Annotated in this window: 100 protein-coding genes and 5 tRNA genes (1 of these 105 running past the window's edge); 44 read left to right on the forward strand and 61 right to left on the reverse strand. The window is 34.6% G+C overall.

Annotated features, from left to right (window positions below):
* The 3 genes from BST92_RS00770 to BST92_RS00780 all read right to left on the reverse strand — a co-directional run.
* Positions 1–177, reverse strand: the 5' portion of a protein-coding gene (locus BST92_RS00770; protein WP_105069745.1) for a DUF547 domain-containing protein. It extends 531 nt beyond the left edge of the window; 177 of the gene's 708 nt are visible here — the first part of the coding sequence; the start codon lies at positions 175–177; its stop codon lies beyond the left edge, outside the window.
* Positions 178–438: 261 nt separating this feature from the next.
* The gene (locus tag BST92_RS00775; protein WP_105069746.1) at positions 439–666 is read right to left on the reverse strand and encodes a hypothetical protein; all 228 of its coding nucleotides are present in this window, start codon (positions 664–666) and stop codon (positions 439–441) included.
* Positions 667–749: 83 nt separating this feature from the next.
* Entirely contained in the window at positions 750–1529 is a 780-nt protein-coding gene (locus tag BST92_RS00780; RefSeq protein ID WP_105069747.1) for an MBL fold metallo-hydrolase, read from the reverse strand.
* 318 nt (positions 1530–1847) lie between these two features.
* Between BST92_RS00780 and BST92_RS00785 the strand changes: the two genes are divergently transcribed.
* Both BST92_RS00785 and BST92_RS00790 read left to right on the forward strand, forming a co-directional pair.
* Positions 1848–3317, forward strand: coding sequence for an alkaline phosphatase PhoX (locus tag BST92_RS00785; protein WP_105069748.1), 1470 nt, complete (start codon positions 1848–1850; stop codon positions 3315–3317).
* Position 3318: 1 nt separating this feature from the next.
* Complete coding sequence (locus BST92_RS00790) at positions 3319–5127, forward strand: cytochrome-c peroxidase (protein WP_105069749.1); 1809 nt, start codon at positions 3319–3321, stop codon at positions 5125–5127.
* Positions 5128–5140: 13 nt separating this feature from the next.
* On the opposite strand, the gene BST92_RS00795 is transcribed toward BST92_RS00790, so the two are convergent.
* From BST92_RS00795 to hutI, 3 genes are read right to left on the reverse strand one after another with little or no spacing between them, the layout of a single operon-like run.
* Complete coding sequence (locus BST92_RS00795; RefSeq protein WP_211292408.1) at positions 5141–6151, reverse strand: formimidoylglutamase; 1011 nt, start codon at positions 6149–6151, stop codon at positions 5141–5143.
* Between the two features lie 9 nt (positions 6152–6160).
* On the reverse strand, positions 6161–6538 hold the full coding sequence (locus tag BST92_RS00800; RefSeq protein WP_105069750.1) for a VOC family protein: 378 nt from the start codon (positions 6536–6538) through the stop codon (positions 6161–6163).
* Between the two features lie 2 nt (positions 6539–6540).
* Positions 6541–7782 (reverse strand): imidazolonepropionase, encoded by a 1242-nt coding sequence (hutI, locus tag BST92_RS00805; RefSeq protein ID WP_105069751.1) that lies wholly within the window; start codon positions 7780–7782, stop codon positions 6541–6543.
* A 114-nt stretch (positions 7783–7896) separates the two neighbouring features.
* Between hutI and BST92_RS00810 the strand changes: the two genes are divergently transcribed.
* The 3 genes from BST92_RS00810 to BST92_RS00820 all read left to right on the forward strand — a co-directional run bounded on the left by BST92_RS00810 (position 7897) and on the right by BST92_RS00820 (position 9968).
* Positions 7897–9060, forward strand: a complete 1164-nt coding sequence (locus BST92_RS00810; protein ID WP_105072158.1) for a trans-sulfuration enzyme family protein — start codon at positions 7897–7899, stop codon at positions 9058–9060.
* Positions 9057–9785, forward strand: a complete 729-nt coding sequence (gene bshB1 / locus BST92_RS00815) for a bacillithiol biosynthesis deacetylase BshB1 (RefSeq protein ID WP_245910827.1) — start codon at positions 9057–9059, stop codon at positions 9783–9785. Before BST92_RS00810 ends, bshB1 begins: the two co-directional genes overlap by 4 nt.
* A gap of 107 nt (positions 9786–9892) precedes the next feature.
* Positions 9893–9968 (forward strand) — tRNA-His (locus BST92_RS00820).
* A 46-nt stretch (positions 9969–10014) separates the two neighbouring features.
* Here the strand turns inward: BST92_RS00820 and BST92_RS00825 are convergent.
* Entirely contained in the window at positions 10015–10536 is a 522-nt protein-coding gene (locus tag BST92_RS00825; protein ID WP_036584339.1) for an adenine phosphoribosyltransferase, read from the reverse strand.
* A 59-nt stretch (positions 10537–10595) separates the two neighbouring features.
* Between BST92_RS00825 and BST92_RS00830 the strand changes: the two genes are divergently transcribed.
* Entirely contained in the window at positions 10596–12452 is a 1857-nt protein-coding gene (locus BST92_RS00830) for a DUF4139 domain-containing protein (RefSeq protein WP_105069752.1), read from the forward strand.
* Positions 12453–12546: 94 nt separating this feature from the next.
* Positions 12547–12620 (forward strand) — tRNA-Arg (locus tag BST92_RS00835).
* 146 nt (positions 12621–12766) lie between these two features.
* Here BST92_RS00835 and BST92_RS00840 read toward each other — a convergent pair.
* Genes BST92_RS00840 through BST92_RS00855 form a run of 4 tightly spaced genes read right to left on the reverse strand, consistent with a single transcriptional unit; the run spans position 12767 to position 18994 of the window.
* Complete coding sequence (locus BST92_RS00840) at positions 12767–14185, reverse strand: efflux transporter outer membrane subunit (protein WP_105069753.1); 1419 nt, start codon at positions 14183–14185, stop codon at positions 12767–12769.
* Positions 14186–14189: 4 nt separating this feature from the next.
* Positions 14190–17327, reverse strand: coding sequence for an efflux RND transporter permease subunit (locus BST92_RS00845; protein ID WP_105069754.1), 3138 nt, complete (start codon positions 17325–17327; stop codon positions 14190–14192).
* Between the two features lie 22 nt (positions 17328–17349).
* Positions 17350–18489, reverse strand: a complete 1140-nt coding sequence (locus tag BST92_RS00850) for an efflux RND transporter periplasmic adaptor subunit (protein WP_105069755.1) — start codon at positions 18487–18489, stop codon at positions 17350–17352.
* Between the two features lie 4 nt (positions 18490–18493).
* Positions 18494–18994, reverse strand: coding sequence for a GbsR/MarR family transcriptional regulator (locus BST92_RS00855; RefSeq protein WP_105069756.1), 501 nt, complete (start codon positions 18992–18994; stop codon positions 18494–18496).
* 312 nt (positions 18995–19306) lie between these two features.
* Here BST92_RS00855 and BST92_RS00860 point away from each other — a divergent pair, with 312 nt between their 5' ends.
* The gene (locus BST92_RS00860; protein WP_105069757.1) at positions 19307–21607 is read left to right on the forward strand and encodes a chondroitinase-B domain-containing protein; all 2301 of its coding nucleotides are present in this window, start codon (positions 19307–19309) and stop codon (positions 21605–21607) included.
* 81 nt (positions 21608–21688) lie between these two features.
* On the opposite strand, the gene BST92_RS00865 is transcribed toward BST92_RS00860, so the two are convergent.
* The 11 genes from BST92_RS00865 to BST92_RS00910 all read right to left on the reverse strand — a co-directional run bounded on the left by BST92_RS00865 (position 21689) and on the right by BST92_RS00910 (position 39641).
* Positions 21689–22444, reverse strand: a complete 756-nt coding sequence (locus tag BST92_RS00865) for an SDR family NAD(P)-dependent oxidoreductase (protein ID WP_105069758.1) — start codon at positions 22442–22444, stop codon at positions 21689–21691.
* 18 nt (positions 22445–22462) lie between these two features.
* On the reverse strand, positions 22463–23224 hold the full coding sequence (locus BST92_RS00870) for an SDR family NAD(P)-dependent oxidoreductase (protein ID WP_105069759.1): 762 nt from the start codon (positions 23222–23224) through the stop codon (positions 22463–22465).
* Positions 23225–23251: 27 nt separating this feature from the next.
* Positions 23252–23632: a cupin domain-containing protein gene (locus BST92_RS00875; RefSeq protein WP_105069760.1), complete on the reverse strand. Its 381-nt coding sequence runs from the start codon at positions 23630–23632 to the stop codon at positions 23252–23254.
* A 2-nt stretch (positions 23633–23634) separates the two neighbouring features.
* Entirely contained in the window at positions 23635–25845 is a 2211-nt protein-coding gene (locus tag BST92_RS00880) for a heparinase II/III domain-containing protein (protein ID WP_105069761.1), read from the reverse strand.
* Between the two features lie 190 nt (positions 25846–26035).
* On the reverse strand, positions 26036–26419 hold the full coding sequence (locus BST92_RS15400; protein ID WP_342747815.1) for an EamA family transporter: 384 nt from the start codon (positions 26417–26419) through the stop codon (positions 26036–26038).
* An 89-nt stretch (positions 26420–26508) separates the two neighbouring features.
* Positions 26509–26883 carry a GRP family sugar transporter gene (locus tag BST92_RS15405; RefSeq protein ID WP_342747816.1) on the reverse strand — a complete coding sequence of 125 codons (375 nt, stop codon included), beginning with the start codon at positions 26881–26883 and terminating at the stop codon, positions 26509–26511.
* 128 nt (positions 26884–27011) lie between these two features.
* A complete protein-coding gene (locus BST92_RS00890) occupies positions 27012–29423 on the reverse strand; it encodes a glycoside hydrolase family 2 protein (protein ID WP_105069762.1) in 2412 nt (803 codons plus the stop codon).
* Between the two features lie 21 nt (positions 29424–29444).
* Positions 29445–30605, reverse strand: a complete 1161-nt coding sequence (locus BST92_RS00895; protein ID WP_245910829.1) for a glycoside hydrolase family 88 protein — start codon at positions 30603–30605, stop codon at positions 29445–29447.
* Between the two features lie 177 nt (positions 30606–30782).
* A complete protein-coding gene (locus tag BST92_RS00900) occupies positions 30783–32330 on the reverse strand; it encodes a RagB/SusD family nutrient uptake outer membrane protein (protein ID WP_105069763.1) in 1548 nt (515 codons plus the stop codon).
* Between the two features lie 29 nt (positions 32331–32359).
* Positions 32360–35419, reverse strand: a complete 3060-nt coding sequence (locus BST92_RS00905; protein ID WP_105069764.1) for a SusC/RagA family TonB-linked outer membrane protein — start codon at positions 35417–35419, stop codon at positions 32360–32362.
* A 208-nt stretch (positions 35420–35627) separates the two neighbouring features.
* Positions 35628–39641 carry a hybrid sensor histidine kinase/response regulator transcription factor gene (locus BST92_RS00910; protein WP_105069765.1) on the reverse strand — a complete coding sequence of 1338 codons (4014 nt, stop codon included), beginning with the start codon at positions 39639–39641 and terminating at the stop codon, positions 35628–35630.
* Positions 39642–40275: 634 nt separating this feature from the next.
* Here BST92_RS00910 and BST92_RS00915 point away from each other — a divergent pair.
* The 8 genes from BST92_RS00915 to BST92_RS00950 all read left to right on the forward strand — a co-directional run bounded on the left by BST92_RS00915 (position 40276) and on the right by BST92_RS00950 (position 48065).
* Positions 40276–41103: an SDR family oxidoreductase gene (locus tag BST92_RS00915; RefSeq protein WP_105069766.1), complete on the forward strand. Its 828-nt coding sequence runs from the start codon at positions 40276–40278 to the stop codon at positions 41101–41103.
* 104 nt (positions 41104–41207) lie between these two features.
* Complete coding sequence (gene uxuA, locus BST92_RS00920; RefSeq protein ID WP_105069767.1) at positions 41208–42392, forward strand: mannonate dehydratase; 1185 nt, start codon at positions 41208–41210, stop codon at positions 42390–42392.
* Between the two features lie 49 nt (positions 42393–42441).
* Positions 42442–43281, forward strand: a complete 840-nt coding sequence (gene kduI, locus BST92_RS00925; protein ID WP_105069768.1) for a 5-dehydro-4-deoxy-D-glucuronate isomerase — start codon at positions 42442–42444, stop codon at positions 43279–43281.
* 6 nt (positions 43282–43287) lie between these two features.
* Positions 43288–44076 carry a gluconate 5-dehydrogenase gene (locus tag BST92_RS00930; protein WP_105069769.1) on the forward strand — a complete coding sequence of 263 codons (789 nt, stop codon included), beginning with the start codon at positions 43288–43290 and terminating at the stop codon, positions 44074–44076.
* Positions 44077–45303: a DUF4861 domain-containing protein gene (locus tag BST92_RS00935; protein WP_105069770.1), complete on the forward strand. Its 1227-nt coding sequence runs from the start codon at positions 44077–44079 to the stop codon at positions 45301–45303. It begins immediately after the preceding gene.
* Between the two features lie 9 nt (positions 45304–45312).
* On the forward strand, positions 45313–46287 hold the full coding sequence (locus BST92_RS00940) for a TRAP transporter substrate-binding protein (protein WP_105069771.1): 975 nt from the start codon (positions 45313–45315) through the stop codon (positions 46285–46287).
* Positions 46288–46289: 2 nt separating this feature from the next.
* Positions 46290–46760 (forward strand): TRAP transporter small permease, encoded by a 471-nt coding sequence (locus BST92_RS00945; protein WP_105069772.1) that lies wholly within the window; start codon positions 46290–46292, stop codon positions 46758–46760.
* 3 nt (positions 46761–46763) lie between these two features.
* Positions 46764–48065 carry a TRAP transporter large permease gene (locus tag BST92_RS00950; protein ID WP_105069773.1) on the forward strand — a complete coding sequence of 434 codons (1302 nt, stop codon included), beginning with the start codon at positions 46764–46766 and terminating at the stop codon, positions 48063–48065.
* An 85-nt stretch (positions 48066–48150) separates the two neighbouring features.
* Here the strand turns inward: BST92_RS00950 and uxaC are convergent, their stop codons facing one another.
* The 11 genes from uxaC to BST92_RS01005 all read right to left on the reverse strand — a co-directional run bounded on the left by uxaC (position 48151) and on the right by BST92_RS01005 (position 64275).
* A complete protein-coding gene (gene uxaC / locus BST92_RS00955) occupies positions 48151–49557 on the reverse strand; it encodes a glucuronate isomerase (RefSeq protein WP_105069774.1) in 1407 nt (468 codons plus the stop codon).
* 105 nt (positions 49558–49662) lie between these two features.
* Positions 49663–50562: a polysaccharide lyase family 7 protein gene (locus BST92_RS00960; RefSeq protein ID WP_105069775.1), complete on the reverse strand. Its 900-nt coding sequence runs from the start codon at positions 50560–50562 to the stop codon at positions 49663–49665.
* 49 nt (positions 50563–50611) lie between these two features.
* The gene (locus tag BST92_RS00965) at positions 50612–51421 is read right to left on the reverse strand and encodes a fibronectin type III (protein ID WP_146105071.1); all 810 of its coding nucleotides are present in this window, start codon (positions 51419–51421) and stop codon (positions 50612–50614) included.
* 1 nt (position 51422) lies between these two features.
* Positions 51423–52952, reverse strand: a complete 1530-nt coding sequence (locus tag BST92_RS00970) for a lamin tail domain-containing protein (protein ID WP_105069777.1) — start codon at positions 52950–52952, stop codon at positions 51423–51425.
* 126 nt (positions 52953–53078) lie between these two features.
* The gene (locus BST92_RS00975) at positions 53079–54515 is read right to left on the reverse strand and encodes an IPT/TIG domain-containing protein (protein WP_146105072.1); all 1437 of its coding nucleotides are present in this window, start codon (positions 54513–54515) and stop codon (positions 53079–53081) included.
* Between the two features lie 11 nt (positions 54516–54526).
* Complete coding sequence (locus tag BST92_RS00980) at positions 54527–56926, reverse strand: polysaccharide lyase 6 family protein (RefSeq protein ID WP_105069779.1); 2400 nt, start codon at positions 56924–56926, stop codon at positions 54527–54529.
* On the reverse strand, positions 56926–58416 hold the full coding sequence (locus BST92_RS00985; protein WP_146105073.1) for a RagB/SusD family nutrient uptake outer membrane protein: 1491 nt from the start codon (positions 58414–58416) through the stop codon (positions 56926–56928). The genes BST92_RS00980 and BST92_RS00985 overlap by 1 nt, the downstream gene beginning before the upstream one ends.
* A gap of 10 nt (positions 58417–58426) precedes the next feature.
* Positions 58427–61579 (reverse strand): SusC/RagA family TonB-linked outer membrane protein, encoded by a 3153-nt coding sequence (locus BST92_RS00990; RefSeq protein WP_170061685.1) that lies wholly within the window; start codon positions 61577–61579, stop codon positions 58427–58429.
* 181 nt (positions 61580–61760) lie between these two features.
* The gene (locus BST92_RS00995) at positions 61761–62480 is read right to left on the reverse strand and encodes a FadR/GntR family transcriptional regulator (protein WP_105069782.1); all 720 of its coding nucleotides are present in this window, start codon (positions 62478–62480) and stop codon (positions 61761–61763) included.
* Positions 62481–62623: 143 nt separating this feature from the next.
* Positions 62624–63280, reverse strand: a complete 657-nt coding sequence (locus BST92_RS01000; RefSeq protein ID WP_105069783.1) for a bifunctional 4-hydroxy-2-oxoglutarate aldolase/2-dehydro-3-deoxy-phosphogluconate aldolase — start codon at positions 63278–63280, stop codon at positions 62624–62626.
* Positions 63280–64275, reverse strand: a complete 996-nt coding sequence (locus BST92_RS01005) for a sugar kinase (protein WP_105069784.1) — start codon at positions 64273–64275, stop codon at positions 63280–63282. The genes BST92_RS01000 and BST92_RS01005 overlap by 1 nt, the downstream gene beginning before the upstream one ends.
* A 220-nt stretch (positions 64276–64495) precedes the next feature.
* Here BST92_RS01005 and BST92_RS01010 point away from each other — a divergent pair, with 220 nt between their 5' ends.
* On the forward strand, positions 64496–64954 hold the full coding sequence (locus BST92_RS01010; RefSeq protein ID WP_105069785.1) for a Na(+)-translocating NADH-quinone reductase subunit F: 459 nt from the start codon (positions 64496–64498) through the stop codon (positions 64952–64954).
* A 58-nt stretch (positions 64955–65012) separates the two neighbouring features.
* Here BST92_RS01010 and BST92_RS01015 read toward each other — a convergent pair whose 3' ends face one another.
* Both BST92_RS01015 and BST92_RS01020 read right to left on the reverse strand, forming a co-directional pair.
* Positions 65013–65975, reverse strand: coding sequence for a sodium-dependent bicarbonate transport family permease (locus tag BST92_RS01015; RefSeq protein WP_105069786.1), 963 nt, complete (start codon positions 65973–65975; stop codon positions 65013–65015).
* 22 nt (positions 65976–65997) lie between these two features.
* The gene (locus BST92_RS01020; protein ID WP_105069787.1) at positions 65998–66273 is read right to left on the reverse strand and encodes a hypothetical protein; all 276 of its coding nucleotides are present in this window, start codon (positions 66271–66273) and stop codon (positions 65998–66000) included.
* Between the two features lie 110 nt (positions 66274–66383).
* Here BST92_RS01020 and BST92_RS01025 point away from each other — a divergent pair, with 110 nt between their 5' ends.
* Positions 66384–67319, forward strand: a complete 936-nt coding sequence (locus BST92_RS01025) for a LysR family transcriptional regulator (protein ID WP_105069788.1) — start codon at positions 66384–66386, stop codon at positions 67317–67319.
* A 3-nt stretch (positions 67320–67322) separates the two neighbouring features.
* Here BST92_RS01025 and BST92_RS01030 read toward each other — a convergent pair whose 3' ends face one another.
* A complete protein-coding gene (locus tag BST92_RS01030; protein ID WP_105069789.1) occupies positions 67323–68876 on the reverse strand; it encodes an NAD(P)/FAD-dependent oxidoreductase in 1554 nt (517 codons plus the stop codon).
* 165 nt (positions 68877–69041) lie between these two features.
* The gene (locus BST92_RS01035; RefSeq protein ID WP_105069790.1) at positions 69042–70010 is read right to left on the reverse strand and encodes an NAD(P)H-dependent flavin oxidoreductase; all 969 of its coding nucleotides are present in this window, start codon (positions 70008–70010) and stop codon (positions 69042–69044) included.
* Positions 70011–70180: 170 nt separating this feature from the next.
* On the opposite strand from BST92_RS01035, the gene BST92_RS01040 reads away from it, so the two are divergent.
* Together BST92_RS01040 and BST92_RS01045 are read left to right on the forward strand one after the other, a co-directional pair.
* Positions 70181–72547 (forward strand): TonB-dependent receptor, encoded by a 2367-nt coding sequence (locus tag BST92_RS01040; RefSeq protein ID WP_105069791.1) that lies wholly within the window; start codon positions 70181–70183, stop codon positions 72545–72547.
* A 4-nt stretch (positions 72548–72551) separates the two neighbouring features.
* Positions 72552–73361 (forward strand): DUF4249 family protein, encoded by an 810-nt coding sequence (locus BST92_RS01045; protein WP_105069792.1) that lies wholly within the window; start codon positions 72552–72554, stop codon positions 73359–73361.
* Positions 73362–73365: 4 nt separating this feature from the next.
* On the opposite strand, the gene BST92_RS01050 is transcribed toward BST92_RS01045, so the two are convergent.
* On the reverse strand, positions 73366–73869 hold the full coding sequence (locus BST92_RS01050) for a thioredoxin family protein (RefSeq protein WP_105069793.1): 504 nt from the start codon (positions 73867–73869) through the stop codon (positions 73366–73368).
* A 68-nt stretch (positions 73870–73937) separates the two neighbouring features.
* Entirely contained in the window at positions 73938–74564 is a 627-nt protein-coding gene (locus BST92_RS01055) for an NAD(P)H-dependent oxidoreductase (protein ID WP_105069794.1), read from the reverse strand.
* Between the two features lie 144 nt (positions 74565–74708).
* Between BST92_RS01055 and BST92_RS01060 the strand changes: the two genes are divergently transcribed.
* From BST92_RS01060 to BST92_RS01070, 4 genes are all read left to right on the forward strand, one after another.
* Entirely contained in the window at positions 74709–75095 is a 387-nt protein-coding gene (locus BST92_RS01060; RefSeq protein ID WP_105069795.1) for an acyl-CoA thioesterase, read from the forward strand.
* Entirely contained in the window at positions 75096–75761 is a 666-nt protein-coding gene (locus tag BST92_RS01065) for a SanA/YdcF family protein (protein WP_105069796.1), read from the forward strand.
* Positions 75762–75866: 105 nt separating this feature from the next.
* Positions 75867–76010, forward strand: coding sequence for a hypothetical protein (locus BST92_RS14960; protein WP_170061686.1), 144 nt, complete (start codon positions 75867–75869; stop codon positions 76008–76010).
* Between the two features lie 111 nt (positions 76011–76121).
* Positions 76122–76206, forward strand: a tRNA-Ser gene (locus BST92_RS01070).
* A gap of 83 nt (positions 76207–76289) precedes the next feature.
* Here BST92_RS01070 and BST92_RS01075 read toward each other — a convergent pair.
* From BST92_RS01075 to BST92_RS01110, 8 genes are all read right to left on the reverse strand, one after another.
* Positions 76290–76925, reverse strand: coding sequence for a hypothetical protein (locus tag BST92_RS01075; protein WP_105069797.1), 636 nt, complete (start codon positions 76923–76925; stop codon positions 76290–76292).
* Between the two features lie 26 nt (positions 76926–76951).
* Positions 76952–77803 carry a universal stress protein gene (locus BST92_RS01080; protein WP_105069798.1) on the reverse strand — a complete coding sequence of 284 codons (852 nt, stop codon included), beginning with the start codon at positions 77801–77803 and terminating at the stop codon, positions 76952–76954.
* Between the two features lie 68 nt (positions 77804–77871).
* Positions 77872–78714 carry a universal stress protein gene (locus tag BST92_RS01085; RefSeq protein ID WP_170061687.1) on the reverse strand — a complete coding sequence of 281 codons (843 nt, stop codon included), beginning with the start codon at positions 78712–78714 and terminating at the stop codon, positions 77872–77874.
* Positions 78715–78772: 58 nt separating this feature from the next.
* Positions 78773–79621, reverse strand: a complete 849-nt coding sequence (locus BST92_RS01090; RefSeq protein WP_105069800.1) for a universal stress protein — start codon at positions 79619–79621, stop codon at positions 78773–78775.
* Between the two features lie 11 nt (positions 79622–79632).
* Positions 79633–80430, reverse strand: coding sequence for a universal stress protein (locus BST92_RS01095; RefSeq protein WP_105069801.1), 798 nt, complete (start codon positions 80428–80430; stop codon positions 79633–79635).
* A gap of 73 nt (positions 80431–80503) precedes the next feature.
* Positions 80504–81310 carry a universal stress protein gene (locus tag BST92_RS01100; protein ID WP_105069802.1) on the reverse strand — a complete coding sequence of 269 codons (807 nt, stop codon included), beginning with the start codon at positions 81308–81310 and terminating at the stop codon, positions 80504–80506.
* Between the two features lie 75 nt (positions 81311–81385).
* Positions 81386–82435: a response regulator gene (locus tag BST92_RS01105; protein WP_105069803.1), complete on the reverse strand. Its 1050-nt coding sequence runs from the start codon at positions 82433–82435 to the stop codon at positions 81386–81388.
* Between the two features lie 90 nt (positions 82436–82525).
* The gene (locus tag BST92_RS01110) at positions 82526–83668 is read right to left on the reverse strand and encodes a PAS domain-containing sensor histidine kinase (RefSeq protein ID WP_342747817.1); all 1143 of its coding nucleotides are present in this window, start codon (positions 83666–83668) and stop codon (positions 82526–82528) included.
* 167 nt (positions 83669–83835) lie between these two features.
* On the opposite strand from BST92_RS01110, the gene BST92_RS01115 reads away from it, so the two are divergent.
* The 5 genes from BST92_RS01115 to deoD are packed head-to-tail and all read left to right on the forward strand — an operon-like array spanning position 83836 to position 87053.
* Entirely contained in the window at positions 83836–84243 is a 408-nt protein-coding gene (locus tag BST92_RS01115; RefSeq protein ID WP_105069804.1) for a hypothetical protein, read from the forward strand.
* Between the two features lie 52 nt (positions 84244–84295).
* Positions 84296–84757, forward strand: a complete 462-nt coding sequence (locus tag BST92_RS01120; RefSeq protein ID WP_105069805.1) for a DinB family protein — start codon at positions 84296–84298, stop codon at positions 84755–84757.
* Positions 84758–84764: 7 nt separating this feature from the next.
* Positions 84765–85685 (forward strand): mechanosensitive ion channel family protein, encoded by a 921-nt coding sequence (locus tag BST92_RS01125; protein ID WP_105069806.1) that lies wholly within the window; start codon positions 84765–84767, stop codon positions 85683–85685.
* Between the two features lie 6 nt (positions 85686–85691).
* Positions 85692–86336 carry a deoxyribose-phosphate aldolase gene (gene deoC, locus BST92_RS01130; protein ID WP_105069807.1) on the forward strand — a complete coding sequence of 215 codons (645 nt, stop codon included), beginning with the start codon at positions 85692–85694 and terminating at the stop codon, positions 86334–86336.
* Between the two features lie 18 nt (positions 86337–86354).
* Positions 86355–87053 carry a purine-nucleoside phosphorylase gene (deoD, locus tag BST92_RS01135; protein WP_105069808.1) on the forward strand — a complete coding sequence of 233 codons (699 nt, stop codon included), beginning with the start codon at positions 86355–86357 and terminating at the stop codon, positions 87051–87053.
* Between the two features lie 97 nt (positions 87054–87150).
* Here deoD and BST92_RS01140 read toward each other — a convergent pair whose 3' ends face one another.
* Positions 87151–89421: a hypothetical protein gene (locus tag BST92_RS01140; protein ID WP_105069809.1), complete on the reverse strand. Its 2271-nt coding sequence runs from the start codon at positions 89419–89421 to the stop codon at positions 87151–87153.
* Positions 89422–89635: 214 nt separating this feature from the next.
* Here BST92_RS01140 and mqo point away from each other — a divergent pair, with 214 nt between their 5' ends.
* Positions 89636–91105: a malate dehydrogenase (quinone) gene (gene mqo, locus BST92_RS01145; RefSeq protein ID WP_105069810.1), complete on the forward strand. Its 1470-nt coding sequence runs from the start codon at positions 89636–89638 to the stop codon at positions 91103–91105.
* A 90-nt stretch (positions 91106–91195) separates the two neighbouring features.
* On the opposite strand, the gene BST92_RS01150 is transcribed toward mqo, so the two are convergent.
* The 9 genes from BST92_RS01150 to tgt form a co-directional block, all read right to left on the reverse strand.
* The gene (locus BST92_RS01150; RefSeq protein WP_105069811.1) at positions 91196–91585 is read right to left on the reverse strand and encodes a hypothetical protein; all 390 of its coding nucleotides are present in this window, start codon (positions 91583–91585) and stop codon (positions 91196–91198) included.
* Positions 91586–91773: 188 nt separating this feature from the next.
* Complete coding sequence (locus BST92_RS01155) at positions 91774–92322, reverse strand: REP-associated tyrosine transposase (RefSeq protein WP_105069812.1); 549 nt, start codon at positions 92320–92322, stop codon at positions 91774–91776.
* A 466-nt stretch (positions 92323–92788) separates the two neighbouring features.
* Entirely contained in the window at positions 92789–93640 is an 852-nt protein-coding gene (locus BST92_RS01160; protein ID WP_105069813.1) for a DUF2971 domain-containing protein, read from the reverse strand.
* A 37-nt stretch (positions 93641–93677) separates the two neighbouring features.
* The gene (locus BST92_RS01165) at positions 93678–94892 is read right to left on the reverse strand and encodes an asparagine synthetase B (RefSeq protein WP_211292520.1); all 1215 of its coding nucleotides are present in this window, start codon (positions 94890–94892) and stop codon (positions 93678–93680) included.
* A 208-nt stretch (positions 94893–95100) separates the two neighbouring features.
* Entirely contained in the window at positions 95101–96651 is a 1551-nt protein-coding gene (dnaB, locus tag BST92_RS01170; RefSeq protein ID WP_036579617.1) for a replicative DNA helicase, read from the reverse strand.
* A gap of 337 nt (positions 96652–96988) precedes the next feature.
* The gene (locus BST92_RS01175) at positions 96989–97942 is read right to left on the reverse strand and encodes an acetyl-CoA carboxylase carboxyltransferase subunit alpha (protein WP_105069814.1); all 954 of its coding nucleotides are present in this window, start codon (positions 97940–97942) and stop codon (positions 96989–96991) included.
* 167 nt (positions 97943–98109) lie between these two features.
* Positions 98110–99009: a DMT family transporter gene (locus BST92_RS01180; RefSeq protein ID WP_105069815.1), complete on the reverse strand. Its 900-nt coding sequence runs from the start codon at positions 99007–99009 to the stop codon at positions 98110–98112.
* On the reverse strand, positions 98996–100069 hold the full coding sequence (locus tag BST92_RS01185) for an LptF/LptG family permease (protein WP_105069816.1): 1074 nt from the start codon (positions 100067–100069) through the stop codon (positions 98996–98998). Before BST92_RS01185 ends, BST92_RS01180 begins: the two co-directional genes overlap by 14 nt.
* On the reverse strand, positions 100069–101199 hold the full coding sequence (tgt, locus tag BST92_RS01190) for a tRNA guanosine(34) transglycosylase Tgt (RefSeq protein WP_105069817.1): 1131 nt from the start codon (positions 101197–101199) through the stop codon (positions 100069–100071). The genes BST92_RS01185 and tgt overlap by 1 nt, the downstream gene beginning before the upstream one ends.
* A gap of 284 nt (positions 101200–101483) precedes the next feature.
* Between tgt and BST92_RS01195 the strand changes: the two genes are divergently transcribed.
* Together BST92_RS01195 and BST92_RS01200 are read left to right on the forward strand one after the other, a co-directional pair.
* Positions 101484–102329 carry a transketolase gene (locus BST92_RS01195; protein ID WP_105069818.1) on the forward strand — a complete coding sequence of 282 codons (846 nt, stop codon included), beginning with the start codon at positions 101484–101486 and terminating at the stop codon, positions 102327–102329.
* Between the two features lie 31 nt (positions 102330–102360).
* Entirely contained in the window at positions 102361–103314 is a 954-nt protein-coding gene (locus BST92_RS01200) for a transketolase family protein (RefSeq protein WP_105069819.1), read from the forward strand.
* A gap of 71 nt (positions 103315–103385) precedes the next feature.
* Here the strand turns inward: BST92_RS01200 and BST92_RS01205 are convergent, their stop codons facing one another.
* Positions 103386–104021, reverse strand: a complete 636-nt coding sequence (locus BST92_RS01205; protein WP_105069820.1) for a hypothetical protein — start codon at positions 104019–104021, stop codon at positions 103386–103388.
* A gap of 164 nt (positions 104022–104185) precedes the next feature.
* A complete protein-coding gene (locus BST92_RS01210; RefSeq protein ID WP_211292409.1) occupies positions 104186–105145 on the reverse strand; it encodes an FKBP-type peptidyl-prolyl cis-trans isomerase in 960 nt (319 codons plus the stop codon).
* A gap of 76 nt (positions 105146–105221) precedes the next feature.
* On the opposite strand from BST92_RS01210, the gene BST92_RS01215 reads away from it, so the two are divergent.
* From BST92_RS01215 to BST92_RS01225, 3 genes are read left to right on the forward strand one after another with little or no spacing between them, the layout of a single operon-like run.
* Entirely contained in the window at positions 105222–105602 is a 381-nt protein-coding gene (locus BST92_RS01215) for an RNA-binding S4 domain-containing protein (protein ID WP_105069822.1), read from the forward strand.
* Positions 105599–106192 (forward strand): methyltransferase domain-containing protein, encoded by a 594-nt coding sequence (locus BST92_RS01220; protein WP_105069823.1) that lies wholly within the window; start codon positions 105599–105601, stop codon positions 106190–106192. Before BST92_RS01215 ends, BST92_RS01220 begins: the two co-directional genes overlap by 4 nt.
* Entirely contained in the window at positions 106182–106676 is a 495-nt protein-coding gene (locus BST92_RS01225) for a phosphoribosyltransferase family protein (protein ID WP_105069824.1), read from the forward strand. Before BST92_RS01220 ends, BST92_RS01225 begins: the two co-directional genes overlap by 11 nt.
* Here the strand turns inward: BST92_RS01225 and BST92_RS01230 are convergent.
* The gene (locus tag BST92_RS01230; RefSeq protein WP_105069825.1) at positions 106668–107186 is read right to left on the reverse strand and encodes a shikimate kinase; all 519 of its coding nucleotides are present in this window, start codon (positions 107184–107186) and stop codon (positions 106668–106670) included. The two genes, BST92_RS01225 and BST92_RS01230, sit on opposite strands and share 9 nt — an antisense overlap.
* 117 nt (positions 107187–107303) lie before the next feature.
* Between BST92_RS01230 and BST92_RS01235 the strand changes: the two genes are divergently transcribed.
* From BST92_RS01235 to BST92_RS01275, 9 genes are all read left to right on the forward strand, one after another.
* A tRNA-Lys gene (locus BST92_RS01235) sits at positions 107304–107376 on the forward strand.
* 51 nt (positions 107377–107427) lie between these two features.
* Positions 107428–107510 (forward strand) — tRNA-Leu (locus BST92_RS01240).
* Positions 107511–107672: 162 nt separating this feature from the next.
* A complete protein-coding gene (locus BST92_RS01245) occupies positions 107673–108584 on the forward strand; it encodes a MerR family transcriptional regulator (RefSeq protein WP_105069826.1) in 912 nt (303 codons plus the stop codon).
* A complete protein-coding gene (locus tag BST92_RS01250; RefSeq protein ID WP_105069827.1) occupies positions 108581–110041 on the forward strand; it encodes a phytoene desaturase family protein in 1461 nt (486 codons plus the stop codon). The genes BST92_RS01245 and BST92_RS01250 overlap by 4 nt, the downstream gene beginning before the upstream one ends.
* Before the next feature lie 2 nt (positions 110042–110043).
* On the forward strand, positions 110044–110883 hold the full coding sequence (locus tag BST92_RS01255; RefSeq protein ID WP_105069828.1) for a phytoene/squalene synthase family protein: 840 nt from the start codon (positions 110044–110046) through the stop codon (positions 110881–110883).
* Positions 110883–111329: a sterol desaturase family protein gene (locus BST92_RS01260; RefSeq protein WP_105069829.1), complete on the forward strand. Its 447-nt coding sequence runs from the start codon at positions 110883–110885 to the stop codon at positions 111327–111329. Before BST92_RS01255 ends, BST92_RS01260 begins: the two co-directional genes overlap by 1 nt.
* On the forward strand, positions 111330–112793 hold the full coding sequence (gene crtD, locus BST92_RS01265) for a 1-hydroxycarotenoid 3,4-desaturase CrtD (protein ID WP_105069830.1): 1464 nt from the start codon (positions 111330–111332) through the stop codon (positions 112791–112793).
* A gap of 160 nt (positions 112794–112953) precedes the next feature.
* Entirely contained in the window at positions 112954–113412 is a 459-nt protein-coding gene (locus BST92_RS01270) for a carotenoid biosynthesis protein (RefSeq protein ID WP_245910964.1), read from the forward strand.
* Positions 113391–114530 (forward strand): lycopene cyclase family protein, encoded by a 1140-nt coding sequence (locus tag BST92_RS01275; protein ID WP_105069831.1) that lies wholly within the window; start codon positions 113391–113393, stop codon positions 114528–114530. The genes BST92_RS01270 and BST92_RS01275 overlap by 22 nt, the downstream gene beginning before the upstream one ends.
* Here the strand turns inward: BST92_RS01275 and BST92_RS01280 are convergent.
* Positions 114522–115229, reverse strand: coding sequence for a DUF3291 domain-containing protein (locus BST92_RS01280; protein ID WP_105069832.1), 708 nt, complete (start codon positions 115227–115229; stop codon positions 114522–114524). The genes BST92_RS01275 and BST92_RS01280 overlap by 9 nt on opposite strands.
* Positions 115230–115343 lie beyond the last annotated feature (114 nt).

A 115343-nucleotide genomic window follows, 5' to 3' on the forward strand; every position in this document is an offset into this window, starting at 1 on the left:
GTCAATTAATTTATTTAATTGAGTAGGTTCTTTTGCAATAGCGTCATAATCTACTAAACCATTTTTTACATGGGTTTGTAAAAAGACATTAGCTTCTTTATAGAATTGATCATTCCCTATACCACTAGCAGTAGTTGATAGACTTATCATTATTAAAATAGAAAGTATTGTTTTCATAATAGATTTAATATTAAATATTTATGTGACAAATTTAAATCGCGGTTTAGGCTCGTAATTTTATGATAATGCCTTTAAGGTGATATATTATTCCCTATGGAAATATGACATTTATCCCGATTTGTGATGACAAACTTATACGTCTAAGATTTCAATAAAGTTTCAAAGTGTTAACTAAAGTATCACGGTTATCTTTTTATAACTATAGTCCATAAAAAAAGCGACCCGATTGGATCGCTTTTTACAATAATTGTTTTGTAGTTATTCTATCTCTTTTTCTATAGGATGATCTTGATAACCATCTTTAAAAGTTAACGCAGTCTTATAATCGTCCTTTAAAACTTTATAAACTGTTATAATTAAAAATGCCTGACCTAATATTACCAGTGAAAATATCCATTTAAAAGTAACATTGTAAGATGATAATATGGTTATTAAGATTAAAAACGCTGTGGTGAAAATCATCCAAAGGATCGCTTTGTTATTCATACTATTTAATTTGCTTAAAATTAAATGGTTATTGCTAAAACCAGCGTTAATGTTTAATTAATTAAAAAATAAAATAAACAAAATTAATTTGGATACCATTCTAGTTGTGTTACTTGAATATCACTATTTCCAATATTTACTAATTCTTTAAACTTAACCACATCAGATTTACCATCAGTTCCTCTATAGTGATAAGGATAAACTTCAACTGGGGCAAAGTCTAGAACAGCATCTGCTGCGCTTTCCACAGTCATAGTATATGGTAGATTCATACACACAAAGGCTTTATTAATCCCTTCAAGCGCTCTCATTTCAGGAATATCTTCTGTATCTCCAGAAATATAGACTTTAAATGCATTTTTTTCAATTACATATCCGTTACCTCTTCCTTTTTCATGAAACTTAAGACGTTCTTCTGTGAGGTTATACATAGGTATTGCGGTCACTTTAAAACCATCAAAACTTGTGGATTGATCATTATGTATCACCTCAGCATCTCTTTGATCATCTTTTATTTTATCATTAACAGCCTCAGGCACGATGAGTAGAGATTCTTTATTTCGCACGCCGTTTAAGGTTTCTATGTTTAGGTGATCTCCATGTATATCTGTAATTAAGATAACATCTTCTTCAGGCATATTTTGAAAGGCTTCAATACCACCAACAGGATCTATATAAAAAACTTTATCATCCCATTTCATCACAAATGTCGCATGAGAAATCGGCATTATTTCTATGTCAGGTTGATAACTATCAGTAGAGGTTACCTCATTTTGCACTGTTGATTCTACTTCTTTGGTGGTTTCTTTTTTACAGCTTACCAGTATAGCAATAAGACTGAGCGATAGTATAATTTTTTTCATAGTCGTAATTATTTTGAAATCAAATTTCGCGAAAGCGATGACCAATACCTATGAATTAAGAAGGATTTATTACTATATGTGGTCTATTTATATAGATGTAGCAAAATTTTAACTTTAAATTAAAATTACAATTCAATTTTTAGAAAATTGATTATGAGTGAATTAATTATTTATCAAAACATTTAATTAAAACTCTTAACCTTAGAGTAACGAGCAAGTCCATATAGATTACAAACGCTTAAAGATTCATTGATTTTGATATTTAAACATTGCTGGATGGGACGTTTACTTTTGCCGCAACTAAAAAAATCATAACTTATGAAAACAAAATATTTACTCTTTTCTGCATCGTTACTTTCCCTATTAGTAAGTTGTAACAATGACGATGATAATCCGACAACTGGTTCACAAGGAAAAGAAATTGTGTTGCAAGCTCACTCTAGCACACCTAATTTTTTAAAGACCACATCCTCTTTTAATAATGTGAGCGTCTACCCTATTCTCTCCAGTGCTGATCAATTGCCAGACACTCCTAACTTTGTATACGGTTCAATGGCAGATGGTGCTGGATTAATGTACAATCAACAGGATGACAATTTTATGTTGATTAATAATATAGAAGCAGACTATTCAATAGCTCGCATCACATTAGACAAGACGTTTAAACCTGTTGCAGGAGAATATATTCTTAATTCAGATGCTACTGCTGCTACAGCACAATGTTCAGGTTCTTTAATTACACCAGAAGAGCATGGATTTGGTCCTTTATATTTATCTGGTGGTGAATGGGGTGGCGCATCAAAGGGTGTTTTTGTGACCGAACCTTTTAAGCCTAGCTCTTCTCGTACTACTCCAGAGATTCTAACAGCAATGGGACAATGGAGTACAGAAAATGCTGTCGCTATAGGTAAGGATGCTTATGATGATAAAACAGTTGTTTTTATAGGTGATGACCATTCAGATAACAGCATTCCATCAGGTCAACTTGGGATGTATGTAGGTGATCGTGGTGATTTGTATAGTGGTAAACTATATGGATTAAAAGTAAACACTAGCGGTATCAACTTTGAAGTAGATATGGTAGAAGGACAAACATATGATGCAGAATTTGTTGAACTGAATCAAAGAAATATCGATTTACTAGATGCTGAAGCTAAACAGAAAGGCGTTATGGGATTCTCTAGATTAGAAGACATCGACTGGAGAAGAGGTAGCGACGACAATCAAAGAGAAATATATTTTGCAGTTACAGGACGCCTTAAAGCAGATCTAGTAGGTAAAGGATCTCTTTATGGTAGAATTTATAAAGTAGAGCTTAATGAAAACGATCCTACAGGTCCTGCAAAAATTACTTGTGTATTAGATGGTGATAAGCAAGGCGGAAAAGCATGGGGTTTTCATAGTCCTGACAACATTTTAGTAACAGAAAACTATGCTTATATCCAAGAGGATCCTAATGGATACTTTGATGATGCTGCAAGAACACACTATGCTAGATTATATCAATACAATTTAAATACTGGCGAATTAAAAACGGTGTTAGAATGTGATCAAGTAGCTGCAGCTGCAGCAGGAATAGGTACTGAAAACAGCATCTGGGAAATCACCGGTATGATTGATATATCAGAAACTATAGGTGTGGACAATACCTTTTTAGTTATGACTCAAAATCACGGATGGGAACCTGCAGACGGTAGTGCTTTCACAGATCCAACTGCGGTATCTGATGTCGCTTCTAGCCGTAAAGAAGGTAGTATGATGTATGTGATTTCAGGATTAGAAAGATAATATGGAAGAACTTAAAATATTTTTAAATAAGACCTGTATCATAGCAGGTCTTATTTTTTTAATGACATCCTGTAAACAAGAAAACGATTATAAGATAAGTAAGCCTATTAATCAAAATCAAGTATTACAAGATATTTACATCAATGACATTAGTGAGTGTATAGAATATACAACACAACTATCTAGTACAACTGAAAGGGATTCACTAGAATTTTATTTCATAAAAGCGAGAAACTCCTTTAAAAAAGTTGAGCCTATATTATCGTTTCACGATATCAATAACTATAATTTTTTAAACGCTCCCAATATTCTAAAAGTAGAAGAAGAAGACCTCACAGATATTAAAATTAATAATCCGCAGAGTTTTCAAACTCTTGAAGAATTAATATTTACGGATCAACTTGATATCGACTCCATTCACAAAACCTCTACTATAATTGCATCTCGATTAGAATTATTAAGTAAAAACTCAGATTTAAGTCACTACCAGCCATACCATATTTTATGGATAGTACGTAAACAAATAATACGTACCGCTACAACTGGCGTCACTGGTTTTGACTCACCAGTTTTAGAGAATAGTCTTGAAGATGCTGTTATCGCTCTTGCGAAAACCGAACAAATACTATCTCTTTACTCTTCACAGTTTAAGGATTCAACATTAAAAGACCGCTGGAAAACTCATTTTCTAAAAGCCCGTTCTTTTTTAAAATCAACAGATTTTAATCATTTTAATAGATATGAATTTATTACTGAGCATGTCGATCCTTTTCTCAAATTATGGAATAGTACAGTTACAGAATGGAATGTAGAATTCCCTATTGAACTTGCAATAATAAATGAGGCTAGCAGTCTTTTTTCTAAGGAGACCTTATCATTAGATTATTTTGCTAAAACAGGTGAACTAAATTTAAATAATAGTAAAGTGGCCTTAGGTAAACGATTATTTAATGATTCAAATTTATCTACCAGCAAATCAATAAGCTGTGCGACATGTCATATGGAGCAATTAGCTTTTACAGATGGTATTTCAAAACCAAAAGGGCTAACTCGCAATAGCCCTACATTAACTTACAGTGCATATCAACAAGGTTTTTTTTATGATAAAAGAGCAGGTAGTCTAGAAGGTCAAATAGTATCTGTTATTAATAACAGTAATGAATTTCATTCTGATCTTAAAAGTTTTACAAAAGCCATTGAATCAGATTCTAGTTATGTAAATCAATTTAAAAAAGCTTATGCTACAAACATAAATCAACAAACCGTCAGAAAAGCTATTGCAGATTATGTGAGAACACTAAATGATTGGGATTCTAAATGGGATAAAAATATTAGAGATGAACAAAATGATTTAACCGCTTCAGAAATCAATGGATTCAATCTATTTAATGGAAAAGCAAAATGTGCCACTTGTCATTTTGCACCGGTTTTTAATGGTACCGTGCCACCAGATTATATGGATACAGAAATGGAGCATTTAGGTATTCCTGAGACAGCTGTAATTACTAATGGCCATATAGATCCTGACTTGGGAAGGTATGACGTTTTTAAAACAGAGAATAGAAAGTACTTTTTTAAAACACCAACCATACGTAATATTGAACTAACAGCTCCATATATGCATAATGGTGTGTATCAAACTTTAGAAGAGGTTGTCGATTTTTATAATCGTGGTGGTGGTTATGGAATCGGTATTATTGATCAAGAATATCAAACTCTACCTACTGAACCATTAAATCTTACACAAGATGAGATGAATGACATCATTAACTTTATGAAGACGCTCACTGATTCTAGATTTATTGACTAAAATATTAAAGGTATTATGGCAAATCGTTTACCAAGTTAGCCAGTGCTTTACCTACCTGATTAGGGTAACCGTAAATAGGAGCTGCTTCGCAAATATGGATATATCGAGGCATCTCATCGCTTACTTCTAGTATTTCCTTAACCGTTTTGCGCAATCTTTCTATTGAAAACCCAATAGGAGATTGTGCACTAGACGGAAAATTAGCAACAACATCCATATCTATTTCAAGTCCGTAATTAGTAGAATCTATATGATCTATGGCAAGTTGAACACCTTCAGCTATATTAGTATAATCATACTGGTATGCAATGTAAGAAAGCCTTAGATCATCATGTAAAATTTTTCGCATCGATTTACTCAAGTAATTCTCCTGTAATCCTATCATAAAATAATTACGCAAATAGCCTTTTTCTAATGCATGAGAAAAGCCATTACCGCTGTGTCTTCCATTAGCAACTCTTAAATCGGTATGTGCGTCAATGTTAATGACATCTATACCATTAAAAGCTTTTAATATAGGATAACAATTATTGTGTCCACCACCTATTAAAATAGGTAGTTTCCCTAAGTCTTTTATTTCTTTTACAATAGTAGAGACACGTTGATCTATCATTTGAACTGCCTCACTTAGTTGTATTCTTTCCTTGTGACTATTTGCATTAAGTGTTTGACACTCATCCATTAAATCATTTAATACAACATGACCTAAAACACAAAAACGACTTGAATCATTATCTGAATGATGTTGCAAATTGAGGAAAGAAGATAAAAAAGCATCCCATGCCTGTGAAGCTCCTGCCCTACCTAAGTTAGCTCGCACACCTATATCTTCTGGAATTCCTATAATAACGTAATCTGATGGAGATTCCTTTAACTCAGCTAGACTGGTACAACTATCTACAGCTTGTGCAAATGTGGTTGAATCATCTTCTGACTCAACACCAGTAAAATCATTAATAGAAGCCCTATTACCATTAAAAGAAAGAAGTTCTTCTCTCGTTGCAAAGTGAAAATAATTCATCATAACTGTACTTTAATTAATTCTCCATGGTGGATTAAGTCTATTCTCGCCAGCATAATAAAGAATGATTAAATTTCCATCCATATCCTTTAATCTAGCTTCTCTCCATAACCACGGTTGATTTTTAGGTTTCATATAAAACTCAACATCTAATTCAATAAGACTTTCCATTTTCTGGTCCAGGTCTTCACATTCAAAATAAACATAAATACCTTCACCTTGAGGCAATTCATCTGTTTGATGAATAGAAAAAGTTGACTTACCATCTGGACATTCAAATCTTGCATAATGTGGTAAAGACTTAACAATAAGTTTTAATCCTAACTTTTCATAAAAAGGAATAGATCTTTCTAAATCTAACGACGGAACAGTGACCTGATTTAAATTCATCTTTAATCCTGTATGTGATGTCCATTTACTAATACCTTATCTATAATTGAGTGACCAAAATGATAAGGAACAGCAGCCATCGAATCTATATCTTTAAAAAATAATAAATGAGCTTTTTTACCTCTAGTGATACTACCTACCTCATATTGTAATCCCATTGCATGTGCTGCATTAACAGTCATTGCATTAAATGCTCGTTGAGGCGTCATTTTCATTTTTATACAAGCAAGAGAAAACACAAAATTCATGTTCCCAGATGGTGTACTACCTGGATTATAATCTGTTGCCAGCGCGACCGCTATATTTTTATCAATCATCTCATTAACCGGTGCATAATCCAGCCCTAAGAAAAAAGAACAACTAGGCAATGCTGTCGCAATCGTATTAGCATCAGCAAGCGATTCATAATCTGCAGTCGTCATTACTTCTAGATGGTCTACACTTACCGCACCAGCTTTAACAGCAGCGTCTATCGCTCCTAACGCATTAAATTGATTCACATGTACTTTAGCCTTCAATCCATATGCACTACCAGTTTCAATGATTCGTAGCATTTCATCGACTGTAAAATAATTTTTCTCACAAAAGACATCAATATAATCGGCTAGATTTTCTTCACCTATCACAGGTAACATTTCATTAACGATCAAATCTAGATATCCATTTCTGTCATCCTTAAATGCCAGAGGTATGGCGTGAGCTCCTAAAAACGTTGCTTTAATAGGAATGTAATTTTCACTTTTTAACCGTTTTATGACGCGCAATATTTTAATCTCACTTTCCACACTTAGACCGTAACCACTTTTAATTTCTATAGCTGTAGTTCCCATAGCTATCAATTGCTTGAGACGGTCTTGAGCTTGAAGATAAAGATCATCCTCACTCATATCTGCCAGTTTTGCCGCACTATTCAAGATACCACCACCACGTGCAGCAATTTCTTCATAAGATAGTCCATGAATACGATCTTCAAACTCTTTCTCACGAGTCGCAGCAAATACTAGATGTGTATGAGAATCCACATAACCAGGCGCGATAATTTGATTTTCACAATTATATACCTCTTCTGCGGGATGAGGATGCAAATCATCCATCGATCCATAGTCTACAATACGACCATCTTCTACATATAAATAAGCATTTTTTATAGATGGTAGCTCATCCATTGCTGTACCTCTTAAAGGCTCATTAGTGTGCTCTCGCACTTGAACCAGTTCTTTGATATAAGTAAATAATATAGACATAGTGTGAAGATAGTATTTTTAATAAGCCCTTTAAAACCTATGTACAAAGGTGATAAAACTTGACATAATCTTAACACAATTATTCGGTAACTTGGACTGCTTAAAAAAATGAATATGAGCTCAAAAAAAAGACTCGTTAATACACTTTGTGTACACGCAGGAAATTTAGAAGATGAAAAGTATGGTGGTGCTACCTCACCTATTTATACATCAACTGCTTATGATTATCGTGGCGAAGGCACAAATCTATATCCACGATACTTTAATACACCTAATCAGGTTGCCCTAGCCCAAAAAATTGCTGCACTAGAAAACTGTGAAGCTGGACTTATCTTCGGCAGTGGTATGGCAGCCATTAGTGCTATTTTTATGGCGTTCTTAAAAACGGGCGATCACGTTATTTTACAACGTGCCATCTATGGTGGCACCTCTCATTTTGTAGATGCCGAGTTTACGAATCTGGGAATTGAATATTCGTTTGTTGAACAAGTCAATAGTGAATCACTTAAAGCCCATCTTAAAGAAAATACTAAGATGATTTATATTGAAACTCCTAGCAATCCACTATTAGAAGTAGTAGATATGACTGTGGTTTCCGCTTTCGCGAAAGCGAACTCTCTAATAAGCGTTATCGATAATACATTTGCTTCACCTATCAACCAGAATCCTGCAGATTTTGGCATCGATATCATTATTCATAGTGCGACAAAATATCTAGGTGGTCATAGCGATATTTGTGCTGGTACCGTGAGTAGTTCTCAAAAACACATGGATCAAATATGGAAAACCGCCAAAAATTATGGAGGTAGCCTAAGTGATCAAACCGTATGGTTGTTAGAACGCAGTATAAAAACACTAGGTCTAAGAGTTAAGAGACAAACTCGCAACGCAAAAAAACTAGCTCGCTTTCTAGAGAAACATCCATCTATTAAAAGAGTTAATTATCCTGGTTTAAAATCGCATCCAGATCACAAAATTGCCAAAGCACAAATGCATGGATATGGTGGTATGATGTCATTTGAATTTAAAGAATCTATTAACCATAGTCGTTTTTTAGAAGAATTACAGGTTATTAAGGTAGCGTTGAGTCTAGCTGGTGTAGAAAGTACCATTCTTGCTCCTACAGAGACATCACATTCATTATTAACACCACAACAACGCAAGGATCAAGGAATTACAGATCAGTTATTACGCTTCTCTGTAGGTATTGAAGAAGTAAGTAGCCTTATAGAGGATATAGAACGCGCCATGGAGAAAAGCCGTAAAATTGCAAAATGATGAATAATTTAAAACTCGACATACTCGCTATAGGCGCACATCCTGATGATGTAGAATTGAGCTGTGCAGGCGTTCTAGCAAAAGAAGCCGCAAACGGTAAGATTACAGGAATACTGGATCTCACACGTGGTGAATTAGGCACACGTGGTACTGCAGACATACGTGATCAAGAAGCTGCTGCAGCAGCAAAGATATTAGGTGTATCTGTGCGAGAAAACCTAGGTTTCAGAGATGGATTTTTTGTAAATGACGAACAGCACCAGTTAGAGATTATTAAAATCATAAGAAAGTACAAACCTGAAATAGTGTTGTGTAACGCCATTTATGATCGCCATCCAGATCATGGAATGGGATCTGAAGTTACAAGTAAGAGCTGTTTTTTATCTGGATTGCGTAAAATTGAAACAAAATTAGATGGGCAACTACAAGAAGCCTGGAGACCTAAACACGTCTATCATTACATACAATGGCAAGATATGGAGCCAGACATTCTTATAGACATAACTGGTTATCTAGACACTAAAATAAAATCTGTAGCAGCTTATAGCTCACAGTTTTACGACCCTAATTCTAAAGAACCTGAGACACCTATTAGCAATAAAAATTTCTTTGATTCAATTAAATATAGAGCTGCAAATTTAGGTCGTTATTTAGGCACAGAACACGCCGAAGGATTTAAGTCAGAACGCTATCCAGGAGTAAATAGCATATTTGATCTAAAATAATTTTTATAAATTGTTTTGAATATTCAGAAATGTATTAAATTTGCATCCGCTTAACGGCGCAGTGGTTGAATTCTTGAGATCCACTTTAATAAAACTCACATTGATATGGTGGTTGTAGCTCAGTTGGTTAGAGCGCTGGTTTGTGGTGCCGGAAGTCGCGGGTTCGAATCCCGTCTTCCACCCTTAAAAGGTCTTAGTTTTACTAAGACCTTTTTTTATGCCTTAATTTTTAATAGTGAAGTACTGATGCGATCTTATAATCTTTAATTTTTTCGCGCCCATTAATAAAGTCTAGTTCTATAACAAAGTTAAAACCTTCTACTTTCCCACCAGCTTTTTGAATGATTTGAGCCGCGGCTATTGCTGTTCCTCCTGTTGCTAGCACATCATCATGTATTAAGACACAATCACCAGGTGAAATTGCATTTTCCTGTAGCTCTAGTGTATCTGTGCCATATTCTAGCTCATACTCTTGTGAAATAATGGCTCCAGGCAATTTACCAGGTTTACGCAACATCACAAATTTTGCGTTGAGAGCATCTGCTAGTAGCATTCCAAAAAGAAAACCTCTTGATTCAATACCTACAACCACATCAATAGTTTGACCTCTAAAGTCTCTAACAAGTAATTCTGTGGTGATTGATCTCGCTTTCGCGGAAGCGAGTAATGGAGAAATATCCTTAAAAATAATTCCTTCTTTAGGAAAATCTGGGATGTCGTGTATGTGGGATTCTATAAATTCATTATTCATTTTCTAAAAGTAAGAAGTTCCTTTTATTTTATCTTTAAATTTGAGTCAAACATTTCACTATGAGAATTCTTTTTATCACCATACTGCTTTCCTCATTTCTAGTCCATAGTCAGGATTTAAAAACAGCATCTACTATTAATGAAGTTACCTTATACTTACAAGGTGCTCGTATAGAACGTACTGCTAGTATAGAATTGAAAAAAGGAACCCATGAGATTAAATTAAGTGATTTATCACCTGATATTGATGAGGCCAGTATTAATATTACAGATCTAGATGGAATGAGACTTAACGGACTTTCTTACAGCGTTACTGCATTAGAAAAGAAAGAAACCAGCAATAATATTAAAGCACTAGATACTCAAATTGCAGAGGTAAAAGATGCGATAGGTAAGTTAAATGCACTCAATAGCGGTCTGGACCAAGAGAGATTATTATTAGAGAGCAATCGCAGTCTTAACAGTAAAGATACCGGATTGAGCCTTGCACAGATTAAAGAATTTGGTTCTTATTACCGTATTAGATTTGCTGCAATTATTAATGAGCGTAATGCAAATAATGAGGCTATTACTAAAGCGAGCGAGCAACTGAATAAGTTGAATATCGAAAAACAGAAGCTTAATCCTGAGGCTAATGAACGTCGAGGAACGATAACATTAAAAGTCATCACACCATCAACACGTCGTTACTCGATTAATTTTAGTTATAATGTATATAGCGCTGGATGGGTACCTATCTATGATATCACGGCACAAGGTAATGATGACAAAATAAACCTCGCTTTTAAAGCCCAAGCTTATCAAGCTACTGGTACAGACTGGAAAAATGTAAAATTAAAGATATCAACTGGTGATCCACAGATGGATAACCAGATGCCCCAATTGGAGACAAAACGTCTAGGTTTTGTAAGTAGGAACTACAACGCAAGAGCAACGGGTAGAAGTAATAAACGATATAACCCATTAGTTAAAACTATAAATGGTAAAGTGACCGATGGATCTGGCGAACCTGTACTGGGAGCAACGGTATTAATTAAAGGAACTTCTATAGCAACGACTACAGATTTTGATGGTAATTATAGTATCAATGCAGAGGATGGCGAAGTACTAGTGATTAGTTTTGCCGGTTATTCACCTCAAGAAACACCTATATATGCTTCCAACATTAATGTAACTATGGAAGAATCATTAGATGCAGTTGTAATTTCAGCCTATCGTACTGTAAAGAAAAGTAGATTTGATTATGATGCTGAAGAAGTTGAAGTAGATGATTATGTGCCAGCTGTAGTTGAAGATATTGAAGAGAATATAGCATCGCGCACCTTTAATTTATCACAGCTTTACTCAATACCTAGTACGGGAGAATCTACAGATATAGAAATATCAAATAATAATGTTGATGCTGCATATGCTTATTATGCTGCTCCTGTAATTAATGAAAATGTATTTCTGACCGCTACTCTTTCTAATTGGGAATCATTGAATTTAATACCTGGAGAGGCAAATGTTTATTTTGAGGATGCATTTATAGGTAAAGTATATTTTGACACCGATACCACAAAAGAAGAATTGGTAGTAGGATTAGGTGTTGATCCACAGATAAGTGTTAAGCGAGAAGATAAACGAGATTTCAAAGCAAAATCTTTCTTTGGTAACAATCGCATTGTTTCTAAAAATTATGAAATCACATTAAAAAACAATCGTAATAAAACAGTTATGGTTAAACTGCAAGATCGTGTACCGATAAGTGGTAATAGTGAGATCAAAGTTGATGAAGTAGAAACAGGAACGGCACAAGTCGATAAAGAAACTCAAATTTTAACTTGGGAAATCGACCTAGGTAGTGGTAGTCAGGTTCAAGAGCATTTTTCTTATCGAGTTAAGTATCCTAAAAGGAGGCGAATAAATCTAGAGTAAAATTTAATTGAATTATTATTGATTCTGCTTTGTGGCAATTAAACAAATAATGTATATTTGCAGCCGCTAAGGCGTTAAGCTGGATGTGATACTAGGCCTCGTGGCGCAACTGAATAGCGCACTTGATTACGGCTCAAGAGGTTACAGGTTTGAATCCTGTCGAGGTCACTAGATATAACAAGGGTTTCAAGAAATTGAAACCCTTTTTTATGCTCTAAACTTAAAACTTTATTAAAAAATGGGATTATCACAAATTGTAATAATCCCATTTTTAAAGCTTGCTATTATTGCTTTAGAAGCATATTTCTATCAAGTTACCTCCATCCACCTCCTAAGGCTTCATATAAATTAACGACTGCTACTAATTGCTGTAATTTAGTATCAATAATATTTAACTCTGCTGTTAATGCACTTTCTCTGGCTGTAAGTAAATCAAGATAGTTTGCATAGCCGTTTTTTAATAATTCTTCAGAATTACTTTCGGCTTTACGTAGCGCCTCTACTTCATTCACTCTAAACTCATATTTTTTAGTTTCTGATTCATAGCTAAACAATGCATTTGACACTTCATTACCGGCGATCAACAATGTTTTTTTAAACTCTAAAAGTGATTGTTCTTGTTGAGCAAGAGCAACTTCTTTTTGCGTTTTAAGCTTTCGCTTATTTAAAATTGGCTGGGTTAATCCACCTACTAAATTTGCGAATAGAGAGTTAACACTCAATAATTCATCTAATTGTAAACTCTGTAAACCTCCAGAAGCCGTAAGTGTTAACGATGGATATAAGCTACTATTAGCTACATTGGTCAACTCAAACGAATTTATTAAACCATATTCTGCTGCCATTACATCTGGTCTATTGCGCAATAAAGTAGAAGGAAAACCTAATTTAATGTTTTCTTCTATCACCTGGCTTTCTAATGTTGATCTATCAAAATTTTGTGGTCCCTTACCTAACAAAATACTCAAGGTATTTTCAGTTTTAAAAATAGCTGTCTCAATATCCACCTGTAAAGCTCTAGCATTATTAAACTGAGCCACATTTTGATCAACGGCTACTTGAGTTACCTGTCCTGCATCTTTTAACGCCTTAATGGTTTCTACACCACTTTGCCTTGTATCAATGGTTTGTTTTGTAATTTCTAACTGTGCATCTAATGCTAACAAATTATAATATGCACTTGCTATACTAGAAATAAGCTGAGTCTTCACTGCTTGATGACCTGCTACACTTTGTAAATATGCTGCTTGTGTGGCTCGATTATTACTGCTTATTTTACCCCAAATATCTGCTTCCCATGATAAATTTGCTGTAATGTCGTAGGTGTTTAGTCCACCACTAAAAATAGAACCAAACTGGCTATTTTCTGAAAATTCCTGACGAGTATAATTGGGTCCAACATTTAAAGTAGGTTGAAATCCTGCTTTTCCTTGTTTTGCATAAGCTTGTGCCGCATTCATTTGTTGAATTGCTATTCGAACGTCCATGTTATTTTTTAAACCTTCTTCAATATAACTTTGAAGAACGGAATCTTTAAACATTGTTTTCCAAGATAAGTCTGCCATAGACAAACTATCTAAAGGCAAGTTATCTGTTCTATAAAGCTCTTGCGTCACTTCAGGTAGATCTGGTCTCACATAATCTTGAGCTACAAAACAACTTTGTAGTGTTAATGCTACAACTAATATTAATGCGCCTTTACTAAAGTTTCTGTGTTTTATTATTGACTTCATTGTTTTAATCTTCAATAGTTTGTACTGCTGGTTTACCCGAAACTTTTTCTTGTAACCATTGGAATAAGATGAAAAGGATTGGAATAACAAATACTCCTAGAATAGTACCAATAAGCATTCCGCCTGCTGCACCAGAACCAATCGAATTGTTTCCTTCAGACCCAACACCTGAAGCTAAAGCTAAAGGCATTAATCCTAATATAAAGGCAAATGATGTCATCAAAATAGGACGGAGACGTGATTTAGCTCCATGTATTGCTGCATCTACAATGCTCTCTCCATTTTTTCTTCGCTGTAAAGCAAACTCAACAATAAGTATGGCATTTTTAGCCAACAGACCGATAAGCATAATTAAGGCGATCTGGAAATAGATATTGTTTTCTAGGCCTAAAAATTTAGTACTTATATAGGCACCAAATACACCAAATGGTAATGAGAATATGACAGCAAATGGTAGTAAATAACTTTCGTATTGAGCACTTAATAAAAAGTATACAAACAGAATACTAAGTATAAATATAAACGTCGTTTGGTTTCCTGCATTAACCTCTTCTCTAGTTAAACCAGAATATGCAACTGTATAGTTACTAGGTAATTTTGCAACTTCTTCTTCAATAACTTTAATAGCATCACCTGTACTGAAACCTTCGTTTGTAGCACCTGTTATTGTGGTCGAATTAAAAAGATTAAAACGTGTAACCGACTGCGGTCCATACACTCTTTCAAGTGATACAAATTGTGTGATTGGTGTCATTTCACCAGAATCTGTTCTGACATACATGCGGTTCAACGCGTCCTCGTCTGCTCTATCTTCTGGTAAAGCTTGAATATACACTCTAAATTGTTTTCCATATTTAGAAAAATCTGAAGCATAAATTCCTCCAATATATCCTTGTAATGTTGAAAAAATACTATTAATTGGAACGCCTTTTTCTTTTGCTAAAGGCACATTAACCTCCATTTCATACTGCGGATAATTGGTGTTAAAAGCCGATGTTGCATATTTAATTTCTGGATGTTTCATTAAAGCCATAGAAAATTCTTTATTGGCTTTATCCAAGTCTGTAAACTCACCTCCAAATTTATCTAATAAATTAACTTCAAAACCAGATGAGTTACCAAAACCACGAATACTTGGAGGCGCAAAGAAAATAATATTTGCTTCTGGTATGGTAGCCGCAATACCAAACAATTTTCCAATAATGGCTTGAGATGCTAATGATGGGTCTTTACGGTCGTCCCAATCTTCTAATTCAAAAAATCCAATACTAAAATTACTACCTGCACCACTTAATAAGCTACTACCTTTAATAAAAGAAACTCCAGATACTCCAGGTAAATCTTTTGTTTTTTCGTACAACTCATTAGCTACTGCATTAGTTCTATCTAAAGAGGCTCCTGCTGGTAATTCTATATTAGCAAAAATAATTCCTCTATCTTCATTTGGTACAAAACCTGTAGGTGTTGTTTTGGCTGCATAAAAAATACCAATTATGGCTAATACTAATAGTAAACCAGAAATCCATTTTCTTTTATATAGTAATTGTAGTGATTTTCCGTATCTATCAATCGTTGCATTAAAACCACGATTGAATAAAGCGTAAAAACGTTTTAATGGTCCTTTACCTTTCAACTCCTCATCTTCTTTATGTTCTTTTAATAATAAAGCACACAATGCAGGACTTAAGGTTAAGGCATTTACAGCCGAAATTAATATGGCAATAATTAGCGTGACACCAAACTGCTCGTAAAATACTCCTGTTGGTCCTGTAATAAATGTAACAGGAATGAATACTGCAGCCATTACTAAGGTAATAGAAATAATAGCTCCAGAAATCTCATTCATGGCAGTTATTGTTGCTTTTTTAGGGTTGTGTTCACCTTCATCCATTTTAGCATGAACCGCTTCTACAACTACAATTGCATCATCTACCACAATACCAATTGCGAGTACTAAAGCAAATAGCGTTAATAGGTTGATAGAGTACCCAAACACATTTAAGAAAAAGAAGGTACCAATAATAGATACAGGTACTGCAATTGCAGGAATTAATGTAGATCTAAAATCTTGAAGGAAAATAAATACTACTAAAAATACCAATAGAAAAGCTTCAATTAAAGTGCTTATTACTTTTTCTATAGATGCGTTTAAAAATAAACTTGTATCATACGGTATTGAAATATGTAATCCTTCAGGAAGGTCTTTTTCTATAGATTGAAAAGTTGTTTTAATGTTTTCTATAATTTCTTGAGCATTAGAGCCTTTAGTTTGAAAAATTCCCATAAACACCGCAGGTTTTCCTAAGGTCATGGCATTAGATGCATAAGATTGCGCATCTAACTCTATGGTTGCAATATCTTTAAGTCTTAAAAACTCTCCGTTTCCTAAAGCTTTAATGACAATATTGCTGTATTGTGCTTCATCTTTAAAACGACCACTATACGTTAAAGTGTATGAAAAAGATTCACCATTATTTTGACCTAAAGATCCAGCAGCTGCTTCTAAGTTTTGTTCAGCTAAAGCTGCAGAAACATCTGAAGGTATTAAACCGTAAGACGCTAATTTTTCTGGATTTAACCAAATACGCATCGCGTAATCTTGTTGCGAAAAAACATTAACGTCTCCAACTCCACTAATACGCTGTACGGCAGGAATAACATTAATTTTTAAGTAATTTTGAATAAAAGTAGCGTCGTAATTTTCGTTTTCAGAATACATTGAGATAAACATCAACGCACTGGTTTCTTGTTTTTGCGTTACAACTCCTGTTTGAGTTACCTCTGAAGGTAGTAAAGGTGTCGCTCTAGCAACACGGTTTTGAACGTTTACCGCAGCAATATCTGCATCTGTTTCTTGATCAAAATATACTGTAATTTCGGCTGTACCTGTATTTGATGCTGTAGAAGTAATGTAAGTCATTCCTTCTACACCATTAATTTGCTCTTCGATAGGTACAATTACACTCTCTAAAACAGTCTCGGCATTGGCTCCTGTATAATTTGCCGACACCTTTATAGTAGGTGGTGCAATATCTGGATATTCCTCTATTGGTAAGCTAGTTATACTAATAACACCTAGCAAAACTATGATAATAGAGATTACTGTTGAAAGTACTGGTCTTTCAATAAATGTTTTTAACATTATAAATATGTTTGGTGGTTATCTAATTTCTAAATAATGTTGCAACTGGTTTAATTGCTTCCTCAAAAGACGTGTCCTGAGGCGCAATTGCCATACCACTTTTTAATTTTCCAATACCAGAAATTACAATCTTGTCGTTAGGCTCTAAACCAGCCTCAACAACATATAAATTATCTACTTTTCCTTTTACTTTTAAAATAGAAGTCTCTACTTTATTATTTTCTCCTAATTTGAAAATCATAATATTACCTTGTTGCTCAAAAGTTGCAGTTTGTGGTACAACGATAGCGTCTTTATACTCTATTGGAAATTTAATTTTACCACTGTTTCCGTTGGTTAAAATTTCGTTTGGATTATCAAAAGCAGCTCTAATTTGTATCGTTCCTGTACTTTGGTTAATCTGTCCTGTACTGGTTTGAATACGTCCTTTTTCAGAATACTCCTTACCATTTGCCAATACTAAAGTTAAGTCTGGCGAATTTTTAATACGCTCTGCTTTATTTTGACCTTCAGAGCGTTGTAAATGATCTATATATTGTGCTTCATTAAAACTAAAAAAAGCATATACTTCGTCTATTTGACTAACTGTTGTTAATGGTGTTGCATCATTTGGGCTAATTAAAGCACCTTCTCTAAAATTAATGGCACCAACAAAACCGTCTATTGGACTTTTAATTGTCGCATAACCAATATTTGCTGTTACACCACTATAATTAGCTTTAGCTTGAGCTAAATTTGCTTTAGCAGTTTCTAATTGAACTGGACTAATAATATTTTTTTCTACTAAAGGAACCAGTTTATCAACCTCAACTTGTGCCACATTTACTCGTGCTTTAGCTGCACCTGCATCTTGGCTTAACGATTGTGTTTCTAGTTTAAATAAGATTTGACCTTTACGTACTTTTTGTCCTTCGTCAACGTATACTTTTTCTATATATCCAGAGGTTTTTGCTCTTACATCACTATTTACTTTACCTTCAATAGTTGTAGGATACTCAGTAAAACCAGTGACGGTTTTTGTTTGTAATTGTGTTACAGGAAAAGGTAAAACCTGTTGCTGTTGTGCTGAAGCTGCTTGCGCTTTCTCATTATTATCACAGCTAATCACTAATAGAAAAATACTAGCTATTGATAATATTGAAATTATTTTATTTACTTTCATTATTTTAAAGGTTGAATTTATTTTTAATTAGGTTGTCTTTTAGTTCTTTCATTGATGCAGAAGCACTTGAAATAAATTTGAGATAATTGTTATGAAATGTTAAATCAAATTTCTCATCTTCGTCAGTAATATGTTTATTTATGGTTTCTTTATAAGCTTTCATTTCAAGATGTAATACTTCAACAGTTTCCCATTCTTGAATCATATTATCAATATGATTTAATACCGAATCTTTATTAATTACAAAATACTTTTTGCGGTCGCCCGTTTTGGTAAAGTATTCTATTTTTTTTAAGTCTTGTAAGTGGTTTAGATGTGTAGAAATGGTGCTTTTACTTGCGCATAATACCTCTACCATTTCATCAAAAGTTGCTCCTCGTTTTCCTGTTAAAATCACATAAGCCATTATACGTGCTGCAACAGGTGCTAAACTATCTTTACTTTCTAAATGAACGCCTAGTCTTTCTACAAGCTCCATTTTTTCCTTGCAAATCGAATCTTTCATTTTTATTTAAGTTAAGTTATAATCATTATTTAATCATGCAAATATATAACTAGTTCGGAACTAACCGAACTGAACGAAGTTAAATATTGTTAAAGAAATTTCTTTTCAATTGGCGTATACAATCTTCAATTTTAAAGATTATAATCATCAAATTAATACTGATCATATGGCAATATTGACAATACGATATCTTCTTAAGTCAATATAACCGGTGTTTTGGGATGTTTTTCCCCCTAATACTGTACTATCTATGATGGATTTGAAATTAAAAAATCAACTATTTAAGGTAATTTCATATTCTAAATCACTCATATGAAAAAGCTACTTCTTATTCTATTATTAATTTTAAACTTCAGCTGCAGTGAAGAACAAAATAATCCTCTGGATACAGTTGTAAAGAATATAGAAGATTTACAAAACGCGATTGATAATGCTCAACCTGGTGATGAGATTATTCTATCAAATGGCGTTTGGGAAAACTCTCAAATAAAATTTCATGCTACAGGCACTGAAAAACAACCTATCACCTTGAGAGCAGAAACGCCAGGAAAAGTAACGCTAGAAGGTGAATCTGTTTTAAAAATAAGTGGAGAACACTTAATTGTTAAAGATTTATATTTTAAAAATGGTTACACACCAGATGAAGCGGTTATCATATTCCGCAATAGTCCAGATTCTATAGCATACAACTGCCGCGTTACAGGTACCGTAATAGAAGATTACACACAGCTAGATAGACACAGAAAAGATCATTGGGTAGAATTTTATGGACAGCATAACGAGCTGGACCATTCTTATATCACTGGAAAATCTAATGAAGGTCCGACCGTAAAAGTTTATTTAAATGATAATAGACATATTAACAATTATCATAAAATTCACGACAACCATTTCGGTCCACGACCTAGAAAAGGTGGACCTAAGGCAGAGACTATGCAATTAGGAGCTAGTACAACCTCTATGACACCATCATACACTCAAGTGACTAATAACTTATTTGAAAAGTGTAATGGCGAGGTTGAAATCATATCTAGTAAATCTAATTTCAACAACTTTAGTAACAACGTATTTTTAGAAAGTGAAGGTTCTGTAGTGACACGACATGGTAACTATGCCACTATCAGTGGTAATCTGTTCATTGCAAATGATAATCCTTATGTGGGCGGTATAAGAGTAATTAACACTGGCCACTGGATAACAAATAATTATTTCTATGGCTTGAAAGGTCAGGAATTTCGTGCCGCGCTTGCTATAATGAACGGTATCCCTAAATCACCTTTAAACCGTTATAATCAGGTTACAGATGCTGTGATTGCTCATAACAGCTGGATCAATTGCGAGCAACCTATTCACTTTTCTGTAGGCGTAAACTTAGATCAGGCAGACGTGCTACCGCCATCAGAAATTAGATCTGCAAGGCCTAAAAGAGTCATCTTTGCAAACAATTTTGTTTACAACCAGTCGGCTACCTCTTACCCTATCAAGGCTTATGATAAAATTGACGGTGTAAAATTCAAGAGTAATCTATGGACCACTGCCTTTGATAATGAGACGACAGATTTGGATTATTTCGCTTTCGCGAAAGCGGACTTAAAACCAGCATATGAGATCTACTATACTCCTACAAATTATAATAAAGAGTTGTACAACGGATTTAACTTCAACACCATAGATACCGATGCATTAGGTGAAAACAGAAATCAAGATCAAAATTATATAGGAGCGATTATTCCACCTCTTCAAAAAGAACCTGTGCAATTGAAAACGAGTAATTATGGTCCAGAATGGTTTACGGCAAGACAGGGAAATCAAGATATTAAAACCCACAAAGTGTCTAACTCTAGCGAATTACTAGCTGCTATTGATAAAGCAAATTCTGAAGATATCATCCTATTAGAAGATGGTAACTATCTTATTGATAAGACTATAAATTTATCTAAGGAACTGACCATTACAAGTAAAGAGCAAAAGGTAACCATACAATTTGACGCTCTTAAGACTGGATTCTTGATGCATCCTAAAGGTATTTTACACTTAGAAAATCTAAACATTATAGGTACACCAGAACAAGATCTATTTAATACGCTAGATGAAAATATGTCCATGGCTTACGGAATACATTTAAATCATGTAAACATATCTAACTTTAAATCTGTACTAGACGCCTCTAAAAGCTCATTTGCAGATGAAATCACCATAAGCGATTCACAATTTAATAACTGCAAAAATGGTTTCTTGTTAGATAAAGAAACTGATGATAAAGGAGATTATAACGTAGAATTCTTAACGGTTACTAATTCTACCTTTGATAACATCTCTAATGAGGTGATTGACTTTTATCGTGGTGGATATGATGAATCAACTATAGGTGGAGTTCTAACATTAAGTAATAATGTATTTAAAAATTGTGGTAAAGAGGATAAAGATGAGATTTTAATCAATACTCGTGGTATTATTAACGTCACAATGAAAGACAATCTATTCACAAATAATAAAACAAAGCTCACTGCGGTACTATGGGGTGCAAAAGGTCAAGAGCCTATTAACAATACCATTACCAACTCTGGTGAGATTAAGGTGGTTGAGAACATCGCATTAAAATTGGTTTACTAAGAATAGTAACCAGTAGGCATAAAAAAAACCTGATATAACTATCAGGTTTTTTTTGTTTTGAATTTTTGACTAATTCAATGACTAACTAAATGCTAGTCCACCATTAATATCAATATTAGTACCAGTTATATAGGCACTCTTATCAGTGGCAAGATAAACGACTAGATCTGCAACATCTTCTGCATATCCCTGACGACGTAATGGCGCCATTCCAGCAACCTTAGTACGTACCTCATCTGGTGTGAAGTCATCATGAAACTTTGTTGCAATCATACCTGGCGCAACTGCATTAACACGTATACCATCTGGACCAAATTCTTTTGCCCAACCTCTAGTAAGAGTCATAATTGCTCCTTTTGCAGCAGCATAAAGAGTGGCACCACCACCACCACCATCACGACCTGCTAGCGAAGATAAATTAATGATAGAACCACCATCGCCCATCAAAGGTCTTATAGCTTGGGTAACAAAAAAGGTAGATTTATAATTAAGATCTACTAATAGATCAAAGAATTCTTCATCTACTTCTTCTGTTTTCTTTCTAGCTACCAGTCCACCGGTATTGTTCACTAAAACATGAACCTCACTACCGTAAGCAGCAACAGTTGCATCTTTAAGTTTTTGAACACCTGTCATTTTAGTTAAATCAGCTTGTACAATTGTACATGATCCACCGGCGTCTTCAATCATTTTTTTTGTTTCCTCTGCTTTACTGGCACTACTGTTATAATTAATAACCACTTTAGCACCTTCGGCAGCGAGTTGTAAAGAGATAGAACGACCTATATCTCGCGCTCCACCTGTTACAACAGCAACTTTATTTTTAAGTTTACTCATTTTATTATGAATATTAAATTAGATACCTAATGCCTGTCCACCACCTATCTGGATTGTCTCTGCAGTGATGAATGACGCATCTTTACTAGCTAAGAAAGAAACAACGCCACTTACATCTTCTGGCTTCCCTAGACGACCTAGTAATATATTATTTGCCCATGAAGCAAATACTTCTGGCTTTGTAGATTTAATTTGTTGGTGAAATGGAGTATCAATAGTTCCAGGAGAAACCGCATTTACTCTTATTCCATATTCTGCAAGATCTTTTGCAAGAGCTCTTGTAATTGCGTGAACACCAGCTTTAGAAGTTCCGTAAATACCAGCTCCTGGACCACCAGCGTTCCATGCTGCATTAGATGTATAATTAATAATTGATGGATGCCCTCCTTTCTTAAGGAAAGGAATAGCTGCTCTAGATGCAAAGAATACTGAGTCTAAGTTCAATGCCATTACTTTTCTATAAAAGTCAGTAGTCATTTCTTCAAAACGAGATCTACCACCTAGTCCACCAGCATTGTTCACAAGTGTATCTATTCTACCATACTTCTCACCTATGGCTGTGATATTTTTAGTAACAGCATGTTCATCTGTAACGTCAAAACCCATATATTCTGCATCAACTCCAGCTTCTTTTAGCTCTGCAGCTCTTGCCGCACCAGCTTCATCGTCTATACCATTAAGGACAACAGTATAACCATCGTGACCTAATCTTTTTGCTACTTCAAAACCTATTCCACCAGTTGCACCAGTTACTACGGCTACTTTTCCTTTATTACTCATATTATTGATTGTTTACTAGTTATGATTTTATTTATCTTCTTTATCGCCAAAGTATGACACTCCACTACCGTCTAGAAAATCCTCGCGCACTGGAGCAAAAACATCGATAAGCATTCCTTCTTCTAAGCAAACTGCACTGTGCATTAAATTAGGCTCCATGTAAACTCCATCACCAGCTTTAACGATTTGCTTTACACCATCTATTTCAAATTCAAATTTACCAGCTGCTACATAAGTAGTTTGGGTATGAAAATGTTGATGTGGTGCACCTTCTGCACCTTTTTCAAATTTTACTTGAACCATCATGATCTGGTTGTCATAGCCTAAAAATTTACGAGATACGCCACCTCCTAAATTTTCCCATTCCATCTGGTCTGTTAAAATGTATTTTTCACTAAATCTTTTCATGATTATAATTTAATTAATTGATGCGGTCCATCCCAACTGATAGATTTACCATTATATGTTATTGTATGATTTGTTTGTTGATCACGCTTTTGCGAAAGCGTATATAAATACGTCTCTTCTCCTACTTTAAAGCTCACAATATCATAGTCACCTTGCTTCTCATGTGATAAATCTGAGAATACAGATTTAGGAAATGTTACTGTTTCTTGAATAGGATTAAAGAATCCATGAGGTTCTATGATGTTTACAAATGTGTGATTTTTAATACTGGATGGCTGTCTGATTAAATACTGACGTTGTAGATTAAGGTTAAATTCTGGATCATTTGCACCAGTTTGTGTGATGTACAACTCTGTATCAAAATTTGTCACACTAGTGATGCTATAAAAGCGCTGTGCCTGTAAAAATGTGAATTGTGAATTTGTATGGTTAGCAAGTGGAGAACCTTTTGCTAAAACTTCTAAATGGTTGTATCCATTATCTTTACCTAGAACAGTTTTATTAGCTGGTCTGGTGTAATCAAATTGTGTGTCTATGATATCACCAAAGAAAGGGTAATTTAAATCCATTTGATGTCCAGTACTAGAATCTACATGGTATAAATCGATTATAAATGGCCTGTTTGAAATATCTGAATCGTTAATCATAGTAATAGATCTAGATAGCTTTGTGCCTTTATAAGCCATTGTGTCTGTTGCAACGGTAACTTGTAATCGATCATTACTCATATCGTTTTTAACGAGTTGAGAAACATGCTCTTCTGAATATTTTACGTTTCCTTTATATTGTGATTTTTCATCCAGTACCACAGCACTATGCGCGATAGTATGTTGAGCATAAGTTTTATTTTCTGGTAAATAGCGTCCACCTCTTTTAGTTTCTATATTTAAAAATCTGGCAGCTCCATAATCAGGGATAATTTCATTACCATGGTCGTAAACTGAAAGACTTAATCGATCAAAGTGTCCATGTCCCATACCTTGAGTAGAGAATTTAAGTACAGCCTGTAACTGTCCTGCTGTTTTTTGAGGACTGCGCATTAAAGATAGTCCACCGCTGTTCCCTTCTACTCCATCTGCAATGAACATACTAGGTCTTTCATAAAAGTCCTCGGTATTATCAGTAATAGCATTTGCTGCAATCACACCAGCATCTGTTAATGATATTTTATTCATCATTTTAATAACAGGTAATAAGGATGCGTCTTTATATTGTTTATAAGCTATGTTTGTTGCAAATACGACTTCATCGCTTTCCCATGTTTTACTTTTAATCGCGTCATTTATAGGATAGAAACGGCCTTGCTCATCTGTAAGCTGCAGTAAGGTAGTCACGGCTTTTCTTAAAATTCCATCTCTATGTTCAAAAATCTTAACATCTGGTCGATTGTTCTCTATAGCCTCTGCAAAAGCAATAAAAGGTAGAATAGCATACCTGTGGTAGTAAGGACCTTCACTATAAAATCCATCACTTGAAAATAAATGATCTAATTGTGCTATAAAACCTGTTTCACCATCTTTATTACTTCCATAAATAGATCGATCTATCATATCATCATCGCCCAATACCATACCTGTCATGCCTACAGCAGCAACAGACCATGTCCCATGATTGTGAATTTTATTAAATACATCATAACTATCCACGCTTAAAAACGTTGCCATAGGACGCAATAAATCAGTCTCTATTTTTGTACGCTCTTCATCAGTCATAAATTCACGTGTCATGTCATATGCTTGAATCATATAAAATAATGTCACTGCTTCATTAAGCCCTTGCCAGTATAGTTTACCACCTGGATGATTTTCTTTAGCCTTAGGGTGCATACCCAACGTAGGATACATCGCTGCATAACCAGTAAACATCTCTTTTACAAAAGCTAGTTTTTGAACTGTAGGGTTTACATTATAAGAGATGGCTACACGATATAAATCAGAATAGTTTCTTTTATGCTTTTCGTGAGAATATCCACCACCTGCATCAACCGGTTGCGGTATGATTACAGATTCTTTTAAGATCTCTTTGACCTGACTTTCTAAATCTTCTGTTGCATGAATAACTATAGCATTATCAGAATTTTTAAATGAATTAATTCCTGAGGCAGATAGAAGCAATTTACTACTCGAACTAGAAGAATCTACTGTTGTTTGCTTTTGTTTACAAGCGATTGTAGTTGTTATTAAAAAGGCAAGAAATATAATTCTATGAAGCATAAAACAGTCTTTATTTAATAGATAAGTTGATAGCTATCAGACTTATCAAAATTGGTTTACCAATCTGGTTGCCCAAAATAAAGGTTTTCACAGTGGAATTGCAAATTCAAGAGCTGTTTTGTTTAAACAATCTGATAAAAATGATATAAATATTGAGAATCTGCTTTCGCGCAAGCGAAAAAACCAATCTCTATGAACTCCATCTAGACTTGTAGAGGATATTAAGTACAAGGCCTATGATAACCAACGCAATCCCGAGAACTGACCAAAGAGTATAAATTTCTAGAAACCATGTAGCGCCGATTAAAACTGTAAAAATGACCTCAAGATATTTTAGTGGTGCTACTAATGAAGTTGATGCTATTTGAAAAGATCGTGTCATAAATAGCTGCCCTATAAACCCAACTACACCCAAACTAGCTAATAATAACCATTCAGAACCAACAGGTTGCACCCAATTATTAATACTAAGTAATCCACCAAGAATAACACCTATGGCCATAAAATAATTAATGATAACTATAGGATGATCTTGTTTGCCTATTTTAGAAATTACAACAAATACTAATCCCATTCCAAGCGCTGATAGAAGCACTAAACCAATACCTATGAGGGAAATATTTTCATCGTATCCCTTTAAAATAAACACACCAGAAAATGCAATTAAAAAAACAACCATTGTAAAGGTTTTATTCTCTCTCTGAGCCATATTACTGCAAAAACGGCAGCAAATATGGGTGATAGATATCGCAGTGTCACTGCGGTGCCTACTGGTAAGTATTTGAGTGATAAAAAGAAAAGCAGTAACGATATAGATCCGAAAACGCCACGAGCGATTAACAACCATCGTTTATTACCTAAAATCGATATTTTCTTGTAATTAAGATATATCATGGTAATTATTAAGGATCCAATTGATCTAAAAAACACCAATTGAAAGGCACTAAATTCAGATAGATATTTTACAACACCATTCATTATTGCAAATGCCAATGTGCTGAAAAGCATGAAAAGTATCGCTTTTTGTAAATCCTTCATTGTCAACTTTTAATTATGACTGTGCAAGTTTAAGCGTTTATATTGATTAAGTACTGCTGTTTTAAGACGACTTTAAAGACAATTCTTGATGGGTTTAAGAAGTCGAGATTATACTTATCAAAATACATTTATTCAATGACAAGGTAAGTACCTTTAAAGCTTTGGTTCAACACCATTACTTCTAATTCTTTACCACTGTCGTCACGTACTATCTCTATACTTGCTTTTCCATTTGCCATTTTTATGGACTCACTACCTGTAGGTGTCCCTAAACTTTTCAAAGTCGTACCACCTGACAAAGCTTGAAAATACACGCGTTCTTCATAGTCTAAACAACGTAACCCATCACCATCCATTGCTGTCGCAGTGATTAAGTAATTACCATTATTTAGTTTTTCAGATTCTAGAATAAGCTCTTTGGCTTTACCGTTTTTAGTAAATCTATAGTTGACTTCTAATTCATCGCTTACTTGTTTATCCTTATTAGTAGTCCCTACAGCTTTCAACTTATTTTTTCCTTCTTTAAAATCTACTTTCCATGTTAATCCAGATGCTGGGAATTTAGAAATGTCCTTTTTCTTAGTTCCTAAAGATTGACCATTGATAAAAAATTCTACTTCTGGTGCATTTGAATAAACACTTATTTCACGTTGGGTTCCCTTAGGACCTTGACGTTCTGTCCAGGTATGTGATTCTATCCAAACAAAGGGCTCATCGCTCCAATAACTTTTAAAAACATAGAAGGAATCTTTTGGATTATTATTTCTGTCTACGAGTCCTTTTTGATTGATATATGGAATATCATTTTCTGGTCTTAGTGGTGTTCCAAAATCTTTGAACGCCCATTGAGCGTTACCTATAAAAGTAGAGTCTGTTTCTGAGATACGTAAATGCCAGTCAAACAGATCAACCATATAGTTTTCACTCCAGTCACCTATTTGGGCGATATTAGCTACATCAGTTTGTATGATGGCTTCTTCCCAACCATCTGCTTTAATGGCTCCTTCACCAGTGACTGGATTTTCTGTGTGACGTCCTAGATGACTACTTCCACCATATTCAGTATGAATAAAATGTTTGTATTGAGCTTTGTATTGATCTATCGCTTTTTGATAACTTTTATAACTACCAGAATACCATCCAGACCATATGGATGGCGAAAACACATCTACAATTCCCGCTCCTTCATAGTATTTTCTTATTGCGGTTACTCTAGATGGATCCATTTCATGTGCTAGATCGTTAAGTGATTGTAGATACTCATTCATCTTCACTGTATTATCACCATCTTCAAAATCTGGCAACCAATACATCTCATTTCCTAACGACCAGAATACAATGCTGGGATGATTGTAATTCTGATTAATAATTTCCTTCAACATGCCGGTAGTATTTTCTTGCCATACATCATTACCCAATCCTCCACGGCACCATGGTAGTTCATCCCAAACTATTAGTCCTAGCTCATCGCAGGCTTTATAAACTTCAGGATCTTGTGGATAGTGTGCTAATCTTACAAAGTTTGCGCCCATGCTTTTTATAAGTTCCATATCTGCGCGATGTTGCTCGTTGCTCATGGCTGCGCCTACTCCAGCATGTTCTTCATGGCGATGTGTTCCTCGTAATAGTAATCTTTCTCCATTCAAATAAAAAGCGCCATGATCTTTAAACTCAAACCACCTTAAACCAATTTTTTCTTCGGTTTGATCAATGATTTTATCGCCGTTTTTAATAATTGTGGTTAAGGTATAAAGGTTAGGAGATTTGGTACTCCAAAGTTCTGGAGATTTGATGTTTTCAAATGACAGACTCGTGAATTTATCAGTTCCAACAGCTTCAGTCATTTTAACCGATTTACCTGTAGGTGATGTTAGTTCACAATCTACTATAAACTCTTTTGGAAGCGTTGAAGTTTCCACATTAATAAGTAAGCTAGCATTTTCTGCAGAAACTGTTGGTGTAACTTTTACTCTATCAATATGTGTTTGCGGTAAAGTTACTAACCATACATCTCTAGTAATACCTCCATAAATAAAGAAATCACTTTTTTGAGAAGGAATCACTTCTGGATCATAACTGTTATCAGCTCTAACTAATACTTCATTACTTCCTGCTTTTACTACATCTGTAATATCTACTGTAAAACCTATGTAACCACCTATGTGACCACCTACCTTTGTTCCGTTCACATATACTTCAGAAATGATGTTTACTCCTTCAAAATACAATTCATAAACTGGATTATCAGCAATAGTTTCTATCTCCAAATCTTTCTTATACCAGCTAGAACTACGCCTATAACCTGGATTTAAATCAGTTGCATCCAGCGCATTCCATGTATGTGGTAGATTTACAGATTCCCAATCTTGCTTTTCTAGAGCTTCATTTATATCTAATGTGGGATGCTCTAAATATTGCCAGTCTTGATTAATATTAATCTTAGACCTTTCAACAGTAGTAGTTGATATCCCTGACACAGCTGAGTCACAGCTGGCTGTAATCACAAAAATGAGTACCCAAAGTTTCAAAAAGTGATTCATAAAGTAATTTTAAAGTGAAAATTATTGATCCAGTTCTTGTAAGCGCAACATCAATTCAAGGAAATAATAATCTCCATAAATAATAGGTTCATCCATTTCTGATCTTTTGGACCAGTCACCAGAGCTGTGTTGAAGAATAAAGGGAATCTCTAAGTCAGCAGGAAGAATATATTCCTCAGACTTTAAATTATTCAATACTTTTTTACTGTAATTGATATAGATTTCATTTTTAGTATAGCCATATAATTCCACTAATGCCGATGCTACTATAGCCGCAGCAGATACATCTCTAGGCTCATCTGGAATGTTAGGAGCATCAAAATCCCAATATGGTATACCGTCTGCAGGTAAATTTTTGTGATTAATAAAAAAGTTTGCAGTCGCCTGCGCTTGTTTTAAATAATCTCCGTTTTTAGTATATCTATAAGCCATCGTATATCCATAAATGGCCCAACCTTGTCCACGAGCCCATGCAGACTCATTGCTATAACCTTGGTGAGTTACACGTTCTTTTACATTACCATTAATCGTGTCATATACCACCACATGGACAGTACTGTCGTCTGGTCTAAAATGATTTCTTAATGTAGTATTTGCATGTTTTACAGCAAGATGATGATAGGTAGAATCGCCAGAAAGTCTAGTCGCTTCAAAAAGCAATTCCAGATTCATCATATTATCGATAATAACAGGGAATTCCCAATGATCAGCTTTAAAATCCCACGATCGTATAGATTGAACATTAGGATTAAAACGTGTCGCTAAAGTTTGGGCACTTTGTAGAAGGACTTCCTTATAAAATTCATTTCCTGTACGATTGTAACCTAAACCAAAACTGTTGTACACCTTAAATCCCATATCATGAGTTCCATCATTAAACTTTTCTTTTTCTATAAATGCGGTCCATTTTTGTGCGCTTTCGCGAAAGCGAGATTCACCAGTAACATCACTCAACATCCATAAGTTTCCTGCATAAAAGCCGCTAGTCCAATCTTTTGATGGTCGTTTGAGTATTTGTTTTGTCTCAGGATTATAACTACGTGGAAAGGCCGTCGAATCTAATGGATAGTCGAGTACTTTGTTATATCGTGCGATCAAAAGCTGATTGATATCAGTAGTATCAGTAATGATCTCTTTAGTTTCATGAGGCTTGCAAGAGGCCAATAATATAAAACAGGTCAAAAGCCAACTAATATTGTAAAAGGTTTTCATGGTTATAATGGAATAAAGATCGAAGCATTTTACCTCGTTCATTTTAAAAGTAACACAAAGAGCAGAATCATAAATTCAAATTTGGGTAAACAAAAATCCCAGCAACTAAAAGTCACTGGGATTAAAGCAGTTGGCTATTTCAACTTCTTAATATCCTGGATTCTGAGGCAATAAATTTGGATTTCTATCTAACTCGTCTGCTGGTAATGGCATTAAATAATCTGTAGTAGAAAAATCAGACTTAGCACCTTCTAGTCCCATAGGACCGAATGCTGTTGCGCCTAACTGTCTTCTTGCTATATCGTACCATCTTTTACCTTCAAAAGCAAGCTCTAGACGTCGCTCTTCAAGGACATCATTTGCTGTAACCATATAAGTCATAGGTAGTTCTGCAGGCTCTACACTAGGTGCCACCGTAGTCGTTACTCCTGCTACAAGTGTTGTACCACCCATTCTTGCTCTAGCTCTTACGCGATTCATATAAGTTAATGCAGCAGTATTATTTCCTATCTCTACGGCAGCTTCTGCAGCGATTAAAAGTAGCTCTGCATAGCGTAACATAGAATAGTTATGACTAGTTGCTCTTGCATTACCACGTGCAAATGCACCAGGATAGCGAGTATACTTTGCTATATAAGGTCTGTTCTTTGCAAACTGGTGCCCACTTACTGTAAAATTAGTATAGAATTCAAGGTTTCCATTGATAGATGCACCATCGTCCATACTCACCGCACGTCTGTAATCTGAAGCATTCCATGTATCGTATACTGCAAAAGAAGGAACGGCTACGGACCATCCACCACCAGAGTTTCTATCATCACCACGTATCCCAGTCATAGGTGCGATCTGATCATAACCATTATTAGGCGCTTCAAAATTGTTGTAGTCTAAAGCAAATATTGGCTCAGGTGATGCATCAATTTCATCTGCATTGAATAAATTTTGAAAATCTAAATCTAGATCATAGCCATAGAGGCCTTCATTCATTATAACCTCTTCTGCCTCATCAAAAGCTTTTTGAAACATGGCTGTGTCATTTGTACCAGCCATAGTTAAATAAACCAAAGCAAGGTATGAGCTAGCCGCACCTTTTGAAGGAATAGAACGTGTTACTTGAGTATCTGGCAACCATTCTTTCGCATATTCTAGGTCAGCGATGATGTTTTCATAAACCTGCGCTGCTGGCGTCTTACCTATCGTTGCATCTGCAACAGTAGCTGGTCGATCTAAATAAGGTACATCCCCAAATTGTCTTACTAAATGAAAATAGTAGAATGCTCTTATAAAACGAGCCTGTGCAATTATAGGATTCTTAACTACATCATCTGCATCCACATCTTCAGCTCCGACAATTGCTTCATTTGCAGCGGCAATACCTTGATAAGTTTTAGGCCAGAATTCACTAATCATACCGTTATTTCCTAAGGTAGTCAAATCATTCATTTCCATTCTTCTGGTCTCATTTGAGGCCAGATCTACCATATCAGAACGTAGCATTAACGCTACAGAAAGTTTTCTTCCCCAAAACTTTTCATTAATAGCGTGTGTGTAGGCACCATTAACCAATGTCTGTATATCTTGAGGGGTTTGAAAGAATCCATCTGGTGATAATCTACCTACAGGATCTTCTTCTAAATCTGAACATCCCATTATTGATACACCTATCAATAACAGTAACAATTTATATGTTTTCATAATTATATTTTTACGATTATTAGTATTGATTAAAATGTTGCGTTTAAGCTAAAAGTTACGGTTCTCGAGGTAGGATAGTTTCCAAAATCAAAACCTCTGATTGTATTTCGTTTTGCATTGTTTACACTACCACCACCGAAGTAACTTGCCTCAGGATCTAAACCAGAGTAATCTGTAATTGTAAGTAAGTTTTGTGCACTTACAGAAAGTCTAAGACGCTCTAAACGGAACTTACTTAATAATTCTGACGGCACATTATAACCTAACGCGACATTTTTAAGTCTTATATAACTACCATCTTCTACAAAACGAGAAGAAATTTCTCTATTACTATTATTACCTACACGTGGTACGTTTGTATTAGTATTAGTAGGTGTCCAGGCGTTATTAAAATTATCTACAGTAGTGTTAGCGTCACCATTTGCTAATTGAACATTAGTCAAGTTAAAAATATCTCCACCTTGAGAACCTTGGAAAAATATGCTTAAGTCAAAGTCTTTATAACTGAAGTTGTTAGTAAACCCAAAAGTATAATCTGGATTAGGGTTACCTATGGTAGTGCGATCATCTTCAGTAATATCTCCACTATTATCAATATCTCTAAATAACGGGTCTCCTGCTACACCACCGGCTAAGGTAGCTGTACCTGCAGGTAAAGCTCCACCTTGATAAACACCTGCATAATCATAGCCCCAGAAAAGACCAACTTCTTCTCCTACTCTTAAGATGGTACTTTGATCATGGCTAAAATAACTAGGTGTACCGTCTGCAAATACATCTGCATCATTTATTAAAGCAACTACCTTATTCTTATTAAATGAAATATTAAAATTAGTTGTCCAGGAGAAATTCTCATTATTAATATTGCGTGACGTTAATGCTAGTTCAAAACCTTTATTATTAACTTCACCTAGATTAGTTAATATACCGTCATTTAAGTAACCAAAATATTCTGGAATACCATTATTAGGCAATATGATATCTTTTGTATCAATGTTGTAATAATCTAGTGATAAAATGAATCTGTTCTTTAAAAGACCTAGGTCAAGACCTAAATTAGTTTGATAAGAAGATTCCCATTTCAAATCTGGGTTTGCAGGTTGGTCAGGTGTCGCTGCGCTAACAGTCTCACCGTTACTTGACGCGTATAAAGACGCATACTCTGCAAGTGATTGATATGCCGCAATAGATGGGTTACCTGTAACTCCATAACTAGCTCTAAGTTTTAAATTTGAAATTGCATTAACATCCTTTAAAAAATCTTCATTAGATACTTTCCACCCTATAGCTGCAGAAGGGAAAATTGCATACTTCTCATTTTTAGCAAAGTTAGACGCACCATCTCTTCTCACTGTTGCAGTAAAAAGATACTTATCATCCCAATCAAAATTTGCTCTACCGAATTGTGACTGAATTTCAGTTACAGATTTAGCAGAACTTGCCGGTAATAAAATGTTTGCTGAACCTAAATTGTAAAAAGAAAACGAATCTGAAAGGAAGTCGTTTCCAGCTGCCGAGAATGCCTCAGTTGTAGTTTTCTGATATGAAATACCACCTAGTAGAGTTAGTTTACCTTTTCCTATATCTCTCTTATAAGTTAAATAGTTCTCATTTAATATGCTTCTTTCTCTTGCATTGGTAATTGCTGCACGTCCATTAACTGCTCCAGCAGTTACCTCAAGAATAGAAGGACTGAATGTTCCTCTTTTTAAAGTTTCACTACTTAAACCTAATGTCGTTTTAAACTCTAATCCATTTATAATCTCATAATTTGCATAAAAGTTTCCTCTAAAGTTATCTTCTTTAGTCTCGTCTATGCGTTCTGAAGCTATAGCAAAAGGATTATCTACTAGATCTCCTACCGTGTTTCCAGAATTATAAGTACCATCATCATTGAAAACAGGCTGATCTGGAGCATAACGCATCGCTAGAGAAATAACATCATCTCCACCACCACCTATACCACCTAAACCTGTGGATTGTGTTGATATTCCATTTTTAGTACCTAAACTACCAAAAAGGTTCAAACCTAATTTAAGTTTATCATTAACCTGAGCGTCCACGTTAGATAAAAATGTAATTCTTTCAAAATCAGAGTTTATAACAATACCTTCTTGATCAAAATAATTTGCAGATGCATAAAAGTTAATTTTATCTGAACCACCAGAGAAAGAGAATTGATGTGTTTTAGTACTACCTGTCGTATAAATTAAATCTTGCCAATCGGTATTTGCAGGACCTTGAGGATAAGCTGTAGTATTACCATTATTTGCTCTAATTTGTGTCTGGTAAGCAGCAAATTGATCTGCATTTAATAGGTCTAATTCATTTGCCGTGTTTTGAATAGAGTAATTAGTATTGTATTCAACAACCAATTTACCGTTTCTACCTTTTTTAGTTGTTACTAAAACAACACCATTAGAACCTCTTGAACCATATATAGCAGTTGCTGAGGCATCCTTTAATATCTCCATAGACTCTATATCTGAAGCCTGTGGCATTGTAGCTCCCATAAAACCATCAACTACAATTAAAGGTGCACTACTTGCATTAATAGAAGTATTACCTCTAATCTGTATACTGATGGGCGCACCTGGCTCGCCACCATTATTAGACTGAACAACAACACCGGCTGCTCTACCTTGTAAAGCTTGCGCTGCATCTAGTACTGGAAATGCGCTTAATTCTTTGCTTGACACAGAAGAAACTGATCCTGTAATATCGCTTTTTTTCACTCCACCATAACCTACGACTACGATTTGATCAAGTAATGCAAGGTCCTCTTTTAAAGTGACATTAATAACAGACTGATTATTTACTGGCACTTCCATAGTGGCATAACCTACATAACTATAAATAATAGTTGCCGAATCAGGATTTGCGACACTTATAGAATAGTTACCATCTATATCAGTAGTAGTAGCACCTGAACTACCTTTAATAAGTACAGTCACTCCTAAAAGTGGCTCAGTTTGTTCATCAACAACCTTACCTGTAACCGTTGTTTGCGCATATGTAAACATCGCAAATAACATACAGCTTAAAAAGGTGCTGATATTTAAAAACTTGTTGGGGTTAGTTTTTTGCATAAGAGTAAAAAATTAAGTAATTAGTTTTAAGTTATCATTCTGAGAAACCAGCTAAATCGTTTTCGAATAATCAAATGAGATTATATTGATAATTCAGATTGTTAAAATTAGCTTAACATACACAACTAAAAATTCAAAAAAGGGTATAAAAAAATCCCGATTTCATTAAAATCGGGAGTTTCAAGAGGTTATTTGTTAAAATCAAATTCTAGACAGAGAATTTTTTAGAATAAACTGATGGAGTCTCACCATACACTTTTTGGAAGCATTTACTAAAATATTTTGGGTTTCTAAAACCTACTTTGTAGCTAACTTCTGAAATATTAAGAGTACCTAGTTCTAATAGCTGAGCTGCTCTTTTCATTCTAAAATGTTGAATAAATTCATTAGGTGTAAAATTAGTCCATGCTTTTACTTTAATAAAAAGCATCGTTCTACTGACTCCTAGATCAGAACAAAATGTAGGTATATCAAATTGATCATTAGATATATTATCCTCAACAATCTGAATTGCCTTTTTCATTAATTGATCATCTACAGAAGATACCGTAATCTCTTCAGGAGTAAATAAATCATTTGAACCAAATTTCTCTTTTAGGCGATCTTTATAAATCAGCAGATTTTTAACACGTAACTGTAACTCATTAATATCAAATGGTTTACTTAAATAATCATCTGCGCCACTTTCTAATCCTTCAAGTTTATAAATGAGTGATGATCGCGACGTCAATAGTACTACAGGTATATGACTGGTTCTTACATCTTTTTTAATCTTAGAACATAATTCAGTTCCTGCCATTTTAGGCATTACAACATCACTAACTATTATATCTGGATTATTATTTACTGCCATTTTAAAGGCATCTTCACCGTTATCTGCTTCTATAACGTTGTAGGATCGTTTTAATAATTGTGCCATAAAAGATCGTAAGGAAGTATTGTCTTCTACAATCAATACAGTAGACCTGTCATCATCATTTGAAAAATCTAGATTTAAAGGTTCTTCAAGGATATGATGATTTTCTAATTGTTCAGTGTATTGACTCACGTCATCACTGAATTTGAAGTCCGTTATAATCTGTTGATCTGTTAAATGTTCTTTACCTAATATTAAGGTGACTAAAAACGACGAACCTTTATCAGGTGTACTATCCACTGTCACATCACCTTGATGTAATTGAACAATATTCTTCACAATATTTAGTCCTATACCAGTACCTTGATTATATATGCTAGCATTTTCTTTATGAGATTCTACCTCATAAAAACGCTCAAAGACTTTCTCTTGTTTTTCATTTTCGATTCCTATACCGCTATCCTTGACCTTAATGTAGATATGTTGATCATCCTTACTAATCTTGATTTTAATTTTTCCTCCTTTAGGTGTGAACTTAAAGGCATTTGAAATAAGATTAAAAAAGACTCTTTCTAGTTTATCACGGTCATAATATACTAGGATTTCATCATCGCTAGTTTTAAAATCATAATCGTATTCTCCTAGTTTTGCGTGCTCTTTAAAACTTAAATAAATTTCTTTTAAAAACTTAACGATATTACCTTCAGCGGCTTGTAATTCAAATTGATTTTTTTCTAGTTTTCTAAAATCCATCAATCTATTAATTAACTGTAACAGTTGCTGGGCATTACTTTCTATTATGAGCAGCTTTTTATACATTTTATTACTGCCTTTATAATCAGACAGTAATTGCTGTAATGGACCTAAAATTAAGGTGAGTGGCGTTCTAAACTCATGTGAGATATTAGTAAAAAATTGGAGTTTGGCCTCATTAATACCTCTATTGCGTTGAAGTTGAATTTGTTCAAATTTTAATTCTTCTTGTAAACGGGTTCTAGATTTAAGAATACTCAGTAATATATAAGCGGTAATGGATAATAGTAGTGCATATAAAATAAACGCCCACCAGCTATACCAGGGCGCTGGTTTTGCCTGAATACTTAAGGTAGTTATCTCGCTTTTAATACCATCACCGTTGACGCCACGTACTTCAAAGGTATAATCGCCCGCATTTTGAATGGCATAAGTAGCTTTATTTTCTACGGTCGTATTCCATTCCTTTTCTATACCGTTTAATCTATATTCATAGGTCTTACTAGTTAAATTATGATAACTAGGCATGGTAAATTCAATTGTAAAGTTGCGTTGATTGTGACCTATTTTTAACGCTTTCGCGAAAGCGATATTTTCAACCTCATCTTTACTATCATTATACTTAAGAACATCATCACCTGTTGTTCTAAAATTTGTAATGAGCACACCTGGCGCATAAGTATCAGTACGAATTTTTGTTGTATTAAATGATGATATACCTGATACACTACCGAAAACTAATTGATCCTGTGGAAGTCTCAATACCGCATTATCGCTAAACTCGTTACCGACTAGTCCATCTTTTTGCTGGTTAAGTGATAAAATTTGAAGGTTATCTTTATTTAGCTTTAAAATACCTTGATTACTACTCATCCACAGCATTCCATTGCCGTCTTCTATAATCGCATGAATGGTAGTTATTTCCTTATCTGCCCATTGTAATGGAACTTTTTTAAATTGATTATTTTCTTTCTTAAATAAACCTTGAGACTTAGTTCCAGCCCATATGGTGTTTTTACTATCCTCAAAAAGATGTAAAACATCATAACCTGCATCTTGATCTTTATCAAATAGAAAATTTATGATTTGATTATTTTTATCAACTCTATTCAAACCATTTTGTGTTCCTACCCAAAGGGCACCTTGATTGTCAAAAATTAATGTTCGTACTAAATCACTAGTAAGCCCATCTTCACGATTTAAAATTGTTACTGCACCAGTCGCGTCCTGTGAAACAACACCTTTACCAAAAGTCCCATAGTAAAAATGATTTCCAGATTTTAATATAGAATAGATACCTATGTCTTTGAGGATACTAGTTAATGGACTCTTTAGAAATTGTTTTGTATCTACATTATATAATTCAGCACCGTTACTAAAAGTCCCTATATATAAAAGATTTTTATCCAGATACAAGGCTTTAATATTATCTTCTAGGAGATTGCTGTTGTCACTAGTTAAGTATGTAAAATCTTTAGTATTTAAATTCAATACATTGATCCCACCTTGCTCTGTCCCTATAAAAAGCTGATTATCTTTTGATTGTATTGAGCTAACGACAGGATAGTTCAAGCCTTTGCTAGTTCCGTTTTGCACATAGTTTTGGAAATTACTGTTTGCCTCATTCCAGATGTTTGCACCACCATAATACGTACCTACCCATATGGAACCACTAGCATCTTCATAAAGCGCTTTTACAGAGTTTTTTTCGAGACTATAGGGATCATTAATGTTATTAGTGAGATGGCTTAACTGTCCTTTATTATATATGTATATTCCGTTATAACTTCCTATCCATAGCCTATCATCTTTATCTAATCGTAGTTTACGTATATCATCAATTTTTGAATATTCATTAATTTCAAAAGACTGTAACTCTTTAGATAATCTATCATAGACTAGAACTCCAGATGATTTTGTACCTATGAAATATCTGTTTTTACCAGCTGGTACGATATCAGTAATATCATCATTTTGATAAGATTTAAACCTAGAAACTTCATAGTCCCCAGCAATTTGTTCTTTTTGAACTGCCCATAATCCTAGATTAGTACCTATTAAATAAGACTTAGGTGAGAGCTCTATAACACTGTAAACAACAACCTCTTGTTGTACGGAGGCAAAAATCTCGTTGTAATAAGTACCATTTTTAGGATTATAAATAGAGAGTCCTTTAGAAGTCCCTATCCACATATTGCCATCACTAGTAGCATATACCTCTTGCACGATGTTACTGGCTAGCGAGTTTTTATCGCTGGTTTTTAAAAAACGTGTAAAGGTATCGGTCTTAGGATTATATCTATTAAGTCCATTATAAGTACCTATCCAGATCTGTCCATTTTGATCTTTTTCTAGAGATAAAATATCACTACTACTTAAGGAATTAATATTCTCACCATCAGACTTAAAAACAGTAATTTTATGTCCATCATATACATTAAGACCATCACGTGTTCCTATCCACATTTGCCCTAGTTCATCTTGTTCAATAGCTATAGCGCTACTTTGTGAAAGGCCATGAGTTGTGGAGAGATGCTGAAATTGAAAACTGTTGACCTGTGCAGTCCCAACAATTGATATTAATAAAAGAAGTATGATCGAAATTCTATGCATAAATCAAAAAAACTTTTGGGCTTAAATGTAGTTAATATGATTGATTATAGCCACTTTATGAACTACTAGTAAAACCATACTTTTATATTGTCGCTCAATTAATTTGCTATTTAACTGATAGTCACATCGTGACATTATCTTATATAAAGCTTAAATATCTTTTTCATACTTACTAGCTGTTCATATAATACTGTATAATTAGTAATTTAATAAGGTTATGTACCTATAACAATAGTCCGATTGTCTGGGCTTCTAAAAAAAGATCTTGATTTATTCAATGGATTATAATCACTTTAAGTTAATCCATTTGTGCATAAGGATAACACTTCATAAATCCCTTATATCTTATAAAAGTATCCATCTAATAGTAATCACCAGTACAGCAATAGGGATATTATTATTCATATAAAAGTCTATTTAATGAAGAAAATCACTCCACACTATTTCACTCCTTAATACCACTTAAAGCAGTTAACACAGGCTGATTTAACTAATAAATCTATGTAAATCAATAATTTGTACTCTTTTCTCCCTATTCTGAATTATTCCCATGACATAATTAGAAAGTTATAGAAGATAATTTCCCATATTTGGTCAACCAATTTTGAAAGATTCTAAAAAAACAAACCTAATTATGGCAAAAACTATAGTTTTAACAGGTGCCGGCGGCGTTTTGTGCAGCACCATGGCAATTGCGCTTGCAAAACAAGGTCATCAAATTGCAGTATTAGATTTGAGAAAAGAAGCAGCAGTTGCTGTTGCCCAAAATATTAACGACAACGGTGGAAATGCCATAGGTGTAGCGGCAAATGTATTAGAGAAAGAATCTCTTAAAACTGCAAAGCAAGAAATCAATTCCAAATATGGAAAAGTTGACATATTAATTAATGGCGCAGGTGGTAACCATCCTAAAGGAACAACCAGCAATCCATTTTTTGAAATAGAAGATCTAGATAATCAAACTGATGATTTTAAGACTTTTTTTGATTTAGATCCCAAAGGAATCGAGTTCACATTCAACCTTAACTTTCTAGGTACACTAATACCTACTCAAGTCTTTGCAGTAGATATGATAGGTCGTGATGGTTGTAGCGTGCTCAATATTTCATCTATGAATGCATTTACGCCATTAACTAAAATCCCAGCATACAGCGGTGCAAAAGCTGCTGTTTCTAATTTTACACAATGGCTAGCCGTACATTTTTCTAAAGTAGGTATACGTGTTAATGCAATCGCACCAGGATTTTTCCTTACTGATCAAAATCGTGCGTTGTTGACTAATGAAGATGGATCTGCAACGCCTCGTGGTAAGCAAATTATCGATCAGACGCCTATGGGACGTTACGGCATGCCAGACGATCTAATAAGTACAGTGAACTGGTTATGTGATGATGGCGCCGCTTTTATCACAGGAATTGTGGTCCCTATAGATGGTGGATTCAGTGCTTATAGTGGTGTTTAATTTATAATAGTAAGTGAGTTTTTTTGTCTCGCTTTCGCGAAAGCGTAATAAAAAGAAGTTAATATCACATTTATTGTGGTAAGACAGTGTAATAACAATAAAAAATGAGTCTAGAACAAACATGGAGATGGTACGGACCTAACGATCCTGTTTCACTTAACGATATCAAACAAGCTGGCGCTACTGGTATAGTAAGTGCCCTACATCACATACCCAATGGACAAGAATGGCCTGTTGATGAAATAATAACTCGTAAAAATGAAATAGAAGCCGCAGGATTATCATGGTCTGTTGTAGAAAGTGTACCTATTCATGAGAATATCAAAACAAAGTCTGGAGATTATCAAACCTACATCCATAATTATAAAAACACACTCATTAATTTAGGTCAGTGTGGTATAGATATCGTGTGCTATAATTTTATGCCAGTGCTAGATTGGACACGTACTAATCTAGATTATGAAGTATCTGACGGTTCTATGGCATTACGTTTTGAAGCGGCAGCATTTGCAGCTTTTGAGTTGTATTTATTGAAAAGACCTGGAGCTGAGAATGATTATACGACCATACAAAAACAAGACGCAGCAAACTATTTAAAAAATGCAAGTGTAGCAGATCAAGAAAAACTAGTGCGCAATATTATTGCTGGTTTACCAGGTGCAGAAGAAGGTTATACACTAGAAGAATTCAATACTATTCTAGCTACTTATAAAAACATAGGACCGACAGAATTAAAACAAAACCTCTTTTATTTCTTATCTGAGATTATCCCAACAGCTGAGAAAGCTGGCGTTTTAATGTGCATCCATCCAGATGATCCACCTTTTCCTATTCTAGGTTTACCACGTGTGGTAAGTACAGAGCAGGACATCATTAATTTATATACCGCAGTAGATAGTCCTAATAATGGATTGACGTTTTGTACTGGATCATTCGGTGTGCGAGCAGATAATGATCTCTCTGGTATGGTAGAGCGATTAGGCTCTCGTATTCATTTTATTCATTTAAGAGCCACAAAACGTGATGAATTTGGTAATTTTCATGAGGCAGATCATCTCGATGGTGATGTGGATATGTATACAGTTATGAAGGCTCTAGTTATAGAACAAGAAAAACGCAAAAAAGCAGGACGTAAAGATACACGCATGCCATTCCGTCCAGACCACGGTCATAAAATGCTAGATGATTTGAATAAAAAAACTAATCCAGGTTACTCTGGTATAGGCCGCTTGCGTGGTCTAGCAGAATTGAGAGGACTCGAATTAGGGATAAGAAGATCACTAGCTTAACAATAATAACTAACGGCTTGATATATTACTCAAGCATAAAACATACATCATGTCTACAAAATTTGAAACACGTTATGCAAATAGCCCAGAAACGGTAAAAACATATAACACAACTCAATTAAGAGATAAATTTTTAATTGATAAACCTATGGTAGCAGGTGAAATCAATCTAGTATACACACATTATGACCGTTATATCGCTGGTGGTGCAGTACCTACTCTACCATTAAAGCTAGAGTCTATTGCCCCATTAAAGTCCGAAAACTTTCTGGACCGTCGCGAGATGGGAATTATTAATGTTGGTGCCGCTGGCAAAATAGAAGTAGATGGAACAACCTATGAACTTGCTCATAAAGACGCTTTATACATAGGAATGGGTGCAAAAAACGTGGTATTCCATAGTGTGAATAATAGTGATCCAGCAAAATTCTATATTAATTCTGCTCCAGCACACGCTTCTTATCCTACTCAAAAAACTAGTCTTGCCGAGGCTAATAAAATAGAATTAGGAAGTTTAGAAACGGCAAATCATAGAACCGTTTCTCAAATGATTATAGGTGGAATCATCACTACATGTCAACTACAAATGGGAATGACAGAACTTAAAGTAGGTAGTGTATGGAACACCATGCCTGCGCACGTCCATGATCGTAGAATGGAAGTTTACTTTTATCTAGATGTACCACAAGATCAAGCCGTGTGTCACTTTATGGGACAACCTCAAGAAACACGTCATATATGGATACATAACCATCAGGCAGTAATTTCTCCACCATGGTCTATTCACTCAGGTTCTGGAACTTCTAACTATACCTTTATATGGGGAATGGCTGGAGAGAATCTGGATTATAATGATATGGACGTTGCAAAAATTACAGACCTTAAATAAATAGCTATGAATCTATTTGATATTAAAGGTAAAATAGCACTGATTACCGGTAGTACACACGGGCTAGGTATGTCTATGGCACATGGATTAGGACTTGCTGGAGCTACTATTATAGTAAATGGAAATTCATCACAGCAAAAAATAGATGATGCCGTTGCGCATTATAAAGAAGCTGGAATCAATGCTGTAGGTTACAAATTTAATGTCTCTGATGAAAAAGCCGTTATTACCGCCATTAGTAAAATAGAATCTGAAGTAGGTCCTATAGATATTCTTATCAATAATGCTGGGATCATTAAAAGAGTTCCACTAGTAGATATGGATGTGGAAGAGTTCAAACAAGTTGTGAACATTGATTTAGTGAGCCCTTTCATTGTTTCTAAGCACGTTGTAAAAGGCATGATGGAACGTAAAGCTGGCAAGATCATCAACATTTGTTCTATGATGAGTCAGCTAGGTAGAAATACCGTAGGTGCTTATGCTGCTGCAAAAGGTGGACTGGTCATGCTTACTAAAAACATGGCTACAGAATGGGCTAAACATAATATCCAAGTTAACGGAATAGGCCCAGGATATTTTGCCACAACACAAACCGCACCTATACGTGTAGATGGTCATCCATTTAATGACTTTATCGTCAACCGCACGCCAGCAGCAAAATGGGGTGATCCAGATGATCTTGCAGGTGCAGCAATTTTTCTATCTTCAAAAGCAAGTGATTTTGTAAACGGTCATATTTTATATGTAGATGGTGGTATTCTTGCCACTATAGGTAAACCATCAAACGAAGATTAAATGAGATACTTAACCATACTCCTAGGTGCATTTTCAGTTCTTTTCATCAGTTGTGATGAGAAGAAGGAAGATGCTTTTTTTATGCTCCATAACGAAATCGATATCGCAAGAACTGAGGTTGTGGTCATCTCTAAAAAACAGCTTTTAGAAAAACTACCTGATTTTGATGAACGCCACGTGCTAATTCTTAAAGATACTTCAGGAACGCCTATTCCATATCAACTAGATGATTTGAACCAAGATCACATATGGGATGAAATAGCTATGGCAGTAGACTTTACTCCTAATGAAGAGAAGAAAGTTATCGTTTCCGCTTCCGCGAAAGCAGGACAAAAACAACCACAATTCTCTAAAATGACGGATGTCCATTTTGGAGTAGGAAAAGCTAAGCCAGAAGCTACTGAAGTCCATAAATATACACGTAGTTATGATCCAAGAGAAAAGGACTCGTTGTTCTTTCAAATGGAAGGACCATCATGGGAGAATGACAAAGTGGGATTCCGCATGTATTTTGATCCTCGCAATGGCATAGACATTTTTGGTAAAACTACTGAAGAACCAACCTTACACAAACAAGGATTAAGCACCAACTATCACGAGAAAGCTGATTGGGGAATGGATATTCTAAAAGTAGGAAACTCTCTAGGTGCTGGATCCATCGCTTTTAAACATCAAGATTCATTGTACAGACTTACTGGCTGGAACGGCACTCGATTTGAAGCCATAGCTGAAGGTCCGGCAAGAGCTATTTTTAAAATGACCTACTTAGATGAACCCATAGGCGATCAATCCTATCATATCGTTCATACCATAACCATTGAGCGAGGTGACTGGTTTTATAAAAGTGATATAGAAGTCCATGGTGTTCTCAATGGAATAGAATTAGTTACCGGTATCGTAGATTTAAAAGAGAATAGTTTTGATACCATAGATAATAGTAAAGGAGAAAAGACTTTATTCTCTTATGGTAAACAATCAGAAAACGATGATAATTTAGGTATGGCTATCATTACAAACAATAAAAATGTAACTAGTTACCCTGCACCTATCAATGGCGATGGAATCACAAATACACATCTTTTAAATCTAGGTAATGGAAAAAATCACAACTTCTATTTTATGAGCGGTTGGGAAGCAAGTGACACACAATTCAAGACGATTGAAGGTTTTGAAAAACTTTTAGAACAATCTACAAAAATGATCAATTCACCTATTACAATTCAATAACCAACTTATATGAAAATTAAACATATCATATTTTTATTTCTAGCAGCTATCCTTAGTAATAGCTGTGCTGAAATTCAATCAACAAAAACCTTAAGACTTGCACATAGTGTAGACACACAACATCCTGTACATAACGGAATGGTAGTGCTAGGTGAAAGCTTAGAAAGAATATCTGAAGGAAAGTTAAAGGTACAAATATATCCTAATGGCCAACTAGGTGGTGAGCGAGAGAGTATCGAGTTATTACAAATAGGTAGTCTAGATATAGCAAAAGTAAGTGCTGGAGTTCTTGAAAACTTTATACCAGAATATAAGGTATTCAGTATTCCATATCTATTTAGAGATAAGAATCATATGCATGATATATACGATGGTAAAGTAGGTAAAGGGATCTTATCTCAAGGTAATAAGTTTAATCTAGAAGGATTAACTTTTTATGATGCTGGTAGCCGTAGTTTTTATACAAAATCGACACCTATTAACTCACCAGATGATATTAAAGACATGAAGATACGTGTAATGAAAAGTAATATGGCTATTGCTATGATTAACGATTTAGGTGGTGCTCCTACTCCTATTTCTTATGGAGAATTATATACAGCATTACAGCAAGGCGTGGTAAGCGGTGCCGAAAATAATATACCAAGTTACTTCACATCTAAACACTATGAGGTTTGTAAATTTCTAAGTCTTGACGAGCATACTTCTGTACCTGACGTGTTAGTTATAGGAACAGAAACATTAAAACGATTGAGCGATCAAGAAAAAAAATGGTTGAATCAAGCTGTTGAAGAATCTAAAATTGCACAACGTAAATTATGGGAACAATCTGAAAAAGAATGTTTGGAAAAAGCAGTAGAAAGCGGCGTTCAAGTGTTTTATCCTGATAAGAAACCATTTCAAGATGCTACTGTTGAACTAGTCAACGAGTTTAAAAAAGATCCATTACTAGGTGCATTAATCCAATCGATTCAAAACAATTAATCATGAGAAAGACGATAGATTCTATTTTAGGCAAATTATGCCTTTTACTACTCACTATAATGCTATTTGCTGTGGTATGGCAAGTAATAGCTCGTTTTATATTACAGTCTCCTAGTACAATAACTGATGAAATTTCTAGCTACTCACTCATTTGGGTAGGGTTATTAGGTGCTGCATATGCCACTGGTCAACATTTACATCTAGCCATTGACCTTATACCTGAAAAGCTAGTTGAAAAAAACACCAGACTTTTTGACGGCTTTGTTCACTTATGCGTTTTTTCTTTTGGATTTTTTGTTATGATTATAGGTGGCTGGAGATTATGCCAACTTAGTTTTCAATTTGAACAAAAGTCAGCTTCACTAGGTATACCGCTAGGATTTGTCTATTTAGTCGTTCCACTAGCCGGCATATTGATTTGCTATTTCAGTATCGACACATTTTTTAAAAAAGTAATCTCTTCTAAAGCTTAAATCATGAATTATATAGAAATTTTAATACTAGTATTGAGCTTTTTAGTGTTTTTATCATTGCGTGTACCTATTGCCTATGCTATAGGTCTTGCCGGTTTTATTACACTGGTTTATTCCATGCCATTTCTTCCATCGGTGACCACAATGGCGCAACGTATGGCGACATCATTAGATAGTTTTACCTTAAGTGCTATACCTTTCTTTATTCTTGCTGGTCAGATTATGAATCGTGGTGGTATCGCTGTACGACTTATCAATTTTGCCAAGGCTATCGTAGGTCCATTACCTGGTGGTCTTGCCTTTGTAAATATTATTTCTTGCATGCTTTTTGGAGCGATATCAGGTAGTGCTGTGGCTGCTGCAAGCGCCATAGGTGGATTTATGAATCCTATGATGGAAAAAGATGGATATAGTAAACCATTTAGTGCTGCCGTAAATATCACAAGTGCAACGACTGGTTTAATAATCCCACCTAGTAATGTATTAATTGTTTATTCTCTTGCTAGTGGTGGAGTTTCTATCGCTGCCTTATTTATCGCAGGATATGTTCCAGGTTTACTATTAGGTCTAGCTTTAATGATTGTTGCAGCTATTTATTCTATCATCAAAAAATATCCAACTGATAAGCTGGTAAGTGTAAAAGTGTTTATAAAAAGATTTTTTGATGCGCTACCTAGTTTAATGCTACTTGTTGTAGTCATAGGTGGTATTGTAGGTGGAATATTTACCGCGACTGAAGCTAGTGGAGTTGCTGTAATATATACGCTTGTACTAGGTTTTGTTTATAAAGAGATCAAGTTAAAGGACTTATCACCTATTCTACTAGAAACCATTAAAACTAGCTCAATTGTACTATTATTAATTGCTACTTCTATAGCCATGAGTTGGGTAATGTCCTATGAAAACATTCCACAAGAAATAAGTGATGCACTTTTAGGAATTAGTGATAATCCTATCATCATCTTAATATTAATCAATCTTATTTTATTATTTGTAGGGATTTTTATGGACATGACGCCTGCGGTACTCATCTTCACTCCTATTTTCTTACCTATCGTAACAGCAATGGGAATGGATCCTATCCACTTTGGAGTTATTATGATTATGAACCTGTGTATAGGACTATGTACGCCACCTGTAGGATCTGTACTCTTTGTAGGTTGCAGTGTTGCAGATCTCAAAATACAGAAAGTCATACGTCCTATGCTACCATTATTTGTAGCGATGATTGCTGTTCTAGTTATGGTTACTTATTTTGAAGATATTACCTTATGGTTACCTAGAGCATTTGATTTAATGGACTAGTCGACTATTTCAATATTCAATAAAAAAACCTGCTATCGATTAATAGCAGGTTTTTTTTGTGATGTTACGCTTTCGCGAAAGCGTACTAATTATCAAACTCAAAGTAATTCACAGCATTGTGATAGCATATATCACTTACAATTTTCCCTAGCCACTGCTCATCTGCGGGAAGTTCTCCATGGACAACATCATTGCCTAATAAATTGCACAAGATGCGACGAAAATACTCATGACGTGGAAAACTTAAAAGGCTACGTGAGTCTGTCAACATACCTACAAAAGTGCTTAAAACACCAAGACTAGAAATTGTATTGAGCTGTTTTTCCATGCCATCTTTTTGATCTAAAAACCACCACGCTGCACCATATTGCACCTTACCTCGTATCGTACCATCATTAAAATTACCGACCATAGTTGCAATCATTTCATTGTCTGCAGGATTGAGATTGTAGATTATGGTTTTTGCCAGTTGATCAGTACTATCCAGTTCGTTCAAATAACCACTTATAGACACCGCATGAGAAAAATCACCTATAGAGTCAAAACCAGTGTCAGGACCTAATTGCGATAACAATCTTTTATTATTGTTTCTAATTGCACCTACATGAAACTGTTGCGTCCATTTACGTTTGTGGTACATTTTACTTAATTCTAGCATCACTTTACCTGCAAAGTATTGTACTTGTGCAACAGATAATTGCTTGCCGTTTCTAACATTTTGAAACAAAGAATCCAGATTAAAATCTGCAGTTGTGCTGTGGTAAATTTGTTCCAATCCATAATCTGCGAGACGGCAACCATTCTGGTGAAAATAGTCTACGCGGTTTTCTAGTGCGACTAATAGTGCATCATAATCATCAATATTGTTACCAGTTACTTCTTCTAATTTACTTAGATAAGCATTATAACTGACAGCATCAACTACCCCAAAAGCCTTATCTGGTCTAAATGTAGGTAGGACTTTAGGTGATAATGTTTGAGATTTAATACTGTTGTGATATTCTAGACTATCGATAGGGTCATCAGTAGTGCACAATAACTCTACATTTTGCTGCTGTAATAAGCCTATTGTACTATGAGATGACTGTTGTAGTAATTCATTTGTTTTTTGATAAACGGCTGCGGCGTTACTTTCTGTTAATAAATCTGCAATTCCAAAATAACGTTGCAATTCTAAATGTGACCAGTGGTACAAAGGATTTCTAACCGTATAAGGAACTGCACTAGCCCATTTATGAAACTTTTCTTCATCTGTAGCGTTTCCAGTAATGTACTTTTCATTAATCCCTAGTGCTCGCATAGCACGCCATTTATAATGGTCGCCAGCCAGCCATACTTGGGTACAGTTCTCATATTGCCGATTAGTGGCAATATCTTTAGGAGACAAATGATTGTGATAATCTATAATAGGTAATTCTTTTGCAAAGTTGTGATAGAGACGTTTTGCAAAATCACTTTGCAATAAAAAATCATCATGAATAAAGGCGCTCATATATGTAAATTATAGAAACAAATATGCCTTTTATAAACAGCAATTCCAACCTGTAAGAGGTTGGAATTGTGTGTAAAGATTCTTTTACAGTACGATAATCGTGTATTAATGGGATACTTCTATACTGTACAATTTTACCTTTGAATATCCAGCTGGATCTGTCGTTTGTATATAGTTACCTGCTTTAAAATAATTATCAAAAGGCCATTTTGCTAAACTTATATCTTGAAATACGTGTGATTGACCATTTACAATGACCTCTAGACGTCCTGTCGAGGCTCTAATTTCTAAATCAAAAGGGTCATAACCTACCAGTCCAAAATTATGAGATATATCTCCCCAAACATTACTGTCTCTTGTGATGATATTATCTCCCGATAAGCTATCATCTTCTAGCGTTTTTTTATAAGCAAATAGATTTCCATCGCGCCACTGCAATTTCAATAATGGCGGAGCAGAATCACTTGATAAGTTCAATCTAGCAAGGTCTGACGGTTTTATAATTCCATGAATTTGCGCCATAATAAAACGGTCTTTGGTTAGACTGCCAGTTCCTGTATTATCAGACGCTTCCAGTACCTGCATGCGTACTTTTAAAATTCCACCATCACTTAAACTCCAGTTATATCTAGAATTAGATGGATTAATCAATTCTCTTAATTCTGTACGTGGATAAGAGCTATTTGCGGTGGTAGCACCATTAGGGTCAAATTGCGTATAAAAAATGATTCCGTTACCATCTTCATCATCATACATAAAACCATCTAATGCACTTATGTTGCGATAACCGCCATCGTTAATTTGAGATGGAGAAAATTCATCTGGACTACCATCATTATTATTATCAAATGGCACTGTCACTTTCCAATTAGAAAAATCAAAACTTGAAGCTGCTGGATCTGGCTCATTAGGCACAACAATTTCAATGCGTTCTGGTGTTTCTTCCTCGCTATTACATGAGGTAATAAGTATCATAGCAAGTATTAATAATGCAATTTTTTTCATCTTTTTTAATTTAATATAATTCCTGTATAATTCAAATACAGGTAGTTTTCTACAACTGCGTTATTTCAAAATCTGCAAAAAGTACTTGCTCATCTCTCAATTGACCAGCGTGTTTTAAACTGCGATAAATTCCCCATTTGGGTCTTAAGAACTGCGCTTTTGTCTTCCACATTCTTAAATTTCCTGTATAAGATAAGAGTTCTTTTTGATCTCGCTTTCGCGAAAGCGTAACTTCTAGCTTCCCTTCTTCTCCATAAGTAATAATTTCCTTAACCATAATCCATTCACCTAAGAAAGGTTCTAAATCAGTACTTGCAATAGACTCTTGAGTTAGAAATTTAGAAAATCGGATATCAAAACTCTTTTTATCGTTCTTATCTCTCAGAGTGTATGTCAGTGTAGGCATCTTATCTTCTGGTCCACCGACGGCCTTAATTTGATGTATATGAGTAAATCCAGATGATGCTTGAAAATTTTTATCTAACTTAAATAACCAGGTGTAAATATGCGTTTCTCCTGAAGTTCCTAGAACCTGTTCTGGAGATTTTCCATAAGTCTTAATTTCAGTACGCGAGCGATCAAATTTCTTACATCGATCTGTATCCTTTTCAACATGAGCATGAAAAACAAACACATCTTTCTCTAGAGAATCATCATACTGTTGAGTAATGTGGTCCCCAAAACTGGGATGACTGCAATCACTAACTTCAACTACATTATGTCCAGGAGACAACACACTATTAATGAGTTCATAAGTCTTTTTTGAACGATCAGCTTGTAATTGTGTTACTACATCAACAGCCCTATCTTGCTTAAAAAGCATGGATAAGGCTGCTATTAATATAAATATTTGCTTCATGTTACTTCACTAGGAACTGGATGGTTTCAGAACCTTGATGTGCATTAATTTTTACAAAATATGTACCAGTATTAAGATTACTTACATCTACTCTAGATGTATATTCTTTAATTGATATCAATTGTTGACCTGTTAAGCTATAAATCGTTAATGAGGTCCAGTTTTCATCTTCTAACTCTATCGATAAGAAATTAGTTGCTGGATTAGGATATAATTTAACCGCACCAAGATTATCACTAGAAACTGAAAGTGTGTTTTGTGTTCCAGGTGTCCCTAATTGACTAGCTGTACCAAAAGTTGCTGTAGCTGCAGTCCATGCGGTTGCAAGGTCATTTGCATTTACATCAAAAGTATTAGACTCTATACTACCACCACCAGAGAATGCCATCATAGGAAAACCTATAGGCATTGTACCATAGCCATAATCATACTCTACTCTGTCGATTTCAGTTCCACTAGCACTTACTAAAGCGATCCCATCTATTTCATTATCATTAGGTGTTCCATCATCAAAAGAGGATTCATTATTAAATCTAGGGAAGTTAGAACCTACACCAGGTGTTGCTGTACCACCAGGAGGAGAATCAAACCCATATTCATAAGCGACTGCTGGAATTCCTCCATTAAGGGTAGCATCACCACTAGCAGCAAGAACTGCATAACTATTTGCAGGAACAACAGTACTTAAAATGATTTCATGTGCACGACCGCTTGAAGAAGCATCCACAATAGTCCATCCCATTAAATCTATAGAAGCCGCGGTTGTATTATAAACTTCAAAATATTCCCTTTCATCTTCAGAACCGTTAGGATCTATCATTAATTCAGTGATCACTATATCTCCTGCTCCTAATGCTGGTGTACCACCAGAATTACTATTTGCAGTACCTGGTGTACCTACCATCATGTCAGTACCATATATTGCAGTACTAGGCAACCAGTTTGCGGCAACATCATTTGATGCACTGTCTAATGTTGCAGCATCTAATTGATAAGAAACATCACTAGCCGCTCCCATCGCTGGCCAAGCATTTAACCCAGCATATCCAAATCCATAAAGAATCTGATCGATAACAGTTCCTGATGCGGTTTCTAGACGAATTCCATCATCATTAGTGGAACCATTAGCATAGGTACTTTCATTATTCCATGTAGGAAAGTTAGTTCCTACTCCAGGAGTTGCTGGTCCACCTATAGGACTATCATAACCGTACTCATAAATAGAGTTAGTTATACCACCATTTAATAAAGGATCATCATTTGCTACTAGTACAGCATATCCATTTGCTGGAACCATAACTGGCACCGCAGATGTGATAACATGCGCACGACCACTACTAGACTCATCATTGATAATCCATCCATTCATATCAATTGCTGTACTAGTTGTGTTATAGACTTCAAACCATTCTTGTTCTCTTTCAGTACCATTAGGGTCTATCATAATCTCGGAAACTATAATATCTCCTGGATTTTGAGCAAATGCAACCATTCCTAGAAACATTGCTATTAGAGGTAATTTTGTTTTCATAATTGTTATTTATATGGTTAAGTTGATAATTGTAGAAAGTATTTAAGTCGTTCTTTAATAACTTTCGATATGATATGATTCAATCTTAAATGATTAAAGATTGAATCATATTATTTGTTTGATATTCTATCCCGCAGGATTAAAATCGTCAGTCACATCTACGGCACCAAATTCAGTTAACACACGATCTGTAACTATAAACCAGTCAAAATTGAAGTATGCAGGTACTGTAGCACTACTACTACCTGGTGTAATTCTTAATTCCAGTACATTATTAATATTTGTTTGACCAGGAATGAATCCATTAAGTCTCACTGCGTGTAGTTTCCAATTACCACCAGTGTTTGCATTTGATCCTTGTAAACTTCTTCTGTTTGAAGAACTGGTACCACCTATATATATCTTAAATGCCATATCTGTATTTTCTGTATTCATCCAGAAATGTAAAACCGGATTATCACCATAATTACCTGAATCTAAAATATTTGCTACAGTAGGACTTGTTGACGTTTGATGAACTTTTGCACGAGCTACAGTTGAACTAGTTGACGTATTCATTTCTAAAGCGTAGTAATCATTACCTGGGAAAGGTGGTGGAGCTACATTACCATTTATTGATGCCACAGCATTAGGATCTTTACTGAAATCAACTACAAATACAGAACTAGGATCTGAATCAAATTCATATAGTTGTTCAAACTGTCCATTGATATAAGGCAAACCAGATTCTGTTATTGTTCCTCCACCTTGAAAATTAAGATTTACATCAACATAGCCAGTAACCACAGATGATGGCACGTCAAATCTAATTTCTGTTGGTGACTGACTATTAATTGTAATAGGTGTTCCGTCTACATCACCATCCGTAATTAGGTTCATATCTTGTCCTGTAACAATCACCTCATTATCACGAGTTAATACTGCTGGAAAACCACCAATAGTAGGTTGTGGTAAAATAACCTCAAAATTAGTAGCAGCTACTATTGAAGCTTCACCAGACGCTGTTAAGTAGGTTAAAACGACATCAACAAAACCTACATTATTAGGTACTCTAACGACTAAAGCTTGTTCTTCTTGAAACTCTATAGTTCCAGCGGTGCCACCGAAGTTTACACCTGTCACACCAACAAGATCAGTTCCTATAATATTAATTATTGAATTGACATCAGCAGTTGCAGGTAATGCTGTAGTTACTGTAGGTATAGGATAAGTTACAGTAAGAGATTGTTGACTTACTGCTTCTTTACCTTGCTCAGTGACCACCTTTATAACACCAGAAACAGCATTGTTAGGGACCTGAATTTGTAAACGTTGACCTGTTATACGAGATGTAATTGTTGCTTCAACTTCACCTATATATGCTTCTGTTGAAAAATTTAAAAACGTACCATCAATATCTACTAATGAGTTGACGGCAGCTGTCCCTGGCGAAAAGCCAGTTATAGTAGGCTGTTCAGCTTTAATTTCTGCAACAGTCTGATCGATTTCTACATCTGCATCACAGGCTATTAGTATTACAGCCATAACAGATAAAACTGTCAATATTTTATACAAATTTTTCATTATTGAACTTTTTAATCGTTATTAATTAATCCTATATTTTTTTGATCAGTACCGGCGTTTATAAGACCTGATCCATTTTTAACTTTAAAGTTTTCTGTGTTTTCCCATTTGGGATTGAAACGCTCTAAATTGATTTCTTGAGCATTTGCACTCAATTTTACTTTACCACTATTAAATACTACACAATTTTCTATGACATGGTTGTTTCCCTTAAGATGAACGATACTAGAGGTCGCTCTAGAATTATCTATAACAGAATTTTTAATATGAACATTCTCAATTCCATTCACCTTAATGATTCTTCCTTTATCTGAATCATCAACTCTATAGAAAATACAGTGATCAATTAAAAGATGACCACCTCTAGTACCTGGATCGATACCTGATCTTGTATAATTTATCGCAAACTGATCAATATCAATGAATGAGCTATTTTCTATTCTAATATGCTCTGCATTGTATTTTCCAGTTTCATCATTTTCATAAGAAAGATTAAGTCCTCGATAAGAATCTTTAAACCTTGAGTTCTTAATTGAAATGGTATCTGCTTTAGTACCTGCATATGCTTTAAAAATAGCACCACCATCAGTATTTTTGAAATTTATAAATGTGACATCTTCTAAGTAAAGACTATATAAATCACTTGATGGGTTATTAGAAGATGTAATACCATATTTAACCGTTTCAGACGTAGTATATCCATCAATATGAATTCCTTTAATCTTTAGTTCGTTTGCACCATTTAATCTGAAAATGTATTGAGGTGCCTTATCCGCCTCTTCACTAATTTTTAAAAAGGTTTTATCATTTCCACGCCCTATGATGGTAAGGTTTTGAGAAAGTTTAATTGCTTTAGTAATAAAATAGTTTCCTTCTGTCAATTTAAGAATGGTAGGTCCAGACATATTCTTAATTGCTTTTTCTAGAGTTTTCTCTCCTGGCTCAACATCTAAAACTGTAACAGCAATATCTTTTGATAAGTTTCTAAGTTCATCTATTTTAATAAAACTAACACCTGCTTGTGAAGTTAATGCGATAGCTGGCTTAAAATTACCTGGGACAATCGCGCCTGCTCTAAGTTGAGACCTCAATGCTCCAGTAGCATCTACTCTCACCTTGGGACTAGTTTTCACTCCAGCTAGTAACGCATCACTGTCTGCCGTTGGAATATAGATCCCATTAGCCGCTTCTAATTTAAAATCAACAACATCTACACCGTTAAAATCTTCTATTAACGTGGAGTTCACCTTATTTCCAGCCATCGAAATACCACTGATGTCATCACCAGATAATATGGCTAAACCTCTATTTGAATTATAGATTAAGTTATTTTCAAACTTTGTATTTACTGGTGCAACGGTAGCATTACTTCTAGAACCTATACCTAGCGTGACTGGAGAGCAGTTTATTATTGTATTGTTTTGAATAATTCCATCCACAACTGGATCGTATTCATTTAACTCAGAATTAGGTATTCCATTCATTACACAAATCGGAGCGCGTAAGTCCTTTCCTGTTGTTCCTATAATAATATTATTACGTATAATATTACCTTTATTGATCATTCTGATACCGCCTGTTTTAGGGAGATTATTACCTATAATAACATTACCTTCTATGATATTATAATCACCATGTCGTAAAGTAATTGTCCCTTCACTTTCTAGTATCAAATTATTACGCACTACGTTGTGTGCAGATTTAATAGAGATTATCTCCATCTCACCACTACATCTCTCAAAAAAATTGTTTTCTACAATAGTTCTAGAAGATTGTTTTGAATAGGTAGATGTACCTATTCTAATGGTTTCTCCACCGTTAAAACCTAATGGTAAACGTTCTCCAAAATAATTATGATCTATTCTGTGATTATTAACAATACTATTCTTCAAACGTACCGCTATTGCAGGTCCTTTATTAAGTTTCCCTAAAAGGCTACAGTGATCTATTCTATTATTTTTACCATGTAAAGCGATGTAATAATTAGTAATATCTCTAGAGTCTGGATTTACATTTATTATAGCACTGTTAGTTAATCTAGAATTAGTTGCAGGTGTATCACTATCTGCCTCAAAGCGTACGACATTATTTTTACCAACATTTCCATTTTCAAACCATAATCCATGTACTTCTAGATAATCACCACCTATTCTCAAAGTTGAATTCCCTGTAAGCTTAACACTTCCTGCTGTTTCCGATCTTAATACAATAGGCTTTTGTGCAGTTCCTATTGCTTTAAATTTTATTTCGACATCTTTCCATTCTTTATTGATCATTACAATGGTGTCGCCCGGTTGCGCATTTTTAATAGCTTGAGAAAGTTCACTTGCATCACTAACAGGTATAGTCTGCGCTTTCGCGAAAGCGAGACACAAAAGAAACCAAATGACTATATTGACTTTAATTTTCATTAATACCCTACATTTTGTGCAACTGATGGATTTAAATCTATCTCATACTGAGGTATAGGTAATAGAGTTTGAAACTGCTGAATAGGTTGGGTATTAAATGCAGGTTCATTAGGATCATTGTATTGAAAATCAGTGGCAAAATGATTGTTCATTACGGTAACAGCACGGCCGGTGCGCAGAAGGTCAAACCATCTATGGTTTTCAAAAGCAAATTCTTTACGTCTTTCTTCTTCTAATGCAAGTTTAAAATCAAAGTAAGTGCTGGTCTGTGCTGAAGTTAGAACTGGTTGTCCTGCTCTTAATTTCACGTCATCAACAAGACCTATCGCCTCTGTATTAGGGCCACCATTATTTTCATTTATTGCCTCAGCCAATAGTAATATTACATCTGCATATCTTGATATTACCCAATCATTAGGAGCATCATCAACATTAGAAAATGTACTGTTATACTTACTAACAAATCTTTCTATATTAGTATTCCCACTATTGTCTACCCAAGAAACTGCAAAATTTGTTCTTGCTCTAGGGTCATTTGTGGCATATAAAGTTTCCATACCTTCAGTAGGTACATTTAACTCATCACCACCACCAAAAATGACAGCATTCTCACTTTGTAATGGAGAGAAAAGATTTGCAAAAGGTGAGCCTAATCCTAGAAGGCCTGATTGATATCTTACTGCAAATATAATTTCATCGTTATATTCATTATTAAAATCAAATACGTCTTCATAATTATCTAGTAACATTTTACCGCTTAAAGTGGCTACATCTCTTAACACTATTTCTGCCCTCGCAACACTAGTTGCAGAACCTTCTGTTAAAAGTGCTTTTCCCAATTCTGCTCCTGCAGCCCATTTTGTGGCACGACCTACTTCACTACTACCGTATTCTTCTGGTAAGTTTTCATAGGCAAATTCTAAATCTTCAATAATCACTTCATAAGCCTCTTCAATACTTTTACGTTCTAAATTTCTAGCGTCAGCAGCGTCAATACTTTCAGTTATTACAAATACACCACCATATAATCTTACTAAATTAAATAAGGAATGTGCTCTTAAGAAACGTGCTTCTCCTTCATATTGTGCTGCCAGATCTATATCATCAACAACCGCTAGGTTTTCTAAAACATGGTTACTTAGACCTATAGTTTTATAACTAGCTCTCCAATAACTAGCTGTAAATTCATTTAAAGGATTAGAAACAAATCGATCTAATTGTCTATACGGAACATTTGCATTTACCGAATTATCAAAACTAAGTTGGGTATTATCACTACGTAATTCTGTCACTACCCATTCATCTAATTGTTTAAGGTGTAATGAATTATAGATCCCTATAACACCTAGGTTAACTTCATTAGTATTAGAATAAAAACCATCTGCACCTATATCTGATATGGGCTGTAAATCTATAGGATCATCACAAGATTGAAAACCTACAATTATGGCTACTACTGCTGTTATTTTAATTATATAATTCTTCATCATTGTTTTATTTTTAGAAAGTAATATCAATTCCTGCTGCAAATTGTCTAGTTAAAGGGTCAGCACCTCTTTGATAACCTGACACTAATGGAGATGCATATTGACTAGAAGTACGCAGTGCTTCAGGATTATTTCCATAATAATCATCTGCAAAAAAGTAAAGCAAGTTTTGAGCTGATGCAAAAATCCTTACAGAATCAAGACCTAAAGTTTCTGTTACTTTATCATTAAAAGTATATCCAAAAACCGCTTCCCTTAATGCGATATAACTAGCGTCTTGAATTAGATAGTCTGTAGCGGTCCATTCACGACCATTTCTACCAGTAGGTAAAGATGCTGGGACATCCTCGTGTACCCATCTATTTTGTAAAAAGTCACTTTGTAGAGTTCTAGTTTCAAGATAAAAACCATCACCATAGTACACTTCAGCTCCATGACTACCTTGCCATAAGAAGTAAAGGTCAAAGCCTTTATATTTTAAGGTGTTACTAATTCCCCATGTAAAATCAGGGAATGGACTTCCTAATGTAGTTCTATCTGCAGTAGTTATTACACCATCACCATTGATATCTGCTACTCTAATACCACCAGGAGCATCCTCTGCAGAGCTTGCATTCATTGGGTCATCAATCTCTGCCTGACTTTGCCATACACCTATAGAACGATATCCATAAAATTGTATCGCCTCTTCTCCTACTCGAGAAATATACTGATCTTCTCTTTCTCCATTATTAATGAATTGTTCTTCACCACCAAGAGAAATTAATTTATTTTGATTTGTACTAATATTAGCAGATGCTACCCAATTCAATTCCCCAAAGTCAAAGTTTGTTGTTACAACAAACTCAAAACCTTGATTTTGAATCTTACCTACATTATTAATAAAACTATCGTGTCCGGTAGCATAAGATACGTTTTGGTTAAGTAATAAGTCTTGAGTTAAGGCATAATAATAATCTGCTGTAAATGAGATTCTCTTGTCCAGAATAGAAGCATCAATCCCTAGATCATATGAGTCCGTTTGTTCCCAGCTGATACTTCTGTTAGCAAGAACATCCCCATTTTCTGCAAGACCAGATATGATAGATCCAGCACCTTCACCTAAAGAATAGTTAGTAGGGAATAAAAGGTTAGTAAAAGAATAGTTGTCAATATTATTGTTTCCTACAACACCATAACTAGCTCTTAATTTTAATTGATTTAAGAATGATATATTCTCATTGAAAAATTTCTCATTGTGCACATTCCATCCAGCACTTGCCGATGGGAAGAAACCATATTTGTTGTTTGGACCAAAAAGAGAGCTACCATCTACTCTTGCTGCAAATGATACTAAATATTTATTATCAAAACCATAGTTCACACGTGCTAATCCAGACAATAATCCTATTTCTTCTTTAAGAGTAAAAGTATTATCTGCGTCAATGATGGTCGCTGCATTAATAGTTGAGATATAATCTGTAGGGAAATTAGAACCTAGAATTGAAGATGTTTTTAGAAATGTATATTCATAAGTACCTCCTAATAAAGCATTGAAATCATGTTTTCCTCTAGAATAATTATAGTCTAATGTATGTTCTGTGATAACTCTATTACGAATAGAATTCACATCTTCAGAGAAGGACTGACCATCTCTTCTAGCGATTGAGTTTCTAAACTCCTCATCATTTCTCATTCTTAAATAAGCACCAATTCTACCTTTATAATTAAGATTCTTTGCTACTTTCCAGTCTAGCTTACCATCTGCTACAAATCGATATTCGTATCTAACACGTTTCTCATTTTCTAGTCGAGCTAACGGATTGTTATTATTAGTTCCCCAGATACTAGATTGAGTAAAGTCTTGTTGTACACCATTTTCATCTATATAACTAAAATCTATATTTCTAAAGTGTCTAGCATGAGCATAGCTACCTACTGGTTCTCCAGTTAAATCGCTAGAGAATTGATTGTGACGTGGAGCAAAAAAACCATAATTACGAGCAAAATCGGAAAACTGTTGAGCACTACGACGCTGTCTAGAATAGGAAGGCCTAAAGTTTAAACCTAGTTTTACTTTATCACTCAGTTTAGTATTAAATCTAGCTTGAAGATTTAAAGCACGATATTCATTATCTTTTACTAATCCTTCATCCTGTACAAACTGACCAGAGAAATAATATTTAGTAAGTCTACTTCCTCCACCTACATCAAATTGATAATTTTGTATTGTGACATCTTCTCTTTTTGCCTCTTCTAGCCAGTCTGTCCCATTACCACTTGCACTTGTGTTTTGAGCTAAAATACGTCGAGCAATTTCTAGATTTGAATAACCTATCACAGCAGGATCACGATTTTCATTAAGAGCATTGGCATTTTCTGCTATTTGCCTTTCATTACGAGTAAAATCTGTAAACTCAGTAGTATTTAATAAATCTGGTAACCTTAATACTGATTTTACACCTGTAAAAGCCTTAAAACTAAAACTAGGTTCTCCATCACCGTCTTTTGTTGTGACTAGTATAACTCCATTTGCACCACGAGAACCATATAATGCAGCAGAACTAGCATCTTTAAGAACTTCAATTGATTTAATTGAACTAGGATTAATAAATTCTAAAGCATCTTCAATCGGGAAACCATCTACTACAATTAATGGACTGCTGCTAGCTGTTATTGAGGAAAGTCCACGTATACTAATCTGTGGTGCCTCACCTACTTGACCTGATGTATTTGTTATTTGTACACCAGCAAGTTTTCCTTTAAGAGCATCTGCAACGCCAGAATACGATAGATCATCTAAGTTTTCATTTTTAAGTTGAGCTACTGAATTTGTTAAGTTACTCTTTGAAGATTTTCCATATGCCACAACAATTACTTGATCTAAGGTCTCTTGATCTTCTTGCATAATGACTTCAAAAAAGTTCTTATCACCTACAAGAACATTGACCGTTTTAAAACCTAAAGAACTTACAACTAGAACATCATCTGGTTTTGCCTGAATGGTAAACTTACCATCCAGATCAGTGACAGAGGCTCTATTTGTATTCAAAATTTGAATAGTAGCACCCAGAATAGGTTCTAGGTCTGCACCTGAAGTCACTGTCCCAGTAACTTCTTTTAAGTCTTGTGCCAAGGAAATAATAGGCAAAATAAATAGACAGATGATGAAAAGAATTTTTCTCATAAAAACATTTTGTTTCACAGAAATCCTCACCCATATAAATAGAGTCAAATTTGACAAATACTTAAGAGCAAAATCCCCTAAGACCATCTATTTTTACAAAGTGAAAGAGTTCTACTCTTTTATTAATTATTTATTACTTAATGTGAATAGCACGAGTGGCAGCTCGTGCTATTTTTTATTATTACTTTTTTGTGTATTTGCGTAATGCAGCAAAGTGAATATTTAAAGCTTCAAGAGCATCGTCACTTTTTTTATTTTTTATAGCTTCTACGATATCCGTATGTTCACCTACTAACTTAATGGCTTGTGTACGATCACATATATCTTCTTTATTAAAGTGTCCAATGATATCTGGTACAATAATTTTCATTAATCCATATAAAACTGAATTTTCACTAGCCTTTACAATGGCTAAGTGAAATTTCATATCTTCTATTAATGATGGTAATCCGTTAGTAATGCAGTCTACAAAGTTTTGATGTGCTTTTTCTAACTGTTTAAGAGACTCTTTGGTACATCTAGTAGCAGCCATTTGAACTGCATGAGATTCTATGATTACCCTAGTTTCAACTAGCGAGTTAAAATCTGGTGTATCTAAATCGAGAATATCATTCATCATGGTATTTATAGAAGGCACACCTATACCGGTAATGATGGAACCACTTTGCGGTAGTGTCTCGATAATCCCATAAAATTCTAATTTCTGGATTCCAGCTCTTATCTGGTTGCGACTTACACCTAGTTTTTCTGATAGTTTTCTCTCTGATGGTAACTTATCTCCTGCATCTAAATTGTGCTTTTTTATAAGTGCACGTATTTCACTAACCACATCAGTTTCAGGAGCGACATCGATTTCGTATTCCTGCTCTGGAGTTACTAATTTAAGACCATGTTCTATCATAAAACTATTATTAAATGAATTGGTTTACCAATCTGGTTGCCCAAATTAAAGTGATATCATAGATATTTCCAAATATTAATGCCCTTTAATTTTCAAAGTGGCCATATTTAACAACTTTAATTGCTAAATTGTTAATAACGTTTCTATGATTGAAGAGAGAAAGCTGTTTTAACAGCTTTCTTTATATCTTGTTCTAAACCATTAAAATCGCCATTATTGATTTTAAGTTTATCAAATAACTGACTTCCCATTCCCACGCAATTAACACCAGCATCAAACCATTCTTTCAAACCATTTTCTGTAGGGTTGATTCCACCTGTAGGCATAATGGCTAGTTGTGGTAGGACTGATTTAACCGCTTTCGCGAAAGCGGAACCTATCACATTTGCAGGAAATATTTTAATCATCTCACAACCTAAATGCATTGCGGTAGTAGCCTCTGTAATAGTGGCAATTCCAGGTATATAAGCGATATTGTGGTGAACACAATAGTTAGCAAGTTCTGTAACTAAACCTGGAGAAACGATAAATTGTGCGCCTGCTTCAACAAATTGCGCTGCTGTTTTTGAGTCATAAATCGTCCCTACACCTATCACTAGATCATCATACTTTTTAAAATGAGGTATTATAGTTTTAAAAGTCTCAAGACCATTAAGACCACGATTGACAAATTCAAATACGCGTACTCCACCTTTATAAGATGCTTCTATGGCATTGATCACTACGCTTGCATCCTGATGGAAAAATACAGGAACTATCTTGTGCGATTCTGTTTGCTTAATAAATTGTGTAATATCCATTATCTTAAAAGTCTACCAACATTATTACCTTGTACCAACTCCTCTACCTCTTCTTTACTACTTAGATTCACATCTCCTATAGTACTGTGTTTTAAAACAGATGCCGCTACACCAAATTCTACCGTTTCTTGCGGATCTAAATTTAAAAAACCATAGATTAATCCAGCCATAAATGCATCACCACCACCTATACGATCGACGATGTTTTTCATGTCATAATTCTTAGAGGTATATAACTTACCATCTGTATAAAGTAAACCAGATAGTTCATTACGAGAAGCCGTCATTGCATTGCGTACAGTTTTTGAAAAAGCTTTTATATGTGGATATTTTTTGAGCACCTTATCACAGTTAGTCTGCCAGTCTTCATCCTGTATACCTAGACAGTTTTCTAGATCAACTCTTCCACCTATTACCACATCTGTTAACTCGACTAGACCTGGCATTATGTCCAGTGGTTGTTTACCGTATTGCCATAAATTGCGTCTGTAATTAATGTCTCCACTTGTAGTGACTCCTCTTTTCTTAGCTTCCTTAAGTGCTCTAAGCGTGATGTCTGCAGCGTTTTGAGAAATAGCTGGTGTGATACCACTGTAGTGAAACCATGACGCATCTTTAAAAACGATTTCCCAGTTAATTTCATCTTCTTTAAGATGTACAAAGGTGCTATCAAATCGATCATAAACAATACGTGATGGGCGTTGCATCGCACCTGTTTCAAGATAGTAAACACCTAGACGTCCTTCTTTGCGCACGATACCTTCACCACTGACTCCATTAAGTTTTAAAAATCGCTCTACTCGCTCTCCTAAATTATGATCAGGTAAGGCGGTGATATGGGTACTATCCAGACCAAAATGAGCTAAAGAAACTCCAACATTTGCCTCTGATCCACCAAAGGTAACATCAAAATTTACTGTTTGAAATAATCTCTTATAATCTGGAACGGTAAGTCTCATCAAGACTTCTCCTATAGTAACTACCTTTTGCTTCATAATGTTATAAATGATAAACTTAACTTAGAACAAACTTAAGCTTATAGAAGTAATAATTTATATCATAGAACTATCGTTTACCCTTTTCAGAATGATAATGCCACTATAAATATAGTATTATAGTGGCATTTATAAATTTTAAAAAGTTTTCAATACTTATGATTTATATTAGTAAGGTCAATTGAGAAAAGCCCACTTAATCTAAAGACAAGATGAAACGATGAGTAAGACAAACAGATTTGAAAAGAGTATCACAAAATTATATCGTGCTTTTCATAATGGCACTTTACATCCAGAATGTGCATGTCAATGTGCAGTAGGCAATATTTGCGATAATAAAGATTTCTGGAAACATCTATCTGATGATCATGGTTCAATAAAACTTAATTATGTAGGTCAGGTAAACGAGAAACTAGGAAAACGTTTTAATGGCTATTCACCTTCAGAACTTTTGCAGATAGAGCAGGCTTTTTTGCAAGGTTGCGGTTATCAATTACCATTAAAACACAATCATTTTAAACCTCATAATCCTACAGATAAGACTGTGCAATTTGAAGGATTGTGTGCTGTCATTACAGTGTTATGTAAATTAGACGGGATACAAGATATAACTGATTACTCGAGGCTTTTTGAAACTGATAATAATCGACCTGCATATTCGCTAGACTTGGTATTTTAATGGTTAAATAAACAAGTAAAGAGATTTATATAATAATCTCTTTACTTGTTCAATTTTATTAAAAGGACTGTATTACATTAAGATACAACGGCATACCTAATGTTATATTGAACGGAAACGTTATTGCCAGCGCCATAGGTATGTATAGACTAGGATTAGCTTTAGGCGCGGCCAGTTTCATAGCGGCTGGTACTGCAATATAAGAAGCACTAGCTGCCAAAATAGAAAACAATAAACGATCTCCTGTTTCTGTAACAAATAGTCCACTTATTACCGCCACCATAATTCCATTAACAATAGGTATAATAATTGCAAAAGCTACTGCAAACCAACCTTTCTTTAGAAATGTAGAAAGTTTTCTACCACTGGTAATTCCCATATCTAGTAAGAACACGGCTAGAAACCCTTTAAACAAATCAGTCGTAAAGGGTTTAATTCCTTCGGCTTGAGCTTCACTAGCTAGTAAACCTATTACTAAACTACCTATAATAAGAAGCACACTACCGTTAGTGAGTGCATGGTGTAAAACCGTTTTTGTAGAAACCTTATCTGATTTATCTTTATTAAATAATGAAATTAATAATAACCCAACCATAATAGATGGAGCCTCCATAAGAGCCATAACGGCAACCATATGACCACTGAAATCCATTTGTTCCATCTCTAAAAAAGATATAGCTGTCACAAAGGTAACCGCACTTACAGATCCATATGCTGCCGCAATTGCTCCAGAGTTATACACATTCATTTTGCGACGCAAAATAAAGTAAGCGTAGACCGGAACAACTATCGCGAGTAATACGCCAAAGAGTAAAGACCAGACAATCTCCATATCAAATTCACTATGAGACAGCTCTTGCCCACCTTTAAAACCGATGGCTAACAATAAATAAAGAGATATAAATTTTGAAGAGTTTTCGGGAATTTTAAGATCACTCTTAACTTGAACTGCTATAATCCCCAAAAAGAAAAATAATAAAGCTGGGTTACTTAAATTATCAAATAATAAGTGTAAATCCATAATTATATTCTTAAAGAATTAATTAGTTTTTAATAATATCGATTTTACTTTTAATTGATACATTTTCACCTTTATTAATCATAGGTCCTAAAAAGGCTATTGCCTTGTCCTTTTCTGATTGTAAGGCAGCAATACGCTCGTTTTCAAATGTGCATGGATCTGCGTGATCCCTTTCTGTCTTTGCCAGTCTTTGCAATTTGTGAAAATTCATCTTCTTGTCTAGAACTGAAGTAATAATTTCCATAGCGTCTGATGGTGTAAAATTTCCGTCGATTAATTCAATTTGTAATTCTTGCATTATAAATTATTTAAAGGTTAAATCGCTTTTAATAAAAGCTGCTGCAAAGTTGAATTATCTTTTATATAAATTTATATTTATATTTTTTATCATATACATAAGCAATATTTATGCACTATACACTTCACCAACTAGAGATATTCTTTAAAATATCCCAGTTAAAAAGCATTACTAAAGCTGCCGAAGAATTAAACCTAACTCAACCTGCCGTTTCTATACAGCTTAAAAAATTTCAAGATCAATTTCCATTACCTCTCACAGAGTATTTAGGTCGTAAAATCCATATTACCGAGTTTGGTAAAGAGATTGCTGACACAGCAGAAAACATTTTAGAACAAGTAGCCTCTATATCTTATAAATCTGCAGCTTATGAAGGTAAAGTCGCTGGTAAACTTCATATATCTGTAGTATCTACTGGTAAATATGTTATGCCCTATTTTCTATCAGATTTTATGAAAAAATATCCCGGTATTGACTTAACGATGAACGTAACTAATAAAAGTGAAGTTGTTAAAAGTATCGAAGAGAACACGGTTGACTTTGCAATGGTATCAGTACTTCCTAGCCATCTTAACATAAGCCGTATAGAGCTTATGCGCAATGAACTTTTTTTGCTAGGAAAAGATAATCCTAGTAAATCTGGAAACCACCTTACCACAAAAGAATTCAAAAAATTAAAACTGATTTATCGAGAAAAAGGATCTGCTACTAGACAAGCCATGGAAAGCTTTGTGGATCAACAAAAGTTTACAAATCATAAAAAAATTGAACTTGTTTCTAATGAAGCAGTGAAACAAGCCGTCATAGCCGGACTAGGCTATTCTATAATGCCGATAATAGGAATAAAAAACGAACTAAAGAATAAAGAAGTTCAAATTATACCTATTAAAAATTTACCTATATCAACTAACTGGAATTTGATCTGGTTATCTTCAAAAAAACAGTCACCAGCGGCAATTGCCTTATCTAATTATGTTAAAGAAAACAAAATGGAAATAATTAAAAAACACTTCAGTTGGATGGAAGACAGATCTCTACTTCCATAATTATTAATTATGTTTTTCAATGATACGATCCATGCAGTTAATTCCATCTATAGCAGCACTTATAATTCCGCCAGCATAACCTGCTCCTTCAGCACAAGGATATAGACCTTTAACTTCAACATGCTCTAGTGAAAAATCATCTCTAGGTATTTTAACTGGTGATGAGGTTCTACTTTCTGGAGCATGTAATACCGCTTCAGTTGTTAAATATCCTTTCATTTTATAACCAAAAGCTACAAATGCCTTTTTCAGTCTACTCGCCAGCATGTCTGGTAAGACTTCATTTAAATCGACAGACGTTAAACCTGGCTGATAAGATGTTTTAGGAAAATCTGTAGAAACCTTACCGGCTATAAAATCGGTCATGCGTTGCGCAGGAACTTTTTGTGTTTTACCAGCAGCTACCCAACAATCATATTCTACTTTCTTTTGAAATTCCAGACAAACAAAAGGATCATTCTCTTTGTAGTTGGGTAAATCTTGAGGTGATACACTTACTACAATACCACTATTAGAATATGGATTATTGCGTTTACTAGGGCTCCATCCATTAGTAACGACTTCTTCTACGTCAGTCGCACATGGCGCAATAATTCCACCAGGACACATACAAAAAGAATATACACCTAATCCATCGACCTGTTCCACTAGACTATAACTGGCAGGTGGTAAATATGGATTTTGATCATCGCCATGATACTGTATTTGATCAATTAAAGATTGTGAATGCTCAATACGCACACCTATCGCAAATGGTTTTGCTTCTACCTTAATACCGCGATTATGTAATAAGTAAAAAATATCTCTAGCACTATGTCCTGTTGCTAGTATCACATGATCATAATCATACCAGACACTATCATTTATCTGTATCGAGGTAATCTGTCCATTCTCATGTTTTATATCTGTGAGCTTCTCATTAAACCTCACTTCGCCGCCAGCTTCTATGATAGCCTCTCTCATGGCAGTAATAATTTGCGGCAACTTATTAGTTCCTATATGTGGATGAGCATCAACTAGAATGTCTGATGTTGCCCCAAAATCGACAAACCATTCCATCGCTTTCAATACATTACCACGTTTTTTAGATCGAGTATAAAGTTTACCATCACTATAAGTTCCAGCGCCACCTTCACCAAAGCAATAATTAGATTCAGGATTAACGATATGCTCTTTGTTTATGGCTGCTAGATCTCTACGTCTAGAGCGCACATCTTTTCCTCTTTCATAAATAATAGGCTTTAGTCCACCTTCTATAGCACGCAATGCTGCATATAATCCAGCAGGTCCAGCACCTATAATAGCAACTGCAGGTTTATTACTTACATCATTTATTATATATGGCTCGCGTACCGGTTTTTTATCTCCATTCAACCATAGTTCAATTTGTAAATTATACAACACACGACGTTGTCTAGCATCAATGCTGCGCTTTCTAATGGACCATTGAGAAACCTCATTCATAGAAAAATCGACCTTTTGGAAAACCTTTTCCAGTATGTGATCTTCATCTTCTAGATGATGTGGTAAGACTTGAATTTGAACCAGTGTACTCATAGGTGGCAAAGGTAATAGGTCTTAAGAAAATATGTTTTAATAATAAGTGTTTGTAGAATGATCTTATTGACGCTTTCGCGAAAGCGAAATATCTAAACATCCTTATGATGTAAAAAGCCTCTCATCATGACGATAAAAGGCTTTTCGATAAAATTATAAATTTGATTAAGAATATCGTTCTAGATTTTTCTTTTGCATCTCTATGGCATCTTTGAATTCAGTCTTCATACGATTGATTAAATCTGTAGCAGGTACGGTATCATTAATCGTAGCAGATCCTTGTCCTGCACTCCATATCGTTTTCCAGGCTTTTGCTTCTGTATCCATTTCTTTACCAAAATCGATCTTACCGGTTGCTTTAAGCTGCTCTTCAGTAATTCCTGCGGCATTTAAACTAGCACCTAAAAAGTTTGCACTTACACCAGATATGGCAGCAGTATATACAATATCACTAGAACCAGCATCGATGATCATATCTCGATACTCATCTGTGGCTTTAGACTCATTTGTATTGATAAAACGAGTACCCATGTAAGCATAATCTGCACCCATTTGTAAAGCACTAGCCACGTCTTGCCCACTGCTCATCGCTCCAGAGAGTAAGATAGTTCCTTCAAAGAAACTGCGTACTTCTCTAATAAATGGCATAGGGTTTAAGGTTCCAGCATGACCACCAGCACCTGCACAAACCAGTATCAATCCGTCCACACCAGCCTCTGCAGCTTTTTCGGCATGACGTTTTTTAATTACATCATGAAAAACAAGTCCACCGTAAGAATGCACCGCATCTACTAAGTCCTTTACAGCTCCTAAAGAAGTAATAATTAAAGGCACCTGATGCTTTATACAAACCATTAAATCTGCCTGTACACGTGGATTACTGCCATGAACGATAAGATTAACGCCAAATGGAGCCGCCTTTTTACCGGTTTCTTTTTCCCATTGATCAAGCTCTGTTTTAATTTGAACCACCCATTCTTCAAAGCCTTCAGTCGTACGTTGATTTAATGCTGGAAATGTACCTACGATACCATTTTTACAACATGCGATTACTAGTTCTGGACCAGAGATTAAGAACATAGGTGCTGCTACTACTGGCAGCTTTATATTTTGAGAAAAGTCAGTATTATTCATTACTTAGGTTTACTACAAATTTACGATTATAGAGTAAAATCACCGCATAAGAACTTAAATTAATATTGCAGTTAAGATGTCGTTAATTAAAGCCTTACAAGGTGCTTTCCATATAAATTTGTAACAAATTAATCTATTGTCCGTTACTTATACAGACTAGAATATTTCTTATGATTAAACGATTATTAATTGCAATAATTTTATTGAATTTCGCTTACGCGAAAGCGCAATCAGAAAAATTCACCCTATCAGGTACTATCAGTGAGGTAAGCACCGGCGAGACCATGATAGGTGTGAATATATTAATCCCAGAATTGAGCGCAGGTACATCTAGTAATGAATATGGTTTTTACTCCATTACCCTACCTGCTGGAACATATAAGGTTGTTTACAGTTTTATAGGTTATAAAAGCATATTAAAAGAGGTCGTTCTAAGTAGTGACACTCAAATTAATATAGAGATGGCAGACTCTGACGAACAGCTAGATGCGATAGTTATCAAGGCAGATGTAGAACGTTTAAGTACTAAATCACCGCAAATGAGTACAAATGCACTATCTATAGAAACCATTAAAAAAATACCTGTAGTTCTGGGCGAGACAGATATTGTAAAGTCACTAGTTCTACTACCAGGAGTTACTAATGCTGGTGAAGGTGCCTCTGGATTTAATGTGCGCGGTGGTGCCGCAGATCAAAATTTAGTTTTACTAGATGAGGCAACATTATACGGTAGTGATCACTTGTTTGGCTTCTTCTCTGTTTTTAATCCTGATGCCATAAAGGATTTAAAATTATATAAAGGAGGAATACCTGCTCGATACGGTGGACGTGTATCTAGTGTGCTAGACATTTATCAACGTGATGGTAATAAAAATAAATTAAGTGCTACTGGTGGTGTAGGTCTTGTTGCTAGTAGATTATTGCTTGAAGGTCCTATTGAGAAAGGTAAATCATCGTTTCTTATAGGTGGTCGCAGTAGTTATGCCCATTTATTTTTACCTCTTTTTGATATTGATAACAAAGCATATTTCTATGATTTAAATGCAAAACTAAGTTTCACACTGAACGACAATAATAGACTTTATGTTTCCTCCTACTTTGGTAGGGATGTGTTTAAGGTGAACAATCTGTTCGGTAACACCTTTGGAAACTCTTTTGTAAATGCGAGGTGGAATCACACTTTTAACAATAAATGGTTTGCAAACACCTCTTTGATTTATTCAGATTACAATTATGGTCTTGAACTAGATTTTGTTGAGTTTGAATTCAGTAGTGGAATAACTAATCTTAATGCAAAATATGATTTAACGCACTATGTCAATGATAAAACTAAAATGAGGTATGGGATTAATTCCATCTATTATGAATTTGATCCAGGACTTATCACACCTACAACAGCCACAAGTCCTATAAACGAGAAACAGCTTACAAAAAAGTACGCTTGGGAGAATGGTGTTTATGTGGATGGAGAATTTGAAATCACTGATAATATTAATATTAATGCTGGATTAAGATTAAGTACTTTTAATCGTCTAGGTCAAGATAACATTAATATTTACGAAAACAATCAACCTATCATATTTAATGAAGAATTACAAATCTATGAATCTGTAGACCCTATAGAAACAACAAACGCTAGCAGAGGTACTACTTTAAAAACATTTGCAAATCTTGAACCTCGATTCTCCATTGCATACTCTTTAGATAGTAATACTAGCTTTAAAGCGAGCTACCAGCGTATTAATCAATACATACATCTTATTTCTAATACCAATGCTCCTACTCCATTTGATCTCTATGCTCCTAGCGGCACTTTTATAGATCCTCAAAAAGGAGATCAAATTGCTGCGGGATTTTTTAAAAATATAGGTAACTATTCTTTAGAGACCGAAGTTTTTTATAAAACAGTAGATAATCGACTGGATTATATAGATGGTGCAGACCTTATAGCTAATGATGCCGTAGAGCAAATATTACTAAAAGGTGAAGCTAGAGCTTATGGTTTAGAATTATTATTTAGAAAAAACAAAGGTAAATTACAAGGTTGGATTGCCTATACTTTATCACGTAGTGAACAACGTACACCTGGCCGCACAGCAGAAGAAACTGGGATTAATAATGGAGAGTGGTATAATGCAGCATGGGACAAAACACATGACCTTACCATTACGGGTAATTATGAGTTCAACAACAAATGGAGTTTCGGTGCTAACTTCACTCTACAAACCGGACAACCTATCACGTATCCTAACGGTCAGTATGAATTTGACGGTTTATTTATCCCTACATATGAAGCACGTAATAGTAGTCGATTACCAATTGTACATCGATTAGACTTAAGTGCTACTTATATTCCTAAACCAAATAAAACTCAAGGCTGGCAAGGTAGCTGGGTTTTCAGTATTTACAATGCTTACAATAGAAGAAATGCAGCAAGTATAAGCTTTGCACAAAATGAGGATACTAATCGTAATGAAGCCACAAGACTGTCCATTTTTGGGTTAGTACCTGCTGTTACTTACAACTTCAAATTTTAAGATCATGAAAAAATTATTTATTTTATTAATACTATCAATAGGTCTGTTTGCTTGCGAAGATGTAATTGAACTAGATCTCAATAATGCAGCACCTAAATTAGTTATAGATGCTGCTCTAGAATTACATGAAGATGGGTTTACTGATGCGACGGTTTTACTAACTCGCAGCAGTGCATTTTACCAAGAAGATATCGTTTTTGTAAACAATGCAGCTGTTATTGTAAGCGATCCGTCTGGGACAGATCACATTTTCACATTAACTAATCCTGGTTTATATAAAAATGTCACATTAAATATACAAAATGGTGAGACCTATGTATTAACCGTCATTGATGGTGATGATATCTACACAGCTACTCAAGCATTTGTTAGCACTGTTCCATACACTCGAGTAGAACAATCAGAAATTACAGGTTTTGGGGACTTTACAGAGATAACGGGTTATTTCAATGATCCAGCAGGAGAAGATAATTATTATTTATTTGAGTATATCGATGAGTACAATATTGAAGTAGACATATCAGATGACGAATTCTCTGATGGTAATGAGTCACTAACTGCCTTTTTTATGGAGGATTTACCAGTAGGTACTGCCATAACACTAACTATAAAAGGTATCGATCGTAGAGGTTTTACTTTTTATGACACTCTAATACAGCAAACTGCAGATGGCGGTGGCGGTCCATTTGACACGCAGCCAGCAACTGTAAGAGGGAATATTATAAATACAACAAACCCTGAAAATTTTCCTTACGGATATTTCAGGGTTTCAGAAAGATTTGAAATTGAATATACTGTTGTGGATAATCCTTAAATAATTAAAGCCCGAAAAGTCTTTCATTATTATCCATAAACTCCCAATAATATTGTGGATCTGGAAAACTATAACGTTCCATACGGTTACGTTCACGACCGTTAGTATCTAAGGCTAGCAATGTTGGAAATTTACTCACCTTTAATTTTTTTTGCATCTCCTTATTAATCTTCTTTTGCTCAAGTGATATTATATCATCACGATAAGGAATATCTAGCATTACAACAATGTAATCTTCAGATGCCTCAGCAAATTGTGGCGTATTAAAAAAATCTTTTTTAAGTTTTACACAAGGTTTGCACCAGTCAGAACCCGTAAAGTAAACTAGCATTGGTTTATTTTGCTTTTTTGCAGCAGCTTTTGCCGTTTTAAAATCTGTAAACCAGTTGATCTCTACTTCTTCAACAGATTCAACTCCATCAATATCTTGAACATTTTCTTCAAAAGACTCTTGAGCATTCACCATACCAGTAAAAAGCAGAATTAATAAAACGGAATACATTTTCATAATAACTAGGTTTAATAGAATCAAAAATAAAAAGATTATTTACACTTAGTCAACAATCTTGCCATAATCTAAACGTATTGTACCATTTCTTGTTGTGGTCGCCTTACTTTTTCCATTTTAGAAAACATATCATCATGCGCACGATGCCCTACTGGTAAGAGTAAAACAGACTTTAGACCTTGTTTTTGCAGACCTAGTAATTCATCGATTTGTTTTGGTAAAAAACCTTCCATAGGACAGGAGTCAATACGTTCTTGTGCACAAACAGTCATTAAATTACCTAATGCGATGTATGCTTGATTTTTAGCCCATTGTTCTACTTCTTCCTTTCGTTTTTGCGAAAAAGAATGAGTCAACTGCTTTTTGAACGGCTCTAAAACTTCTTCTGGAGTACTCCTTATTTTTTTTACGAGTTCAAAATATTCATTTACATAATTCACATCAACATTTTTTGTACATAATATTAGTACAGCACTGGCCTCTGCAACTTGTCTCTGACCGAAGGCTTTTTCAACCATTGCATTTTTTATTGCTTGATTTTGTACGATGATCAATCTACAGGGTTGTAAACCATATGATGTTGCCGTTAAGTTAAATGCTTGGACTAGTATTTCTATCTGATCTACAGTTAGAGATTTCTGACTATCAAACTTCTTTGTGGCATATCGCCATTGCAAATTATCTATACTTTTCATAGGTAGGAAACGTTATCTTTGTAGGATAGTCGAACTATGATAAATTCGCTTTCGCGAAAGCGTAAAATCATAACCGACTACTGAAACAAACAAAGGTAATACCATCAACTCCTTAGCATGTTAATTTTTCAATAAAGGAAATTTATGACTGAAACAGAAAAACGTATTAATGACTCTGAAACAAGAATTTTCAAGGCCGTTTTTCCAAATACTACTAACCATTATGACACTTTGTTTGGTGGTACAGCGCTACACATGATGGATGAAGTATCATTTATTTGTGCCACCCGTTTTTCTAGAAAAAAAGTAGTGACTATAAGTACAGATCAGATTGACTTTAAAAAACCTATTCCCCAAGGATCAATTGTAGAACTTATAGCTCGCATAAGCCGAGTGGGGAATACAAGCTGTACTGTAGAAGTAAGTATGTTTATGGAAGATATGTATAGTTATAAGAGAGAGAAGGTGGTCACCGGAAATTTCACCTTTGTAGCCATAGATGACGATAAAAACCCAACTCCTATTTGCTAGATGCGTAAATTTCTAAACATTACTGTTTTCACGATTTTAGGACTGGTGTTACTTGTTGTCATTCTACAATTCCACATCAACCGATCTAGTCGTAATCTTATTTTTAAAAACGCAAATGAATTAAAACCTGCATATGTCGGTATAGTTTTGGGAGCAAGTGTACGACCAGATAAGAGCCTCTCACCTATTTTACAAGATCGAGTTGATAAAGCTTATGAATTATATCATAAAGGTATTATTAAAAAATTCTTATTGAGTGGTGATCATGGTCAAGAAGATTATGACGAAGTGAATGCTATGCGCCGTTATTTAAATGATAAAGGTGTCTCTAATGAGGACATTTTTCTAGATCATGCTGGTTTTGACACCTATGACAGTTTGTTTAGAGCACGTGAGATTTTTCAGGTAGAAAATGCTATCGTGATAACGCAAAAATTTCATCTGCCTCGTGCTATATATGTAGGCAAAAAGATGGGATTAGAGTTGCAAGGTTTTATCGCTGACAATAGAGAATACCCAGGAAATGCACATTTCACTCGTAGAGAATGGCTAGCAAACATAAAAGCTTGGCTTGAATTAAACATTGAAAAAAGCCCTACTTACAGTGGTAAAATTATTCCTATAACAGGAAACAGCAATCCCAGTCACGATAATAAATTAAACTAAGGTTACATTTATTACTTAAAACTTCAATAAAAAAGGCTCTATAATTGTTAAAGCCTGTTAAGTTCTTTGCCAAGAATTAAGATAAGTTTTATCTTAAAATAAAAAATGGAAACACATAAACCCGAAAAAATCAGCAAAAAGGAACAGGCCATAAATTTAGAGCAAACACATGGCAAGAAAATTAATCATCAAGTAAAAAATAAAAAAGAACATCACCAACCAAGAGATGAAATAAAAACACAATCCTAAAATTAAAAATCTACTTAAAAAAAGTAGATTTTTTTATGCCAAATTATAATTAACCAAAGAATAATTATATATTTGCAACCGCTTAAGCGAAAACATTTTTGCTTATCGACTGGAGAAGTGGCAGAGTGGTCGAATGCACTGGTCTTGAAAACCAGCGAGGGTCACACCTCCGGGGGTTCGAATCCCTCCTTCTCCGCAAAAACCCTGATAGTCATTTGATTATCAGGGTTTATTTTTTTGGAAATATTTATAAATCAATTTTCTCTTTTATTTATATATTTAATCCAGTATTAATAAATCTAGTTGTTCTAAAGTTTTTAATACCATCTTGCAGTAATCTCTAATTGCCTTCTTTTCACTATCGAGTTTAGTAACGTTTACCGAAGCTTTCCAAATAACCTGACGTTCTTTACCTGGACATATACCATACAAAACACTCTCAGCATGATAAATGGTATAACTTTCTAATTGCTCATCTGAATAATATAAATCTTGATTTGAATAATAATCATCATTAAATGTTTCAAATGTCTTATTGAAATTACGATAAGATTTAATTAAAGTAACCTTGTTCTCTGCTCCTATAACTTTTGACACCAATATCGCATCATAACCATTTTCTAAAAGTCTATTTTCTACATTTTTAATTTCTTGCTCAGTCTTAGGCCTTTTTGTAAAACTATCGCCAAAAAAATGATCACTATTCCACGCATTAACGCCCTTCATATTCAACTGTTCGACTAAACGATTCTCAAAATACTGTCTGTTTTCAACATCATTGGATATGGCGAGTATAAGAATTTTTTGAGCTTGAAAATTTTCAACCTCTGGATTTTTCCAATTTTCAATTAACTCAGCATCTGAACAACTAGATAATCCGATAATAACCAAAACAATAAATATTAAACTCTTCATGCCTTAACTTTAAATGGTTTCTTGCTTTAGTGAATCGTATCATGCATAACCAGTAAGGGCACCTTGCTAAACATTCCTAGTTCCTTCACCATAGGTGTAGAAAATACAGAATCAATAAAGGAATGCTTTCTATTGATAAAAGAAACCATATCGCTACCACGACTTTCTACAAATCGTTTTACACTGCTATTGACATTAGAACCTCCTATGTAATGCAAACTAAAAGAAGCACCTTCCAAACATTCTTCTAACAATAGCTTATTTTCTTCTTGTTCAATAGTTAAATCTGGATGGTCGTTTACGTGTAATACACAAATATTAGCATTTTGTAATCGGGCTATTTCTACTAGATGTATTAGCTCTTTTCTCTTATAATGAGTCTTAAAACTAGTAGGGAAAACAATTTCTTTAATATGGATCAATCTTACATCTAAAGGGATTCCTAGTATCGGAGAACTACGTAAGTTTTCCATTACATTTATTGTATTGCTCCCGAATAGCTTATTCTCATAATTACTAGCTCCTTTTGTACCCATGACCACTAGTTCAATATCCTTCTTCTCTATCGTTTCCTGAATGGCACTCAATGGATCATCCTGTAATGATATTGTTTGATACTCATGTTTATCATTAAGACCTCTAAAGTCTAACATCTCTAGAACATTTGACAAACCACTTGCCGATTTATTTTTTTCAAATTCAAATGCTAACGTTTCAATAGTACCTGTCATTAATTCACCTCTACTATGTTTTGTCGGGCTATAAGCATTCAATAAATAGAATCTACATTCTATATTTTTAAAAAGTTCCGTGGCATACATAATCGCATTCCACGCGTTTTTAGAAAAATCAGTCGGTATTAAAATTTTCTTTTTCATAGCTTTAAAATTAGATACTTGTTAAATTTAGACAGATCAATGATTAATAACTATGACATTAATCATACTTATTCTGGCAGAATGAGCAACGGTAAATTTGCTTGAAAGCTTATCTTTTCAACCGTTGATGTTTTTATAAGATTCTTTAAAAAACTATATTTATGTAACAATAAAACCAACAAGTGGACACTTTGTTTCTCACAAAAATTCTTAATGTCAGCTTCTAAAGAATGTTCACTTAACATCCAATGCGTTGTAAATTCAACGTCTTTTAACTGATCTTTAAACTTTTCGAAGTGAGGTTGCACCTCATCAAAAATATCGGACTGGTCATGAAAATGAACCAACTCTAATTTTGAATTTTTTGCATTTATCATTTTTATTAAAAAGGCAATATTCTCTTGTTGATTATATTGCTTAAGATCAGTCGCATAAGCTATCTTCTTAGGACATACATAATCCACGTTTTCTGATATTAAGAAAAGTGGAATTGGGTTTATGTTTTTAATCGTATCAACAGCTTGGCTACCTAGAAAAATCTCTTTTAATCCAGACGCGCCTTTTGTTCCCATAACGACAAAGTGTACATCTAGGTTCTCTATTAAATCATTAATAATATCATTAAGAGGTAATGCCGCATACATCAATTCAACTTTTAATTTCTGTCCCGCACAATCTAATTGTATACGATGTGATAACTGTTCTAATTGACAATGAACTGTTGCTCTTAACTTTGCAATAATCACTTCATTTGCTACCGGATCCATTTTACTTATAGTATCTTTTAAACTCCTTTCATAAGAGTGCACTAAATAAATACTACAATCCTCCGCAGGAAATAATTGTGACGCATAAAATAAGGCGTTATATGCATTTTCAGAAAAATCAGTGGGTACAATTATAGAAGCCATAATCATTATTTTAGATGTTAAAACTATAGCTTGTAAAAACAAGTATCTATGATAAAAATCAGTTCTGAGTAGGTAAAATTAAAAAAGGAACACTTGCATGATGAACTACTTTTTTAACTACAGGTTTAAACAACAAATTCTCAAAAAAGTTATGCTTATTGTGTACTAAAACGAGCAAATCGATACCATGTCTAGATTGAAAATCATCCATTGCATCTAGGACGTCCATACCTTTTACAATTTGAGTAAGATGTGCATCACGTTTAAAAAATGCGTTTAGAGACTCCATATTTGCAACTTGCTGCGACGTTAGACTATTGCCATCATAGGCATTTAAAAAGATTAGTCTAGAGATATTTTTATTACAAATATTTTCAAGCAAATACATACCAGTATGATGTTCGTTTGTTTTATAATCAGTAGTAAATAAAATATCCTTAGGCTGCTTATAGCTATAACCTTGTGGCACACCTATAACTGGCACCTTGGCATTTTTTATAACATGCATTGTTTGCGAGCCTATAAAAACTTCTTTAAGTCCAGAAGCTCCATTTGTTCCCATAATAATGAGGTCCAAATCATAATCGTTGACCAGTTCATTTACCTCAATACTTAACATATTAAAGGTAGAGATACCTTTAAAGACGTGATGCTCATCCCTATATTTTGCACTCACCTCATCAATGACTTTTTGCACTTGTTCCTTAGACTTCTTTTTAAACAATTCTCCTATTTCTAGATCTAAACCAGGATCATTACCATATGTAGTAGAAGTATAAAGAGCAACAGGCTCATAAGTATTGAGAACATAAAAATTACAATCTTCATTTCTAAAAAGCTGCACAGCATATTCTATTGCGTTGATGGAAGCTGCAGAAAAATCGGTAGGTAAAAGGATCTTTTTCATAATAAATTATTTTATCGTGCTAGATTTTGAAGAATTAAAAAAGGAATTTTAAGATGTAATCCTAGAGCATCTATAGTAGTTGTTTTTAAGAAAGACTCTAGAAAAGAATGCTTGGAATTAACCAAAACCAATAAATCAATATCATTCTTATTTATAAAATTGTTAATGACGGTAGTTCCATCGCCTAGATCGTGACGAGTATATTTTGTTACGCTTTCGCGAAAGCGTGATTCCCAGAATTCCTTAACCTCAATTTGTCTTTGAGATAATTTATCAAACTGTGCTATATGCAGCAAATGCAACGAAGAACGATGTTGAAGTGCCAGATTACTTATTAAATCTAGTTCTCTATCTTTAAAAGGCACTTGCAGCCCAGAAGGAAATAGAATACTATCTGGACTTTTATACTCTAACTCGAGCGGTATAGCAAGTACAGGACAGCTTACATTTTTAATAACTTGTAAAGTATTACTACCGAGGCTTCTCTTGCGATCTGCTGTTTTACCTTGTGTTCCCATTACTATTAAATCAGCATTTAAAATATCGACTTGATCATTAAGTTGCGTGATAAAATTTCCTGCGATTGCGCGTGTTTCAAAACGATGATGATGATTATAAGTTAAGTACTCTACACGCTCTAATAAATGATCTAACTTATCTTCATAATCTTGCTGCTTATCCTGCATAGGAAAATCATACGTATGCAGTATTATAAACTGCGTTTCTTCTTCAGTGAAATACTGTATGGCACATTGTAATGCATTGAATGCATTCTCTGAAAAATCTGTGGGAACAATGATAACTTTCATAATGGCGTTGTATTTATTGTTATAAATCTATGATTTACAACACTTAAAAACTATGACATTAATCAGTTAAGAGTTATTCATGTATAATTAGAAAAGGTACTTTTTTACGATAATTCATTGAATTAACATCTGTAGGTAAGAATAGAATATTTTCTAAAAAATTAATGTTTTTAGCAAATAGGATTACTAACTCAACCTGATGAATATTGATAAATAATTGTAAAGCATCATCCATTGTTTTATCTAATACCGAGTGAAAACTACAAGAAAATTGTTGTAAAGTATTTTTAAGGAAAGATTTATTTTCTATTTGACTTTGCGTTAAAACTGTAAGACTGGTTTGCAATTGCAATATATTAAGATGTGTCTGTGTGCGTTTTATAAAGCTAGTCAACATATAAATTGCCTTTGAACGATGTGTAAAATTAAAATCTGATAGTAAAACAACTTGTTTTAAAGGACTACATTTAAAACTTTGCGGCACTACAAGTACAGGGCATTTTACTCTTGTAATAATTGCTCTGGTATGAGTAGCATCTATCTGTCCGTTGTTACTAGCACTAAACACATCTGTACAAACAATCAAATCTATATCGTTACTATAAACGGCTTCTTTTATTTGAGTAATAAAACTGCCTTGCAATGATAGATTAACTATTTTTTGATGTGGTGCTAGTAGTATCGTTAAGGACTCAATCTTATTTTTTATATAACAACTACATACATTTACATTACTGGACTCTACTTTACCTAAAGAATTTAATGATGTAGCTGGCAATATGTAAAAGCAAATACCAGCGTCACGATACATAGATATGGCGCATTGCGCAGCAGCCCATGACGGATCTGTGTTATCTACCGGTATAAGAATGTGTTTCATTGCAAACTGCGTTGAGTTCACAAATGTATCTGGACTAGTTTTATGAAATAATGATAAAAATCAGTTTTAGAATAATTATTCAACTTTTTCTAGTCCATTTATATCTATAATTCTAATACTGCGACCTTCTATCTCAATAAGCCCATCCTTTTTAAATCCAGATAATGTGCGTATCAAACTCTCTGTAGCAATTCCAGCAACGCCAGCTAGATCATTACGAGTGATGCATATATCCTCTTGGGCCTGTTTATTAAATGCACTAGCAAATTGAAGAATTGTTTGAGCAGTTTTCTTACGCACAGAACTGTAAGCCATTTGTACGAGTTGTGTTTTAATATGAGCTACGTTATGCGATAGCAATTGTAACAACTCCATCGATAAGTTATTGCTATGGTATAGAATGTCTTTAAGCACAGACTTTGAAACACCTACTAGAGTTACATCTTCTAGCGCTTCTGCAGATTCCTCATAAGCTACATTATCTAGTATGGACGTAAATCCTAAAAACTCATCTTCTTTAAACAAAGAGGTGATTAATTCTTTTCCACTCTTGTCAATTTGATAAGTTTTAACAACACCTCTAGTAATTAAGTAAATTCTATAAGAACGTGAGCCTTCTTGATAAATCACCTCTCCTTTTTTGAAACTGAGCTCCTCTCCATGATCGTCAAAGAAGTTTTTTAATTCATTAAGGTTGCGCAACTCCTCTTCTTCATTATTGGGTTTTGATGTACTATCTAATAGAGATTTAAAAATTTCAGCTTTGGCTATCCGAGTTTCTATTGCATTTAATAATTCTTCTTCTTCAAATGGTTTTGTCAAATAATCATCTGCACCTAGATCCATACCTTTACGTACCTCTTTGTGATCTGTTCTTGCTGACAGGAATATAAATGGAATCTGGTTGGTGTTTACATCTGAAGATAATGCCTCTAAAACGCCATATCCATCCACTTCAGGCATCATTATATCACAAATGATAACGTCTGGATGAATCTTTTGAGCCTGCTCTATTCCTGCGCGACCATTAGGCGCTGTAATAACCTCATAATCTGATAGTTCGAGTAATTCTGCAGTATTTTCTCTTAATGCAGCGTCATCTTCTATAATTAAGATTTTTTTCATTATCGTATTATTTACTTGCAGGAATAGTTACAACAAAAGTAGACCCTTTATTTTCTTCACTTTGAAATGTAATATTACCACCTAAGTTTTTTAAATGATTTTTACAATATTAAGACCTATACCAGTACCTGGATTGAGTAATACATTTTCTGCCCTGAAATAACGATCAAATATAAAACGTTGTTCATGTACCGGTATTCCTATACCTTGATCAATTATTTTAATTTCTGTAAAGTCTTCCTTTTCTAAAACTTTTATATCTACTGTAGTACCTTCACTAGAATACTTAACAGCATTATGTATAAGGTTACTAAGAGACAATTCCAGTATTTTTTCATCAAAATCTAATGTTATAGCATCTGCATTTTTTGGGTAATTTATACTTTGACCGTCTTTCAGATGAACATTTGCATCATAGATCACCTCATTAAGCACTTTACTTAATGGAAAAGATGATATTCGATAATTAGTCTTACCGGTATCTAATCGCTCAATAGATAGAAAATCATCTATTATTGTATTAAGGTATTTTACTTTACTTTTTATTGTGTTAAGGTGTTTTATCCTTTTTTCCTGATGTTCTTCTTTGGAGTATTTTGAAATTAATGTTGCCGATGTCAAAATACCACTTATTGGCGTTTTAAATTCATGGGAAACTAATGATAAGAACTTTGTCTTTAATTCATTTAATTCTTTTTCTTTTTGCAGCGCCTCATTAGCATTTCTCTCTGCTTCTTTTCTTAGCGATACCTCTTCCTGCAGCGATTCAACAGCTGCATTTAAAGATTTTGTACGTTCTTCAATCTTCTCTTCTAGATGATTATTGAGATCTTCTATATACTTTTCTTGAGCTTTACGTATCGTAATATCTGTGACCAGAGCCATCACGTAATCGTGACCATGTAATGTAAAAGGATTTAAACCAGCTTCAACCGGGAATTGTGAGCCGTCTTTGCGCATTCCATAAAGCACGCGACCTTTACCCATTTCTCGCTTCTGACTGTGCTTCATAAAACCATCAAAGTGAGAATGATGTTCTTTGTGATAAGATGATGGGATTAATGTATGAAGATGCTGGCCTTCAAGCTCTTCTTTATCATAACCAAAAATACCTCTTGCCGAAGCGTTAGTTGCGACAATAAACTGTTCTGAATTTACTACAACTATACCTTCTGACGCACCTTCAAATAAGATGCGAAACGCTTCTTCTACACTTTCTTCAAAAAACTTCATATCTCAAAAATACAATTAAAAGAACTGATTTTTTAAACTCAGTAATAAAGCTATTAAACCTTATCAATACATCTCTCTTCTATTAAATACAACCATTTTGTTATCATGATATAAATCATAGTTCTCCTTTAAAACAACTCATAAATTTGATAAATAAATCACTGATTATGAAATCAAATATCAAAACCACTCAAGCTTTTTATCATAATCTAGGCAAGTTATTTTATGCCATTGCTTTCAGTGATAAAAAAGTATCCCAAGAAGAATTTAAAACTCTAAAAAAATACATAGAAAACTACTGGCTACAATATGATAACCTCACAGATATATTTGATAATGATGCGGCACACCTCATAGAAGTCGTATTTGAAGGAGTTCAATTCTTTAATGAAAGTGCAGACGATATGTACAATGCTTTCATTACTTATAAAAATGAACAACCGCATTTATATAATGATCAAGTAAACCGTCTTATTTTAGAAACTGCCAGAGCAATTGCATACTCATATGCACAGGTAAACAAATCAGAACTTATTATTTTAAATAAGTTAGAAATGGAAATAAACAAACTATAGAACATATCCACAACTAATGCTAACAGTACAAAATAACCTATAACGATATTTAATGATGACGACACAAACAGAACATCTTATTGCACTATGGAAAGAATCACGCGCGAGATTAGAAAATCAATTAGGTGACATAACTGCATTTGACTTAAAGAAAAAACTTGCGCCTTCCCGTAATAGTTTAGGCTATTTACTTCGTCATATAGCAGAGGTTGAGCTACTTTTTGCAAAAAATGTTTTTGGAGCAAAAGACACAAAAATCATTGCCAAAACCATCATTGCACAACACGACACCGGTGAATGGACTGATCTAGAAAAATTGATATTAATGCTTGATAACTCTAGAAACACTATAATCAACATTCTTCAAAAGCAAAATTCTACAGACTGGGATCAAGAAATAGAAACAAAAGAATTTGGTATTAAAACAAAAGTACAAGCTCTAGGTCGTATCATCTCACACACAGCCTATCATGCTGGTCAGATAGGTATAATTATTAAATACGGAACAGTTTAATTAATAGATGGAACTAATCGATCAATTACAAACATGGATCTCGCAAAATCCTACCACGGCAAGTATCTTTAAATATTTAGTTTGGGTTATCGCTATATTAATTGCTGTACAAGTTCTTAGAAGATTATTAAAGAAAAAGTTGCCTGATAGTGTCACTAGATATAAATCTCAAAAAGGTGTTGAAATCATAGGTTATATTTTTATCATCTTTTTATCCATTACTTACTTTACTGGTAATATCACAGACTTTACAATTACTATCGGGCTACTATCTGCTGGTATAGCCATCACTCTTCAAGAGCTTTTTTTAAGTATCGCAGGTTCATTATATATATTTTTTGTGAAGGTCTATAAACCTGGTGACCGAATAGAAATTAATGGTATTAAAGGCGATGTGATAGATATAGACAGTATCTACACTACAATGATGGAAATAGGCGAATGGGTAAGCACAGATAATTATAGTGGCCGTATTGTTAAATTAAGTAATGCCTTTGTTTTTAAAGGACCCATTTATAATTTTTCTCAAGATTTCCCATTCATTTGGGATGAATTTAATTTACCTATCCATTACACATCAGATTTAGAACTTACCAAAAAAATTGTCGCTGATATTGCTCAAAAAACACTGTCAGATTATGTCAATCTCTCAAAAAGCCACTGGCAAAATGTAGTTTCAAAATACTACATTGAAGATGCTATGGTAGAGCCTACTATAGCCATCACACTTACTGATAACTGGATACAACTTAATCTGAGATATATTGTAGACTATAAAAAAAGACGCGTTACAAAACATGACTTACAACAGCAAATTCAACAGGCAATTCATGCCACTAATGGAATCGTTTCATTAGCATCTACTACATTTGAAGTAATAAGAATGCCTACAACAAATATAAAAGTAACCTCGCCTACTCAACATTAATACCACATGAACTCTATCAACACTTATATAGACCATACACAACTTAAAGCAACTTCTACATTAGACGATATAGCCATATTATGTAAAGAAGCTATGGAGCACCATTTTTATGCGGTATGCGTTAATGGTTGTTATACCGCTTTCGCGAAAGCGCAATTAAAAAACACCTCGATAAAAATAGCTACCGTTGTGGGATTTCCACTAGGAGCTGTGAGTACCGAAACCAAAGTTTTTGAAACTAAAGATGCAATAGCGCATGGTGCTGATGAGATCGACATGGTATTACAAATAGGAGCCTTAATAAATAATGATCTTGAAACAGTGAAAAAAGATATCCTTGCAGTGCGAGAAGCTTCAAAAGGAAAAGTACTTAAAGTCATCTTTGAGAACTGTTACCTCACTGATAGTCAAATTAAAAATGCCTGTGACATATGCCTAGAGGTAAAGGTAGACTTCATTAAAACCTCAACTGGTTTTGGGACTGGTGGCGCAACCATTGAAAATGTAAGTTTAATGAAAAAAGCAGTAGGTAATAAAATTAAAATTAAAGCCTCTGGTGGTATTAGAGATAAAGAGACTGCTCTAGAGTACATTGCCTTGGGCGTTGATAGAATAGGAACGTCATCTGGTATTGATATCATAAAAGTATAATCATTAAAGAACCATACAATGAGTACACATATAGAGGCCAAAAAAGGGCAAATTGCAGAAACGGTACTTCTTCCTGGAGATCCTATGCGTGCAAAATGGATAGCTGAAACCTTTCTGGATAAACCAACCTGCTATAATGATGTACGTGGCATGTTGGGCTATACTGGAAGCTATAAAGGTAAGCCTGTATCTGTACAAGGAACTGGTATGGGAATACCGTCTGCACTTATCTACTGTCATGAGCTGATTAATGATTATGGAGTAAAGAATTTAATACGTGTAGGATCTGCTGGTTCTTATCAAAAGGATGTAGTGATAAGAGATATTGTGATTGCAATGGCTGCCAGTACGACATCTGGAATTAATAATTCAAGATTTAAGAATGCCGACTACTCTCCTACTGCAAATTTTGATTTGTTTTTAAAAGCGTGTCTATATGCAAGAGAAAATAATATTGACATTAAAGCTGGTAACATTTTATCTGCAGATGAGTTCTATGAAGACGACTTTGAAAACTATAAACAATGGGCAAACTATGGTGTATTGTGTGTAGAAATGGAAACTGCTGGATTATATACCATTGCAGCAAAGCACAATGTTAAGGCACTTTCTATACTGACTATATCAGATTCACTGGTAACAGGAGAACATACAACGTCTGAAGAAAGAGAAACGACATTTCAAAAAATGATTGAGATAGCACTCTCTACCTTATAAAAACTTACACTTTTATATCATCAAAAAAGACACTCGCTTTGCCATTATTGAAAACTAAAATTAATCTTTCCGTTATTAATACGGTATAAGATATTATTTAATGCGAGATGACTATATATTCTGTTCCTGTACTCTGGATAGTATATCGGTCAGAAGCCATTAGAGTATTAAAAGTGTTAGCGCCTGATAGAGAATCGTCAGTAATATTAAGTACAGATCCACCACTTAGAATCGATACAGAACCTATGATGTCATTTTTTGCTATAAGAATAAAAATTTTACCTTTATTAGAAACTGCTGGCGCTGGTAAATCAATACTAGTTGTAGCATTAACAATTCTAATCGTATAATCTTCTAAAGTAGCAGTATAAGACGCTCCAGAAGTTGTTTCTTCAAATGAGCTCGTTTTATTTAATTCAGCACCTGTACTAGCAAGTTTAACAATGCCAGTATCTGTTATCATTAAAGTTCTATCTGTACTTGCTGTAGATGTCTGTAAACCTTCTATTCTCAATGGATCATTATCTACATCTTTAATATGTACCTTATGTGTTGCTTCATCATTATCAATGTCTTGCGAATTCTCTTTGAAAAGCGCCAAGTATCCACGATTATTAATCATCAGACCAGATTGAAAACCTCCTCTAGGACCTAACACGTTGTATGTCACAAAATCCATTTTTGAAGATCTGGAAGAATCATCATTATCAACTAGTCTCGCTACAATAGCACCCATTTCACGTGTCCCTGCAAAATTTTCTACGGCCATACGGTACGTAAACTTAGGACCATAACCAGCTAGTTTTGATAAGTCTATCATGGTAAATGTGTTGGTACTTGAATTTACATTAGTGCGTACCACACGTAATGCACCTTCATTGATAGTAGTAGCTCCATTTACAAATAACTTATCATTGGTGTACACATCACCATTGGCTATCATCGGTTGATCTGTATTAGCATAAATAGCACCAGCATCTGTTACCACGACATCGTTACCAGCATCTGCAGGTCTGTTAGCGGTTGTTCTTGTATTAACAGAATCATACGTCCATTCTGACTCATCGGTGTTCACCGGTGACCAGGCACTAGCGGTACTATTCCAGTAATGAAAACCTTCTTTATAGCTGATGTCATCTGTTGTAGCTGGTGTACCTAATGTATTAACCCAATCAGCATTAAGGAATACTAACTGTCCATTCTCAGAACCGTTTATCGTTAAATCAATAACTCTAGGTACTAAAACACCATCAGTAGCTGTAACAGCTCCTAAATGATTGACTGCCCTTACGTCTAAAGATGATTGCGGTGATGAGGTGTTGATACCAGTATTAGAGTTCTTAAGAATCGTAAAGGCATTACTAAAGGTTGTAGTTCCACTTAATCTAGATCCATTACCGACACTAAATAACCTATCTGCTGCATCAAATCCAGCTGCATTAACAGGTGTATATCGCTCATTATAAGTCCCTACTACCATCTCACTTCCCGATGGACTAGAAAGGTTATTACCTAATGTAAAACTACCTAAACCTGTACTAGAATTATTATTCCCCAGTGAGAATGAGTTTTCACCAGATGCAACATTTGAAAAACCTATAGCAGTACTATTAATAGCAGTGGCGTCGTTTAATCGTCCTAATGCAATAGCATTTTCGGCAATGGCATCACTTGTATTTCCTATCGATATACTATTTAAACCTGTCGCCCTTGACGCAATACCAGCAGATATGGAATGATCTCCACTTGCTGTCGTTCCTCTACCCATAGCAACAGAATAATCTCCAGTAGAATTATTAATATACCCTAAAGCTGTTGCTGCAGTTCCAGATACCGTATTATCATATCCTAGAGCAATTGCATAAGAAGAGGTTGCTAGGTTATCTCTTCCCATCGCCATACTAAAAGAACCTAGATTTGTATTATCCCAATCGGTATTATCATTATACCCTACTCTGAAAGCTCCTTTTCCTTTATCAAAAAACATTCTGTAATCGTCACTCGCACCACTCATATTATTCAATTGTGTGCTTCCAAAAACAAAATCGTCTCGTGCAATATCGGTTGTATTATGTACAACACCACTTTCACTGATAAATTCACTACTAGAAATTAATCTAATCCAGATGGTACCATTAAAATAATAAAAACCATCTTCATTATTTGTTTGATAAACTAAAAGGCCTTGAACAGGACTTGCTATTGCGGTTCTGTCAGACTCATCCATACGTGGAATTAAAATTCCGCCGTCAGTAGATTCAATATCTAAAATACTTGATGGATCAGGAGTATCTGTGCCGATACCAACTTGTGCCTGAGCACTTAAAGCTGATAGTAGTATGATAATTAAAATATACAAATTCTTCATAGACTACAAAGATATTATCATTTCCAGTCAATAATCGTACTAAAGATAAAAACAAACATCTTATCGACGTAACAGCTGCAATAACCGACAAATACTCACTTTAACAGACTCATTATCGACTAATTACTTTATCCTATGTTTGATTAAATGATGTATACATTATCATTTAACTCGTTTTTCTTACTCATTAATTTAATAATCCTTAAAATTGAGAATGGAAAACAAAGACTACGACCTTATATGTGTTGGCGCTGGTATCATGACCGCTACGCTAGCCCTTATTACTAAAATACTTCAACCAGAAATGCGCATTCTAATTTTAGAACGATTAGATCAAGTTGCTCAAGAAAGTAGTGCTGCATGGAATAATGCTGGAACTGGTCATAGTGCTTTATGTGAACTTAATTATTGCCCTCAACAAAATAATCAGGTTGATATTAGTAAGGCAATAGACATTTGTACACAATTTGAAATGTCTAAACAATTCTGGAGTTACCTGGTAGCTCAAAATCTGATCAAAGAACCTAAATCTTTTATAAATCCGGTGCCTCATAATAGCTGGGTTTATGGAGCAGATAATGTAGAATATCTAGAGAGACGCTTTCACGCTATGAAAGAACATTTCATGTTTGAATCTATCGAATTCACAAGATCTATAGAGAAAATGAAGGAATGGTTTCCATTAATCATGGAAGATCGTGATAAGAGCGATCATATGGCTGGCTCTAGAATCGATCGTGGTGCCGAGATGAACTTCGGATCTCTAACAGAACAGCTATTCCATATCCTAGAAACTGAATATAACGTCACCGTTTCATTTAATGAAGAGGTTCAAGATGTAGATCCTGATAAGGATATAGAATGGGACGTCATTACTAAAAATAGGATCAGTGGTGATACTAGAACTTTAAGTGCACACCATGTTTTTATAGGTGCCGGTGGCGGTAGTTTGTTACTATTACAAAAAGTAGAAATAGACGAAAAAGAAGGCTATGGCGGATTTCCCGTAAGTGGAGCGTGGCTGGTTTGTAAAAACCAAGAGATCATTAACCAGCATTACGGCAAGGTTTATTCTAAAGCCGGACCTAATGATCCACCGATGAGCACACCACATCTAGATACGAGATTTATTAATGGGAAACGCGAATTACTATTTGGTCCTTTTGCCGGTTTTAGTCCTAAGTTTTTAAAAGAAGGTTCTTATCTAGATCTTTTTAAATCAATTAAGACCGATAATATTAAACCCATGCTGGAGTCCTTTTGGGATAATCTACCATTAACACAATACTTAATAAACCAAGTCACGATGTCCTTTGATGACCGCATGGATGATTTGCGCAAGTTCTATAAAAATGCCAAAAATGAAGACTGGGAATACCTAGTTGCTGGACAACGCGTTCAAATCATTAAAAAAGATGAATTTGAAGGCGGACAGTTGCAGTTTGGCACTGAAGTCATAGCTAGTAAAGATGGAAGTATTACTTGCCTTTTAGGCGCCTCTCCTGGAGCTTCTACAGCGGTAAAGATTATGCTAGACGTGATAGAAAAAGCTTTTCCAGAACTCATAGAAAATCCTGAAACATTAAGTAAATTACAGGAAATGATTCCGTTTTATAAGACTGAGGTTACTAAAGAATTGTTTGAAAAGGAGTTGAAGAAATCTAAGGAATTGCTAGAGTTATAGTATTATGAATAAAAAATCTCTTATTGAATGTCGCTGATTGTCGCGCGCGTTTGCAACGCGAGCAACGTGGTTAGTAATTTACCAGTGTTATCACATATTTCCTCTCCAAATTTCCAACACTTCTGAAGTATTCTTGTTCAATACTACATTGTAAGTTTTACAACGCGCGCGTTTTTCATTTTTATTACAAGTTGAAAGTTGAACAAACCAAACTCGATCCTCGTTTAGAGATTTTATTGTGAAATTCTCAAATTCAGACAAATCATATTTATAACCAATCTCCCAAATTAATAAGGCCATTTTTTTTGCACTTTCTTCAGTCGGGAGGATATCAGTATTATACCTAGTAATTATCTCAACTTTTTCGTCAAATCGGTCTATATGATGTAACAAATTTTGAGAACTACAAGCAACAAAAATGTAACAAATTGAACATACAATAATCACAAATCTTAATCTCAACACTTTTGACTGTTTCATTGTTTTTGAATTTTAAAAAAAGTTAACACCACTATAGCAAAAAAACTAACCAATATAAAATCAAACACTTGTAAATATAGAATTAAGAACAAACCAGATATAATAAACATGATAATTTAATTACATATGTCGCGCGCGTTTATAACGCGTGATGCTCTATAATTGCATTTATAATGCAAACACTTCACTTAATACCATTTTGAGATTTCTATCGGACATTTACCATTCTCTAAATATGCAGTTGCACTGCTGTGAACCCAATCTTCTTCATTTTTAACATAACCAGCAGATATCGGGTTATAATGAATATAATTGAATGCTGCTTCTAGCTTTTTAGTCCGATCCATGATCTTTGGATGAAAACCATCTTTCCATACTTTATAATTTGAATGTCTTTTTGATTTCTTTGCATGAAAAGCAAATTTATTCAATAACCATTCAGATCGACTTTCTCCAACTTCATTAATTGCTTCAATGAAAGCTTTTGAAGTAAATTTCTTTAAATCTCTAATAATATCATTTAAATCAATCTTTTGAGTACCTATAATCATATGGACATGACTGGGCATTATTACATAAGCAAATACGATTAATCCTTTTTCCTTAATACAATAGTTTATAGAATCTTCAAGAATATGAATATATCGATCTCTTGTAAACAAATCAATCCAATCCACAACAGTCATTGTAATGAAATAATTTTCTTCATGATCTTTTACCTTGTATCGCTCAGACATAAATGCAAGATATAAAATATGTTTATCGCATTGCAAATGCTTAATTAAAGCGAACGCGTTACAAACGCGTGCTCAACTAAAATTGCATTAGTAATGCAATCATTAAACTAAAACCTTTTTGTCAAAACTACTGGACATTTACAATCATCTCCACGTGGAAATGTTGCGCGCGTTTGCAACGCGTGCTCAACTTTAATCGCATTTGTAATGCAACTCCTAATTTAATATGTTTTTTTAAATCTACTTGTTTATGAAACAACAGTATTGTAGAAATACAAGAGATAACTCTACATCCATCATTACTAAATTATGTGTATGGAATTGACAATCGCATGACAAATGCTACATTAGAACGAACGCGTTGCAAACGCGCGCGACGTTGATATTTTTTTTTCTTGTTATTTCAAATGTCGCGCGCGTTTATATCACGAGTGACGTGGAAAAAAAATTAAAGAACATTCCAATATTAAATATTACGATAAGGAATCTCGCTTTGTTTTAATAATATCTTTCCTTTCTCTTTATCAAGACTTAGTTTCCTCCCTTTTTGACTTAAAATTAAATATAAAGACGTTTTCATTTTTTCCAAACTCAAACAAGGCCCCAAAATAATTTCAGTTAAACACTCAAAAGGAAATTTAATTTCTTTGAAAGGCTTATAAAAACTATCAGTAACCTGAAATTTTAAATTTGATAACTCACTAATCTTATTAGGAATAATTAATCTGCATTCTTTTTCATATTCGTAACCTTTATCTTTTAAAATTGGAAGGTATTTAAAATGATCCTGAAGTATATGAGAATCAAGATTTTGAGTGAAACCTATACTATAAGAATTAACCTCTATACATTTATGAAGCGTCTGTATATTTTGCTTTAAGTATTGTTCGTATTGTGAGGAATTATACACACATTTTTCAAAACGATATTCTCTATTCAATTCTGCTAACAGACTTTTATCAAACCCCAAAGCAATACCTTTAGACTTATCCGCATAAGTATTCCACATAGGTAAACTATCACCACACTCGGAAAAAGATATAATATGAGGATACAATTCATCAATATCTTCATTTCTAAAAAAAGTCATTCTCTTATCATTGAGAATTTTTGAAAAATTCTTCGAATCATTGGCAAGATTATTATCGTAAGATATTAATTCTTCCTTCAATAATCCAACTGCAATAGTATGTTCGGTAAAATCATTTAAAAAATCAACATGTGTTGCTCTTAGAGTTAAAGAGTCTACTGTTGATTGATTAATTATATGGTATAATGTTTCTAATGTGGTATAATGATAAACAGTTTCTTCTTGCATCAAATTAATTTTAAACAAACGATTATAGATATTCTAATCAAGTCTTCTGCTTCTTCTTTCTAGCTGCTGGGAATAATACGTTATTTAATATCAAACGATATCCTGGCGAGTTGGGATGCAGGCTCAACTCTGTAGGTGGATCTCCTACTCTATGCTGGTAATCTTCTGGATCGTGTCCACCGTAAAAGGTGAAGAATCCTTTACCACGTATTCCATGAATGTATTTTGCTTCTTTATTAGATCTGTTTTCTCCTAGAACTAGCACATTTTTCTTTACCTCATCACGGTCATAACTAGTCGTTTGCCCCATAAATCCTTTTACCAGACTGGTGTGGTTTTGATTCAACATTGTTGGGATAGGATCCCATTTTGCGCTGAAATCCATTAAAGAAAAGTAATCCAGTTCTTTTTTAATACCACGCTTCTGCGTCATGTCTATAGAGCTGAATTCATACACATTAGGTGAACGTTCTAAGGTAAAATCTGTAAAAGCAAAGGTCTTTGTGTAATCAATTTTTGTTTGATATGCGGGATCACTGGCATCACCGTCAAACATAGGCTCTGCGATATCAACACCTTCGGCAGCAAGGGCAATGTCAAAGCTGTCTGTAGCGCTACACATCGCAAACATAAAGCCACCACCGACTACATAATCTCGTATTTTAAGTGCTACGTCACGTTTTGCCTCACTTACCTTGTCGTATCCTAGTTTAGCAGCGCGTTCTTCGGCTTCCTTTTTTTCTTGAATGTACCAGGCTGCTGTTTTAAAGCTTCTATAAAATTTACCATATTGTCCTGTAAAATCTTCATGGTGCAAGTGCAGCCAGTCATAGAGTAATAACTCGTCTGCCAAGACTTCTTCATCATAGACCTTAGTATAAGGAATCTCTGCATAGGTAAGTACCATCGTTACCGCATCATCCCATGGCAACTTTCCTGTAGGTGTATACACGGCTATTTTTGGTGCTTTTTCTAGCAATACTTCTTGCATGTTTTGAGAAGGACTAGCAATAAGAGCAAGTATATCGCTCACTTCACTTTCTGTCATTTCCTCATAACTCACGCCGCGTACAGTTAATTCTTTCTTTATTTCATCAACATTGGGCATTAAAAAAGAGCCACCACGGTAGTTCAATAACCATTTTACTTTGGTTCCTTTGCTGAGTACCCAATAGGAAACGCCATAGGCTTTTAAGTGATCGTTTTGCGTGTCTGCATCCATAGGAACAAATAAATATTGTCCCATTGCCATTGGTGCCCATAGTGCTAGAAAGGCGTATAATAGAAGTTTCTTAAACATAAACATGTGTTCTTTTGAGCTGTGAGATGGTTCATTACGCTTTCGCGAAAGCGTAAACCCAATCATCTACATCATAAAAAATGCCATACTATGGCTCGATGGCTAAGATAGCAAAGAACGAAGTAGTTATAGAAAAAAGTATATGCTTTTTAAAGATGACCTAGAAAGGAACCTCATCATCTGGGCTCGCTGGGAAATCACCAAAGGCGTCTTGAGCACTAGGTAAACTTCTAGGATCAAGTCCATCTGGCCTGTTAGTATCATCGTTTGCCGCATTCATTTTTGAACCAAATTCATATGGCGTCGAGAAATCATCAAGATTATCAAACTTACCAAACTGCCCAAGGAATTTAAGACGTATCGCATCTGTAGCTCCATTACGGTGTTTTGCAACGATAAATTCGGCTTGATTTGCGGTTGGGCTGCGATCATCATCATCCCATTCTTCAAGGTTATAATACTCTGGCCTATAGATAAAGGATACAATATCTGCATCTTGCTCGATTGCTCCAGATTCACGCAGGTCAGATAGTAATGGTCTTTTACTACCACCACGAGTCTCTACCGCACGCGATAGTTGCGATAGTGCAATTACAGGAACACTCAGTTCTTTTGCTAGTGCTTTAAGATTACGAGAAATGGTAGAGATTTCTTGTTCACGGTTACCACCTTTTGCACCTGTTTGTGCCGTCATTAATTGTAAGTAATCAATCATGATTAACTTAATACCATGTTGTGAGGCCAGACGTCTACACTTTGCACGCAAGTCAAAAATGGATAGAGATGGTGTATCATCAATAAAAATAGGTGCTCGCTCTAGATCTTTTACTTTAACGTTAAGCTGTTCCCATTCAAATGGCTCAAGCTTACCGGTTCTTAATTTCTCACTGCTCAATCCAGTTTCTGAGGATATCAAACGAGTGATCAATTGTACAGAACTCATCTCTAGAGAGAAGAATGCTACTGGTATATTAGATCCTACAGCTACATTACGTGCCATAGAAAGTGTAAAGGCCGTTTTTCCCATACCAGGACGTGCCGCGATAATAATTAAATCACTAGGCTGCCATCCAGATGTTAATCGATCTAGATCTGTAAATCCAGTAGGTATACCACTTAATCCATCACGGTTTGCGATATCTTCAATGCGCTGCTTTGCCTGTTTTACCAGATCCATTGCAGACTCTGTACTTTTTCTAATGTTACCTTGAGTTACCTCATACAGTTTAGATTCTGCCTTATCAAGTAGGTCAAAAACGTCTGTAGACTCTTCATAAGAGTCTGAAATAATCTCTGTAGATAATTTAATCAAACTACGTTGAATAAACTTTTGCTGTATAATTCTAGCGTGAAATTCAATGTGTGCCGTTGAACTTACAAGCTGTGACAATTGCACAAGATAATGGTCACCACCAGCGGCTTCACTTTTCTCATCTTTACGCAATTGAGCACTAACGGTTAATAAGTCGACTGGACTACCGCTTTTAAACAGTTTATCAATAGCATCAAAGATGTATTGATGGGATTTTTGATAGAAAACCTCAGGTGTTAAAAGGTCTATAACCTCATCCACACCTTTACCATCAATCATCAACGCTCCTAGAACAACCTTCTCTAAATCAACAGCTTGCGGTGGTATCTTTCCTCTCTCAAGAGGAACGACCATGCTGTTGTCTGTTTTAGATACGGCTAATGATTGAATTTTTTCCATAGGTTCAAAAGTAGTGTTTTAAAGATGTTTATTACGTATCAGGATGTCACACGATAGTTAACAATTTAACTATTTATTATGATGACAACCTGTTGATAACTGCAGTTTTTTTTGATTGCATTGTAAATCAATAGGCGACAAAAATCGCGCCTAAATTTGAAACAAAAATAAGGTCGTTGATAAGTTTTACATCACGATTTCTCCTACTTTTTCAAAGAAAATTCTTGGATGCTTGAGGATTAAGATGATGCATAAGCAATAGTATAATTCACCAACAGAGATAAAAAATCCCTAGACCGATTAGTCAAGGGATTTTAAATATAAAATGTTAATGGGCTTATTCTTTAAAAACACCCATATTACAATATTTATCCATGCGCTGTTCTACTAGCTTATCAGCCTTTAGACCTTTCAACTCTTCATAATGGCGTAGTATACATGCACTTACTGCTTTAAAAGTATCTGGTCTATTCGTGTGCGCGCCACCAATTGGTTCTTTGAGGATCTCATCAACCAGCTTCATTTTTTTCATATCAGTCGCAGTTAGCTTTAACGCATCTGCAGCTTGTTCTTTAAATTCCCAGCTGCGCCATAAAATAGAAGAACAAGATTCTGGTGAGATGACAGAGTACCATGTGTTTTCAAGCATAATTACTCGATCACCTACTCCTATACCTAGCGCTCCACCACTTGCTCCTTCACCTATAATCATTACAATGATAGGCACTTTTAAACGTGTCATTTCAAGAATATTACGAGCAATAGCTTCACCTTGTCCACGTTCCTCAGCTTCTAGTCCTGGATATGCACCTGGTGTATCAATAAGACATACTACAGGAACACCAAATTTCTCGGCACTTTTCATAAGACGTAAAGCCTTACGATATCCCTCAGGATTTGCCATACCGAAATTGCGATACTGACGTGTTTTGGTATTAAAACCTTTTTGCTGACCGATGAACATAAAGCTCTGATCGCCTATTTTACCTAGTCCACCTATCATCGCTTTATCATCCTTTACTCCACGATCACCGTGCAGCTCGAGCCATGTGTCACCACAAATTGCTTTGATATAATCTAGTGTATAAGGACGAGCAGGATGACGTGACATTTGCACACGTTGCCATGGCGTTAAATTGCCATAAATCTCTTTGCGAGTCGCTTTTAATTTTTTCTCTATTTGTTTACAGGTTGCGGTAACGTCTACTTCGCTATCACTTCCTATGGCCAGCGTTTGCTGGTATTTTTCTTCAAGTTCCTTGATAGGTAATTCAAAATCAAGATATTCCATAAACTTAGGGTTGTTCTTGTTAGGAAGACAAATATAATAGATTCTTTTAAGCGATAGCACCTCAAAAGTATAAGATATTAAGAGGTTTAATTTTATTCGCTTTCGCGTAAGCGAGATAAAACAGCCTTTTAACTTTAAAGACAATTGTTAATCTATAAAAGCGTCCACTATTTGCGCTGTAAACGTGTCTTTATAAAGCCATTAAGCACGATAACGACAAGAATTACAATAGCACCGATGTAGAACTGTGGTGTCATTTGCTCGGCATCGCCTAATATGAAAAACGCTAGTAAAATCCCATAAACTGGCTCAAGGTTTGTGGTAAGCATGACCGTATAAGCACTTAAATACTTCATTACTTTTACACTAGCGATAAACGCATAAGCAGTACATACAGATGCCAGTATTCCCATCCACAACCAGTCATCACTAGTCAATTGTTGTGGTCCTACAAAGTCAAATTGTGGGAGCGTAAAAAATAAGGATAGTAATACTACACCACTTAACAATTCATAAAACGATATCATTGATGGTGGATGTTCTTTTGCAAACGTGACATTCATAATGGAAAATGTAGCGCTTAAAAAAGCACTGGTTAATCCCAACACCATTCCCGTAACATATTCCGTTTCTACTTGAAAAATATAATACAAAGCGCCTATAATCAACATGCCAAATATTAATTCATACCAAACTAATTTTTTAGGTGTGAACAGCGGTTCAAGCAAGGCTGTGAAGAAAGCTCCTGTACTCATCATCGCAAGAGTGACTGATACATTAGACGCTTTTATGGCACCAAAAAATGTAATCCAGTGCAAGGCGATAACCATACCTGCTAGACAAATGGATAGTAAACGCTTACGAGGTAATTTATGAACACCCGTAAATTGAAACGGAATCTTTTTCACCTTCATGTAGATCACAATCATAATGACGGCTAGTACCATGCGCCACCAGACTAGCGGCACAGATTCTATTGAAATAAGCGCACCTAATACTGCAGTAAAACCCCAAATGAAAACTATAAAATGAAGATGGAGATAATTTAATAATCTATCGTCGCGCATTTCTTATCAGTAATAAAGCTACTATACCAAAGAATATATTAGGAGCCCAAACGGCGATCCATGGTTCAAACGATGTACTTTTCTCTGCGATAGTACCAAATACTTTATCTAGGAACATGTAACTCATAGCAATCCCTAATCCGATGGCTAGATTTACACCCATTCCACCTCGCTTTTTTACAGACGATACCGCAACGGCTATTATAGTAAATATTAAAGCACTTACAGGTATGGAAGTACGTTTGTGCTTTTCCACGTAATAAACATTCATATTACCATTTCCACGACTTTCTTCTGTCTCAATAAAATCAAGAAGCTTTTGATAGGACAAGGTTTCTGCCACATAAGAAGATGGAGTTAACTCATCTATATCAAAATTAAGAATGGTGTCTAGTTTTGCCTTAGTGGTTAAAATCTCTCCATTTTCTTGAAGCACACGTTTTTTATAACGACTAAGTGTGTAAATGCTGTCTTTAAAAGCAATACGTTCTGCATATATTTTATACTCTAGCTCATTTCCATTAAAATGCTCTAGGGTAAAATCATATCCTGTTTTTCTTCCAGAATTGTAATTACTCACATATACATAATCGTCATCTGATATACGCCGGAAAACATTATTGGTTTGCCGTTCTTTTTCTGACTTAAAGTATTTAAACTGAAACTCATTAAATCCTGCAGCAGCATCTGGCACAAATACGGTACTAAAAACTAATGCTGTAACACATACTAAAACTGCTCCTATTATATAAGGACGCAAGAATCTATTGTAAGACACTCCAGAACTTAAAAAAGCGACTATCTCTGTATTATTAGCCAGTTTTGAAGTAAAAAACATGGTAGAAATAAAGAGAAAAATAGGAAATAAGAAATTTGAAAAATAGATAGTAAAATCCAGTAGATACATCATCACCTCAGTAAAAGGAATGTCTTTACTTAATATCTTCCCTATCTTCTCTGCAATGTGCACAGTAATCATAATAGGTATGAAAAGGCACAAGAGCAGTAGAAAAGCTCCTAAGTATTGTTTTAATATGTATCTATCTAGAATTTTAAGCACTAGAGTCTATTATCCATTTGTTTCACCATTTTATCCTTCCATGTTCGGAAGTCACCAGCTAGTATATGCTTACGAGCTTCTCTCATTAACCATAAATAAAAAGATAAATTGTGTATCGTACAAATTTGTCTACCTAACATCTCGTTTACAGTAAATAGATGTCTTACATAAGCTTTAGAATATGCAGTATCTACCCATGCATAATTTGCCGGATCTAAAGGTGAGAAATCTGTTTCCCATTTTTTATTCTTCATGTTCATGGTACCATGGGCAGTAAAAATCATTCCATTACGACCATTACGTGTAGGCATCACACAGTCGAACATATCAACACCTAAGGCTACATTTTCTAATAAATTAATAGGTGTACCTACACCCATAAGATATCTAGGTTTATCCTTAGGCAATACGGCAGTAACCACGTCTGTCATCGCATACATTTCTTCGGCAGGCTCTCCTACGGAAAGTCCACCTATTGCATTTGCAGGCATGTCACAATTTGCAATAAACTCTGCACTTTGCTCTCTTAAATCTTTATACGTACTACCTTGAACAATAGGGAATAAAGTCTGGCTGAAACCATACTTATCTGGTGTACTATTAAAATGCTCTATACATCGCTTTAACCATCGATGAGTCATGTGCATACTACGTCGGGCATAATTATACTCACAAGGATAAGGAGTACACTCATCAAATGCCATTATAATATCTGCGCCTATACTGCGCTGTATATCCATCGCACGTTCTGGTGTAAAGAAGTGGTATGATCCATCAATATGTGATTTAAATTTCACACCTTCTTCTTTAATCTTGCGATTTGCACTCAAAGAATATACTTGGTAACCACCAGAATCTGTGAGAATAGGACGATCCCAATTCATAAATTTATGTAATCCACCAGCTTTTTCTAATACATCTATACCAGGTCTTAAATAAAGATGGTAAGTATTTGCCAGTATAATGTCGGGATTAACCTCATTTTCTAGCTCTCGCTGGTGTACACCTTTTACAGTACCTACAGTACCTACAGGCATAAATATAGGAGTCTCAATTGCTCCATGGTCCGTGTGCACAACTCCAGCTCTCGCCTGGCTTTGTGAATCAGTTTGTAATAAATCAAATTTCATGCGCCGCAAAGATACTTTAATGAACTTGAATTTGTACTCCATTTTACGATCTCAAACTGAGTAGCATCTAATCATGGTTGTTAAATAGGATTATATATATTGAGATTACGCTTTCGCGAAAGCGTGATTACGACTACTCTTAAGATACTAAGAAGTAAAGCCATCTTCATTAATTCTATAATTTGTTTACAAAAGGTGGATTTTAGTTAATAAGTGCTGTTGATTTCATTCCTTAAAAAAATGAGAATCGTTCTAACTTTGAAACATTATCAAAAAAAACCAAAATGGCTGATACACAGCACTTAAAAGATTTAGTAACGCAAGTACGTCGCGATATCGTAAGACAAGTACATGCAGTAAGTAGTGGACATCCTGGAGGCTCTCTAGGTTGTACAGAATTTCTTGTAACCTTATATAACGAAGTTATGGATCATGATCCTAGCTTTAATATGGACGGAATAAATGAAGATTTATTTTTTCTTTCTAATGGTCACATCTCACCTGTTTTTTATAGTGTTCTTGCTCGTGCTGGATATTTTCCAGTATCTGAGTTGAGTACTTTTAGAAAACTTAACACTAGACTACAAGGACACCCAACAACACATGAAGGTTTGCCAGGTGTGCGCATCGCAAGTGGATCACTAGGTCAAGGAATGAGTGTTGCCATAGGTGCTGCACAGGTAAAAAAACTGAATGGAGATGATAAAACTGTTTTCACACTTCATGGAGATGGTGAACTACAGGAAGGACAGATCTGGGAAGCAGCCATGTATGCTGCTGCTAATAAAGTGGACAATTTAATATCCACAATTGATGTTAACGGTCAACAAATTGACGGTAGTACAGAACAGGTACTTGCATTAGGTGATTTACGTAATAAATTTGAAGCTTTTGGATGGGATGTTATAACTGTTGATAAAGGAAATGACGTTGATGCGATTATTACTGGTATGAAAGAAGCTATGGACCTTACAAGAAAAGGTAAACCAGTTTGCATTCTTCTTCATACAGAAATGGGTAATGGTATCGACTTTATGATGGGATCTCATGCATGGCATGGTATTGCTCCTAATGATGAGCAGCTTGCTGAGGCGTTAAGACAGAATCCAGAAACCTTAGGTGATTATTAATTAAAACACGCTGTCACAACAGCATGAGTATATGAAAATTTACGAAAACACAGGAAGTAAGGATACCAGATCAGGTTTTGGTGATGGACTTACAGAACTAGGAAAAAAGAATGAGAAAGTTGTCGCTCTATGTGCTGACTTAACAGGTTCTTTAAAAATGAATGCTTTTGCAGACAATCATCCAGAGCGTTTCTTTCAAGTTGGTATTGCAGAGGCTAACATGATGGGAATCGCTGCAGGAATGACTATAGGTGGAAAAATTCCATTTACAGGAACTTTTGCTAACTTTTCTACAGGTCGTGTTTATGACCAGATCAGACAAAGCATCGCATATTCTGATAAGAATGTGAAAATCTGTGCATCGCATTCAGGTCTTACTCTAGGTGAAGATGGTGCAACACACCAAATTTTAGAAGACATAGGATTGATGAAAATGTTACCAGGTATGACTGTAATCAACACGTGTGACTACAATCAAACTAAAGCAGCTACACTTGCCATTGCAGAGCATCACGGACCTGTTTACCTAAGATTCGGCCGACCTAAAGTAGCTAACTTCACTCCAGAAAATGGAACTTTTGAAATAGGTAAAGCAGTAATGCTACAAGAAGGAACTGATGTAACAATCATCGCAACAGGTCATTTAGTTTGGGAAGCTTTAGAAGCGGCTAAAACTCTTAATGAAAAAGGAATCAGTGCTGAGGTTATTAACATACATACAATTAAACCACTTGATGAAGCTGCTATTATAGCATCAGCAAAGAAAACTGGTTGTGTCGTTACTGCCGAAGAACACAATTATCTAGGTGGATTAGGAGAAAGCGTTGCTCGTACACTGGCAATGCATCACCCAACGGCACAAGAATTTGTTGCTACACAAGATACCTTTGGTGAAAGTGGAACACCAGCACAATTATTAGAAAAATATGGCTTAAATGCCGAGAATATCGCATTGAAAGCTGAAAAAGTAATCAGTAGAAAGTAATTCTTTTATTATTTTAATTTTGAAATCCTTAGAGCATGCTCTAAGGATTTTTTTTTGCTATAATTTATCATTTAAAAACGATAAGAAATCTTAGGCAACAAAGAAAAAGAATCAAGATCTTTAGTCGTTCCTCTCTCCATTTTAAATGGTGTGTAATGCATTTCTAAAGAAATCTGTATTAATGATTTATCTTTAAGATTGAGTGTATATGATAATCCCGGTGCCACAAGAAAGGAATTAATATTGTCATAGTCTAAAACGGCATCTCCATCCCTAGTCACCGGATCGAGAAATATAGACGATATTCCTAAACCGAAACTAAGTTCTACTCGATTTTGATCACTTTCCCATATGTACTTATTAAGTTTGAGATAAGCGTTTAAAATTGTGGTGGCTTCTATTTCAAAATCTAGATTATTATCTCTTAGTAAGAAATAATTTTCTTGATCTGGAATGACTAGTTGAATTCCTAATTCAAAACTTCTATTATAAAAGTCATCAGGTACAACCACACCCAATTCAAAAAATGGAGCGTTATTTAAAAAACGAGATAAATTTTTAGTAGGAACCCAATACCCAGCACCTATTTTAACATAAGGAATATTTTGATTGATGTTTAGTTCATCTGATGACGTAGCATCATTATTCTGCGCCAAACAACACAGTGATACGAATAAAGCGATGATACAAATTGCAATAGATTTCATAATCTTGATTTTTAAATTCAAGACAATATTATTGTGTTAATCACTATTAAATTTGCATTATTAAAGAATTTATAGATTTATAATTGCGATAATCACAAATCTATAATTATAATAAAAGCCTCTAGTGAGGCTTTTATTATAATCGATCAATGGCTCAGTTAAACTTATGTCGTTACAGCAATAGCAGTATCTGCATCTAAGTAGTCTGGCACTCCATCTCCATCAGTATCCAGCGCGTCGCTAGGGTCTCCATCTCCATTAGGATCTGCATTTTCATCGATGGTATTTACACCATCATTATCATCATCGGCATCGATATAATTAAATCTACCAATAGTATCCTCATCAGTATTGTCAGCATTATCAGATGATCTTAAGTTGCGATCTCCATCTAGATCTTCAAATTTAGAGAAAATTCCATCACCATCGTGATCAGTAACTTTTACCGCTCTAAGTTGAAAAGTAAAAATTAAAGGTGAATATGAAGGTATCCCAGAAACAGAACTAGAAAAATAACCTAAGCCAGATGGCATAAAAACAGCTCCAATGCCACCATTCTCATATGATAAGGTACCATCTGGTTGAGGTGTGATGGATGTAGCTTCATTAAATTGAGTCACACCTTCCATAAAACCACTAACTACCTGAGGTAAATCAAACCAAATTGAATTAGTTGAAGAATCAAAAACAATTTGCTGATATGAGCCGTTGTCATTCATTTCTTTATTAAGTTGATAACCTTTATAACTTACTAAAGTACTGTCTGCAAATGAAGGAGATTTTGCGCCAGCACCTTGTCTTACGTTAAGTGTATAAACCGTATAGTCAATTCCTTCTCTTCTCAATACAGAAGTGGTAACTTGTTGTGATAAAGGAATTTTATTTGCGTTCACACCTACTAACGAATCAAATTTTATTTCAAAATCACTACCTACAGGATTATTTGCATAATCTTCATAATTCCAAAAATGTGAGGCTAAGTAATTTTGTAACTCTAACTGATCTTCAAGATCCACTTCTTGGCGATCTCTAATCGCAACAGTAGTTGAATCATCATCTGGACTACAAGCGATAGCTATGATTATAATAAGACAACTAGCTATAATGTATTTAAGGTTTTTCATCTTCATTTTTTTAAGCGCTCAAAGATAGTATTTTCTAGTACTTTTGTTGAGATAACGCTTAATTAAAGCTTCTGTTATGCGAGTAGATAAATATTTATGGGCAACTAGATACTTCAAAACTAGAAGCAAGGCTACCGATGCCGCAAAAAAAGGACGCATTAGAATAGGTGATGCTATTATAAAACCTTCTAGAGATGTATATCCCGGTGACTTAATAAAGTTACGTAAAGACCAAATAGACTATGTAATAGAAGTCATTGATTTACCTGATAGCCGAGTAGGAAATAAATTGGTTAATTTATATAGACTAGATCGAACTCCGAAAGAAAACTTTGAAGCTCGTAAAATGATAGAATTAAATCAGGATTATTATAGAAGAAAAGGAGAAGGACGACCTACTAAAAAAGACCGAAGAGATTTGAGTGACTTATTAGGACAACAAAATGAGGAAGAGTGACAAAATTAAGTAAAGAGTATTGGGAGAAAAGATATATTGATAATTCTACATCCTGGGATTTGGGAGAACCATCTACGCCCATCAAAGAATATATAGACCAACTAAAATATAAAGACTCAAAAATTCTTATTCCTGGTGCCGGAAATGCACACGAAGCTAACTATTTATTTGAAAATGGTTTTAAAAACATTTACATTCTCGACATTGCACCATCACCATTGGAATATGCTAAAAAAAGAATAAACTTACCAAGCAGTCACTTTATTCAACAAGACTATTTTAAGTATTCTGAATTATACGATATCATTTTTGAACAAACATTTTTCTGTGCCTTGGAGCCTCGCTTTCGCGAAAGCTACGTAAAAAAAACACATACGCTTTTAAAAGACGGTGGATGTTTAATCGGAGTATTGTTTAATTTTGAAAACAAATTAGATGGACCACCATTCGGAGGCTCTGTAAAAGAATATACGAGTCTTTTTGAACCTTTCTTTGACATTATTATGATGAGGCCATGTTATAATTCTGTTCCAACTAGAAAGGGTAAGGAGTTATTTATTAAACTAATTAAGAAAAATAATGGAAACTAGAATTTTAGATCATGATCAGGTTAAAAATAAAATTAGACGCATTGCTTATCAAATAGCTGAAGTGTTTCTAAATCATGATGAGATCATCCTAGCTGGTATTAGCGATGGTGGTTATGTTTTTGCTAAAAAACTTAAAGCATCTCTTTCTAAAATTGTAACTAGTGAAATTACTCTTTGCAAAGTAGAAATTGATAAAACAAATCCGTTAAGAGAAATTAAGACATCATTAAAACCAGAAGAATATACCAATAAAGGTGTTGTTCTATGCGATGACGTATTAAATAGTGGAACCACATTAATTTATGGAGTGAAACATTTTCTAAATGTTCCACTAGATCGATTAAAAACAGCTGTTTTAGTAAATCGTAATCATAAAAAATATCCAGTTAAGGCGGATTTTAAAGGGATATCCTTATCTACAACGATGCAAGAGCATATTGAAGTTTATCTTAAAGCAGAACCATACAGCGTTATCTTAAAATAATGTGCTTACAATTTCATTAGAAATTTCACTTACACTTTTATCATCAACTGTGATTTGATAACGAGCTCGTTGATAAAATGGTCTGCGTTCAAAAAGGTGTTTACCTATAAATTCCAATAAATCATCTTTATCGTTAATTCCGGATATTAATGGACGATTTTCTTTATTATCCCATAAACGATTCGTTAAAGTTTTTATTCCCGCATTTAAATAAATAGTGTGAATAAAGCTTTTGCTGGATAACATATCCATATGATTATAATAACATGGAGTACCTCCACCAAGACTCAAAATAATTTTTCGATCTTCATCTATTAGCTCTTTTAAATATTTGTTTTCTATTTGCCTGAAGTAAATCACACCTTTTTTTTGGAAGATTTCAGAAATTTTTTCACCCTCCTTAAATTCTATATAATGATCCAAATCTATAAACTCAAACCCAATAAACCTACTAACTACCTGTCCTACAACCGTTTTACCACTCCCCATATATCCTAATAAAATGATCATATTTATTCATTTTTGAGCCTTAAAAAAGCACTGATTAAAAAAAACGAAATTAATTCAAAAAAACTTGTTGAGATTTAAAAAGAGGTTATATATTTGCACCCGCAATTAAGCAATACCGATCTGGTAGCTCAGTTGGCAGAGCATCTCCCTTTTAAGGAGAGGGTCCTGGGTTCGAGCCCCAGCCAGATCACAAGATTATTTTAATCTAAAAAAGTCCTTAAATTTTAAGGACTTTTTTTATACCCGAGTGCTGGAATTGGTAGACAGGCACGGTTGAGGGCCGTGTGTGCTAGTCACGTGTGGGTTCAAGTCCCATCTCGGGTACTATAAAAATCAGGTTTTACCTGATTTTTTTTATTCCTTATTTTTCTGATCTTTTACCAAAATTGTTAAATAAAATCCAAATTGTAGAACTTTTTCTCTAAAACCTCAAACACTTTCCATTTTTGTTTAACTTTACTCAACTAAAAGTAAAACAGAATAATTTTGATTAAAAGTAAGTTTAGTATTAAGGATTTAGAAAACCTTAGCGGTATAAAGGCACATACCATAAGAATTTGGGAGAAGAGGTATGGTCTACTTACGCCAGATAGGACAGACACGAATATAAGGACCTATGACTTAGAAGCTCTTCAAAAGATTTTAAACATATCCTATTTACGTAATGCTGGTATTAAAATATCTGCTATTGCTGAACTTAGTTCTGAGGATATTGAAGTGCAGGTACGAAATTTTGCTGAACGTAATAATAAGAATGATCACGCTATACAGGAATTAAAGCTTGCGATGGTTAACTTTGATCAACAAATGTTTCAAAGAATATATCAAAGCTCTTTAGATGAGTTTGGATTTTCAGGTGTATTCTATAATTTATTTGTTCCTTTCCTAGAAGAACTAGGTTATTTATGGCAATCAAAAACAATTAATTTAGCACACGAGCACTTTATAAGTCATTTAATAAAGCAGAAGGTTCTAATCAACCTTGAAAAACTTCAGTATCAACAACCTCATAATCAAGAGCAAGTATATATTTTATTTCTTCCTGAAAATGAAATGCATGATCTAGGTTTATTATTTTTAAATTATGAATTATTAAAAAGAGGTTGTAACACCATATACTTAGGTGCGAGTATGATGTTAGAATCATTACCATTTTTCAAAAATAAAGAGGCAAAACCTACTTTTATTACCTATATCACAGTACAGCCCACTGAAAAGCAACTGCCATCATTTTTAAAACAATTTGATAAAAAAGTTTCCAACGGAGATGATGTAGAATTATGGGTATTAGGTCAACTTGCTCAAAAAATTAAGGATAAAGATCTTAAATCTAATCAGCTAGTATTTAGAGGTATTTCAGATGTGATCAACAAAATCCCTGAACTGGTAAAGTCATGAGAAAAACGATAGCTATAATAGGATCAGGTTTCGCCTCTCTCTCAGCGGCTAGTTATTTAGCAAAAGCAGGATTTAAAGTCACAATATTTGAAAAAAATGATACCGTCGGCGGTAGAGCTAGAAGATTGGTCAAAGATGGTTTCACATTTGACATAGGACCTTCATGGTACTGGATGCCAGATATTTTTGAACGTTTTTTTGCTGATTTCGATAAAAAACCATCTGATTACTATAAACTCGACAAATTAAATCCCGCTTACACCGTGATTTTTAAGGACGAGTCTATTGAAATTGGTGACAATTTAAACACAATCAAAGAGACTTTTGAAAAGATTGAAAAAGGTAGTTCACAACCATTACAAGACTTTATTGATAACGCAAAAGAAAATTATGATATTGCGATTAAAAAACTAGTTTATAGGCCAGGTGAATCACCGCTAGAGCTAGTAACACCTCAAACAGTAAAAAAACTAGGCGCTTTCATAAGCAATGTTTCAAGAGATGTACGTAAAAAATTTACAAATCATAAACTTGTTTCTATTTTAGAATTCCCAGTACTTTTTTTGGGAGCTACTCCAGGGAACACACCTAGCTTTTATAACTTCATGAATTATGCAGACTTTGGGTTAGGAACATGGCATCCTAATGGTGGAATGTATGAGGTCATACTAGCCATGGAAAAGCTTGCCAAAGAACAAGGAGTAACTATCCACACGAGTTCGCCTGTTTCACAAATATTAATAGATGAAGATATTAACGCTATAGGTATTGAAGTTTATGATAAGAAATTAGATTTTGACATCATATTATCTGGAGCAGATTATCATCATTCTGAAACTTTATTACCGCAAAAATATAGACAATATTCAGAAGCGTACTGGGAAAAGAAGACCTTTGCTCCTAGTTCATTAATCTTTTATGTAGGTTTTGATAAAAAACTAAAAAACATAGAGCACCACAATCTATTCTTTGACACTGATTTTGAAAAACATGCTCACGAGATTTATGAAGAGGCTCAATGGCCAGAAGATCCATTGTTCTATGCAAACTTTACATCAGTTACTGACAAAAGTACAGCTCCAGAAGGATGTGAAAATGGGTTTTTTCTAATACCTCTTGCCCCAGGTTTAGAAGACACGCCAGAGCTTAGAGAAAAATACTTTAATATTATTATGAAACGTTTTGAAGAAAGAACCGCACAAAACGTTACAAACCACATTATCTTTAAAGAATCATTTTGCGTGAATGACTTTAAATCAGAATACAATAGCTATAAAGGGAATGCCTATGGTATGGCAAATACTTTATTACAAACTGCATTTTTACGACCTAATATTAAAAGTAAAAAAGTTAAAAATTTATATTTCACTGGTCAACTTACCGTTCCTGGACCTGGCGTTCCACCATCTCTTATTTCAGGAAAATTAGCAGCTGACCTTATTAAAAAATATTCATAATCATGAAAAGTTTATTCGATAAAGTATCACGTCAGTGCAGTAAGGCCGTTACTAATAATTATAGTACATCCTTCTCATTAGCTAGTAAAATGTTAGGCCCTACTATTAGACAAGACATTCATAATATTTACGGTTTTGTAAGGTTTGCAGATGAAATCGTTGATTCTTTCCACGATTATGATAAAAGAACTCTTCTAGATCGATTTGAATTAGACCTTAAATATGCAATTGAAGAAAAAATAAGTCTTAATCCTATCTTGAATTCATTTCAAGAGACTGTAAACAAATACAACATCACTCCAGATATGTATGGTGCATTTATTAACAGCATGCGATTAGATCTAGATAAGTCTGTATATCTAACCGATGAGGAGTATAAAAATTACATCTACGGTAGCGCTGATGTTGTAGGCCTAATGTCTTTAAAAGTATTTGTAAAAGGTGATCAAGCTAAATACGATGAACTTAAAGAAGACGCTATGAGACTAGGTAGTGCATTTCAAAAAGTGAATTTCTTACGTGATTTGAAAGCAGACTTAGATGTACTAGAAAGAAGTTATTTCCCTAATACAGACTTACAAGACCTATCTGAAGAGGATAAGGCTAGACTCATTCAAGAAATTAAAGAAGATTTTGACGCTGGACTTAAAGGTATTCAACGCTTACCAGTAGAAGCTAAACTAGGCGTTTACACAGCATATGTTTATTATCGCAGACTCCTTACCCGTTTAGAGCGTACACCGTCCAAAGAAATAAGAAATGCACGTATTAGAGTACCTAATTATGAAAAATTAGGCTTACTTGCAAAAGGTTATGTCAGCTATCGCTTAAATTTAATTTAATGGAGGTACTTTATTGGATTCTTATTTTTCTCACAACTTTTTGCGTTATGGAGTTTAATGCCTGGTGGATGCATAAATACGTGATGCACGGTTTTCTTTGGAATCTACACGAAGACCATCATCACAAAAAACATAACAGCTGGTTTGAAAAAAATGACTTCTTCTTTGTATTCTATGCCGCCATTAGTATAAGCCTTAAGGTTGCACATAGCACATTTGACTTATGGTGGGCATTACCTATGAGTGCAGGTATTTTTGCATATGGAGTAGCTTATTTTATTGTACATGATATTTTCATACACCAGCGTTTTAAATGGTTGCGCAAAGCAAATAACGTCTATGCACGCGGCGTAAGAAGAGCCCATAAAATACACCACAAGCATATAGGTAAAGAAAAAGGAGAAAATTTTGGCATGCTAGTCGTTCCTCTCAAATACTTTAAATAAATGGCCAAAGCCATCATCATAGGGTCAGGATTAGGAGGACTTGCAACAGCTCTTAGACTAAAACATAAAGGTTATCAAGTAACAGTATTTGAGCAAAATCATTATGCTGGCGGTAAATTACACGCTATAAAGCAAGATGGATATAGATTTGATTTAGGTCCTTCCCTATTCACACTACCTCATCTAGTTGATGAACTGCACGATCTATTCCCTGCTATCGATAACTCTTTTTCATATATAAAAAAAGATGTAGGATGTCATTATTTTTGGGAAGATGGCACTAGATTTAAAGCTTACACGGATCAAAAAGACTTCGTTAACCACGCTAGCAAACTTTTTAGAGAGCCTAAGAGTACCATTGATAGTTATTTAACAAATAGTAAATCCCGCTATAATCTTACAAAATCTCTTTTTCTAGAAAAGTCACTTCATAAATGGAGTACCTATTTTTCATTAGATACCTTAAAGGCTATAGTTAACGCGCCATTTCTAGGACTATTAAACACGCTTGACGAAGAGAACAAAGTGTTTAAAAACCCTAAACTAACACAGTTATTCAACCGTTATGCCACCTATAATGGTTCTTCTCCATATCAAACGCCTGGTATAATGTCTATGATACCCCATTTAGAAATGGGCATTGGCACTTATTATCCTCAACACGGTATGCATAGCATTTCTCAATCGCTTTATGAACTTGCGACTAAAGTCGGTGTAGAATTTCGCTTTCGCGAAAGCGTAGATAAAATAAATTACAATAACAATCTAGCCACGAGTATAACAACAGCATTAAAGACTTATAAAGCAGATATTATAGTCTCTAATATGGATATCTATCCTACATATAAAAAGCTACTTACTCAGTACCCAGCACCTAAAAAAACACTTGAACAAGAACGTAGCAGTAGCGCTTTAATTTTTTATTGGGGAATAGACCGTGAATTTCCAGAATTAGACCTACATAACATTCTTTTCAGTAACGACTACCCGACTGAATTTGATCATATTTTCAATAAAAAATCTCTTTCTAACGATCCTACTATTTATATCAACATTACCAGTAAAGAAACCAAAACTGATGCTCCTGCAGGTTGTGAAAATTGGTTTGTAATGATTAACGCTCCAGGCAATTATGGACAGAACTGGGAAGAAATGATTAATACTGCTAGAAAGAATATTATTCTTAAAATAAATAAATGTTTAGGAACAGATATCTCACAACATATCGCTACAGAGTATATTTTAGATCCTTGTGATATTGAAAAGAAAACCAGCAGCTACCGCGGTGCTTTATATGGCGCAGCTAGCAATAATAAATTTGCTGCTTTTCTCAGACATCCTAATTTTAATAAAGGTCTTAAAAATCTTTACCACGTCGGAGGATCTGTTCATCCCGGTGGAGGAATTCCATTATGTCTATTGAGTGCACAGATAACGGCAGACTTAATTCAAGATGCATCATGATTAAAAAAGCATTAATAGTATTTTTATGGATATTGCACTTATCAGCTCTTATAGGCTTAGCACTAGGATATAAAGATTTTTTATACCTAAATCTCCTTTCACACTCCTGTACCTAACTATAGTTTTATGGGTATGTTTTCCTATTCAATCCATTAAAAAAATAAGCTTATTTATATTATGTTTTGTTGTAGGAATGACTGTGGAATGGATAGGTGTTCATACAGGTAGTCTATTTGGCGATTATTTTTACGGTGATAATCTAGGCCCCAAATTAGATGGTATCCCCTATTTAATAGGCATTAACTGGGCTGTACTAACCTTTACAAGTCATGCTATAGCACAATCGTTTTTAAAAAATATCACAGCACAAATATTTGGTGCAGCAGGATTAATGGTTGCACTAGATTTTTTTCTTGAACATATTTGCGATTATTCAGGGTACTGGCACTTTAATGGTGGTGCTGGCTGGTGGAATTATGCTTGCTGGTTCATCATTGCTGCTATACTTCATGCCGTTTTAGCTCATTATAAATTAAAAGGTGACCGCAACAGTTCGTTACATTTGTATGCAGCACAACTCATTTTTGCATTAGGTTTATGGATCATCATTTCGATATAGCGATTATAGGTTTAGGTTGCGCAGGTAGTCATATAACTATAGAATTATTAAAACAACATCCAGACATTAAACTGGTTGTGATTGATGACGCTCCATCTACAATACATAAAAAATGGTCTTTCTGGGAAAAAGGCTCTGGTAAATGGGATCAAATGATACTTAAAAAATGGAATCATGGTCTATTTAAATCAGATAAAGGCAGCATTGAGCTAGATATGCATCCTTATACTTATAAAACTATTAATAGTGTCGATTTTATCGCTTTCGCAAAAGCGGAATTAGAAAAAAATCATCATAGTAAATTTATCAATTCAACAGTATTAAGCATTAATGCTCTTAATGAAGAGACTCATACAATTAGTTCTACTGATGGATCATCTGTAAGTGCTAGACTAATACTCGACAGCCGTATTGACACTGACTTTTTTAAAGATCAAAAAGCGATTACTTTACATCAACATTTTAAAGGATGGACTATAGAAACACCTATGGATAGTTTTAATCCAGAATGTTTTACCATGATGGATTATAGTTTAAGAGATAATGGTACGACTAGTTTTACATATGTACTTCCTTATAGTTCTCAAAAAGCACTTATTGAGTTTACTTATTTCTCACCTGAATTAGTTAATGATAATATCTATGATAATTATTTAAAGCGCTACATCAATAAGCATTTGAAAATAGACGACTATAAAATTGTTGAAATAGAAAATGGTGTTATACCCATGACAACCTATGATTTTAATCGTCATCATTCTCATAAAATATTTAAAATAGGGACAGCAGGTGGCTGGGTTAAACCTTCTACAGGCTATTCTTTTAAAATGACAGAAAAAAAAGCAGAAACACTAGTTTTTAATTACCTGAACGAGATCCCTTTACTGACAGGTTTATCTAAAAATAGATTTAGTTTATATGACAAAACAATGCTATCTGTGCTCCATGACTTTAATAATGATGGACCTGCTTTTTTCCATCGTTTATACGATAAAAACGATATTCAAAAATTATTTAAATTTTTAGATGAGGAGACACACCTTAATGAAGAAATTTCTATTATGAAAAGTATGACGTCGTTGAGAATGATCAAAGCTTTTTTTAAAAGTCTATTGTAGACTCGCCGGTGTTTCAAAGTTAGGCCACGTTCCAGTTATGTGGTAAGGCTGAAATCTAGTAAACATTTCTTCTTTATACCATTGTAAGGCTTGTGTTTGTTGTACCGCATGCCTATGATTCTGACTACGATAAGCAAATTTCTTTAAGGCACGAGCATCATCCCATAAACTGAATGTTGCCATTTGAGTTACCGGTCTCTCACCTACTCCAGCACTAAATAATAAATGAGGATTATCAATTAAGTCTATTTGTGATGTAGGTACATAATCCCAAAACTTTTTGAGCATATTTAATTTTATAGTAGCTCGTGTGATTACGGAAATATAGGCATTGTTCTCATCTAAGGAATCACTGGACTCAAATGGATTTTTTTTAGACCATTGACCATGTGCTTTAATACATCTCATGTAAAAGGTAAGCTGTTGCTCACTGTGATTTTGGTAACGTTTATATAGCCTAGTGTTTGCAAAAAATTCTTTTGCCCTTTCTTCATTATCCCAAACCTGTAATAATCCGTAAACGCTCCAGTCTGGTTTCGGGTTAAAATTTTCTTTTCCAGAACCGAGCAACTTATAAAACTTTAAACCTTTTACTTTCTTCATCGGGCGATGAGCAAATTGCATCATACCAAATGCCCAAAGCTTTTGTTTGAGACATGGGTATTTAAAAAAAGTAAGTGTAGTAATTTGCTTTGACATGTATTACAAAGATAGACGGCAATACAACTAAAATGGTTAAATTGATGTTGTAAATATGAATCTATTCAATACATGAACATGTATTTTTAGTGCAGCGCGCGATTGCAATGCATG

Origin of the sequence: Nonlabens arenilitoris (assembly GCF_002954765.1) — a bacterium.
Taxonomy (GTDB): domain Bacteria; phylum Bacteroidota; class Bacteroidia; order Flavobacteriales; family Flavobacteriaceae; genus Nonlabens; species Nonlabens arenilitoris.

Bases quoted from the DNA above. Each gene is read 5' to 3' on its own strand.
- BST92_RS01090 (WP_105069800.1), bottom strand. From the start codon at position 79,621: ATGAAAAAGATCCTTTTACCTACCGATTTTTCTGCAGCTTCCATCAAC.
- BST92_RS14960 (WP_170061686.1), top strand. From the start codon at position 75,867: ATGGAAACACATAAACCCGAAAAAATCAGCAAAAAGGAACAGGCCATA.
- BST92_RS00975 (WP_146105072.1), bottom strand. From the start codon at position 54,515: ATGAAAAATTTGTATAAAATATTGACAGTTTTATCTGTTATGGCTGTA.
- BST92_RS00860 (WP_105069757.1), top strand. From the start codon at position 19,307: ATGAAAAAGCTACTTCTTATTCTATTATTAATTTTAAACTTCAGCTGC.
- BST92_RS01055 (WP_105069794.1), bottom strand. From the start codon at position 74,564: ATGAAAAGTATAGATAATTTGCAATGGCGATATGCCACAAAGAAGTTT.
- BST92_RS00985 (WP_146105073.1), bottom strand. From the start codon at position 58,416: ATGATGAAGAATTATATAATTAAAATAACAGCAGTAGTAGCCATAATT.
- BST92_RS00960 (WP_105069775.1), bottom strand. From the start codon at position 50,562: ATGAAAAAAATTGCATTATTAATACTTGCTATGATACTTATTACCTCA.
- BST92_RS00810 (WP_105072158.1), top strand. From the start codon at position 7,897: ATGAGCTCAAAAAAAAGACTCGTTAATACACTTTGTGTACACGCAGGA.
- BST92_RS01215 (WP_105069822.1), top strand. From the start codon at position 105,222: ATGCGAGTAGATAAATATTTATGGGCAACTAGATACTTCAAAACTAGA.
- deoC (WP_105069807.1), top strand. From the start codon at position 85,692: ATGAACTCTATCAACACTTATATAGACCATACACAACTTAAAGCAACT.
- BST92_RS01140 (WP_105069809.1), bottom strand. From the start codon at position 89,421: ATGAAGAATTTGTATATTTTAATTATCATACTACTATCAGCTTTAAGT.
- tgt (WP_105069817.1), bottom strand. From the start codon at position 101,199: ATGAAATTTGATTTATTACAAACTGATTCACAAAGCCAGGCGAGAGCT.
- BST92_RS01165 (WP_211292520.1), bottom strand. From the start codon at position 94,892: ATGGCAATGGGACAATATTTATTTGTTCCTATGGATGCAGACACGCAA.
- BST92_RS01105 (WP_105069803.1), bottom strand. From the start codon at position 82,435: ATGAAAAAAATCTTAATTATAGAAGATGACGCTGCATTAAGAGAAAAT.
- BST92_RS01230 (WP_105069825.1), bottom strand. From the start codon at position 107,186: ATGATCATTTTATTAGGATATATGGGGAGTGGTAAAACGGTTGTAGGA.
- BST92_RS00970 (WP_105069777.1), bottom strand. From the start codon at position 52,952: ATGAAAACAAAATTACCTCTAATAGCAATGTTTCTAGGAATGGTTGCA.
- BST92_RS01260 (WP_105069829.1), top strand. From the start codon at position 110,883: ATGGAGGTACTTTATTGGATTCTTATTTTTCTCACAACTTTTTGCGTT.
- mqo (WP_105069810.1), top strand. From the start codon at position 89,636: ATGGAAAACAAAGACTACGACCTTATATGTGTTGGCGCTGGTATCATG.
- BST92_RS01040 (WP_105069791.1), top strand. From the start codon at position 70,181: ATGATTAAACGATTATTAATTGCAATAATTTTATTGAATTTCGCTTAC.
- BST92_RS00930 (WP_105069769.1), top strand. From the start codon at position 43,288: ATGAATCTATTTGATATTAAAGGTAAAATAGCACTGATTACCGGTAGT.
- BST92_RS00945 (WP_105069772.1), top strand. From the start codon at position 46,290: ATGAGAAAGACGATAGATTCTATTTTAGGCAAATTATGCCTTTTACTA.
- BST92_RS01120 (WP_105069805.1), top strand. From the start codon at position 84,296: ATGATGACGACACAAACAGAACATCTTATTGCACTATGGAAAGAATCA.
- BST92_RS01085 (WP_170061687.1), bottom strand. From the start codon at position 78,714: ATGGCTTCTATAATTGTACCCACTGATTTTTCTGAAAATGCATATAAC.
- BST92_RS00915 (WP_105069766.1), top strand. From the start codon at position 40,276: ATGGCAAAAACTATAGTTTTAACAGGTGCCGGCGGCGTTTTGTGCAGC.
- BST92_RS00870 (WP_105069759.1), bottom strand. From the start codon at position 23,224: ATGAGTAATAAAGGAAAAGTAGCCGTAGTAACTGGTGCAACTGGTGGA.
- BST92_RS00890 (WP_105069762.1), bottom strand. From the start codon at position 29,423: ATGAATCACTTTTTGAAACTTTGGGTACTCATTTTTGTGATTACAGCC.
- BST92_RS01150 (WP_105069811.1), bottom strand. From the start codon at position 91,585: ATGAAACAGTCAAAAGTGTTGAGATTAAGATTTGTGATTATTGTATGT.
- BST92_RS00775 (WP_105069746.1), bottom strand. From the start codon at position 666: ATGAATAACAAAGCGATCCTTTGGATGATTTTCACCACAGCGTTTTTA.
- BST92_RS01000 (WP_105069783.1), bottom strand. From the start codon at position 63,280: ATGGATATTACACAATTTATTAAGCAAACAGAATCGCACAAGATAGTT.
- BST92_RS01280 (WP_105069832.1), bottom strand. From the start codon at position 115,229: ATGTCAAAGCAAATTACTACACTTACTTTTTTTAAATACCCATGTCTC.
- BST92_RS01030 (WP_105069789.1), bottom strand. From the start codon at position 68,876: ATGAGTACACTGGTTCAAATTCAAGTCTTACCACATCATCTAGAAGAT.
- BST92_RS00825 (WP_036584339.1), bottom strand. From the start codon at position 10,536: ATGAATAATGAATTTATAGAATCCCACATACACGACATCCCAGATTTT.
- BST92_RS00800 (WP_105069750.1), bottom strand. From the start codon at position 6,538: ATGAATTTAAATCAGGTCACTGTTCCGTCGTTAGATTTAGAAAGATCT.
- BST92_RS01180 (WP_105069815.1), bottom strand. From the start codon at position 99,009: ATGCGCGACGATAGATTATTAAATTATCTCCATCTTCATTTTATAGTT.
- BST92_RS01020 (WP_105069787.1), bottom strand. From the start codon at position 66,273: ATGCAAGAATTACAAATTGAATTAATCGACGGAAATTTTACACCATCA.
- BST92_RS00855 (WP_105069756.1), bottom strand. From the start codon at position 18,994: ATGAAAGATTCGATTTGCAAGGAAAAAATGGAGCTTGTAGAAAGACTA.
- BST92_RS01275 (WP_105069831.1), top strand. From the start codon at position 113,391: ATGGATCATCATTTCGATATAGCGATTATAGGTTTAGGTTGCGCAGGT.
- BST92_RS00795 (WP_211292408.1), bottom strand. From the start codon at position 6,151: ATGATGAATTATTTTCACTTTGCAACGAGAGAAGAACTTCTTTCTTTT.
- BST92_RS00980 (WP_105069779.1), bottom strand. From the start codon at position 56,926: ATGAAAATTAAAGTCAATATAGTCATTTGGTTTCTTTTGTGTCTCGCT.
- BST92_RS01100 (WP_105069802.1), bottom strand. From the start codon at position 81,310: ATGAAACACATTCTTATACCGGTAGATAACACAGATCCGTCATGGGCT.
- crtD (WP_105069830.1), top strand. From the start codon at position 111,330: ATGGCCAAAGCCATCATCATAGGGTCAGGATTAGGAGGACTTGCAACA.
- BST92_RS00990 (WP_170061685.1), bottom strand. From the start codon at position 61,579: ATGAGAAAAATTCTTTTCATCATCTGTCTATTTATTTTGCCTATTATT.
- BST92_RS01060 (WP_105069795.1), top strand. From the start codon at position 74,709: ATGACTGAAACAGAAAAACGTATTAATGACTCTGAAACAAGAATTTTC.
- BST92_RS01175 (WP_105069814.1), bottom strand. From the start codon at position 97,942: ATGGAATATCTTGATTTTGAATTACCTATCAAGGAACTTGAAGAAAAA.
- BST92_RS01225 (WP_105069824.1), top strand. From the start codon at position 106,182: ATGGAAACTAGAATTTTAGATCATGATCAGGTTAAAAATAAAATTAGA.
- BST92_RS00785 (WP_105069748.1), top strand. From the start codon at position 1,848: ATGAAAACAAAATATTTACTCTTTTCTGCATCGTTACTTTCCCTATTA.
- BST92_RS00995 (WP_105069782.1), bottom strand. From the start codon at position 62,480: ATGATAGAACATGGTCTTAAATTAGTAACTCCAGAGCAGGAATACGAA.
- BST92_RS00900 (WP_105069763.1), bottom strand. From the start codon at position 32,330: ATGAAAACATATAAATTGTTACTGTTATTGATAGGTGTATCAATAATG.
- BST92_RS00905 (WP_105069764.1), bottom strand. From the start codon at position 35,419: ATGCAAAAAACTAACCCCAACAAGTTTTTAAATATCAGCACCTTTTTA.
- BST92_RS00865 (WP_105069758.1), bottom strand. From the start codon at position 22,444: ATGAGTAAACTTAAAAATAAAGTTGCTGTTGTAACAGGTGGAGCGCGA.
- BST92_RS01050 (WP_105069793.1), bottom strand. From the start codon at position 73,869: ATGAAAATGTATTCCGTTTTATTAATTCTGCTTTTTACTGGTATGGTG.
- BST92_RS01155 (WP_105069812.1), bottom strand. From the start codon at position 92,322: ATGTCTGAGCGATACAAGGTAAAAGATCATGAAGAAAATTATTTCATT.
- BST92_RS00780 (WP_105069747.1), bottom strand. From the start codon at position 1,529: ATGAAAAAAATTATACTATCGCTCAGTCTTATTGCTATACTGGTAAGC.
- BST92_RS01095 (WP_105069801.1), bottom strand. From the start codon at position 80,430: ATGAAAGTTATCATTGTTCCCACAGATTTTTCAGAGAATGCATTCAAT.
- BST92_RS01045 (WP_105069792.1), top strand. From the start codon at position 72,552: ATGAAAAAATTATTTATTTTATTAATACTATCAATAGGTCTGTTTGCT.
- BST92_RS00830 (WP_105069752.1), top strand. From the start codon at position 10,596: ATGAGAATTCTTTTTATCACCATACTGCTTTCCTCATTTCTAGTCCAT.
- bshB1 (WP_245910827.1), top strand. From the start codon at position 9,057: ATGATGAATAATTTAAAACTCGACATACTCGCTATAGGCGCACATCCT.
- uxuA (WP_105069767.1), top strand. From the start codon at position 41,208: ATGAGTCTAGAACAAACATGGAGATGGTACGGACCTAACGATCCTGTT.
- BST92_RS01125 (WP_105069806.1), top strand. From the start codon at position 84,765: ATGGAACTAATCGATCAATTACAAACATGGATCTCGCAAAATCCTACC.
- BST92_RS00910 (WP_105069765.1), bottom strand. From the start codon at position 39,641: ATGCATAGAATTTCGATCATACTTCTTTTATTAATATCAATTGTTGGG.
- BST92_RS01255 (WP_105069828.1), top strand. From the start codon at position 110,044: ATGAAAAGTTTATTCGATAAAGTATCACGTCAGTGCAGTAAGGCCGTT.
- BST92_RS00850 (WP_105069755.1), bottom strand. From the start codon at position 18,489: ATGAAAGTAAATAAAATAATTTCAATATTATCAATAGCTAGTATTTTT.
- hutI (WP_105069751.1), bottom strand. From the start codon at position 7,782: ATGTCTATATTATTTACTTATATCAAAGAACTGGTTCAAGTGCGAGAG.
- BST92_RS15400 (WP_342747815.1), bottom strand. From the start codon at position 26,419: ATGGGATTAGTATTTGTTGTAATTTCTAAAATAGGCAAACAAGATCAT.
- BST92_RS01160 (WP_105069813.1), bottom strand. From the start codon at position 93,640: ATGCAAGAAGAAACTGTTTATCATTATACCACATTAGAAACATTATAC.
- uxaC (WP_105069774.1), bottom strand. From the start codon at position 49,557: ATGAGCGCCTTTATTCATGATGATTTTTTATTGCAAAGTGATTTTGCA.
- dnaB (WP_036579617.1), bottom strand. From the start codon at position 96,651: ATGGAAAAAATTCAATCATTAGCCGTATCTAAAACAGACAACAGCATG.
- deoD (WP_105069808.1), top strand. From the start codon at position 86,355: ATGAGTACACATATAGAGGCCAAAAAAGGGCAAATTGCAGAAACGGTA.
- BST92_RS15405 (WP_342747816.1), bottom strand. From the start codon at position 26,883: ATGAAGGATTTACAAAAAGCGATACTTTTCATGCTTTTCAGCACATTG.
- BST92_RS01025 (WP_105069788.1), top strand. From the start codon at position 66,384: ATGCACTATACACTTCACCAACTAGAGATATTCTTTAAAATATCCCAG.
- BST92_RS01080 (WP_105069798.1), bottom strand. From the start codon at position 77,803: ATGAAAAAGAAAATTTTAATACCGACTGATTTTTCTAAAAACGCGTGG.
- BST92_RS00940 (WP_105069771.1), top strand. From the start codon at position 45,313: ATGAAAATTAAACATATCATATTTTTATTTCTAGCAGCTATCCTTAGT.
- BST92_RS00790 (WP_105069749.1), top strand. From the start codon at position 3,319: ATGGAAGAACTTAAAATATTTTTAAATAAGACCTGTATCATAGCAGGT.
- BST92_RS01005 (WP_105069784.1), bottom strand. From the start codon at position 64,275: ATGAAGCAAAAGGTAGTTACTATAGGAGAAGTCTTGATGAGACTTACC.
- BST92_RS00950 (WP_105069773.1), top strand. From the start codon at position 46,764: ATGAATTATATAGAAATTTTAATACTAGTATTGAGCTTTTTAGTGTTT.
- kduI (WP_105069768.1), top strand. From the start codon at position 42,442: ATGTCTACAAAATTTGAAACACGTTATGCAAATAGCCCAGAAACGGTA.
- BST92_RS01115 (WP_105069804.1), top strand. From the start codon at position 83,836: ATGAAATCAAATATCAAAACCACTCAAGCTTTTTATCATAATCTAGGC.
- BST92_RS00845 (WP_105069754.1), bottom strand. From the start codon at position 17,327: ATGTTAAAAACATTTATTGAAAGACCAGTACTTTCAACAGTAATCTCT.
- BST92_RS01205 (WP_105069820.1), bottom strand. From the start codon at position 104,021: ATGAAATCTATTGCAATTTGTATCATCGCTTTATTCGTATCACTGTGT.
- BST92_RS00840 (WP_105069753.1), bottom strand. From the start codon at position 14,185: ATGAAGTCAATAATAAAACACAGAAACTTTAGTAAAGGCGCATTAATA.
- BST92_RS01010 (WP_105069785.1), top strand. From the start codon at position 64,496: ATGAGTAAGACAAACAGATTTGAAAAGAGTATCACAAAATTATATCGT.
- BST92_RS01065 (WP_105069796.1), top strand. From the start codon at position 75,096: ATGCGTAAATTTCTAAACATTACTGTTTTCACGATTTTAGGACTGGTG.
- BST92_RS01195 (WP_105069818.1), top strand. From the start codon at position 101,484: ATGGCTGATACACAGCACTTAAAAGATTTAGTAACGCAAGTACGTCGC.
- BST92_RS01035 (WP_105069790.1), bottom strand. From the start codon at position 70,010: ATGAATAATACTGACTTTTCTCAAAATATAAAGCTGCCAGTAGTAGCA.
- BST92_RS01250 (WP_105069827.1), top strand. From the start codon at position 108,581: ATGAGAAAAACGATAGCTATAATAGGATCAGGTTTCGCCTCTCTCTCA.
- BST92_RS00965 (WP_146105071.1), bottom strand. From the start codon at position 51,421: ATGAAGCAAATATTTATATTAATAGCAGCCTTATCCATGCTTTTTAAG.
- BST92_RS01210 (WP_211292409.1), bottom strand. From the start codon at position 105,145: ATGAAAAACCTTAAATACATTATAGCTAGTTGTCTTATTATAATCATA.
- BST92_RS01015 (WP_105069786.1), bottom strand. From the start codon at position 65,975: ATGGATTTACACTTATTATTTGATAATTTAAGTAACCCAGCTTTATTA.
- BST92_RS00880 (WP_105069761.1), bottom strand. From the start codon at position 25,845: ATGCTTCATAGAATTATATTTCTTGCCTTTTTAATAACAACTACAATC.
- BST92_RS01200 (WP_105069819.1), top strand. From the start codon at position 102,361: ATGAAAATTTACGAAAACACAGGAAGTAAGGATACCAGATCAGGTTTT.
- BST92_RS01075 (WP_105069797.1), bottom strand. From the start codon at position 76,925: ATGAAGAGTTTAATATTTATTGTTTTGGTTATTATCGGATTATCTAGT.
- BST92_RS00935 (WP_105069770.1), top strand. From the start codon at position 44,077: ATGAGATACTTAACCATACTCCTAGGTGCATTTTCAGTTCTTTTCATC.
- BST92_RS01110 (WP_342747817.1), bottom strand. From the start codon at position 83,668: ATGAAGTTTTTTGAAGAAAGTGTAGAAGAAGCGTTTCGCATCTTATTT.
- BST92_RS00875 (WP_105069760.1), bottom strand. From the start codon at position 23,632: ATGAAAAGATTTAGTGAAAAATACATTTTAACAGACCAGATGGAATGG.